The 112,220-nt window shown below is 74.3% G+C and carries 110 protein-coding genes, 3 tRNA genes and 1 riboswitch (2 of these 114 running past the window's edge); of the genes, 61 read left to right on the forward strand and 52 right to left on the reverse strand.

What is annotated here, in order from left to right; genetic code table 11:
• Positions 1–384 carry the 3' end of an ABC transporter permease gene (locus O2W18_RS02515; protein WP_269185998.1) on the forward strand. It extends 504 nt beyond the left edge of the window, so the window shows 384 of its 888 coding nt (coding positions 505–888); its start codon lies off the left edge, out of view; the stop codon is at positions 382–384.
• Between the two features lie 13 nt (positions 385–397).
• On the opposite strand, the gene O2W18_RS02520 is transcribed toward O2W18_RS02515, so the two are convergent.
• On the reverse strand, positions 398–1,222 hold the full coding sequence (locus O2W18_RS02520) for an HAD family hydrolase (RefSeq protein WP_269185999.1): 825 nt from the start codon (positions 1,220–1,222) through the stop codon (positions 398–400).
• A 59-nt stretch (positions 1,223–1,281) separates the two neighbouring features.
• Positions 1,282–1,410: riboswitch (SAM riboswitch) on the forward strand.
• A gap of 12 nt (positions 1,411–1,422) precedes the next feature.
• Here O2W18_RS02520 and thrC point away from each other — a divergent pair.
• From thrC to groL, 3 genes are all read left to right on the forward strand, one after another.
• A complete protein-coding gene (gene thrC / locus O2W18_RS02525; protein ID WP_269186000.1) occupies positions 1,423–2,724 on the forward strand; it encodes a threonine synthase in 1,302 nt (433 codons plus the stop codon).
• Positions 2,725–2,929: 205 nt separating this feature from the next.
• Complete coding sequence (locus O2W18_RS02530) at positions 2,930–3,130, forward strand: cold-shock protein (RefSeq protein WP_269172148.1); 201 nt, start codon at positions 2,930–2,932, stop codon at positions 3,128–3,130.
• Between the two features lie 264 nt (positions 3,131–3,394).
• Entirely contained in the window at positions 3,395–5,026 is a 1,632-nt protein-coding gene (gene groL, locus O2W18_RS02535) for a chaperonin GroEL (protein WP_269186001.1), read from the forward strand.
• A 216-nt stretch (positions 5,027–5,242) separates the two neighbouring features.
• On the opposite strand, the gene O2W18_RS02540 is transcribed toward groL, so the two are convergent.
• Both O2W18_RS02540 and O2W18_RS02545 read right to left on the reverse strand, forming a co-directional pair.
• Complete coding sequence (locus O2W18_RS02540; protein WP_269186002.1) at positions 5,243–5,872, reverse strand: hypothetical protein; 630 nt, start codon at positions 5,870–5,872, stop codon at positions 5,243–5,245.
• A complete protein-coding gene (locus O2W18_RS02545) occupies positions 5,869–6,276 on the reverse strand; it encodes a VOC family protein (protein WP_269186003.1) in 408 nt (135 codons plus the stop codon). The genes O2W18_RS02540 and O2W18_RS02545 overlap by 4 nt, the downstream gene beginning before the upstream one ends.
• A 24-nt stretch (positions 6,277–6,300) precedes the next feature.
• On the opposite strand from O2W18_RS02545, the gene O2W18_RS02550 reads away from it, so the two are divergent.
• Positions 6,301–7,146 carry a DUF72 domain-containing protein gene (locus O2W18_RS02550; protein ID WP_269186004.1) on the forward strand — a complete coding sequence of 282 codons (846 nt, stop codon included), beginning with the start codon at positions 6,301–6,303 and terminating at the stop codon, positions 7,144–7,146.
• Here the strand turns inward: O2W18_RS02550 and O2W18_RS02555 are convergent.
• Positions 7,104–8,099, reverse strand: a complete 996-nt coding sequence (locus tag O2W18_RS02555) for a Gfo/Idh/MocA family protein (RefSeq protein ID WP_269186005.1) — start codon at positions 8,097–8,099, stop codon at positions 7,104–7,106. The two genes, O2W18_RS02550 and O2W18_RS02555, sit on opposite strands and share 43 nt — an antisense overlap.
• A 31-nt stretch (positions 8,100–8,130) precedes the next feature.
• Here O2W18_RS02555 and O2W18_RS02560 point away from each other — a divergent pair, with 31 nt between their 5' ends.
• Complete coding sequence (locus O2W18_RS02560; RefSeq protein ID WP_269159821.1) at positions 8,131–8,406, forward strand: DUF4031 domain-containing protein; 276 nt, start codon at positions 8,131–8,133, stop codon at positions 8,404–8,406.
• Here the strand turns inward: O2W18_RS02560 and O2W18_RS02565 are convergent.
• Together O2W18_RS02565 and O2W18_RS02570 are read right to left on the reverse strand one after the other, a co-directional pair.
• Positions 8,378–9,004, reverse strand: a complete 627-nt coding sequence (locus O2W18_RS02565; RefSeq protein WP_269186006.1) for an HD domain-containing protein — start codon at positions 9,002–9,004, stop codon at positions 8,378–8,380. The genes O2W18_RS02560 and O2W18_RS02565 overlap by 29 nt on opposite strands.
• Positions 9,005–9,319: 315 nt before the next feature.
• A complete protein-coding gene (locus O2W18_RS02570; protein WP_269186007.1) occupies positions 9,320–10,741 on the reverse strand; it encodes a glucose-6-phosphate dehydrogenase in 1,422 nt (473 codons plus the stop codon).
• Positions 10,742–11,016: 275 nt separating this feature from the next.
• On the opposite strand from O2W18_RS02570, the gene O2W18_RS02575 reads away from it, so the two are divergent.
• The 4 genes from O2W18_RS02575 to O2W18_RS02590 all read left to right on the forward strand — a co-directional run bounded on the left by O2W18_RS02575 (position 11,017) and on the right by O2W18_RS02590 (position 15,234).
• Positions 11,017–11,379, forward strand: a complete 363-nt coding sequence (locus O2W18_RS02575) for a DUF7282 domain-containing protein (protein ID WP_269186008.1) — start codon at positions 11,017–11,019, stop codon at positions 11,377–11,379.
• A gap of 50 nt (positions 11,380–11,429) precedes the next feature.
• On the forward strand, positions 11,430–11,939 hold the full coding sequence (locus O2W18_RS02580) for a DUF7282 domain-containing protein (protein WP_269186009.1): 510 nt from the start codon (positions 11,430–11,432) through the stop codon (positions 11,937–11,939).
• A gap of 146 nt (positions 11,940–12,085) precedes the next feature.
• Entirely contained in the window at positions 12,086–12,217 is a 132-nt protein-coding gene (locus tag O2W18_RS02585; RefSeq protein WP_269172138.1) for a hypothetical protein, read from the forward strand.
• Between the two features lie 44 nt (positions 12,218–12,261).
• A complete protein-coding gene (locus O2W18_RS02590; protein ID WP_269186010.1) occupies positions 12,262–15,234 on the forward strand; it encodes a helix-turn-helix transcriptional regulator in 2,973 nt (990 codons plus the stop codon).
• An 18-nt stretch (positions 15,235–15,252) separates the two neighbouring features.
• Here O2W18_RS02590 and O2W18_RS02595 read toward each other — a convergent pair whose 3' ends face one another.
• Both O2W18_RS02595 and O2W18_RS02600 read right to left on the reverse strand, forming a co-directional pair.
• On the reverse strand, positions 15,253–15,609 hold the full coding sequence (locus tag O2W18_RS02595; RefSeq protein WP_269186011.1) for a PspC domain-containing protein: 357 nt from the start codon (positions 15,607–15,609) through the stop codon (positions 15,253–15,255).
• A gap of 182 nt (positions 15,610–15,791) precedes the next feature.
• The gene (locus O2W18_RS02600; protein ID WP_269186012.1) at positions 15,792–17,567 is read right to left on the reverse strand and encodes a DEAD/DEAH box helicase; all 1,776 of its coding nucleotides are present in this window, start codon (positions 17,565–17,567) and stop codon (positions 15,792–15,794) included.
• A gap of 228 nt (positions 17,568–17,795) precedes the next feature.
• Between O2W18_RS02600 and O2W18_RS02605 the strand changes: the two genes are divergently transcribed.
• Together O2W18_RS02605 and O2W18_RS02610 are read left to right on the forward strand one after the other, a co-directional pair.
• Entirely contained in the window at positions 17,796–18,356 is a 561-nt protein-coding gene (locus O2W18_RS02605) for a GNAT family N-acetyltransferase (protein WP_269186013.1), read from the forward strand.
• 122 nt (positions 18,357–18,478) lie between these two features.
• On the forward strand, positions 18,479–19,684 hold the full coding sequence (locus tag O2W18_RS02610) for an aminotransferase-like domain-containing protein (RefSeq protein ID WP_269186014.1): 1,206 nt from the start codon (positions 18,479–18,481) through the stop codon (positions 19,682–19,684).
• Positions 19,685–19,793: 109 nt separating this feature from the next.
• Here the strand turns inward: O2W18_RS02610 and O2W18_RS02615 are convergent, their stop codons facing one another.
• The 3 genes from O2W18_RS02615 to O2W18_RS02625 form a co-directional block, all read right to left on the reverse strand.
• On the reverse strand, positions 19,794–21,479 hold the full coding sequence (locus O2W18_RS02615) for a DNA repair helicase XPB (RefSeq protein WP_269186015.1): 1,686 nt from the start codon (positions 21,477–21,479) through the stop codon (positions 19,794–19,796).
• 257 nt (positions 21,480–21,736) lie between these two features.
• Positions 21,737–23,020 carry an SAM-dependent methyltransferase gene (locus O2W18_RS02620; protein WP_269186016.1) on the reverse strand — a complete coding sequence of 428 codons (1,284 nt, stop codon included), beginning with the start codon at positions 23,018–23,020 and terminating at the stop codon, positions 21,737–21,739.
• Positions 23,021–23,161: 141 nt separating this feature from the next.
• The gene (locus tag O2W18_RS02625) at positions 23,162–25,420 is read right to left on the reverse strand and encodes a helicase C-terminal domain-containing protein (RefSeq protein ID WP_269186017.1); all 2,259 of its coding nucleotides are present in this window, start codon (positions 25,418–25,420) and stop codon (positions 23,162–23,164) included.
• Positions 25,421–25,486: 66 nt separating this feature from the next.
• Here O2W18_RS02625 and O2W18_RS02630 point away from each other — a divergent pair, with 66 nt between their 5' ends.
• The 4 genes from O2W18_RS02630 to O2W18_RS21675 all read left to right on the forward strand — a co-directional run bounded on the left by O2W18_RS02630 (position 25,487) and on the right by O2W18_RS21675 (position 28,519).
• Positions 25,487–26,005: a hypothetical protein gene (locus tag O2W18_RS02630; protein WP_269186018.1), complete on the forward strand. Its 519-nt coding sequence runs from the start codon at positions 25,487–25,489 to the stop codon at positions 26,003–26,005.
• Positions 26,006–26,121: 116 nt separating this feature from the next.
• The gene (locus O2W18_RS02635) at positions 26,122–26,343 is read left to right on the forward strand and encodes a hypothetical protein (protein ID WP_269186019.1); all 222 of its coding nucleotides are present in this window, start codon (positions 26,122–26,124) and stop codon (positions 26,341–26,343) included.
• Positions 26,340–27,995, forward strand: coding sequence for an AMP-binding protein (locus O2W18_RS02640; RefSeq protein WP_269186020.1), 1,656 nt, complete (start codon positions 26,340–26,342; stop codon positions 27,993–27,995). The genes O2W18_RS02635 and O2W18_RS02640 overlap by 4 nt, the downstream gene beginning before the upstream one ends.
• Positions 27,996–28,135: 140 nt before the next feature.
• Positions 28,136–28,519 (forward strand): cold-shock protein, encoded by a 384-nt coding sequence (locus O2W18_RS21675; RefSeq protein WP_269186021.1) that lies wholly within the window; start codon positions 28,136–28,138, stop codon positions 28,517–28,519.
• Between the two features lie 37 nt (positions 28,520–28,556).
• On the opposite strand, the gene O2W18_RS02650 is transcribed toward O2W18_RS21675, so the two are convergent.
• Positions 28,557–29,078, reverse strand: a complete 522-nt coding sequence (locus tag O2W18_RS02650) for a DUF2771 family protein (RefSeq protein WP_269186022.1) — start codon at positions 29,076–29,078, stop codon at positions 28,557–28,559.
• A gap of 208 nt (positions 29,079–29,286) precedes the next feature.
• On the opposite strand from O2W18_RS02650, the gene O2W18_RS02655 reads away from it, so the two are divergent.
• Positions 29,287–30,108 carry a DUF3027 domain-containing protein gene (locus tag O2W18_RS02655; protein WP_269186023.1) on the forward strand — a complete coding sequence of 274 codons (822 nt, stop codon included), beginning with the start codon at positions 29,287–29,289 and terminating at the stop codon, positions 30,106–30,108.
• Positions 30,109–30,117: 9 nt separating this feature from the next.
• Here the strand turns inward: O2W18_RS02655 and O2W18_RS02660 are convergent, their stop codons facing one another.
• Positions 30,118–30,327, reverse strand: a complete 210-nt coding sequence (locus O2W18_RS02660) for a DUF2530 domain-containing protein (RefSeq protein ID WP_269186024.1) — start codon at positions 30,325–30,327, stop codon at positions 30,118–30,120.
• 163 nt (positions 30,328–30,490) lie between these two features.
• Between O2W18_RS02660 and O2W18_RS02665 the strand changes: the two genes are divergently transcribed.
• From O2W18_RS02665 to O2W18_RS02690, 6 genes are all read left to right on the forward strand, one after another.
• Positions 30,491–32,038, forward strand: coding sequence for an NCS2 family permease (locus O2W18_RS02665; protein ID WP_269186025.1), 1,548 nt, complete (start codon positions 30,491–30,493; stop codon positions 32,036–32,038).
• A gap of 59 nt (positions 32,039–32,097) precedes the next feature.
• Complete coding sequence (locus tag O2W18_RS02670; RefSeq protein ID WP_269172123.1) at positions 32,098–32,532, forward strand: MarR family winged helix-turn-helix transcriptional regulator; 435 nt, start codon at positions 32,098–32,100, stop codon at positions 32,530–32,532.
• On the forward strand, positions 32,529–33,908 hold the full coding sequence (locus O2W18_RS02675; RefSeq protein WP_269186026.1) for an MFS transporter: 1,380 nt from the start codon (positions 32,529–32,531) through the stop codon (positions 33,906–33,908). Before O2W18_RS02670 ends, O2W18_RS02675 begins: the two co-directional genes overlap by 4 nt.
• 102 nt (positions 33,909–34,010) lie before the next feature.
• Entirely contained in the window at positions 34,011–34,559 is a 549-nt protein-coding gene (locus O2W18_RS02680) for a hypothetical protein (protein ID WP_269186027.1), read from the forward strand.
• Positions 34,556–35,137 (forward strand): RNA 2',3'-cyclic phosphodiesterase, encoded by a 582-nt coding sequence (gene thpR / locus O2W18_RS02685; protein ID WP_269186730.1) that lies wholly within the window; start codon positions 34,556–34,558, stop codon positions 35,135–35,137. Before O2W18_RS02680 ends, thpR begins: the two co-directional genes overlap by 4 nt.
• 56 nt (positions 35,138–35,193) lie before the next feature.
• On the forward strand, positions 35,194–36,018 hold the full coding sequence (locus tag O2W18_RS02690) for a thioesterase family protein (protein ID WP_269186028.1): 825 nt from the start codon (positions 35,194–35,196) through the stop codon (positions 36,016–36,018).
• A 1-nt stretch (position 36,019) separates the two neighbouring features.
• On the opposite strand, the gene O2W18_RS02695 is transcribed toward O2W18_RS02690, so the two are convergent.
• The 9 genes from O2W18_RS02695 to O2W18_RS02735 form a co-directional block, all read right to left on the reverse strand.
• Entirely contained in the window at positions 36,020–38,707 is a 2,688-nt protein-coding gene (locus tag O2W18_RS02695) for an FtsX-like permease family protein (RefSeq protein ID WP_269186029.1), read from the reverse strand.
• A complete protein-coding gene (locus O2W18_RS02700) occupies positions 38,704–39,390 on the reverse strand; it encodes an ABC transporter ATP-binding protein (protein ID WP_269186030.1) in 687 nt (228 codons plus the stop codon). The genes O2W18_RS02695 and O2W18_RS02700 overlap by 4 nt, the downstream gene beginning before the upstream one ends.
• Complete coding sequence (locus O2W18_RS02705; protein ID WP_269186031.1) at positions 39,387–40,118, reverse strand: ABC transporter ATP-binding protein; 732 nt, start codon at positions 40,116–40,118, stop codon at positions 39,387–39,389. The genes O2W18_RS02700 and O2W18_RS02705 overlap by 4 nt, the downstream gene beginning before the upstream one ends.
• Before the next feature lie 12 nt (positions 40,119–40,130).
• A complete protein-coding gene (locus tag O2W18_RS02710) occupies positions 40,131–40,700 on the reverse strand; it encodes a TetR/AcrR family transcriptional regulator (protein WP_269186032.1) in 570 nt (189 codons plus the stop codon).
• Between the two features lie 74 nt (positions 40,701–40,774).
• Entirely contained in the window at positions 40,775–41,542 is a 768-nt protein-coding gene (locus tag O2W18_RS02715; RefSeq protein ID WP_269186033.1) for an ABC transporter permease, read from the reverse strand.
• Positions 41,539–42,249, reverse strand: a complete 711-nt coding sequence (locus O2W18_RS02720; RefSeq protein ID WP_269186034.1) for an ABC transporter ATP-binding protein — start codon at positions 42,247–42,249, stop codon at positions 41,539–41,541. The genes O2W18_RS02715 and O2W18_RS02720 overlap by 4 nt, the downstream gene beginning before the upstream one ends.
• An 88-nt stretch (positions 42,250–42,337) precedes the next feature.
• On the reverse strand, positions 42,338–43,591 hold the full coding sequence (locus O2W18_RS02725) for a sensor domain-containing diguanylate cyclase (RefSeq protein ID WP_269186035.1): 1,254 nt from the start codon (positions 43,589–43,591) through the stop codon (positions 42,338–42,340).
• 152 nt (positions 43,592–43,743) lie between these two features.
• The gene (locus tag O2W18_RS02730) at positions 43,744–44,781 is read right to left on the reverse strand and encodes a hypothetical protein (RefSeq protein WP_269186036.1); all 1,038 of its coding nucleotides are present in this window, start codon (positions 44,779–44,781) and stop codon (positions 43,744–43,746) included.
• Positions 44,782–44,812: 31 nt separating this feature from the next.
• Positions 44,813–45,778 (reverse strand): NAD(P)/FAD-dependent oxidoreductase, encoded by a 966-nt coding sequence (locus tag O2W18_RS02735; protein WP_269186037.1) that lies wholly within the window; start codon positions 45,776–45,778, stop codon positions 44,813–44,815.
• Between the two features lie 65 nt (positions 45,779–45,843).
• Between O2W18_RS02735 and O2W18_RS02740 the strand changes: the two genes are divergently transcribed.
• Complete coding sequence (locus O2W18_RS02740; RefSeq protein WP_269186038.1) at positions 45,844–46,653, forward strand: TrmH family RNA methyltransferase; 810 nt, start codon at positions 45,844–45,846, stop codon at positions 46,651–46,653.
• A gap of 76 nt (positions 46,654–46,729) precedes the next feature.
• Here O2W18_RS02740 and O2W18_RS02745 read toward each other — a convergent pair whose 3' ends face one another.
• The 4 genes from O2W18_RS02745 to sepH all read right to left on the reverse strand — a co-directional run bounded on the left by O2W18_RS02745 (position 46,730) and on the right by sepH (position 52,120).
• Entirely contained in the window at positions 46,730–47,203 is a 474-nt protein-coding gene (locus O2W18_RS02745; protein WP_269159856.1) for a general stress protein, read from the reverse strand.
• Between the two features lie 181 nt (positions 47,204–47,384).
• Positions 47,385–49,253 carry an ABC transporter ATP-binding protein gene (locus O2W18_RS02750; RefSeq protein ID WP_269186039.1) on the reverse strand — a complete coding sequence of 623 codons (1,869 nt, stop codon included), beginning with the start codon at positions 49,251–49,253 and terminating at the stop codon, positions 47,385–47,387.
• A complete protein-coding gene (locus tag O2W18_RS02755) occupies positions 49,250–51,073 on the reverse strand; it encodes an ABC transporter ATP-binding protein (RefSeq protein ID WP_269186040.1) in 1,824 nt (607 codons plus the stop codon). Before O2W18_RS02755 ends, O2W18_RS02750 begins: the two co-directional genes overlap by 4 nt.
• Before the next feature lie 69 nt (positions 51,074–51,142).
• A complete protein-coding gene (gene sepH, locus O2W18_RS02760; RefSeq protein WP_269186041.1) occupies positions 51,143–52,120 on the reverse strand; it encodes a septation protein SepH in 978 nt (325 codons plus the stop codon).
• A gap of 287 nt (positions 52,121–52,407) precedes the next feature.
• On the opposite strand from sepH, the gene O2W18_RS02765 reads away from it, so the two are divergent.
• The 3 genes from O2W18_RS02765 (at position 52,408) to O2W18_RS02775 (ending at position 57,663) form a co-directional block, all read left to right on the forward strand.
• Entirely contained in the window at positions 52,408–54,192 is a 1,785-nt protein-coding gene (locus O2W18_RS02765; RefSeq protein ID WP_269186042.1) for an N-acetylglutaminylglutamine amidotransferase, read from the forward strand.
• A gap of 137 nt (positions 54,193–54,329) precedes the next feature.
• Complete coding sequence (locus O2W18_RS02770) at positions 54,330–56,186, forward strand: S9 family peptidase (protein WP_269186043.1); 1,857 nt, start codon at positions 54,330–54,332, stop codon at positions 56,184–56,186.
• A gap of 7 nt (positions 56,187–56,193) precedes the next feature.
• Positions 56,194–57,663, forward strand: coding sequence for a circularly permuted type 2 ATP-grasp protein (locus O2W18_RS02775; protein ID WP_269186044.1), 1,470 nt, complete (start codon positions 56,194–56,196; stop codon positions 57,661–57,663).
• 53 nt (positions 57,664–57,716) lie between these two features.
• On the opposite strand, the gene serC is transcribed toward O2W18_RS02775, so the two are convergent.
• Positions 57,717–58,832: a phosphoserine transaminase gene (serC, locus tag O2W18_RS02780; RefSeq protein ID WP_269186045.1), complete on the reverse strand. Its 1,116-nt coding sequence runs from the start codon at positions 58,830–58,832 to the stop codon at positions 57,717–57,719.
• Positions 58,833–58,861: 29 nt separating this feature from the next.
• On the reverse strand, positions 58,862–59,992 hold the full coding sequence (locus O2W18_RS02785; RefSeq protein ID WP_269186046.1) for a citrate synthase 2: 1,131 nt from the start codon (positions 59,990–59,992) through the stop codon (positions 58,862–58,864).
• A 143-nt stretch (positions 59,993–60,135) separates the two neighbouring features.
• Here O2W18_RS02785 and pdxH point away from each other — a divergent pair, with 143 nt between their 5' ends.
• The 3 genes from pdxH (at position 60,136) to O2W18_RS02800 (ending at position 63,475) form a co-directional block, all read left to right on the forward strand.
• Entirely contained in the window at positions 60,136–60,783 is a 648-nt protein-coding gene (gene pdxH, locus O2W18_RS02790; protein WP_269186047.1) for a pyridoxamine 5'-phosphate oxidase, read from the forward strand.
• Entirely contained in the window at positions 60,780–62,183 is a 1,404-nt protein-coding gene (locus tag O2W18_RS02795; RefSeq protein ID WP_269186048.1) for an MFS transporter, read from the forward strand. The genes pdxH and O2W18_RS02795 overlap by 4 nt, the downstream gene beginning before the upstream one ends.
• A gap of 110 nt (positions 62,184–62,293) precedes the next feature.
• Positions 62,294–63,475 (forward strand): glucose-1-phosphate adenylyltransferase family protein, encoded by a 1,182-nt coding sequence (locus tag O2W18_RS02800; protein WP_269186049.1) that lies wholly within the window; start codon positions 62,294–62,296, stop codon positions 63,473–63,475.
• A gap of 44 nt (positions 63,476–63,519) precedes the next feature.
• On the opposite strand, the gene O2W18_RS02805 is transcribed toward O2W18_RS02800, so the two are convergent.
• The gene (locus O2W18_RS02805) at positions 63,520–64,203 is read right to left on the reverse strand and encodes a UdgX family uracil-DNA binding protein (RefSeq protein WP_269186050.1); all 684 of its coding nucleotides are present in this window, start codon (positions 64,201–64,203) and stop codon (positions 63,520–63,522) included.
• A 139-nt stretch (positions 64,204–64,342) separates the two neighbouring features.
• On the opposite strand from O2W18_RS02805, the gene O2W18_RS02810 reads away from it, so the two are divergent.
• Both O2W18_RS02810 and O2W18_RS02815 read left to right on the forward strand, forming a co-directional pair.
• Positions 64,343–65,251, forward strand: a complete 909-nt coding sequence (locus O2W18_RS02810) for an ABC transporter ATP-binding protein (RefSeq protein WP_269186051.1) — start codon at positions 64,343–64,345, stop codon at positions 65,249–65,251.
• Positions 65,248–66,480 carry an ABC transporter permease gene (locus O2W18_RS02815; RefSeq protein ID WP_269186052.1) on the forward strand — a complete coding sequence of 411 codons (1,233 nt, stop codon included), beginning with the start codon at positions 65,248–65,250 and terminating at the stop codon, positions 66,478–66,480. The genes O2W18_RS02810 and O2W18_RS02815 overlap by 4 nt, the downstream gene beginning before the upstream one ends.
• Positions 66,481–66,532: 52 nt before the next feature.
• Here the strand turns inward: O2W18_RS02815 and O2W18_RS02820 are convergent, their stop codons facing one another.
• Positions 66,533–67,450, reverse strand: a complete 918-nt coding sequence (locus tag O2W18_RS02820; RefSeq protein WP_269186053.1) for an SMP-30/gluconolactonase/LRE family protein — start codon at positions 67,448–67,450, stop codon at positions 66,533–66,535.
• A 55-nt stretch (positions 67,451–67,505) separates the two neighbouring features.
• Between O2W18_RS02820 and ppc the strand changes: the two genes are divergently transcribed.
• Positions 67,506–70,325, forward strand: a complete 2,820-nt coding sequence (ppc, locus tag O2W18_RS02825; protein WP_269186054.1) for a phosphoenolpyruvate carboxylase — start codon at positions 67,506–67,508, stop codon at positions 70,323–70,325.
• A 90-nt stretch (positions 70,326–70,415) separates the two neighbouring features.
• On the opposite strand, the gene O2W18_RS02830 is transcribed toward ppc, so the two are convergent.
• Positions 70,416–71,546: an aminotransferase-like domain-containing protein gene (locus tag O2W18_RS02830; protein ID WP_269186055.1), complete on the reverse strand. Its 1,131-nt coding sequence runs from the start codon at positions 71,544–71,546 to the stop codon at positions 70,416–70,418.
• Between the two features lie 34 nt (positions 71,547–71,580).
• Positions 71,581–72,978 (reverse strand): FAD-dependent oxidoreductase, encoded by a 1,398-nt coding sequence (locus O2W18_RS02835; protein WP_269186056.1) that lies wholly within the window; start codon positions 72,976–72,978, stop codon positions 71,581–71,583.
• An 81-nt stretch (positions 72,979–73,059) separates the two neighbouring features.
• On the opposite strand from O2W18_RS02835, the gene O2W18_RS02840 reads away from it, so the two are divergent.
• Entirely contained in the window at positions 73,060–73,368 is a 309-nt protein-coding gene (locus O2W18_RS02840) for a putative quinol monooxygenase (protein WP_269186057.1), read from the forward strand.
• Here O2W18_RS02840 and O2W18_RS02845 read toward each other — a convergent pair.
• The 3 genes from O2W18_RS02845 to O2W18_RS02855 form a co-directional block, all read right to left on the reverse strand.
• Complete coding sequence (locus O2W18_RS02845) at positions 73,365–74,174, reverse strand: Fpg/Nei family DNA glycosylase (protein WP_269186058.1); 810 nt, start codon at positions 74,172–74,174, stop codon at positions 73,365–73,367. The two genes, O2W18_RS02840 and O2W18_RS02845, sit on opposite strands and share 4 nt — an antisense overlap.
• 92 nt (positions 74,175–74,266) lie before the next feature.
• Positions 74,267–75,634 (reverse strand): cryptochrome/photolyase family protein, encoded by a 1,368-nt coding sequence (locus O2W18_RS02850; protein WP_269186059.1) that lies wholly within the window; start codon positions 75,632–75,634, stop codon positions 74,267–74,269.
• A 42-nt stretch (positions 75,635–75,676) separates the two neighbouring features.
• Entirely contained in the window at positions 75,677–75,997 is a 321-nt protein-coding gene (locus tag O2W18_RS02855; RefSeq protein WP_269186060.1) for a GNAT family N-acetyltransferase, read from the reverse strand.
• A gap of 679 nt (positions 75,998–76,676) precedes the next feature.
• Here O2W18_RS02855 and O2W18_RS02860 point away from each other — a divergent pair.
• From O2W18_RS02860 to O2W18_RS02875, 4 genes are all read left to right on the forward strand, one after another.
• Positions 76,677–77,936, forward strand: a complete 1,260-nt coding sequence (locus O2W18_RS02860) for a quaternary amine ABC transporter ATP-binding protein (RefSeq protein ID WP_269186061.1) — start codon at positions 76,677–76,679, stop codon at positions 77,934–77,936.
• On the forward strand, positions 77,929–78,927 hold the full coding sequence (locus O2W18_RS02865; RefSeq protein ID WP_269186062.1) for an ABC transporter permease: 999 nt from the start codon (positions 77,929–77,931) through the stop codon (positions 78,925–78,927). The genes O2W18_RS02860 and O2W18_RS02865 overlap by 8 nt, the downstream gene beginning before the upstream one ends.
• Before the next feature lie 99 nt (positions 78,928–79,026).
• The gene (locus O2W18_RS02870) at positions 79,027–79,953 is read left to right on the forward strand and encodes a glycine betaine ABC transporter substrate-binding protein (protein ID WP_269186063.1); all 927 of its coding nucleotides are present in this window, start codon (positions 79,027–79,029) and stop codon (positions 79,951–79,953) included.
• Positions 79,954–80,104: 151 nt separating this feature from the next.
• Positions 80,105–80,180: transfer RNA gene (locus O2W18_RS02875), tRNA-Arg, on the forward strand.
• A 618-nt stretch (positions 80,181–80,798) separates the two neighbouring features.
• Here the strand turns inward: O2W18_RS02875 and O2W18_RS02880 are convergent.
• Positions 80,799–81,464, reverse strand: coding sequence for a hypothetical protein (locus O2W18_RS02880; protein WP_269186064.1), 666 nt, complete (start codon positions 81,462–81,464; stop codon positions 80,799–80,801).
• A gap of 749 nt (positions 81,465–82,213) precedes the next feature.
• Here O2W18_RS02880 and O2W18_RS02885 point away from each other — a divergent pair.
• Positions 82,214–82,293, forward strand: a tRNA-Arg gene (locus O2W18_RS02885).
• 153 nt (positions 82,294–82,446) lie between these two features.
• Complete coding sequence (locus O2W18_RS02890) at positions 82,447–82,779, forward strand: thioredoxin family protein (RefSeq protein ID WP_269186065.1); 333 nt, start codon at positions 82,447–82,449, stop codon at positions 82,777–82,779.
• A 351-nt stretch (positions 82,780–83,130) separates the two neighbouring features.
• Here the strand turns inward: O2W18_RS02890 and O2W18_RS02895 are convergent, their stop codons facing one another.
• Positions 83,131–83,793: a potassium channel family protein gene (locus O2W18_RS02895; RefSeq protein ID WP_269186066.1), complete on the reverse strand. Its 663-nt coding sequence runs from the start codon at positions 83,791–83,793 to the stop codon at positions 83,131–83,133.
• Positions 83,786–85,156, reverse strand: a complete 1,371-nt coding sequence (locus O2W18_RS02900; protein ID WP_269186067.1) for a TrkH family potassium uptake protein — start codon at positions 85,154–85,156, stop codon at positions 83,786–83,788. Before O2W18_RS02900 ends, O2W18_RS02895 begins: the two co-directional genes overlap by 8 nt.
• Before the next feature lie 141 nt (positions 85,157–85,297).
• Between O2W18_RS02900 and O2W18_RS02905 the strand changes: the two genes are divergently transcribed.
• From O2W18_RS02905 to O2W18_RS02955, 11 genes are all read left to right on the forward strand, one after another.
• Positions 85,298–85,741 (forward strand): hypothetical protein, encoded by a 444-nt coding sequence (locus O2W18_RS02905; protein ID WP_269186068.1) that lies wholly within the window; start codon positions 85,298–85,300, stop codon positions 85,739–85,741.
• Positions 85,742–85,795: 54 nt separating this feature from the next.
• Positions 85,796–86,092, forward strand: coding sequence for a hypothetical protein (locus tag O2W18_RS02910; protein WP_269186069.1), 297 nt, complete (start codon positions 85,796–85,798; stop codon positions 86,090–86,092).
• Positions 86,093–86,136: 44 nt separating this feature from the next.
• The gene (locus O2W18_RS02915; RefSeq protein WP_269186070.1) at positions 86,137–86,487 is read left to right on the forward strand and encodes an ArsR/SmtB family transcription factor; all 351 of its coding nucleotides are present in this window, start codon (positions 86,137–86,139) and stop codon (positions 86,485–86,487) included.
• Complete coding sequence (locus O2W18_RS02920) at positions 86,484–86,966, forward strand: SRPBCC family protein (RefSeq protein ID WP_269186071.1); 483 nt, start codon at positions 86,484–86,486, stop codon at positions 86,964–86,966. The genes O2W18_RS02915 and O2W18_RS02920 overlap by 4 nt, the downstream gene beginning before the upstream one ends.
• A gap of 135 nt (positions 86,967–87,101) precedes the next feature.
• Positions 87,102–88,151: an ABC transporter substrate-binding protein gene (locus tag O2W18_RS02925; RefSeq protein WP_269186072.1), complete on the forward strand. Its 1,050-nt coding sequence runs from the start codon at positions 87,102–87,104 to the stop codon at positions 88,149–88,151.
• Between the two features lie 5 nt (positions 88,152–88,156).
• The gene (locus O2W18_RS02930) at positions 88,157–89,224 is read left to right on the forward strand and encodes a FecCD family ABC transporter permease (RefSeq protein ID WP_269186073.1); all 1,068 of its coding nucleotides are present in this window, start codon (positions 88,157–88,159) and stop codon (positions 89,222–89,224) included.
• Positions 89,221–90,036 (forward strand): ABC transporter ATP-binding protein, encoded by an 816-nt coding sequence (locus tag O2W18_RS02935; protein WP_269186074.1) that lies wholly within the window; start codon positions 89,221–89,223, stop codon positions 90,034–90,036. Before O2W18_RS02930 ends, O2W18_RS02935 begins: the two co-directional genes overlap by 4 nt.
• A 125-nt stretch (positions 90,037–90,161) precedes the next feature.
• Positions 90,162–90,872 carry a response regulator transcription factor gene (locus O2W18_RS02940; RefSeq protein WP_269186075.1) on the forward strand — a complete coding sequence of 237 codons (711 nt, stop codon included), beginning with the start codon at positions 90,162–90,164 and terminating at the stop codon, positions 90,870–90,872.
• Between the two features lie 58 nt (positions 90,873–90,930).
• The gene (locus tag O2W18_RS02945; RefSeq protein WP_269186076.1) at positions 90,931–91,752 is read left to right on the forward strand and encodes a sulfotransferase family protein; all 822 of its coding nucleotides are present in this window, start codon (positions 90,931–90,933) and stop codon (positions 91,750–91,752) included.
• A gap of 39 nt (positions 91,753–91,791) precedes the next feature.
• A complete protein-coding gene (locus tag O2W18_RS02950) occupies positions 91,792–92,172 on the forward strand; it encodes a hypothetical protein (RefSeq protein ID WP_269186077.1) in 381 nt (126 codons plus the stop codon).
• Positions 92,173–92,195: 23 nt separating this feature from the next.
• Positions 92,196–92,642 carry an SRPBCC family protein gene (locus O2W18_RS02955; protein WP_269186078.1) on the forward strand — a complete coding sequence of 149 codons (447 nt, stop codon included), beginning with the start codon at positions 92,196–92,198 and terminating at the stop codon, positions 92,640–92,642.
• Between the two features lie 13 nt (positions 92,643–92,655).
• On the opposite strand, the gene O2W18_RS02960 is transcribed toward O2W18_RS02955, so the two are convergent.
• Positions 92,656–93,663 (reverse strand): ion channel, encoded by a 1,008-nt coding sequence (locus tag O2W18_RS02960; RefSeq protein ID WP_269186079.1) that lies wholly within the window; start codon positions 93,661–93,663, stop codon positions 92,656–92,658.
• A gap of 185 nt (positions 93,664–93,848) precedes the next feature.
• Between O2W18_RS02960 and O2W18_RS02965 the strand changes: the two genes are divergently transcribed.
• Both O2W18_RS02965 and O2W18_RS02970 read left to right on the forward strand, forming a co-directional pair.
• Entirely contained in the window at positions 93,849–94,694 is an 846-nt protein-coding gene (locus O2W18_RS02965) for an NAD-dependent protein deacetylase (RefSeq protein WP_269186080.1), read from the forward strand.
• 55 nt (positions 94,695–94,749) lie between these two features.
• Positions 94,750–95,667 (forward strand): MSMEG_6728 family protein, encoded by a 918-nt coding sequence (locus O2W18_RS02970; protein WP_269186081.1) that lies wholly within the window; start codon positions 94,750–94,752, stop codon positions 95,665–95,667.
• Positions 95,668–95,754: 87 nt separating this feature from the next.
• Here O2W18_RS02970 and O2W18_RS02975 read toward each other — a convergent pair whose 3' ends face one another.
• Genes O2W18_RS02975 through O2W18_RS02985 form a run of 3 tightly spaced genes read right to left on the reverse strand, consistent with a single transcriptional unit; the run spans position 95,755 to position 97,390 of the window.
• Positions 95,755–96,636 (reverse strand): phosphotransferase family protein, encoded by an 882-nt coding sequence (locus tag O2W18_RS02975; RefSeq protein WP_269186082.1) that lies wholly within the window; start codon positions 96,634–96,636, stop codon positions 95,755–95,757.
• Positions 96,633–97,034: a PaaI family thioesterase gene (locus O2W18_RS02980; protein ID WP_269186083.1), complete on the reverse strand. Its 402-nt coding sequence runs from the start codon at positions 97,032–97,034 to the stop codon at positions 96,633–96,635. The genes O2W18_RS02975 and O2W18_RS02980 overlap by 4 nt, the downstream gene beginning before the upstream one ends.
• On the reverse strand, positions 97,031–97,390 hold the full coding sequence (locus O2W18_RS02985; protein ID WP_269186084.1) for a VOC family protein: 360 nt from the start codon (positions 97,388–97,390) through the stop codon (positions 97,031–97,033). Before O2W18_RS02985 ends, O2W18_RS02980 begins: the two co-directional genes overlap by 4 nt.
• Positions 97,391–97,493: 103 nt before the next feature.
• Here O2W18_RS02985 and O2W18_RS02990 point away from each other — a divergent pair, with 103 nt between their 5' ends.
• Together O2W18_RS02990 and O2W18_RS02995 are read left to right on the forward strand one after the other, a co-directional pair.
• A complete protein-coding gene (locus O2W18_RS02990; RefSeq protein ID WP_269186085.1) occupies positions 97,494–98,051 on the forward strand; it encodes a YbaK/EbsC family protein in 558 nt (185 codons plus the stop codon).
• Between the two features lie 20 nt (positions 98,052–98,071).
• Entirely contained in the window at positions 98,072–98,221 is a 150-nt protein-coding gene (locus tag O2W18_RS02995) for a hypothetical protein (RefSeq protein WP_269186086.1), read from the forward strand.
• 7 nt (positions 98,222–98,228) lie between these two features.
• Here the strand turns inward: O2W18_RS02995 and mscL are convergent, their stop codons facing one another.
• The 4 genes from mscL to O2W18_RS03015 form a co-directional block, all read right to left on the reverse strand.
• Positions 98,229–98,648 (reverse strand): large conductance mechanosensitive channel protein MscL, encoded by a 420-nt coding sequence (gene mscL, locus O2W18_RS03000; protein ID WP_269186087.1) that lies wholly within the window; start codon positions 98,646–98,648, stop codon positions 98,229–98,231.
• A 46-nt stretch (positions 98,649–98,694) separates the two neighbouring features.
• A complete protein-coding gene (cpaB, locus tag O2W18_RS03005) occupies positions 98,695–99,345 on the reverse strand; it encodes a Flp pilus assembly protein CpaB (protein ID WP_269186088.1) in 651 nt (216 codons plus the stop codon).
• Between the two features lie 110 nt (positions 99,346–99,455).
• Entirely contained in the window at positions 99,456–99,845 is a 390-nt protein-coding gene (locus tag O2W18_RS03010; protein WP_269186089.1) for an FmdB family zinc ribbon protein, read from the reverse strand.
• A gap of 151 nt (positions 99,846–99,996) precedes the next feature.
• The gene (locus tag O2W18_RS03015; protein ID WP_269186090.1) at positions 99,997–100,950 is read right to left on the reverse strand and encodes a hypothetical protein; all 954 of its coding nucleotides are present in this window, start codon (positions 100,948–100,950) and stop codon (positions 99,997–99,999) included.
• A 71-nt stretch (positions 100,951–101,021) separates the two neighbouring features.
• On the opposite strand from O2W18_RS03015, the gene O2W18_RS03020 reads away from it, so the two are divergent.
• A complete protein-coding gene (locus O2W18_RS03020) occupies positions 101,022–101,504 on the forward strand; it encodes a MarR family winged helix-turn-helix transcriptional regulator (protein ID WP_269186091.1) in 483 nt (160 codons plus the stop codon).
• A 16-nt stretch (positions 101,505–101,520) separates the two neighbouring features.
• Here O2W18_RS03020 and O2W18_RS03025 read toward each other — a convergent pair whose 3' ends face one another.
• The 5 genes from O2W18_RS03025 to O2W18_RS03045 form a co-directional block, all read right to left on the reverse strand.
• The gene (locus O2W18_RS03025) at positions 101,521–102,105 is read right to left on the reverse strand and encodes a hypothetical protein (RefSeq protein WP_269186092.1); all 585 of its coding nucleotides are present in this window, start codon (positions 102,103–102,105) and stop codon (positions 101,521–101,523) included.
• A gap of 112 nt (positions 102,106–102,217) precedes the next feature.
• Entirely contained in the window at positions 102,218–102,940 is a 723-nt protein-coding gene (locus O2W18_RS03030; protein ID WP_269186093.1) for an AAA family ATPase, read from the reverse strand.
• 116 nt (positions 102,941–103,056) lie between these two features.
• Positions 103,057–104,574, reverse strand: coding sequence for a carboxyl transferase domain-containing protein (locus O2W18_RS03035; RefSeq protein WP_269186094.1), 1,518 nt, complete (start codon positions 104,572–104,574; stop codon positions 103,057–103,059).
• Positions 104,571–105,812, reverse strand: coding sequence for a CaiB/BaiF CoA transferase family protein (locus O2W18_RS03040; protein WP_269186095.1), 1,242 nt, complete (start codon positions 105,810–105,812; stop codon positions 104,571–104,573). The genes O2W18_RS03035 and O2W18_RS03040 overlap by 4 nt, the downstream gene beginning before the upstream one ends.
• 68 nt (positions 105,813–105,880) lie before the next feature.
• Positions 105,881–106,456, reverse strand: a complete 576-nt coding sequence (locus tag O2W18_RS03045; RefSeq protein WP_269186096.1) for a 5-formyltetrahydrofolate cyclo-ligase — start codon at positions 106,454–106,456, stop codon at positions 105,881–105,883.
• A 27-nt stretch (positions 106,457–106,483) separates the two neighbouring features.
• On the opposite strand from O2W18_RS03045, the gene O2W18_RS03050 reads away from it, so the two are divergent.
• The 5 genes from O2W18_RS03050 to O2W18_RS03070 all read left to right on the forward strand — a co-directional run bounded on the left by O2W18_RS03050 (position 106,484) and on the right by O2W18_RS03070 (position 110,673).
• Entirely contained in the window at positions 106,484–107,428 is a 945-nt protein-coding gene (locus O2W18_RS03050) for a UTP--glucose-1-phosphate uridylyltransferase (protein WP_269172050.1), read from the forward strand.
• Positions 107,429–107,534: 106 nt separating this feature from the next.
• Positions 107,535–109,022 (forward strand): molybdotransferase-like divisome protein Glp, encoded by a 1,488-nt coding sequence (gene glp, locus O2W18_RS03055; RefSeq protein WP_269186097.1) that lies wholly within the window; start codon positions 107,535–107,537, stop codon positions 109,020–109,022.
• Positions 109,023–109,089: 67 nt separating this feature from the next.
• On the forward strand, positions 109,090–109,641 hold the full coding sequence (locus tag O2W18_RS03060) for a GNAT family N-acetyltransferase (RefSeq protein ID WP_269186731.1): 552 nt from the start codon (positions 109,090–109,092) through the stop codon (positions 109,639–109,641).
• 179 nt (positions 109,642–109,820) lie between these two features.
• A complete protein-coding gene (sepX, locus tag O2W18_RS03065; RefSeq protein WP_269186098.1) occupies positions 109,821–110,525 on the forward strand; it encodes a divisome protein SepX/GlpR in 705 nt (234 codons plus the stop codon).
• 74 nt (positions 110,526–110,599) lie between these two features.
• Positions 110,600–110,673, forward strand: a tRNA-Ala gene (locus O2W18_RS03070).
• A gap of 98 nt (positions 110,674–110,771) precedes the next feature.
• Here the strand turns inward: O2W18_RS03070 and O2W18_RS03075 are convergent.
• A protein-coding gene (locus O2W18_RS03075; protein ID WP_269186099.1) for a dolichyl-phosphate-mannose--protein mannosyltransferase crosses the window boundary here: on the reverse strand, positions 110,772–112,220 show its 3' portion. The gene runs 75 nt beyond the window's last position; 1,449 of the gene's 1,524 nt are visible here — the last part of the coding sequence; its start codon lies off the right edge, out of view; it ends in the stop codon at positions 110,772–110,774.

Here is a 112,220-nt window from a genome sequence, read left to right on the forward strand (position 1 = left end):
GACGTGCAGACCCCGGTCGGGGTCGCGCTGGACCAGGGGACGGCGCTGCTCCGGCTGGCCGGGATGGTCGGCTACCTCGCCGTCCACCTGCTCGTGGTGGGCACCCTCGCGTTCTGGCTGTCCACGGTCACCGACGCGCCGCTGGCCGCGGTGGGCGGGGCGGTCTTCAGCACGGTGGTGTTCGCCGTCCTGGAACAGGTCGAGCAGCTGGGCGGGATCCGCGACTGGTTCCCGACCGCGTTCAACTACGCCTGGACCGACCTGCTGCAGACCCCGGTCGACTCCGGGGACCTGTTCCGCGGTGTGGTGCAGGGGCTGGTCTACTCCGCCGTCTTCACCGCGCTGGCCGTCCGGCACTTCGCCCGCAAGGACGTCACCTCGTGAACGACGCGGCACCCTAGCCGAGCGAGGCGAGCACCGCCTGGGCCCAGCCCTCGCCCATCGGGGCGTCGGTGACGACGGCGTTGGGGACGGCGTCGAGCCGGGCCGCCATGCCGTCGACCGCCGCCCCGTTCGCGGTGACCCACAGCCGGCCCACCGCCGGGGCCATCTCCAGGTCGCTCACGCTGTCGCCGACGGCCACGGCGTCGGCGGCGGTCAACCCGCGGCGGGCGAGGTCCCAGGTGATGGCGGCGCCCTTGGAGATCCCCCGCGGCATCAGGTGGTAGACGTGCGGCGGGAGGGCCTCGGTGTCCAGTGTCATCCGGGCGGTGGCCGGCACCGCACCGTTGTCGTTCAGCGTCAGCCAGCCCCAGCCCCGCTCGGCCAGCCAGGCGTCGACCGCCGCTGCGTCGACCCGGCCCCGCAGCAGGGCGTCGGCGGAGTGGGTCGCGTGCCAGGGGTCGTGCCACTCCAGCCGGCCGCGGTGGGCGGCGACCAGTGCGTCGACGATGCCGAGCTCGGCCAGCACGTCCATCGGCGTCCGGCCGGCGAACTGTCCGGGCAGGTCGCCGGTGAGCAGGTGGGTCTCCCGGCCGCCGTGCCAGCTCACCAGCGAGCCCAGCTCGGCGATCGCGCCGTCGACGGCGAAGATCCGCCCGGCCTCCAGCAGCTGCGCGTGCGTCCGGCCGCTGACCAGCACCAGCGCCACGCCGGCCCGGTGCAGCTCGAGCAGGGCGGCGGCGGGGGAGGCGGTCAGCTCCCGGTCGGCGGTGTGCCAGAAGGAGCCGCGCGGGCCCACCATCGTGCCGTCCAGGTCGGTGTAGACGATGCGAGTGGCCACCGCTCCATCCTGGCGGTGCCGCACCGGCGGAGGGACCCCGGGTAGAGTCCCCCCCGTTCCACTCATCCAGAGGGGCAGAGGGACACGGCCCGCTGAAGCCCCGGCAACCGCGACCTGTGCGTATGCGCAGCGTGAGGTGCCAATTCCGTCCCGCGCGGCTCGACGGCCCGGCGCGGGGAAGATGAGGAGGTAGTCGTCGAATGACCCTGACCGCTCCCGGTTCCGCCCAGGCAGACTCCACCGCCGGTGGACAGATCGCCCCCAACCCGGCCCGTGGCCTGGTCTGTCGCAACTGCGGCGCCACCTTCGGGCTCATCGCCGAGCACGCCTGCGCGGAGTGCTTCGGCCCGCTGGAGGTCGACTACGACCCCGAGCTCATGCGCGCGGTGACCCGAGAGCAGATCGAGGCCGGGCCGCAGAACATCTGGCGCTACGTGGCCCTGCTCCCGGTGGGACACGACCCGGCCTCCCGGGTCAGCCTCGACCCGGGCATGACCCCGCTCGTGCGCGCCGACCGGCTGGCCGCCGAGCTGGGCCTCACCGGTGGGCTCTGGGTGAAGGACGACTCGGCCAACCCGACCCACTCGTTCAAGGACCGGGTGGTGAGCCTGGCCGCCACCGCCGCGAAGAGCTTCGGCTACACCAAGATCGCCTGCGCCTCGACCGGCAACCTGGCCAACTCCGTCGCCGCGCACGCGGCCAGGATGGGGCTGCCCTCCTTCGTCTTCGTGCCCAGCGACCTCGAGCCCGGCAAGATCACCCAGTCGGCGGTCTACGGCCAGGCGCTGGTCGCCGTCGACGGGTCCTACGACGACGTCAACCGGCTGACCAGCGAGCTCGCCGAGACCGATGAGTTCGAGGACACCGCCTTCGTCAACCAGAACGTCCGGCCGTACTACGCCGAGGGCTCCAAGACGATGGGCTACGAGATCGCCGAGCAGCTGGGCTGGCGGATCCCGGCGCAGGTGGTCATCCCGATGGCGTCCGGCTCGCTGCTCACCAAGGTCGACAAGGCCTGGCGGGAGCTGGTCGCGGCCGGCATCGTCGCCGACACCGAGTGGAAGGTCTTCGGCGCCCAGTCGGCCGGCTGCGACCCGATCGCCACCGCCTTCGACAACGGCTGGGACGTCGTCAAGCCGGTCAAGCCCACCGGCATCGCCAAGTCGCTGAACATCGGCAACCCCGCCGACGGCCCGTACGCGCTGGACGCCATCCGGCGCACCGGCGGCTCGGTCGGCCGGGTCGGGGACGACGAGATCGTGCAGGGCATCCGGGACCTGGCCCGCACCACCGGCGTGTTCGCCGAGACCGCCGGTGGCGTGACCACCGCGGTGCTTCGGCAGCTGGTGGACAAGGGGCTGATCGACCCGACGCAGGAGGTCGTCGTCCTGAACACCGGGGAGGGGCTGAAGACCCTCGACCCGCTGCTGCCGGTGGTCGGCCCCTCGCACCACGTGCAGCCGTCGCTGAAGTCGCTGCGCGAGGCCGGCCTCATCGCCTGAGGGAAGGCCCTGCCGGGGCCCGGGACGCCGCCGCAGCAGCACTCGGACGGGTGTATGGCGTGGTCAGGACCGTGACCTGGGACACCCCCTGCTGTACCGTTCCGCGCGGTTCGAGTTCCACGTTCGTGTTCGGCGGGCGGAAGAGCGAGACCCGGCCCCTCGAGTCTCAAGGGGCCGTCCGCACGCACTGAACGTGGGAGCACACGTGGCACAGGGCACCGTGAAGTGGTTCAACGCCGAGAAGGGCTTCGGCTTCATCGCCGTCGACGGCGGCCAGGACGTCTTCGTCCACTACTCGGCCATCCAGATGGACGGCTACAAGAGCCTCGAAGAGGGCCAGCGGGTCAGCTTCGAGGTCGTCCAGGGCGAGAAGGGCCCGCAGGCGGACGCCGTGCAGAACGCCTGATCCGGTCAGCACCACGAGGCCCGGTCCCCGGTCGGGGGCCGGGCCTCGCTGCGTCCCCGACCGGTGGCCGTCGACCCCCCTTCTTGCACTCGCCTGGGTCGAGTGCCAGACTTTGGGCTGGCACTCGGGCTACCCGAGTGCCAGCCAGGTCGGAACGGTGAGGCACCGGGACGCGGACCGCAGGAGCGTTCGCAGCACCGGTGTCGTCCGTCGCGGGCGCCGGACCTGACCAGCCAGCGATCCACGCATGGAGGACATCACCACATGGCCAAGATGATCGCGTTCGACGAAGAGGCGCGCCGCGGACTCGAGCGGGGCATGAACACCCTCGCCGACGCCGTCAAGGTGACGCTTGGCCCCAAGGGCCGCAACGTCGTCCTGGAGAAGAAGTGGGGCGCTCCCACCATCACCAACGACGGTGTGAGCATCGCCAAGGAGATCGAGCTCGAGGACCCGTACGAGAAGATCGGGGCCGAGCTGGTCAAGGAGGTCGCCAAGAAGACCGACGACGTCGCGGGTGACGGCACCACCACCGCCACCGTGCTCGCCCAGGCCCTCGTCCGCGAGGGGCTGCGCAACGTCGCCGCCGGCGCCAACCCGATGGCCCTGAAGAAGGGCATCGAGAAGGCCGTCGCCTCGGTCTCGGAGTACCTCCTCGCGACCGCCAAGGACGTCGAGACCAAGGAGCAGATCGCGGCCACCGCCTCGATCTCCGCCGCTGACCCCGCCATCGGCGAGCTCATCGCCGAGGCGATGGACAAGGTCGGCAAGGAAGGTGTCATCACCGTCGAGGAGAGCAACACCTTCGGCCTCGAGCTCGAGCTCACCGAGGGCATGCGCTTCGACAAGGGTCACCTGTCGGCCTACTTCGTGACCGACACCGACCGCATGGAGACCGTGCTCGACGACCCGTACATCCTGGTCGTCAACAGCAAGATCTCGACCGTCAAGGACCTCCTCCCGCTGCTGGAGAAGGTCATGCAGTCCGGCAAGCCGCTGGCGATCATCGCCGAGGACGTCGAGGGCGAGGCCCTCGCGACCCTGGTGGTCAACAAGATCCGCGGCACCTTCAAGTCGGTCGCCGTCAAGGCCCCCGGCTTCGGCGACCGTCGCAAGGCCATGCTGGGCGACATCGCGATCCTCACCGGTGGTCAGGTCATCAGCGAGGAGGTCGGCCTCAAGCTGGACACCGCCGACCTGTCCCTGCTGGGCCGGGCGCGCAAGTTCGTCACCACCAAGGACGAGACGACCATCATCGAGGGCGCCGGTGACGCCGACCAGATCCAGGGTCGCGTCAACCAGATCCGCGCCGAGATCGAGAAGTCGGACTCCGACTACGACCGCGAGAAGCTGCAGGAGCGCCTGGCCAAGCTGGCCGGTGGCGTCGCCGTCATCAAGGCCGGCGCCGCGACCGAGGTCGAGCTCAAGGAGCGCAAGCACCGCATCGAGGACGCGGTGCGCAACGCCAAGGCCGCCGTCGAGGAGGGCATCGTCGCCGGTGGTGGCGTCGCTCTCGCGCAGGCCACCAAGGTCGCGTTCGACAAGCTCGACCTCGAGGGTGACGAGGCGACCGGTGCCAACATCGTGCGCGTCGCGCTCGAGGCCCCGCTGAAGCAGATCGCCATCAACGCCGGCCTCGAGGGTGGCGTCGTGGCGGAGAAGGTCCGCAACTCCGAGACCGGCTGGGGCCTCAACGCCGCCACCGGCGAGTACGTGGACCTGATCGCGGCCGGCATCATCGACCCGGCCAAGGTCACCCGCTCGGCCCTGCAGAACGCCGCCTCCATCGCGGCGCTCTTCCTCACCACCGAGGCCGTCATCGCCGACAAGCCGGAGAAGAACTCCCCGGCCATGGCCGGTGGCGGCGACGGCGGCATGGGCGGCATGGACTTCTGAGTCCACACCGCTCGGCGTCCCGCTGAGCACTGCACCACCAGCACTGCCCGGCAGGGGCGGTCCGCTTCGGCGGGCCGCCCCTGTCGGCGTCCCCAGCCCGAGCGCTCCCGACGATCATGGAGCTGCGGTGGCGACCCGCTGATGCTGCTCGGCATGTCGGCCCGCTGGCTCCATGATCGTCAGCGTCGTGGGCCGGGCGCGGGGGACGCCGGCGGCCTAGCCGGGGTCGCCGATGGCGGGGCCGTCGAGGTCGTGGCCGTTCGAGCGCATCTGGGTCCGCAGCTCGGTGAGGCGGTCGACCACGACCTCCGCGGCCCACTGCGCCTCACCGAGGCCGGCCAGCACCCAGGACGGCGGCGCGCCGAGCTTCCCGCTCAGCGCACTGACCTTGCCCACCGCCAGGACGGCGAGCGTCTGCCGGCTCGCATCGGTGTCGTGCTCGCCGGTCCGGCTCCGGTCGGCCCCCGTGCGGACCGGGTCGCCGTCGTCGTAGCTGCGGAACGGGCGCAGCGGGGACCACGGACGGAGCCTCCAGACGCCCGCCAGCACGAGCCGGCCGACCCACTCGTCGAAGCCGAGCTCGCCCCGGTCCAGCCAGTCCTGCAACGAGCCGTCGCCCTCGTCGGCCTGGGCGGCCACATCCCCGAGACCGTGTGCGGCCGCCCGGGCGTGGTCCATCTCCACGGCGTCCTCGGTGTGCACGAGCGCGCCGCAGAGCGCGAGGTCGAGGATCAGCCCGCCCCGGACGACGTGGTCGTCGAAGGTCAGGCCGCGGGGCCGGCCGCGCCGGTTCAGGCACAGGGCGGCCAGCCGGGTGGTGACCAGGTCGCGGAGCTGGTCGCTCACGTCCGGCTCGGGGCGAAGCAGCAGAACTCGTTGCCCTCCGGGTCGGCCAGCACGTCCCAGTCGATGGTCCCGGCGTCCGGCTCGTCGTCTGGTCCGGCGTCCCGGCGGCGGACCAGGGCGGCCCCGTGGGCCAGGAGCGCCTCGGTGTCGCCGACGACGTCGTGGTGCATGCGGTTCTTCACCGTCTTGCCCTCGGGCACCGGCACGACCCAGATCGACGGACCGGCGCCGGAGCGGTCGACGATCGGCACCGGCCAGCCCGTCGGGCGGACCCAGCCCTCCTCGTCGGGCTCGACGTCGTCACGGCGGACGTAGCCCATCGCGGTGCACCACCAGTCGGCCAGTGCCTGGTGGTCCACGGCATCGAGGCACAGGTCCTTGAAGCGCGCGGGGGAGTCGCTCATGGTCGAGCAGGGTAGGCGGCTGCGGTGACGGTGGTGATCGGGACGTCGGGCTGGCAGTACCGCGACTGGCGCGGCCGCTTCTACCCGCCGGTGCTGCCGCAACGGCTCTGGCTGGAGCACCACGCCGAGCACTTCGGCACCGTGGAGAGCAACAACGCCTTCTACCGGCTGCCCGAGCGGACCACGTTCGAGCGGTGGCGGGAACGCACCCCGCCGGACTACCGGTGGGCGGTGAAGGCCTCCCGGTTCCTCACCCACATGAAGCGGCTGCGGGAGCCGGCCGAGCCGGTGGCCCGGCTGATGGACCGGGTGGCCGGCCTGGGCGACCGGCTGGACGTCGTCCTGCTGCAGCTGCCGCCCACCCTGCAGGCCGACGTCGACCTGCTCAGCGAGTGCCTGGGCCAGTTCCCGGCCGGCACCCGGGTCGCGGTGGAGCCGCGGCACGAGAGCTGGTGGACCGACGAGGTGCGCGGCCTGCTCGAGCGGTACCAGGCGGCGCTGTGCTGGGCCGACCGCGCCGAGCAGCCGATCGCCCCGCTGTGGCGGACCGCCGAGTGGGGCTACCTGCGGTTGCACACCGGCGCCGACGGCTGGGACTACCGCCCGGAGACGCTGCAGCTGTGGGCCGAGCGGATCCAGGACACCTACGGCGACGACGACGTCCTGACGTACTTCAACAACGACCCCGGCGGTGCCGCCACCCGCGACGCGGTCACCTTCGCCGACGCCGTCCGGACCGCCGGCGGCACGCACACCCGGGTGCCCACGGCGGCCGAGGCCAGCGGCGCGGCGTGGCCGCCGAAGCCGCCGCCCAGGACGCCGGCCCGTCAGAGGGCGGTGGGGTCCTCGACGAACGTCACGCCCAGCTGACCGGCGGCCTGCTCGAGCACCGACTGCACGGCCAGGGTGTCGGCCAGCGGCATGACGGTGCTCTCGGTCCGCCCGGCCCGCAGGCACTCGGTGACCTCGATGAGCTCGTGGGAGTAGCCGCCGCCGAGCTGCGGGAGGGTGATCTCCTCCGCATCCACCCCGGCCCGGTGCAGCACGATCGTCTGCGGGTGGTGGAAGCGGGGGAGGACGTCGATCCAGCCCGCCGTCCCGAAGACCCGGGCCTGCCCGGGCAGCGCGTTGCGCAGCGAGGTCATCAGCGTCGCCGAGCGGCCGTCGGCGTACCCGAGCAGCAGCGAGGCCTCGGCGTCCACGCCGGTCTCGAACAGCGAGCCGGTGGCGGTCACGGTGTCCGGGTCGCCGAGCAGCATCTGGGCGAAGGAGACGACGTAGACGCCGAGGTCCAGCAGCGCGCCGCCCCCGAGCTCCTTGGCGAACAGCCGGTCGGTGGGGTCGAAGGCGCGGGACACGCCCAGGTCGGCCTGCACCGAGCGCACCTCACCGATGGCGCCCTCGGCGATCAGCCCCCGCGCCCGGACGACGGCCGGCTGGAACCGCGTCCACATCGCCTCCATCGCGAAGACGCCGGACGCGCGTGCTGCGTCGACCACCTCCGTGGCCCCGGCGACGGTCGCGGTGAAGGACTTCTCCACCAGCAGTGCCTTGCCGGCCCGGATCGCCCCGAGCGAGACGGCGTGGTGCTGCGGGTGCGGGGTGGCGATGTACAGGACGTCGACGTCCGGGTCGGCCAGGACCTCGGCGTAGGAGCCGTGCGCCCGGTCGATGCCGTGCCGGCCGGCGAAGGCCTGGGCGCGGTCGAGCGAGCGGGAGGCGACGGCGACCGCCCGCGCGTTCTCCACGTGGGCGAAGTCCCGCACCACCTGCTCGGCGATGCGGCCCGGCCCGACGACTCCCCAGCGGATCTCCTCAGTCACGCCCTGACCGTAGCCGGGGCACACTGTCGGGGTGGCGCTGCTGATCGACACCCCCGTCTGGCCGTGGCGGGGACGGCGGTGGTCGCACCTGGTCAGCGACACCGGCTACGACGAGCTGCACGCCTTCGTGGCCGAGCACCTGGGCATCCCGCGCCGGGCGTTCCAGGGCGACCACTACGACGTCCCCGAGGAGCTGTACGCCGAGGCCGTCGCCGCGGGCGCCGAACCGGTCGGCTCCCGCGAGCTGCTGCAGCGGCTGCTCGCCGCCGGTCTGCGGATCAGGAAGAACGCGCGCGCAGCAGGGTGAGCTCGGCGGTGAGGTTCGCCCGCGCGGGGGCGGTCCACCGCTCGGCCGCCACCGGCACCCGGAACAGCTCCGGCAGCGCGAGCAGCTGCTCGAGCACGGCGATCCGTCCGGCGGTGAAGTCGGCGTCGGAGAGGTGGCCGTACTCGGCGCGCACCGCGGAGGCGTAGCCGGCGTAGGCCGCCGGGGGGCTGGCCAGCACCGCGAGGTCGGCGTCGCAGAGCACGGCACCGTTGGCGTCCTCCGGCTCGGGGTCGTGCCCGGCGGTCAGCAGCACCAGCCGCTCGACCTCGGTGACCGTGGCGTCGTCCACCAGCCCGAGCAGGCCGATCCGCGCCCGCGCGGCGCTGACCTCCTCGTTGTCGCTGCGCTGCGGGTCGTAGGCGACGTCGTGGTACCAGGCGGCCAGCCGGACGGCGACCGGGTCGGCGGCGTGCCCGGCCAGCTCGTCGACGAGGCCGAGCACCGCCGCCAGGTGGGCCAGGTCGTGGTAGCTGCGGTGCGGCTCGGACCAGGCGCCGACGAGGGCGGCCCACTCGGTGCGCGAGGTGGGGGAGTCGTCGACCAGCGCCGTCCACGCGTCGAAGTCCACCCCGCTCATGCGCCGGAGTCTGGCACGCGGTGCGGCCGGTCCGGCCGGGCGCTCGGACTGAGGTCCTCGCCACGTGTGTCGGGCCCGAGTGCACGGGTACGGTGGACGACGTCCGGGCCGGGCGACCTGTGTCCCCGGGCTCCACTAGATAACTGCCGCCGTGGACTACCGCCCCGACCTCGGTCGGGGGCTGGAGCCGCGGATGTGCAAACCGCCGCGAGGCGACCAGCGTCCGGTCCGGACCTCAACGCAGAACGGCCCCTCTCCGCAGGAGAGGGGCCGTTCTGCGCTCAGGCCCCCGTGGTGGGGGGTACGGGGGTCCTTCTACTCGGTCTCGCCCAGCAGCCAGCCGTGCTCGCCGGCCAGCGCGTTGGCCGCCACCGGACCCCAGGAACCCGGGGCGTAGGGGTGCACCTCGGGGCGGTGGTCCAGCACCGGCTGCAGCGCCCGCCAGGTCTGGGCCAGGCCCTCACTGGTGGTGAACAGCGAGCGGTCGCCGACCAGCACGTCGTGGATCAGGGAGACGTAGGGCGCCAGCGGTCGGCCGCCGGGCACCTTCGACAGGTCCAGCGACACCCGCGCCGGTGCCATCGCCAGGTCCGGGCCGGGACGCTTGGCCATGATGTCCACGTCGAGTTGACCGGCACCGGCCAGGGACAGCGAGATGACGTTCCCGTTGGGCGGCACGTCGTGGACCGGGCCCTTCGGGCGGTGCAGCACCAGGCTCACCCGCTGTTGCTTGTCGGCCAGCCGCTTGCCGGTGCGCAGCAGGAACGGGACGCCGCGCCACCGGCCGGAGTCGATGAACAGCCGGGCCGCCACGAACGTGTCGGTCTGGCTGTCGTCGGGCACGCCGTCCAGTTCCCGGTAGCCCTCGAACTGCCCCAGGACCACGTCCTCCGGGGCCAGCGGGCGGAAGTGCTTCAGCACCGACTCGCGCGCGGAGAGGATGTCGTCGGCGGAGAAGCTGACCGGCGGCTCCATGGCCACCTCGGCGGCGACCTGGAACAGGTGGGTGACCAGCATGTCCAGGGTCGCGCCGGTCTCGTCGTAGAAGTCGGCGCGGTCGGCCACGTCGAGGTCCTCGGGGACGTCGATCTGCACCTGGGCCACGTGCTCGCGGCTCCAGATGTGCTCGAACAGCCCGTTGGCGAACCGTGCCACGTGCAGGTCCTGGGTGCCCTCCTTGCCCAGGAAGTGGTCGATCCGGAAGACCTGCTCCTCGTCGAACACCGAGTGCACGACGGCGTCCAGCTCACGGAAGCCGTCGGGGGAGTCACCGAAGGGCTTCTCGTAGACGACGCGGGAGCCCTCGGCCAGCCCGTGTGCGCCGATGGCGTGGGTGTAGTCGGTGAAGGCCTTGGGCGGCAGGGAGAGGTAGTGCACCAGCTGGGCGTCCTCGCCGAGCTCCTTGCGGGCCTCGGTCACCGCGTCGACCAGCTCCCCGGGGTCGTCGGCGGTGAAGCCGCCGCCGGCGAACCGCAGCCGGCCGCAGAACTCCTCCCACGGACCCTGGTCCGGGTCCGGCCCGAACTCCTCGAGGGCGCCGCGGACGTGTTCGACGAACTCCTCGTCGGAGCGCTCGCCGCGGCCGCTGCCGATCAGCCGCCAGTCGTCGGGCAGCAGCCCGTGCTGAGCGAGCTCGAAGAAGGCCGGCAGCACCATCCGGCGGGCCAGGTCGCCGGTCGCGCCGTACAGCACGAACACGGTCGGGGTCAGGTCGTTCGTCGTCCCGTCGTCGGGCACGGGGGCTCCTCTCGGGCACGGGCCGGGCCACGCGGTGGTCCGGTCCTCGTCGGCCCGTGCGCCGGTGCACGGTGTCCTGGTGATGTGCCCACGGTGCGTGTACGTGCACACCTGCACCGTGGGCGCGTGTCCTGCATGAGACCACGGGCAGCGCTGCTTTGTTCCGCTGGTGCGGCCGGCCTCGTGCTGACCGGCTGCGGCCAGGAGGAGGCGAGCCCATCCCCGCGGTCGGGACCACGTTCGCCGAGACCCGGGTCGACCCCGGAGACGAGGAGATGACGAGCCCGGCGATCACCAGCGAGGTGGCCGAGGTGGAGTTCGAGGACCAGTCCGGTGCCGGTGACGTGGTCACCGTCGCCCGGGTGGTGACACCGGCCGACGGGGTCGTTGCGGTGACCGTGGACGACGGCGACGACGAGGACGCCCCGTTGCTCGGGTACATCGCGGTCCCGGCCGGTGAGGCCATCGACGTGTCGGTGGTGCTGTCCCCGCCGCTGGCCCAGGACACCGAGCTCGAGGCGAGCCTTCACGGCGACACCGACCAGGACGGACTCCTGGACCGGTCGGTGGACCAGCGCGCCCCGGACTCCGACGGTGACGACGTCGTCTCCGAGGACGCCGAGTACATCGTGCAGTGAACCGGCGCACGCCGCGTGTCGTCCGGCGTGCTGCGGGGCAGGACGCCGGCATGACCACCTCCCACCGGCCCCTGTGGGCCCTCCCCGCCGCCGCCCTCGTCCTGTCCGCCTGCGCGGGTGGGGAGGGCGCACCCGCCGGTGACGCGCCGCCGTCGTCGCCGGCCACCTCGGGGGCGACGACGATCGCGCCGGGCGGTGAGTCGGGCAGCGGCACCATGGCCGACCTGGAGTTCCTGGACCAGACCGGCCCGGGGGACAACGTGGTCGTCAGCTCGGTCAACGCGCCGGGCGGCGGGTTCCTCGTCATCAGCGCCGAGGACGAGGTGCTCGGCGCCACGCGGCTGCAGGTGGGCACGACCCCGGACGTCGCGGTGGAGCTGGACCCGGCGCTGACCGAGGAGACCGAGCTGACCGCCACCCTCTACGCGGACACCGACGCCGACGGCGAGTTCGACCCGACCGTCGACGAGCCGGTGCCCGCACCGGTGGACGCCACCGACGACGAGGTCGAGGAGCCGGGCGACGTCGTCGAGGAGGACGCCACCTACACCGTGGGCTGACCGCTGGTCCGGGGGCGACGCCTGAGGCCCCTCAGACGCCGGTCGGCCTCCGACCGCCCCGGGACTGCGTGGTCGCCCGATGTGCCCGGCACCCCCTCAGGACGACCGTTCTCCTCGTTCGACCAGGACGACACGAGGAGACGGTCATGGCGCTGCACTACCCGAACCCGGCACTGGAAGCAGAGCTCGCCTACCGGCAGGAGCTGGTCCGGGCGGCGGCCCGGCGGGACGGGAGCCGCCGCGGCTCCTGGCTCGGCACCCGGCGGCGGCCCCGCTGACCGGCCCGGCGCCGCTGTCGGTGGCCTCTGCCACCATCGGCGCCGTGCCGCGCTGGGAGGACCCCCCGCTCATCGGCCGGGCCGCGGAACTGGCCCGGCTGATGACGCACGTCGACCAGGCGGTCGAGGGGCGTCCGTCGGCCGTCCTGGTGGCCGGTGACGCCGGGGTCGGCAAGACCCGGCTGCTGGACGAGCTGAGCCGCCAGGCCACCGGGCGCGGTGCACGGGTGCTCACCGGGCACTGCGTGGACCTCGGCGACGTGGGCCTGCCGTACCTGCCCTTCGTCGACCTGCTGCGGCCGGTCGTCGCCGACCCGGAGCTGGCGGCGCTGCTGGCCCGGCACCCGGTGCTGGCCGGCCCGCTCACCGGTGGGCCGGGTGCCGTGGCGCCCGACAGCGCCGCGGCCGAGCTGGGCCGGTCTCTGCCGCCGTCGGTGCTCCGCCCACCGGACGACGACGGCCGCCTCCAGCTGTTCGAGTCGGTGGCCGCCCTGCTCGGTGAGCTGGCCACCCGGCAGCCACTGCTCGTGGTGCTGGAGGACCTGCACTGGGCCGACCGGTCCAGCCGGGACCTGTTGCGCTACCTGCTGGCCCGGCTGGTCGACCGGCAGGTCGGCGAACCGGTCACCGTCGTCGCCTCCTACCGCGCCGACGACCTGCACCGCCGGCACCCGCTGCGTCCGCTCCTCGCCGAGCTGGTCCGGCTCCCCGGCGTCGAGCGGCTGCAGCTCGACCCGCTGCCGGATCTCGACGTGGAGCAGCTGGTCCGCCGGCTGGCCGCCGGCTCCGGGGGGACGTCCGCGGCGACCGTCGAGGACGTCGTCGCCCGGGCGGAGGGCAACGCCTTCTACGCCGAGGAGCTGGTCGCCGCGGGGCGGACCGGTGAGGTCCTCCCGGGTGGGCTGTCCGACGTCCTGCTGGCCCGGGTCGAGCAGGTGAGCCCGGCCGCTCAGCAGGTGCTGCGGGTGGCCGCCGTCGCCGGTCGCCAGGTGCGGCACGAGCTGGTCGCCGCCGTCTCCTGGAAGAGCCCGGAGGAGACGGAGCAGGCGCTGACCGAGGCGGTGCACCACCACCTGCTGGTGGTCTCCGACGACGGCCGTTACCGGTTCCGGCACGCCCTGCTGCGGGAGGCGGTGCTGGCCGACCTGCTGCCCGGGGAGCGGGTGCGGCTGCACGCCGCCGTCGCCGCGCACCTGGCCACCCAGCCGGAGGCGGGGACGGCCGCCGAGCGGGCCCACCACCTGCGGGAGAGCAACGACCTCCCCGGTGCGCTCGGCGCGTCCCTGGAGGCGGCGGACGCCGCCCGCCGGGTGGGCGCACCGGCCGAGCAGTTGCAGCACCTGGAGGCGGTGCTCGCGCTGTGGACTGCGGTGCCCCAGGCGGCCGAGCGCGCCGGGCGCCCGCAGTGGGCGGTGCTGCTGGACACCGCGGCGGCGGCCCGCGCGGTCGGTGACCTGCACCGGGCCGTGGCGCTGCTGCGCTCGGCCCAGGAACTGCTGGGCACCGACGGCGATCCGGAGGCGCGGGCCCGGGTGCACTACACCCTGGCCCAGGTGCTCGGCCGGATCGAGGAGGCGACGGACGCCCACCGGGAGAGCAGCGCGGCGATGCAGCTGGTGCCGGCCCAGCCGCCCTCGGTGGTGCGCACCTGGGCGGCGGCGACCCATGCCCGCACCAGCTACAGCCTGGGGCTGGTGGCCGAGGCGGACGCGGCCGCGGAGGAGGCGCTGGCCGCGGCCGACGCCCTCGGCCTGGACAGCGCGTGGGCCGACACCGCCGTCTCGCTGGCGCGGGGATCCGGCACCGGCGACCGGGCCGCGGTCCGGGCCCGGTTCGCGGAGGCCCGGGCGCGGGCGCAGCGGTCCGGCGACGCCGACGTCGAGATGCGGGTGTGGTTCAGCCAGGCGATCACCGCGCACGACGCCGGGGAGGTCGGGGAGGCGCTGCAGCTCGCCACCGCCGGGCTGGCCCGGGCCCGGGCGCTGGGCGTCGAGTGGTCGTTCTACGGCGCCGAGCTGCGGCACCTGGAGGTGCTGGCCCGGTACGTCCTCGGCGACTGGGACGGCAGCCTGGCCGCGGCCGACGCGCTGGCCCGCGTGCCCGACATGGCCGCCCACGTGCGCGCCGACGGGCTGCTGGTGCTGGTCGGTCGGGGCGACCCGCGGGCCGCGGAACGGCTGGGCTGGGCGCAGGGCCCGGCCGCCCGCTGGGACAACCACGTGCTGCTGATGCTGGCCACGGTGGCGGCGGAGATCGAGCTGGCCGGCCAGGCCGGGGATGCGGCGACGGCGGGAGAGCGGGCCCGCTGGGCCGATCGCCGGCTGCGTGAGCTGTGGGGGGAGGAGCGGCTCGCCTCGGTGCGGCTGGTGGCCACCGCGCTGGCGGCGGTCGCCGACGCGGCCACCTCGGCCCGCCGGGCCGGGGACGAGGCGGCCGTGGCCCGCTGGGTGGCCGAGGCCGCGGAGCTCGCCGACCTCGGCCGGTCGGCGGCCGAGGTGCAGTACCCGACCGGGATCGAGGCGCGCGCCTGGGGCACGCGGCTCGCGGCCGAACTGGCCCGGGTGCGCGGCGAGTCCGCGGTGGAGCTCTGGCGGCAGGCGGTCGCGGAGTTCGGCTACGGGCACGTGTACGAGCAGGCCCGATCCCGGTTCCGGCTGGCCGAGGCGCTGCTCGCCGCCGACGACCGGCCTGCCGCGGCGGCCGAGCTGGCGGCCGCGCACGAGGTGGCCGGTCAGCTGGCGGCGGTGCCGCTGCGGACGGCGATCGAGGCGCTGGCCCGCCGGGGACGGCTGGAGCTCCCCGGGGTGCCGACGGCAGTGACCACCGTCCTCACCCCGCGCGAGACGGAGGTGTTGGCGCTGGTCGCCCAGGGCCGCACCAACCGGCAGATCGGCGCGGAGCTGTTCATCAGCGAGAAGACCGCCAGCGTGCACGTCAGCAACATCCTGGCCAAGCTCGGCGCCTCCGGCCGCACCGAGGCGGTCGCCCTCGCCGCCGCCCGCGGCCTGCTCACCTGACCCGGGCGGCCGTGTCGCTCAGCGAGGCACTGCCGCCGAGGACGTCGTCCTGCTGGTGAACCGGGCGCGGAGCCGCTCGACCCACTCGTCGAGCACGTTCGTGCGGTCGGCGGGACCCGCGGGCGCAGCCGGCATCAGCAGCCAGAGCACCAGGTAGAGCGCCACCCCCGAGCCACCGGCCAGCGTGAGCGCGGCGAAGCCCGCCCGCCACAGCAGTACGTCGATCCCGGTGTGCCGGGCCAGCCCGCCGGAGACGCCGCCGAGCCAGAGGTCGGTGCGGCTGCGCCGCAACGGCGGGCGGACGGTCTCGGTCCGCGGGGTCTCGGTCCGCGGGGTCTCGGTCTGGACGGTCTCGGTGTGCGCGGTCTCGGTCATGACGCGAGCCTGCGCCCAGCGGCGTCCAGGCGGCATCGGGGAAGACCCGGATCCGTCCCTGGTCTTGCGCTGAACCGTCAGTCGGGGTGCGGGCCGGTTGAGTGCGCAGTTGTGGTCGTCGACACGGGTCGACACGCCCTGCCGAGCGACCACAACTCCCCAGTCGATGCGGGGACCGCCCCTCAGAGCATGGTGCGGAGGCGCTCGCGGCGGGCGCGGAGGACGTCGACCGACGCCGAGGCCGAGGGCGGTCCGGGCACCGACTGGCGCAGTTGGGTGTGCACCACGGCCTGCGGCTGGGACGTCTTCGCGGCGACGCGGTTGACCAGCCGGTTGATCTCCCGGCGGAGCTCCGTGGCGTCGCGCCAGGAGCGGCCGACCTCCTCCTCCTCCGGGTGGTCCTCGACGACCATGAAGTCGTCGTCCCCCCGGGCGTGCGAGGCGGCGATCCGGATCCGCAGCTCGTCGTCCCGCTTGGACAGCAGCTCGGCGGTCTGCGCCGGGGTGAGCAGCCCGGGGATGCCCAGGAAGTCCTCCGCGTCGGCCTCCAGCGGCACGACCGCGGGGGAGCCCTCGCCGGTGTGCGCCGTCCCGCTGGACAGCACGTGCGCGAACCGGGCGTCGGCCTCCAGCGCCTCCCACTGCTTCATCTCGCCCTCGCGCGGTTCCCGCGGCGGCAGGTCGAGCGCCTCCAGCTCCTCGTCGGGCTGGCTCTTCGGCGGCGGCATGACGTGGTTGCGCTGCTCCTCCATCGACGCGGCCAGCGACAGCAGCGGGCGCACGGCAGGGAGGAAGACGGTCGCCGACTCGTGCGGCGCCCGGGCGCGCACGACGCGGCCGACGGCCTGCGCGAAGAACAGCGGCGTCCGGTAGGAGGTCATCCAGGCCAGGACGGCGGCGCGCGGGACGTCGACGCCCTCGGAGACCATCCGCACGCAGACCGCGATCCGGGCGCCGCCCTTGTTGAACTTCTCGATCTTCTTCGACGCCTTGGGGTCGTCGGAGAGGATCAGCTCCGGCGCCTTGCCGGTCACCCGGCGCACGATCTTGGCGTACTCGCGGGCGTCGTCCTGGTCGCTGGCCAGCACCAGCCCGGCGGCGTCGGGCATGCCGCCCTCCTCGCGGAGGTGGGTGATCCGGTCGTCCATCGCGGCGATCACGTGCGGCACCCACTGGCCCTTGGGGTCCAGCGCGGTGCGCCACGCCTGCATCTCCACCGAGCGGGTGCCGGCTTCGCTCAGCGACGCGGCGACGACCTCGCCGGCGGAGTTCCGCCAGCGCGAGGTGCCGGTGTAGGCGGCGAAGACGACCGGCCGGACGACCGCGTCGGCCAGCGCCTCCTTGTAGCCGTAGGTGAAGTCGGCCGTCGACATCAGGCCGCCCTGGCCCTCGAAGCCGTCCTCCACGTACTTCACGAAGGGGATGCGCTCATCGGCCTTGGTGCGGAACGGCGTCCCGGTCAGGCAGAGCCGGCGGGCCGCCCGGCCGTAGGCCTCCTCGACCGCCTCACCCCAGGACAGGCCGTCACCGGCGTGGTGCACCTCGTCCAGGATGACCAGCGTCTTGACCGTGGTCGCCCGCGCCGCGTGCAGCATCGGCTTGCCGGCGACCTGGGCGTAGGTGGTCACGTAGCCCTGCGTGCCGGCGCGCACCGGGCCGACGGCGTTGGTCAGGTTCGGGTCGAGCACGATGCCCATGGCATCGGCGGCGTCGGCCCACTGCATGCGCAGGTGGTCGGTCGGGCAGACCACGATCACCCGGGCGATCTCGCGCCGGGACAGCAGCCGGGCAGCCAGGGTCAGCGCGAACGTGGTCTTCCCGGCACCCGGGGTCGCGGTGACCAGGAAGTCCTTCGGGGACTCCTCCTCGTACTTGCCGAGGGCCGCCTGCTGCCAGGCCCGGAGCGGTCGGCTGTTCGTCTGCGGGGCCCGGGCCGCCGCCTCTGTCGCAGTCGCCATGTCGGGACCCATTCTGGTCGGCGGGGGAGCAACACGCCCAACCGGGTGCCTCCGGCGCGCCCCTTCCGGCAGGGCGTATGGGGCCGGGTCGGCACGCCGCTGAGCTGGGTGTTCGCCGTCCGGTCGCGCTGACTGTGGGCCTCGTCATGCTCGGGCCGGACCGGCCCGTCACGCCCCGCCGGCCCCGTCCCTCCCAGCCGCCCCGGCGGTCGCTGGGAGACTCCGCCGGTGCCTGATCGGACCGACCTGTCCCTGTCCTGGCTGACCTGTCCCGAGGCGGCGACGGAGGAGCTGCGGGCCGAGCTGACGGCGTGCTGGCGGGACGTCGCCAACGCCGGGGGAGCGGTCGGGTTCGCCCAGCAGCTGCCGGTCACCGACGACGTCGTCCGCCCGGCGGTGGACGACACCCTGACCGGGCTCGGCGCCGGCCGGCTGCTGGTCGCCCGCCGGGGCGGCGACCTCGCCGGCTGGCTGCTGCTCACCACCAACGCCGACCCGGTACGCGCCCACTGGGGCCGGGTGACCCGGGTGATGACCGCGCTGTCCGCTCGGGGCAGCGGTGCGGGGCGGGCCCTGATGACCGAGCTCGCCCGGGCCGCCCGCGAGGACCGCGGCCTCGACCTGCTGCGGCTGGAGGTGCGGGGCGGGACCGGGTACGAGGCCTTTTACGCCCGGTTCGGCTGGCAGGTGGTCGGCCGCTGGCCCGGCGCACTGGCGGTTGCCCCGGACGACCGGCGCGACGAGTTGCTCATGTCCCTGACGCTGACGGAGACGCACGGCGCGTCGTAAGGTGAGGGTGGCCCCTTGACCAGGAGGCCCCTCGGCGCGGATCCGGGCGGGACACCCCCCGCCCCCCAGCGCCGCCTTCCCCTCGCTGCGCCCTCCCTTGCGCCATGCCTCCTGGAGCCCTCGTGTCTGCTGCCGTCCTCGCCCCGCCCGTCCCTGCGCTCGCCCAGCGGCTGACCGGGGTCGCGAGTTCCCCGGTCCGCGAGCTGCTCGCCCTGCTCGACCGGCCGCAGGTCATCTCCTTCGCCGGGGGGCTGCCGGCCCCCGAGCTGTTCGACCTGGACGGCGTCCGCGCCGCCTACGACGCCGTGCTCTGGAGCCCGCGCGCCCGCCGCGCCCTGCAGTACGCCCCGACCGAGGGCGACCGCGACCTGCGGGCCCGGGTCGCCGGCCGGCTGACCGCGCGCGGGATGTTCAGCTCCGTCGACGACCTGCTGGTCACCTCGGGCTCGCAGCAGGCCCTCACCCTGCTGGCGACCGCGCTGGTCGACCCCGGGGCGGTCGTGCTGGTCGAGGACCCGACGTACCTGGCTGCGCTGCAGTGCTTCCAGCTGGCCGGTGCCCGGGTCGTCCCGGTGGCCACCGACGGGGACGGCATCGACCCGGAGGCGCTGGAGGAGGCGATCCGGCGGGAGCGGCCGGCGCTGGTCTACCTGGTCCCGACGTTCGCCAACCCGACCGGCCGGACCATGCCCGCCGACCGCCGGGCCGAGGTCGTCGCGCTCACCGAGCGGCACGGGGTCTGGCTGGTCGAGGACGACCCCTACGGGGAGCTGCGCTACCGGGGTGCCGACGTCGCACCGCTGGCCGCGCAGGCGGGCGCCGACGGCCATGTCGTCCACGTCGGCAGCTTCTCCAAGATCGCCGCCCCCGGCCTGCGGCTGGGCTGGCTGCGTGCGCCGTCCCGGCTGCTGCCGGCGCTGACCGTCGCCAAGCAGGCGGCCGACCTGCACACCTCGACGATCGACCAGGCGGCCGCGGCGGCGTGGTTCGGCACGGCTGACGTCGAGACCCACCTCGCCCGGCTGCGGACGGCCTACCGGCGGCGGCGGGACGCGATGGTCGACGCGCTGCCGGCGGCCCTGCCGGCCGGCAGCACCTGGACCGAGCCGGACGGCGGCATGTTCGTCTGGGTCCGGCTGCCCCGCGGCGTGGACACCGCCGAGCTGCTGCCCCGGGCGCTCGCCGCCGACGTCGCCTTCGTGCCGGGCGCGGCGTTCTACGCCGGCATCCCCGACCGAGCCACGCTGCGGCTGTCGTTCACCACGCACACCCCCGAGCGGATCGCCGAGGGCATGGCCCGGCTGGGCACCGTCCTGCGCGGCTGCTGAGGCCTCGCGGCCGACGAGGAACGCCCCGTCGCTGGGTCCCCGGACGGGGTCCCGGCAACGGGGCGTTCCTCGATGCGGCCCCCTCGCTGGGGAGCGAGGGGGTCCTTGCTCAGTCGGCGGGCTCGTCGACCCAGTCGGGGCCGTTGACCTCGCCGGGGCCGGCCAGGTCGGCGGCGTCCACGATCGTGTACGCGTAGCCCTGCTCGGCGAGGAAGCGCTGCCGGTGGGCGGCGTACTCGCTGTCCAGGGTGTCCCGGCTGACCACGGTGTAGAAGTGCGCCTGGCGGCCGTCGGCCTTGGGGCGCAGCACCCGGCCCAGCCGCTGGGCCTCCTCCTGGCGGGAGCCGAACGTGCCCGACACCTGCACGGCGACCGCGGCCTCGGGGAGGTCGATGGAGAAGTTGGCGACCTTGGAGACGACGAGGGTGCGGATCTCGCCGGTGCGGAAGGCCTGGAACAGCCGCTCCCGCTCCTTGTTCGACGTCGAGCCCTGGATCACCGGGGCGTCGAGGGCGGCGCCCAGCTCCTCCAGCTGGTCCAGGTAGGCGCCGATCACCAGGGACGGCTCGTCGGGGTGCCGCTCCAGCACCCGGCGGATCACCGGCAGCTTCGACTGCGCGGTCGCCGCGATCCGGTACCGCTCCTCGGGCTCGGCGACGGCGTAGGTCATCCGCTCCTCGTCGTCCAGGCTGACCCGGACCTCGACGCACTCGGCCGGCGCGATGTGCCCCTGCGCCTCGATGTCCCGCCACGGGGCGTCGTAGCGCTTGGGCCCGATCAGGGAGAAGACGTCGTCCTCGCGCCCGTCCTCCCGCACCAGCGTCGCGGTCAGACCCAGCCGGCGACGCGACTGCAGGTCGGCGGTGAGCCGGAAGATCGGCGCCGGGAGCAGGTGCACCTCGTCGTAGACGATGAGGCCCCAGTCCTGGGCGTCGAACAGGTCCAGGTGCCGGTACTCGCCCTTCCGGCGGGTGGTGATCACCTGGTAGGTCGCGATGGTGACCGGCCGGATCTCCTTGCGCTCCCCGGAGTACTCGCCGATCTCCTCCTCGGTCAGCGTGGTGCGGGCGATCAGCTCGCGCTTCCACTGCCGCCCGGAGACGGTGTTGGTGACCAGGATCAGCGTGGTCGCCTTCGCCTCGGCCATCGCCGCGGCGCCGACCAGCGTCTTCCCGGCACCACAGGGCAGCACGACGACGCCCGAGCCGCCGGCCCAGAAGCCGTCCACGGCCTGCTGCTGGTAGTCGCGCAGGTGCCAGTCGGACTGGTCGAGCTCGATCGGGTGGGCCTGCCCGTCGACGTAGCCGGCGAGGTCCTCGGCCGGCCAGCCGATCTTCAGCAGCGCCTGCTTGAGCCGGCCGCGTTCGGAGGGGTGCACGACCACCGAGTCGGCGTCGATGCGGGCGCCGAGCATCGGGGCCACCCGCTTGCTGCGGACGACCTCCTCCAGCACGGCCTTGTCGGTGCTGGTCAGGGTCAGCCCGTGCACCGGGTGGTTGGCCAGGGTGAGCCGGCCGTAGCGGTCCATCGTGTCGGCGATGTCGACGAGCAGGGCGTGCGGCACCGGGTAGCGCGAGTACCGGACCAGCGCGTCGACGACCTGCTCGGCGTCGTGGCCCGCGGCGCGCGCGTTCCACAGCGCCAGCGGGGTGACCCGGTAGGTGTGCACGTGCTCGGGGGAGCGCTCCAGCTCGGCGAACGGGGCGATCGCCGCCCGGCACTCCTTGGACGACGGGTGGTCGACCTCGAGCAGCAGGGTCTTGTCCGACTGGACGATCAGGGGGCCGTCACTCACTTGAGCTCCTCGCTGGCGCTCGTCGTCCGCGTTCGCGGCACTGCTGTGCTTGTCGCTGAGCTCGCGAGCTCGCTCACGGGTGCGCATCCTCTGTTCGGGGGCTCCGGCGCAGACGTGCGCGCCGGACTGTCCACGGTAACGCCGGAGGACGAGGTCCCCTTCCGCGCCGGGATGTGGGCCGCATTGCACGCTCTCCGGGTCCTTCGCACGCGGTGCAGCACGTGCAGAGCGCACGGAGAGCGTGCGATCCGCCCCGGTCAGACCCAGGCGGTGCGTCGCAGCGGCGGCTGGTCGCCGCCGGTCTTCTGCAGCAGCACCTGGTTGACGCCCATGTCGCCGGCCTCGAAGGCGAGCGCGCAGGCGGCCATGTAGAGCCGCCACACCCGGGCCCGGCCCTCGCTGGAGGCGGCGACGGCGGCGTGCCAGTTCTGCTCCAGCAGCTGCACCCAGGCCCGCAGGGTGAGCGCGTAGTGCTGGCGCAGCGCCTCGACGTCGAGCACCTCGAGGTCCGGCGACTCCAGCAGGCCCACCGTCTCGCCCAGCCCCAGCAGCTCCCCGTCGGGGAAGACGTAGCGGGCGATGAAGGTGTCCGGGTCGGGGGTGGTCGTGCCGGCGTTCCAGTTGATCGCGTGGTTGAGCAGCCGGCCGCCCGGGCGCAGCAGCGCACTCAGCGTCGCGACGTACTCGGGCATCTGTGCCCGGCCGACGTGCTCGGCCATGCCGATCGAGCTGATCGCGTCGAACGGCTCGTCGTCCACGGCCCGGTAGTCCTGCACCCGGATGTCGATCCGGTCGGTCAGGCCGGCCTCGGCGACCCGCTTGCGGGCCATCCGGGCCTGCTCCTCCGACAGGGTGATCCCCACGACGTCGACGCCGTACCGCTGTGCGGCGTGGATGGCCATCGAGCCCCACCCGCAGCCGACGTCGAGCAGCCGCGACCCCGGCGTCAGGCCGAGCTTGCGGCAGATGAGGTCGAGCTTGGCCTCCTGGGCGGCGTCCAGGCCGGTCTCCGGGGTCTCCCAGACGGCGCAGGAGTAGACCATCGAGGGGCCCAGGACGAGGGAGTAGAAGTCGTTGCCCACGTCGTAGTGGTGGGAGATCGCCGCCGCGTCACGGGCCCGGGAGTGGCGCCGGCCGGCCCGACCCAGGTCGATCTCCTCGGCCGGCGGCGCCGGCTCGGGGCCGATGGCGCCCAGCTGCAGCGCGGCGCCGAGCAGCCGGAGCCGCTCGCGCCAGGTCGGCGGGGCCATCGGGCCGGTCTCGGCCAGCCGGCCGGCCGAGCGCAGGGCGGCGAAGGTGGCGAAGACGTCGCCCTCGATGTCGATGTCCCCGCCGACGTAGCCGCGGGCCAGGCCCAGCTGGCCGGGCGACCAGGCCAGCCGGCGCAGCGCCCGCCGGGAGCGGATCGCCAGCACCGGGGCACCGGGCGGCCCGGCCAGGGAGCCGTCCCACCCGCGCAGGCGCAGGGGTGGCTGCGTCGTCCCCAGCACCGCTCCCAGTGCCGCCGCCAGCCGATCGGCCACCGTTCGCTGCCTCGTCATCTCCGCGCTCCTCAACCCTGGCGGCAACCAGCGGAGGACCGGGATCTGCTGCCCGGCAGCTGGTTGCACACGCCAACCGATCCGCGCAACGCCGGGCGGATGCTTGATCATCCCGGACTCACCCGATCAAGGGAACAGAGATCAGGACGGCGCGGCGGCGTCCTCGGCATCGGCCAGGGCGACGGAGGTGATCCGGTGGACGGCGAAGGTGCGGCTCTCCCCGCGCCCCTCGTCGAACCCCTGCAGGAAGCCACCGGCCAGCGAGACCGGCTGGACCATCCGCTGGCTGCCGCTGCCCTGGGCGTCGACGTAGCCGAGCCAGACCGGCACGCCGTCGCGCACCGCCCGGCTCAGCAGCTCCAGCGTGCTCGCGGTCGTCACCCCGGGCACCTGACGCACCGGCTCGGTGCGGCGGGCGGCGAGGGCGCTGTCCCCGGCCCGGATCTCCCGCACGGTCGCCGCGACGTCGTCGGGTGCGAGCGGGCGGGGGGCGATCGCCGCAGCCGCGCCGGGACGGCGACCGGCCGCCCGCGGTGGGGCCTTCGGCCGGGTCAGCACCGCACCACCGGAGGACTCCCCGGCCGGTGCGTACCCCGCCGTCCGCAGCACGGTGAGCACCTCGTCGGCCCCGAGCCCGCTGACCAGCACCCCCGGGGCCAGCCGGCGCAGCTCCGCGCCCGCGGTCCGCCGGTCGCTGAGCACCTGGGAGACCAGGCCGTGGTCGTCGGAGCGGACGTAGCACTCGATCGCGCCCACCCGCAGCCGGCCGTGCTGGCGGGCCACGTCGTCGATCAGGAACTCCAGCGCCTGCGGCACCGGCGTGCGGGAGGCCCGGGTGAAGAAGTCGTGCAGCTCGCCGGCCGACCAGCCGGCGTCCAGCGCCCGCCGGATGCTGCCGTCGGAGACGCGGTAGACCGTGGCGCCGCCCGAGGACTCGACGTCGGCGACGACGGCGAGCGTGCCGGCCAGGTCGGCCACCAGTGGCCCGGGGGCGATCAGCGACAGGTCGGGCTGGGCGAGCACGTGGTCGACCGGGGCCGGCAGCAGCCCGCGCATCGCGTCGGCAGCGGCGTCCTCCCCGCCGGTGAGCAGGCCGCGCCCGCCGCTGCTGAGCACGCCGCCGACCAGCACCCCCAGGCGCTCGGCCTCGGCGAGCAGGTCGGGCACCGGAGCCAGCCGGTCGGCCCGCCGCGGGGTGCGCCAGCGCAGCAGCGCCACCAGCTCCGGTGAGGTGAGGCCCTGCCCGGGCGGGAACTCGGCCAGCACGCCCAGCGCCGAGCGCCGCAGCGTGGGCGCGGTCTGCCGGACGACGTCGGGGGAGAGCACGTTGACCGCCTTGCCGGCCGCGTCGCGCTGGCCCACCAGCGAGATCAGCCGGACGCTGGCCAGCCAGCCGGCGGCGAGCAGCGCCCACCGGTCGGCGAGGTCCTGCTCCCGCCACGCGTCGTACCCGCGGGTGGGCAGCCACTCGTCGCGCTGCGCGCCACCGACGTCCAGCAGGCCGGCGGCGTGCGCGACCTCGACCAGGAAGGCGAGGTCGGCCTCGCCGATGCGCAGCTCCTTGGCCAACCGCTTCTGGTCCCGCACGCCCAGCCCGCCGCTGCGCAGCAGCCCGGCCGGCTCCTCCTCCAGCGCGGTGAGCACGTCGTTCACCCGGCTGAGCACCTCGAGCACGGCACCTGCGGCCTGCCGGTCGGCGATCGCCGGGTCGCGCTCGCTGACCTCCGGCTCGGGCCGCAGCCGCGGCGGGCCGAGCGGGCGGTCGCCGCGCAGCGCCAGGCCGATCTCGCGGGGCAGCTCCACGTTCACCGCGTCGATCCGGGCCAGCAACCCGGCCTGCAGCAGCCGGCGGGCCGGGCTCAGCGACCCGGCGGTGGTGTCGGGGAGGTGGCCGACCGGGCGCTCGCCGGCCAGCCGATCGAGCACCGTGCGCTCGTCGGGGGCCAGGTCGGCCAGCGTGCCGGGCAGGTCGCGGGGGAGGGAGACCCGGAGGTCGGTGGCCCGGCGGCCGAGCCCGGCGGGGTAGCGGACCGCCCGGCGCACCGGCTCGGGCGCGTGCAGGTCGTCGTCGCCCCACAGCAACGCCCGGGTGGTCAGCGTCTCGACCGCGGCGTCGACCACCCCGGCCGGGACGTCGGGCAGCAGCCCGGGCAGCTCGGTGCGCGGGACGCCGTCGGTGGGGGAGAGCAGCAGCGCGTCCAGCACCTGCAGGGTCGCCGCGTCCAGCTCGTCGAGCGCACGGTCGACCGAGACGGGCACCGCGAGCCGGGTCGCCAGCCCCACCACGTCGGAGGGCGCCGGGCGTGCGACGTCGGGCCGGGCCACCAGGAGGGCGCCCAGCTGCTCGTCGGTGCGGGTGCGCAGCCAGGCGGCGAGCGTGGCGGGCTGGTCCGGGGGCATCCGCTCCACGCTACGTCGCGGGCCGGCGTGCCTGCTCGGGCGGCCGGGCTCTGTCACCATCCCGGGGTGCCCGCCCTCGACGACCCGCAGACCCGCACCGACCTGGCCGCGCTCCGGGCCGGCGCACTGCGCTGGCTGGTCGGTGGCGTGGTCGCCGTCGTCCTGGGGTGGCTGCTGGGGGCCGCCGTCGTCCGGATCACCGCCGACGGCGGTGCCCGGCCGCCGTTCGCCGGCCTGATGGCCGTGCTGCTCGTCGTGGGCGGGGTCGTCGTGGCCGTCATCGGGCTGGGCGCCTGGCTGCGCGCCCGCCGCTGGACCGCCGCCCTGGCCCGCGAGCCGTGGCAGCACGGGCGGTTGCGGATCGCCGGTCCGGCGCTGCTGCAGGTCGAGCCGGCCGGGTACGACGAGCTGACCGACGAGCCGCTGCGGATGCAGCTGGTGTCCACGGCAGTCTGGCGCACCCGGGCCGTGCAGCGGCTGGACGGTGCCGAGGTGCGCTACGCCGAGGCCTCCCCGCGGGAGTGGCTGCTGACCGCCGACAGCGCCGGCACGGTCTACGGCGCCCGGCGGGCCGACCGGCGGTGACCCCTCCCAGCGACACGGTGCCCCCGCGGCGTGCGTGAGTCGGGTGTCACACGGGAAGATGGCGGACGAGACACCCGGGCAGCACTCCCTGGCCCGGCAGAGCAACTGGAGGCGTCATGTCCAAGCGCAAGGCGAAGCACGCTCACCTGGTCGAGCCCACCTGGGGGCAGTCGGCCGGTGACGGTCCGCCGGTGACCGAGCTGGTCAGCGAGATGGCCGGTGGCCTCTCTCCGTTCGGTGAGGACCACGCCTTCCCGCTCCCGCCGGAGCGGCTGCGTTACGCCCACCCGGTGGACAAGCCGAACCGGGCCGGCCTGATGGCGGGCGAGGGCAGGTGACGGCGCCCGCGCTGCCGTCCTACAGCAGCGGCACCTCCACGGTGCCCCTGCTGGGCGACACGATCGGGGGCGACCTCGACCGGACGGCAGCGCGGGTGGGCGACCACGAGGCGCTCGTCGAGTGCGCCACGGGCCGGCGCTGGACCTATCCCGAGCTGGTCGCGGAGGTCGACGCCTGCGCGCTCGGCCTCGACGCCCTCGGCGTGCAGCAGGGCGACCGGGTCGGCATCTGGGCGCCGAACTGCGCCGAGTGGGTCTTCGTGCAGTACGGGACGGCGAAGCTCGGCGCCGTCCTGGTCAACATCAACCCCGCCTACCGCACCCACGAGCTGTCCTACGTGCTGCGCCAGTCGGGCGTCTCGGTCCTGGTGGCCGCGCCGGAGTTCAAGGGCAGCGACTACCGCGCGATGGTCGACGAGGTCCGCGCGGACTGCCCCGGGCTGCGCGAGGTCGTCTTCCTCGGTGACCCGCAGTGGCAGCAGCTGCTGGACACCGGCCGGGCGGGCGACCGCGCCCGGCTCGTCGAGCGGGCGGCGCAGCTCTCACCGGACGACCCGATCAACATCCAGTACACCTCCGGGACGACGGGGTTCCCCAAGGGCGCCACGCTCACCCACCACAACCTGCTCAACAACGGGTTCTTCGTCGGTGAGGGCTGCGGCTACACCGAGGCCGACCGGGTCTGCATCCCGGTGCCCTACTACCACTGCTTCGGCATGGGGATGGGCAACCTCGGTTGCACCTCGCACGGGGCGACGATGGTCATCCCGGCGCCCGGGTTCGACCCCGCGGCGACCCTGCGCGCGGTGCAGGAGGAGCGGTGCACCTCGCTCTACGGCGTCCCCACCATGTTCATCGCCGAGCTGGCGCTGCCGGACTTCGCCTCCTACGACCTGTCCAGCCTGCGCACCGGGATCATGGCCGGCTCGCCGTGCCCGGTCGAGGTGATGAAGCGGGTGGTCGACGAGATGGAGATGGCCGAGGTGACCATCTGCTACGGCATGACCGAGACCTCACCGGTCTCCACGCAGACCGGCGCCGACGACGACCTCGAGCGGCGGACGTCGACCGTCGGGCGGGTGCACCCGCACCTGGAGGTCAAGGTGGTCGACCCCCGGACCGGGCTGACCGTCCCGCGCGGGGAGTCCGGCGAGTTCTGCACCCGTGGGTACTCGGTGATGCTGGGCTACTGGGGCGAGCCGGAGAAGACCGCCGAGGTGCTGGACGCCGCCCGGTGGATGCACACCGGCGACCTCGCCGTGATGGACGACGCCGGCTACCTCAACATCGTCGGCCGGATCAAGGACATGGTCATCCGCGGCGGGGAGAACGTGTACCCGCGGGAGATCGAGGAGTTCCTCTTCACCCACGCCGACGTCGTCGAGGCCCAGGTGATCGGCGTCCCGGACGCACGGTTCGGTGAGGAGCTGATGGCCTGGGTGCGGCTGCGCCCCGGGGCGGAGCCACTCACCGCGGAGGGGCTGCGGGCCTTCTGCGCCGGCAAGCTGGCCCACTACAAGGTGCCCCGGTACGTGAAGGTCGTCGACGCGTTCCCGATGACGGTGACCGGCAAGGTGCGCAAGGTCGAGATGCGCCAGGTGTCGATCGAGGAGCTGGGTCTGCAGGCGGAAGCCGCGCACCGCTTCGCCTAGACCGCCGGCCTCCCGACCCGGAGAGCAGTGGCTGCGGGGTGGGCGAGCGCGGTTAACCTGGCCAGTGGGCGGCCCCTCGCGGCTGCCGAAGCCACCGGCCGCGACGGCCGGGACCCGGAACGACTGACTGAGGGATCGACGTGCCCAGCGGCAAGGTGAAGTGGTTCAACCCGGAGAAGGGCTTCGGCTTCCTGGCACACGACGGCGGGCCCGACGTGTTCGTGCACAAGGACGCGCTCCCCGCCGGCACCACCGAGCTCAAGCCCGGCCAGCGCGTGGAGTTCGGCATCGTCCAGGGCCGCCGGGGTGACCAGGCGCTGCAGGTGCAGGTGCTCGACCCGCTGCCGTCCGCGGTCGCCGGCGCCCGCAAGAAGCCCGACGACATGGTGCCGATCCTCGAGGACCTGATCAAGCTGCTGGACGACGTCTCCGAGGGCATGCGGCACGGGCGCCACCCCGACAAGCCGACGGCCCGCAAGGTCGCTGCGGTGCTCCGCGCGGTCGCCGCCGACCTCGACGCCTGACGAGCCCGCCGCCACTCGCCGGCTCGCAGCGGGGCCGTCAGCCGGTCGGGCTGGTGGTCGTCCCGGCGACGCCGTCGGCGCGGATGAACCCCACCGGCCAGGCACCGGACAACCCGGAGCAGGCGTCGGGGTCGGCGTCCTCCACGACCACCAGGTAGTAGGTCGGGGGCACGACGTCGGAGGTGTTGATCTCGTCGAACACGGTGGTGCCCGCCGGCACGTCGATCTCGCCGATCCGCTCCTCGAGCTGCTCGTCGAACACCTGGACGCTCCAGCCGGCATCGGCCACCACGTCGGGCACCTGCAGCACGATCTCGGTGTCCGGCGCGACCTCCACGTACGTGGGATCGGTCCGGTAGCGCTGCCCCTCCCCGTCCAGGCAGTACTGGGTCGGGTCGACGGTGATCTCGTCCCCTCCGGCCTGCACCGTGATCGAGGGGACGGCCTCGCCACCGCCGGGGTCCCGGCCGGCAGCGGCTCCGCCGGAGTCCCCGCACCCGGCGAGCAGCAGCACCCCGCTCAGCAGTGCCGTCCCCGATGCTCGTCCTGCGCCGTTCACGTCGTTGCCTCCTGATCGGCGGTGCGGATGACCCGGCGGTGCGGTCTGGACCCGGTGTCCCCGGCCGCCTCGTGCCGACCGCAGCCGCCGTCGGGCGCGCGCGGGGTGGGGGAGGCGGGCACGCGCCCATGGTGCCGCAGTCGCCTGTGCGCCCGGCGGGGCGGAAGGACCCTCCCTGGCCGGGACGGCCTTGCCGTCATCGGCGACAATGGGGGACGTGTCCGACTCAGCTCCCACCGCCGCGTCCCCTGGCCCCTCTCCCGACGAGGTGCTGGCCGCTGCGGTCGAGCAGGCCCGGGCCGCCGCGGTCGAGGTGGCCGGTGACCCGGCGGCGGTCGGTGAGCACCTGGGGGTGACCCCGGAGGCGCTGGCGGAGCAGGCCGACCCGGCGCTCGGCGTCGTCGGCACGCACTCCTTCGCCGCCACCCTCCCCGGCTACACGGGGTGGCACTGGGCCGTGACGCTGGCCGCCGTTCCCGGCGCGGACGAGGTCACCCTCGACGAGGTGGTGCTGCTGCCGGGCGACTCGGCGCTCCTCGCGCCGGCCTGGGTGCCGTGGCACGAGCGGCTGCGCCCCGGGGACCTGTCGGTGGGCGACGTGCTGCCCTCCACCGAGGACGACGCCCGACTGGTGCCCGCGTACCTGGCTGACGACGACTCCGCCGAGGACCCGGCCGGCCGCATCGTCGCCGAGGAGCTGGGCATCGGCCGGGAGCGGGTGCTCTCCCCCGAGGGGCGCATCGAGGCGGCGCAGCGCTGGCGCGACGGGGACTTCGGGCCGCGCTCGTCGATGGCCCGGCACGCCCCTGGTCCGTGCGCGACCTGCGGCTTCTACCTGCCGCTGGCCGGCTCGCTCCGCCTGTCGCTCGGGGCGTGCAGCAACGCCTACTCCCCGGCCGACGGGCACGTCGTCACCGCCGACTACGGCTGCGGTGCGCACAGCCAGGCCAGCCTGGAGCGCACCGACGGCGAGCCGGCTGAGTTCACCCCCACGGCCCGCTACGACACCGCGGACTTCGACGTCATCTGAGCTGGGGGGTCAGCGTTGGCCCTGCCAGCGCATGATCAACAGACCGAGGCCGGGCAGCACGACGCCGGCCACGCAGGTCCAGGTCCAGACCGGGTCGACCCGGTCGCCGAGGAAGAGCAGCACCACCAGGGCGATCGCCCACAGGGCGGTACCGGCAAGGACCACCCGCACCGTGTCGACCTGCAGGGGCGGCGGCGAGGGCCGGGTCGGAGCGGGCACGCCCCGACCCTAGGCCGCTGCGCCGCAGGTCGGGACGGTGGTCCGCCCGACGCGCCCGAGCGGTGTGGCACGCTGTCGCCGCTCGATGCCACCGCACCGGGCGGCCTGCGGGGACGTCGACCCCGCCGGAGCCGTGCCGGTCGCCGTCCCCGGGGGTCCACCCATGCCCGACAAGTCACGCAACCGTGCCCGCAAGGTCGTCGGCGGCACCGGTGCGACCGCGTTCGGCGGGGCGCCGGCCGGGACGCCCGCCGAGGTCGTGACCGGCCCGCGGCGCAGCCCCGGGCCGAAGGTGCGCCCCAAGAACGGGCTGGACCGGTACTTCTCGATCACCGAGCGCCGGTCCACGGTCGGCCGCGAGGTGCGCGGTGGGTTCACGACGTTCTTCGCGATGGCCTACATCGTCGTCCTGAACCCGATCATCCTGTCCGGCGCGGACGTGAACGGGAACACCCTGCCGTTCGCCTCGGTCGCCGCCGTCACCGCCTTCGTCGCCGGTGTGCTGACCATCGCGATGGGCATCGTCGGCCGCTACCCGTTCGCGCTGGCCACCGGCCTGGGCATCAACGCGATCGTCGCCGTCTACGCGGCCACCCAGCTCACCTGGCCCGAGGTGATGGGGCTGGTCGTGCTCGAGGGCCTGCTCATCACCGTGCTGGTGCTCACCGGCTTCCGGAAGGCGGTGTTCGAGGCGATCCCGGCCCAGCTGAAGATCGCCATCGCCGTCGGCATCGGCTTCTTCCTGACCATCATCGGGCTGTCCGACGCCGGGGTCATCCGGCCCGGGGCCCCACTGATCAGCTTCGGTGTCGGTGGCCAGTTGGCGGGGTGGCCGATGCTCACCTTCGTCGTCGGCCTGCTGCTCACCAGCGTGCTGGTCGTCCGCAAGGTCCGGGGCGGCCTGCTCCTGGGCATCGTGATCACGACGGTGTTCGCCATCGTCGTCGAGGCGATCGCCGACGTCGGTCCGCGAGTGGGCCCCGACGGCAACGAGCTGGACCCGCGTGGCTGGGCGCTGCAGGTGCCGTCGTGGCCCGGCGACTGGTTCGGCCTGCCCGACCTCTCGCTGATCGGCAACTTCTCGCTGTTCGGCGGCTTCGAGCGGATCGGCGTCCTCGCCGCCCTCCTCATCGTCTTCTCGATCATGATCGCGGACTTCTTCGACACCGTCGGGACCGTGACGGCGGTGGGCGCCGAGGGTGACCTGCTCGACGAGGACCGCAACCTGCCGCGCTCCCAGCCGGTCCTGCTGGTCGACTCGCTCGCCGCCGCCGCCGGCGGGGCCTCCAGCATCTCCTCGAACACCACCTACATCGAGAGCGCCGCCGGCGTCGGGGACGGCGCCCGCACCGGCCTGGCCAGCGTCGTCACCGGTGTCGTCTTCCTGGTGGCCGCGTTCTTCACCCCGCTGGTGCAGGTGGTGCCCTCCGAGGCGGCGGCGCCGGTGCTGGTGATCGTGGGCGCCATGCTGATCAGCCAGATCCGCGACCTCTCGTGGGACGACATGTCGCTGGTCATCCCCGCGTTCCTGACGATCGCGCTGATGCCGTTCACCTACTCGATCACCAACGGCATCGGCGCCGGGGTGGTCAGCTTCGTGCTCCTGCGGCTGGCGGTCGGCCGCCGCCGTGACGTGCACCCGCTCATGTGGGTGGTGGCCGCCGTCTTCGTCGTCTACTTCGCGCTCGACCCGATCCAGCAGCTGCTCTGAAGGGGGAGTCCCGACGGACTTCGTTAGGCAGGCTTTCTACTCCGGTTAAGGTGGAAGACGTGGCTCGGACGACGCTGGACACCGCAGCGCTCGCCCACGACCTGCGACTGGCGGTCATGCGGTTCTCCCGGCGGCTGCGCAACCAGCGGGTGGACACCTCGGTGACGCTGACCCACCTCGCCGCCCTGTCGACCCTCAAGCGGCACGGCGCGATGAGCCCGGGCGAGCTGGCGGCGCACGAGCGGGTGCAGCCGCCGTCGATGACCCGGGTGGTCGTCGCGCTGGAGTCCCGTGGTCTGGTCACCCGCACGCCCCATCCCACCGACGGCCGGCAGGTGGTCATCGACCTGACCGCAGCGGCCGAGGAGCTCCTGAACGAGGAGGTCCGGGCCCGCGAAGCGTGGCTGGCCGGTCGGCTCCAAGAGCTGTCGGCCGAGGACCGCGACGTGCTCCGCGAGGCCGCGGTGATCATGGAGAAGCTCGCCAGTGGGTGACCTCGACGGCTCCTGACCCCGCTCCCCGCGCCGGGATGTTCCGGGCGTTGCGCGTCCGCAACTTCCGGCTCTACGTCTCGGCCAACCTGGTCAGCCAGACCGGGACCTGGATGCAGCGCATCGGCCAGGACTGGCTGGTGCTGCAGCTGTCCGGGGACAGCGGTGTCGCGCTGGGCATCACCACCGCCCTGCAGTTCGGGCCGACGCTCTTCTTCAGCTTCTACGGCGGGGTGCTGGCGGACCGGTACGACAAGCGCCGGGTGCTGATGCTGACCCAGGCCGTCATGGGCGTGCTCGCCCTGGGGCTGGGCCTGCTGGTCGTCACCGACTCGATCGCGCTGTGGCACGTCTACCTGCTGGCCCTGGGGCTGGGCGTGGTCTCCTCCCTCGACGTCCCGGTGCGCCAGTCGTTCGTCTCGGAGATGGTCGGCTCGGACCTGCTGGCCAACGCCGTCAGCCTCAACTCCACGGTGTTCAACGGTGCCCGGCTGGTGGGGCCCGCAGTGGCCGGGGCGCTGATCGCGGTCTCGGGCGGGGACACCGCCCCGGCGTTCCTGGTCAACGCCGCGACGTTCGCCTGCACCATCGCCTCGCTGGCCGCGATGCGGGTCGGGGAGCTGAGCCGCAGCACCCCGGTGGCCCGCTCGCGCGGGCAGCTGCGGGAGACGCTGGTCTACACCCGGCAGCACCCGGACCTGCAGCTGGCGATGCTGTTGGCCTTCGTCGTGGGCACCTTCGGCTTCAACTCCCAGATCACCATCGCGCTGATGGCCCGCGAGGTCTTCGACCTGGGCGCCGGGGCGTTCGGGCTGCTCTCCACCACCTTCGCCGTCGGCTCCCTGTCCGGTGCGCTGCTGTCGACCCGGCGCAGCGCCCGGCCGCTGCAGCGGTTCCTCATCGTCTCCGCGGTCGCCTTCGGGCTGCTGCTGATCGTGAGCGGGCTGATGGGCAACTACTACGCCTTCGCCGTCGCCCTCGTCCCGACCGGTGCTGCGGCGCTGGTCTTCAGCGTGGCCTGCAACAGCTTCGTCCAGCTGGGGGTGGAGCCGCAGATGCGCGGCCGGGTGCTGGCGCTCTACTTCATGTGCTTCATGGGCGGGACGCCGGTCGGTGCGCCGCTCATCGGCTGGATCTCCGAGCGATTCGGCGCGCCCTGGGGCTTCATCGGGGGCGGCCTGGTCGTGGTGGTGGTGGCGGCCGCAGCCGGTGCGGTGCTCTCCCGGGGCCGCCAGGTGCGGCTGGAGCTGCACGTCCGGCCGCCGAGCATGCAGCTGCACGTCGCGGCCGCCACGACGCCGACCCGGGCCGCCGGGCTGGCCGCACTGGCCGACGAACAGGTCCCGGGGCAGCCGGTCGCCCGCGATCAGCCGCACTGAGCACCTCACGCTGCGCCAAGGGGCCATGAGCGCTGAGTGTGCGACGCGGTTGCGCTCAGCGTTCGCATTGTCACAGCGGGATGTGCGACGTACCGTCGGGTCGTGCCCGAGGGAGGGTCTGTCTCCGCGGAAGTCGGGGCGTCGTTGCTGCAATTGGGTGGCACCGTCGCCCTCCTGGTCGTGGGCGTGGCCCTGCTCGTCCTGCTGCTCCGCTGGGCGACGGGCCAGCTGCAGGCCGACCTCGCGGCCCGCCGCCGTGCCCGGACCGTGACCGAGTCCGTCGATCGCCCGGCGGCCCCCCTCCCGCCTGCACTCCCGCCCCGCCGCCGCCCCACCGGTTCCCATCCCGCGGGTCGTCGGGTGCCGCGCGACCCGGTCGCGACCGGGTCGGTCGACCGGCCGCGCCGGCCGCTGGAGCGGGTCGCCGCCGACCTGCGCCGGCTCGCCCGCGAACTCGCCATGGTCCCGGGGGGCATGCCGATGGAGCGGCGTCGTGGCCTGCTGGCCGCCTACGACGACCTGCTCGTGGAGGCCGCCGTGCTGCTCGAGGTGCCCCAGCAGCTGACCGCCGTGCCCCCGGAGGTCCGTGAGCTCGAGCGGATCCGGCTGCTCGGGGCCCTGGAGGCCGCCGGGCTGGTGGTGACCGGCTGACCGAGTCGGCACCCCGGCCCTCCTCGGCCGGCCGGCTCTTCCTCGCCGTCGACCCGCCGGCTGCCGCCACGGCTGATCTGGACCGGGCGCTCCAGCCACTGCGGTCCGCCCCCGGCGCGCCCCGCTGGACGCCGACCTCCCGGTGGCACCTGACCCTGGTGTTCCTCGGCGAGGTGCCGGCCCCGCTGCTGGGACCCCTGCGCGCGGCGGTCACCCCGGCGGTCGCCGGCACGCCGCCGCTGTCCCTGCAGCTGGCCGGTGCCGGCCGGTTCGGGTCGCGCCGTCGTCCGGCGGTGTGCTGGGCCGGGCTGGCCGGCGACGTGCCGGAGCTGACCGCGCTCGCCGGCCGGCTGGCCGCCGCCGCTCGACGCGTCGGCCTGACCGTCGAGGACCGGCCGTTCCGGGCGCACCTGACCGTGGGGCGGTGGCGACCCGGGCAGCCGGCCGACGGCGACCTGCCCGCACGGCTCGCCGGGTACCGGGGCCCGGTCTGGCCGGTGCCCGAGGTGGTGCTGTGGCGCAGCCGCCTCGGGCCTGAGCCGAGCTACGAGCGGGTGGCCACCTGGCCCGTCGGCTGAGTCCGACGACGGACGAGGTCGGTCCTGCCGGTGGCGGGCCTGGCACGCTGTCCGTCGTGCCGCAGACCGATCACCGCTCCGCCTTCGACACCGCGACCGCCGTCGCCCGGACCGAGGGGGGCGGCCTGACCACCGAGCTGGACCCGGGCTGGGACGTGGGTGGCGGGATCCTGAACGGCGGCTACCTGCTCGCCGTCGCCGCGCGGGCCGCCGTGCTCGAGTCGCCGCACGCCCACCCGGTCGCCCTGTCGGCCAGCTACCTGCACGCCGCCGCGGCCGGACCGGCGACGCTGACCGTCACCCCGGGACCGGCCGGGCGGACGCTGGCCCACTCGGCCGTGGTCCTGGCCGACGCCGCCGGGCCCGCGGTGACCGTCCAGGCGACGACGGCGACGCTCACGGCCGACGCCGCGACCTTCTCCTCGCCGATGCCGGCCGCGACCCCCGTGCAGGACTGCGTCTCCATCGCCGAGAACGCGCACCTGGCGCCGTCGTCGGTGTCGGTGCCGGGGCTCACCCAGCGGGTCGACGTCCGGCTGGACCCGCTGACCGCCGGCTGGGCGCTGGGGCAGCCGGCGGAGGAGCCGATGATGCGGGCCTGGCTGCGCTTCGCCGACGGCCGCGAGCCGGACCCGCTGGCACTGGTGACCTTCGCGGACGCCCTGCCGCCGACGTCCTGGGCGATCGGGGTGTTCGGCTGGGCGCCCACGGTGCAGCTGCAGGTGCTCGTCCGCGCGGTGCCGGCACCGGGCTGGTGCCTGGTCGAGGCGCGGGCGAACGAGATCGCCGGCGGCTGGCTGGACGAGGACTACCGGATCTGGGACTCCACCGGTCGGCTGGTCGCCCAGAGCCGCCAGCTCGCCCGGGCGCCGCGCGGCTGACTCACGCGTCCTCGCGGAGCACGCTCGCCGGGTCGGGCCGGTCGGCGGCCCGCTGGGCGTACAGCGCCGCGAGCGCGGCGACGACGACGGTGGCCACCGCCGTCCCGGCGATCGCCGACCAGGGGACGTCCAGCAGCGGCGTGGGCGGGCGCACCAGGTCGACGTCCAGCCGGCGGTACACCAGCGCCACCGCCCCGGCGGCCAGCACGGCCCCGAGCAGCAGCCCGGCGACCGCGACCCCGACCAGCTCGACGAGCAGCGAGCGCAGGTGCGCGCCTCGGGACAGCCCCAGCCGGCGGGCCATCACGTAGCCGGACACGCGGCTGCGCGAACGGGCCTCCAGGTACAGCAACAGCCCGCCGACGGCGATCACCCCGACGAAGACGGCGAGCGCGGAGAGGTAGCCGAAGGTCCAGGTGATGCCCAGGAAGTTGGCGCTCTCCTGCACCCCGTCGGGGGTGAGCAGCCGGATGTTCTGCGCGCCGGCGTCGGTCAGGGCGTCGACCCCGGCGCCGAGGTCGCCGTTCGTCCAGAGCTCGGCGGCGGGCGCGGCCCCGGCGTTCCGGGTGATCTCCGGCAGCCGGTCGGCCGCGACCAGCACGACCGGGTCGTCGCTGCGGCGGCCGGGCAGCACCCGCGCGGTGGCGGTCACCTCCGCCGGCACCGCCGTGCTGCCCAGCCGGAGGTCGGGGTCGCCGGCCGGGAGCCCGGCGGCGACCACCGGCAGCCGCCCGTCGACCTCCGGTCCGGTCAGCGCGGCCAGCAGCTCGGCGAGCGGGCGGTCGGCGAAGGAGCCGTCCCAGAAGGCGGTGTCGGCGAAGTCGTCGGGGTCGACGGCCAGCACCTGGACGTCCGTCCGCCCGTCGTCACCGGCCGCGGCGCTGGCGTCGTAGCGGACGACGTAGGTGCCGGCCGCCTCCAGCGCCGGGGTCACCTCGAACCGGGTGACCGTGGTGGCCGCTGCGGCCGCGCCGATCTGCACCCCGACCTTGGCGTCCAGGGTGGTCTGCGAACTGGCGGTCAGCGTCGCGGTGTAGCCCAGCACGGCGACCGGGAGGGTGACCGCGACCAGCAGGGTGGCGGTGGCCAGCCGAGCCGCGGTGAGCCGGTTGACGGCCAGGAAGACGGCGGGGGAGCGGCGGCCGGCCCAGCGGCGCAACCGAGGCAGCAGCGCGGTGACCCCCCGGCCGAGCAGGACGGCGGCGCCGGCGATCGCCAGCAGCGGGAAGGCGACCAGCAGCCCGTTGACCTGGGCCACGTAGGCCACGCTGACCACCGCGTCCCGCGACTGCAGCAGCAGCCAGCACCACGCGGCGCCGAGCAGCAGGGCCAGCTCCCACGGCACCCGGGCCGGCCACCGCGGGGCAGCCCCGAGCGGTCGCTCCGCGGTGCCGCGGGCCCGCAGCCCGGCCACGGCCGAGGCGGCGCCCAGGCCGACCACGAAGGCGGCGACCCCGGCCCAGGCGGCGGCGGAGGTGGCCGAGGGGTCGAGGTCGTCGGCGGGGCCGAGGCCGGTGATCAGCACCCGGGACGCCGCCCAGCCGAGGGCCGCACCGGCCAGCGCGGGCAGCCCCAGCTCCAGCGCGGCCTTGCCGGCCAGCGGCACCGGGCCGACCCCGCGGGCGGCGAGCAGTCGCACCTCGGTGGCCCGCCGGTCGGCCCAGAAGCTGCCGGCGGAGGCCACCAGCACCAGGGCGAGCAGTGCACCGGCCACCGCGACCGGGACGACCGGGCCGCGCAGCCCGGACTCGATCAGCCCGGCACGCTCCAGCACGTCGGGCAGCCGGTCGTTGGGCACGGCGACCGCACGGACCCCTGGATCCCACGCCAGCGGCAGGCGGGTGCCCGCGGTGATCCGTTGCTGGACGTCCTGCTGACGGCGCACGTCGCTGACCGACAGCGACGCAGCGTCCACCGGCACCTGCTGGAGCCGGGCGGCCCAGCCGGCCGCGGCAGTGGCGAGCCGGTAGAACGTGCTCTCGTCGGTGACCAGCAGCATCGCCGGTGGGGCCCGATTCGCGGAGGCCTCGTTGGAGAACAGCAGCCGGTAGTCGCACCAGTAGGGGTCGTCGGGGTTGGCGACGGCCAGGTCCTGGTAGATGCCGGCGACCGGTGCCTGCTGGGTGCCGAAGGCGAGCTGGTCCCCGATCGCGAGGCCGTCCTGCTCGGCGACGCTCGCCGGCACCCAGACTCCTGATCCGTTTCCGGCCTCGACCACCTCGACGTTGTCCAGCGCGGTCGGGCGGTGGAAGAGGGTGACCGGCTGCGACAGGGCAGCGCCGTCCGGGCCGCGGGCGAGGGCGCCGAGGGAGCCCGGGGAGGACGAGCCGATCCCGGCCGTGGCCAGCACCGGCTCGGCCTCCAGCCCGGCGTCCGCCCAGGCCTGGAGCAGGGAACCGTCGAGCTCCGGCCGGGTGCTGCCGTCCCCGCCGTCCAGCGGCTGGAGCTGCTCGTCCACGAGAGCCGACTGGACGCCGGTCTGCGGACGGGCCACCTCGTCGCAGCGCTGGGAGAGCTGCTGCTGCAGGGCGGCCGAGCGGGCCGAGGAGAGGAAGAGCGGGGCGGAGGCGACCGCGCAGGCCAGGATCGCCGAGGTCACCAGCACGGCGATGACCGCGGCCGGCTGCCGCAGCCCGAGCCACGGTGCCCGGCTCCACGGCGCCAGGCGCCACAGCGGTGGCCGGCTCACGACGGGACGCCCTCGGTGACCACGCCGTCGCGCATGGACAGCACCCGGTCGGCGCGGGCCCAGGCGATCTCGTCGTGGGTGGCGATGAGCACCGCCGAACCCTCGCGGGCCGCGTCGGTGACGGCGTCGAGCAGCCGGTCGGCGTGGCCGCGGTCCTGGTGCGCGGTGGGCTCGTCGGCCAGCAGCACCGCCGGGCGCAGCAGCAGCGCGCGGGCGACGGCGACCCGCTGCTGCTCGCCGAGGGAGGCCTGGTGCGGGTAGCGGTCGGCGAGGTGGTCGACCCCGAAGGCGGTCAGCAGCGACCTGGCGCGGGTCTCCTCGGCCGCGAGCGTGCCGCTCAGCCGGGCGGGCAGCAGGACGTTGTCGGCCAGGCTGAGGTCGGCGACCAGCCCGAGCGCCTGGGGCACCAGCGCCAGGTCCCGCCAGCCGAAGCCCTCGGGACGGCGTCCCGCGAGCGGGCCGAGGTACGCGAGCTCGCCCTCGTCGGCGGTCTCCCAACCGCACAGCAGCGCGAGCAGGGTGCTCTTCCCGGACCCGGAGGGGCCGACCAGGGCGACGAGCTCCCCGGAGCCGACGTCCAGGCCGACCCCGGCCAGCGCCGAGACGGTCTCCGCACCACGCCGGAACCGCTTGACCAGCCCCGTGCCGGTGAACCCACCGGCCGGCTGCAGCCGCGCGTTCACGAGGTGACCAGCCGGCCGTGGTCCAGCCGGATGAAGCCGTCGGCGATCGCCATCACCCGCGGGTCGTGCGAGGAGATGACGAACCCCACCCCGGCGGCGGCGAGGTCCTCCATCGCGACGAGGACCCGCTCGGCGGCCGCGGTGTCCAGCTCGGCCGTGGGCTCGTCGGCGACGACCAGCGCCGGGTCCCCGACGACGCCGCAGGCCACCGCCAGGCGCTGCTGCTCCCCGCCGGACAGCTGCGCGGGGTGGTGGTCGGCGCGCTCGCGCAGCCCCAGCCGGTCGAGCAGGGCGAGCGCCGCGGCCACGGTGACCGGGGCGCCCCGCAGGGACGCGGCCAGCCGGACCTGGGCGACGGCGTCCAGGTAGGGGAGCAGGTTCTCGCCGGGGCGCTGGAAGAGGTAGGCGACCTGCCGTTGCCGCAGCGCCCGGCGGGCCCGGGCACCCAGCCGGTCGACCCGCTGGCCGGCGATGAGCACCTCCCCGCCGTCGGGGGAGTCGATGCAGGCCAGCAGCCGCAGCAGCGAGGACTTGCCCGAACCCGAGGGGCCGACGACCACGGTCACCTGTGCCCGCGGGATGTCCACGGTGACGTCGTCCAGCGCGGTCACCGACTCCGTCGCCGTCCGGTAGGTCTTCCGGACCCGCCGGCAGACGGCGGCCGGCGGCGCGTCCGGCGCGGTGGAGAGCCCGTCCGAGCCGGCAGAGGAGCCGTCGTCGCTGGTCATCGAGGCGAGAGCCTAGGTGGTGGGTGCAACGACCCCGGGGAGGTCGACGTCACCGGTCAGGTACCGCTGGACCGTGGGCCCGACGGCGGCCACCAGCTCCTCCGCCGACGCCGACGCCAGGGGCTCCACCCGCAGCACGTAGCGGGCCATCACCACCCCGATCAGCTGGGAGGCGACCAGCGAGCCCCGCGCCTCGCCCTCGGCGCGGGGCAGTCCCAGCGTGCCGACCACCCGGCGCAGCACCTGGGAGACCAGGAACTCCCGGAGCAGCCGCGCGGTCCACTCGTTCGTCACGGCCGACCGGACCAGGGCGAGCCCGGCCGCCCGGCCGGGGCCGTCCCACACCTGCAGCAGCAGCCGGACGACGCTGGCGCCGAGGTCCGCCGTCCCGCCGGCGAGCAGCTCGGGCAGCAGCTCCTCGGGGTCGGCCGGTGCCTCGATGGCGGCGAGGAAGAGCTTGTCCTTGCTGCCGAAGTAGTGGTGCACCAGCGCCGGGTCGACCCCCGCCGCCGTGGCGATCACCCGGATCGAGGCGCCGTCGAACCCACGCTCGGCGAAGGCGGCCCGCGCTGCGGCGAGCACCGCCTCCCGGGTGTCGGGGTTGCCCGGACGACGTCCGGTCGGGCGGGTGCGCCGTGGTCGTGCTGCCGGGTCGCTCAGCTGGTCCTCCTCCGCAGGGTGGCCGCGGCGAGCCCCAGGGCCAGCAGCGTCGCGCCGGCCACCACACCGACGTCGACCCACATGGTGCCCGTCGCCTCTGGGGAGGCGCCCACCTCCTGGAGGGCCGACACGGCGTAGCTCAGCGGCAGGACGTCGCTGACCGCCTGCAGCCAGCCGGCCAGCTGGTCCCGCGGCGCCAGCAGCCCGCACAGGAAGAACTGGGGGAGGACGACGACCGGCATGAGCTGCACGGCCTGGAACTCGCTGCGGGCGAACGCGCTGGCCAGCAGCCCGAGCGCCACGCCGAGCGCCGCGTCGACGACGGCGATGAGCACGACCAGGGACAGCGACCCGGTGACGTCCAGGTCGTAGACCGTGGTCGCGATCGTCACGGTGACCACCGCCTGCGCGGCGGCGGCCAGCCCGAAGGCCAGGCCGTAGCCGAGCAGCAGGTCCAGCCGGGAGAGCGGGGTGGTGAGCAGTCGCTCCAGCGTGCCGGAGGTGCGTTCCCGCAGCATTGCGATGCTCGTCACCAGGAACATGACCACGAACGGGAAGACCCCGAGCATGGTCAGCCCGACCCGGTCGAAGGTGTCCGGCTGCCCGGGTGCGGTGGGCACGTCGGCCCACAGCAGGTACAGCAACCCGAGCAGGGCACTGGGCAACACCAGCAGCATCGCCACCGTCCGGTGGTCGTGCCGCAACTGGCGGAGCACCCGGCCGGCGGTGGCGGAGGTCAACCGAGGGGAGAGGGCGGTGGTCATGCCGCCACCTCCTGCACCAGCGAGAGGAAGGCCTGCTCCAGGTCGTCGGTGCCGGTCCGGGCGCGCAGCTCGGCCGGGGTGGTGTCGCTGAGCAGCCGCCCGTCGCGCAGCAGGAGCAGTCGGTCGCAGCGACCGGCCTCGTCCATCACGTGGCTGGAGACCAGCAACGTCGTGCCGGCCGCGGCCAGGGCGTGGAACCGGCTCCACAGCTCGACCCGCAGCACCGGGTCCAGCCCGACCGTGGGCTCGTCGAGCACCAGCAGCTCCGGCTCGCCGACCAGGGCGCAGGCCAGCGACGCCCGGCCCCGCTGGCCGCCGGAGAGGTCACCGACCAGCTGGCCGGCCGCCTCGGCCAGCCCGACGTCGGCGATCGCCGCATCGGCGGCCGCTGCACCTCGGCCGTACAGCGCAGCGAAGTGGCGGGCGTTCTCCCGCACGGTGAGGTCGGCGTAGACGCTGGGCGCCTGGGTGACGTACCCGACCCGGGAGCGCAGCGCGGCCGAGCCGGCCGGGTGGCCGAGCACGGTCACGGTGCCCGACCGGACCCGCTGGGCTCCGACCAGGGCGCGCAGCAGGGTGCTCTTGCCGCTGCCGCTGGGCCCGAGCAGACCGGTGACCTGCCCGGAGGGGACCGAGCACCCCACCTCGTGCAGGACCGGTCGGGCACCGCGGTGCACGACGAGATCGGTGACGGTGACGGCGTCCACGACGGCCTCCGAACAACTCAACGAGTGATGAACTCAACGCTAGATGAGTTGTCCGTCGAGGACAAGACCGGGACCGGCGGCAGGGGGATCAGGTGTGGCCGAGCTCGGTGAGCAGGCGGCGCCTGCGGTCGTGCTGGTCGGTGGAGAGGTCGTACAGCTCGACGCCGCTCCGACGTTCCTTGGCCACGTACATGGCGACGTCGGCCTGGCGGAGCAGGGCGCCGATCTCCGTCGGGGCGTCGCCGGAGATGGCCACGCCGATGCTGGCGCCGACGTCCAGCGCGAGCTCGTCGACCGGGAACGGCGAGCAGAGGGCGTCGCGCAGCCGGCGCGCCGCGCCGCACGCGTCCTGGGCCGTCGCCCCCGGCAGGAGCACGGCGAACTCGTCGCCGCCGAGCCGGGCGAGCAGGTCGACGTCCCTCAGGAGGGGCTGCAGTCGCGGCCCGACCTGGGCGAGCAGGCGGTCGCCGGAGCTGTGCCCGAGGGTGTCGTTGACCTCCTTGAACCGGTCCAGGTCGATCAGCAGCACGGCGAGCGGGGTCAGCTCGGCCAGCAACTCGGCCCCGCGGGCGAGCAGTGCCGCCCGGTTCGGCAGGCCGGTCAGCCCGTCGTGGGTGGCCTGGAACGCCAGCCGAAGTTGCAGTTCCAGCCGTTCGGTCACGTCCCGCGCGGTCAGCAGCAGCCCGCCGATGACGGGGTCGTCGCGCCGGTCCGAGGAGCTGACCTCCAGGTGCCGCCAGCCGCCGTCCCGGTGCCGGGCCTGGACGAGGAAGACCTGGGACGGGGCGTCGGCGTTGGTGATCGGCGCACCGTCGGTGGTGAAGAGGTCGGCGTCCTCCAGGTGCACCAGTTCGTGCACCTGCCGGCCCAGCAGCTCCTCGCGTGACCAGCCCAGCACGTCGGAGACCGAGTCGGAGACGAAGGAGATGGAGCCGCTCGGGGTGAGCAGCGCCAGGACGTCGTTGGTGGCCTGCACCACGGAGCGGAAGCGGCGCTCCCGGTCCAGGGCCGCGAGCAGGGAGTTGAAGGCCGCCGCGGTGGTGCCCAGGTCGTCCGTCGAGCCCACCGGGAGGGCCAGCGCGGCTGCCGGCAGGGCCGGGCCCTGGGCAGTGCCCACCGGGTTGCCGACCGCGTCGGCGACGTCGGCGATCCGGTCGGCCAGCAGTCGCAGCCGGCTGCCGATCACCTGCCGGGCCAGCAACCAGTTGGCCGCGCCGAGCACCAGCCCGGCGGCGAGGCATGCGGCGCGGAACGTCGGGTCGGCGGCATACCGGGCAGGCACGCCCAGCAGCTCGGCGAACAGCGGGAAGACGGCGCCCACGGCGATCCCCAGGAGGGCCATCCCGGCAGCGAGGCGGCCGAACGCCGACCACCGGGCAAGGGTGTCCCCCCGACCTGTCGTCCGCTGCGGCGCCATGCCACCAGGTCGGCAGCGGAGAGCGGCGGCTGCACCCCCCGGGGGGCCGGCATCCCTCGGGTGGGGGAGAGCCGACCTCACCCACCGGAGGAGCTCGTGCGGCGTCGGCGGCGCACGGCGTCCAGCACGGCGATCAGCAGCAGCGGCACGATCGACCACGATGCCAGCACCCACAAGGCCCGAGCGACGCCGTCGTCAGCGAAGTAGGAGGCGCCGCGCAACGCCCGTACCGCCACCCCGGGAGGGAGGATGCCGGCCAGCGGCTCCATCCACGGCGGCAGGTACGCCGCCGGCAGGTTCCCGGTGCTCGTGGCGTTGCCCAGGATGATCAGTCCGAGCGAGGTGACGAACGTGCCGCCGGAGCCGATCGCTCGCAGCAGCAGGGCGGCTGGGGCGGCGACCGCCAGCGCCAGCAACCCGACCAGCAGGGCGAGCACCCCGAAGTCGGCGGGGATGGCGTCGAACAGCACACCCGCTGCCCAGGCGACCAGCAGCCCGGAGGCCACCGCGAAGAGCAGGATGCTCACCACCCGCCAGCGCAGCGGCAGCTTCGGGGCGGCCTGGTAGGAGTTGATCCCGAACAGGAAGCCGCCCAGCACCACCCCGAACGCGCCGTAGAAGATGCCCAGGCCGCGGGTGTCGCCGGGGGAGAGCGGCCGTACGTCCTCCACCTGCAGGCTCTCGGTGATCGGCTGGAACGCCTGGGTGAGGGTGGTGGTGACGCCCTGCCCATGCGCCCCGGCGACGAGCAGCTGCGGCTGCGGGCCCGTCAGCAGCAGGGCCCCGTAGACGTCGGCCTGCCGGACGGCGGCCCGGGCGGCGGCCTCGTCGGGCAGCGGCCGGGGCGCCAGCCGGCCGGGCAGCCGTTCCTCCAGGGCATCGGTCACCGCGGCCACGTCCTGCTGGCTGCCCACCATGGCCACCGGCAGGTCGTGCGGCACGGCGGCGTGGAAGGCGGCGAGGAAGACCACCACGAAGGCCAGGCCGATGAGGGTGGCGACCAGCGCGGGGACGCCGACGCCGCGGGCGAGCGCCGCCGTGCGTGAACCGCCCGACCGCTCCCGCTCGACCCCGGCCTCGGCCGGTCCGGGTGGTGGGCTGAAGCCCCCGGGCACGTGGGTCCCCCGATCCGGGTCGGCGGGCCGGTCAGGCGGTCGCGTCGGCCAGGGCGCTGCCCAGGGCGTCCCCGGAACGCCAGGCGCTCTCCACCTTCGACGGAGCCGCCCAGCCGTCACCGCACAGCCCGATCCCGTCGGCCAGCGCGAACGGCGCGTCGCGCGGGGCGGTCGGCTTCGCGAACGTCCAGCGGTGGACGTGCGTCCACTCCGGCTCGCCCGACAGGCCGAGCAGGGCACGGACCGCGGCGAGGACCGCGGGGGCGGCCCGCTCGGGTTCGGCCAGGTTCTCGGCGGCGAAGGCGGGCGTCGTGTGGGCGACCAGCACCGGAGCGCCGTCCCCGCGCCGGTCGCCGTCGTCGGCGACCCAGTCCAGGACCGGGGAGTCGTGCACGAAGACCCCGTGCAGGTCGGCCGGCCAGCCCCGCTCGGGGAAGCCGATGGCCACCGCGAGCGTGGGCTGCCACCCGGCGTCCTGCAGGCTCCCGGCGACCGCCGCCCCCGGGTCCAGCAGCCGGGCCGCCTGCGGGTCGGGCATCGCGAGCACGACGGCGGCGGCCGGGTCCCCGTCCACCGTCGGGCTCCCGCCGTCGCCGACGTGGGTGACCGCTCGATCCAGCTGCACGTCCAGGCCCTCGGCGAGGTCGACGACCAGGCCGCGGAGGCCGCCCGCGGTGCCGTACCGCAGCGGGCCGGACGTCGTCCGCTCGATGCCGTCCGGTCCGGCGACCGCGAACGTGTCGGTCCAGGGCCGGGCCAGGCCGCGGTCCACCCACCCGGCGACGACCCGCGCGAACCCGTCGTCCTCGCCCACGGTGAAGTAGGAGGCGCCGAGGTCGACGGCGCGGCCGTGCAGGCTGCGGCCGCCCATCCGGCCACCGAGCCGGCGGCCCCGGTCCAGGACCTGCACCGGCAGCCCCCGGTCGGCCAGGGCCCGGGCGCAGGCGATGCCGGCGATGCCGCCGCCGACGACGGTCGTGGTGCCCGCGGTGTTCACCCGGTCGATCCTGCTGGCCCCCGCCGGATCGTGCGCGTCGGGGGTCGCCGGGGATGATCGTCGGCGTGCCTGTCCCCCCTGTGCTGATCACCGACCCGGCCGACGAGCGGGTGGCCGACTTCCGCGACCTGGTCGCCGGCGACCGCAAGCCCGGGACCGAACGCGGCACCGGACCGGTGATCGTGGAGGGGGTGCCGGCGGTCCAGCGGCTGCTCGCGTCGGACTACCCGGTGCGCAGCGTCTTCGGCATCCCCGGCCGGGTGGCCGACCTGCAGCTCCCCGACGACGTGCCGGCCTACGAGGCCGACCGGTGGGTGCTCTCCGACGTCATCGGCTTCCGGCTGACCCGCGGGGTGCTCGCCTCCGCCGACCGGCTGCCGCCGGCGGACCTGGACGCCCTGCTGGCCGGCCCCGATCCGGCCGCACCGCGCCGGCTGGCGGTGCTGGAGGGGCTGAACGACCACGAGAACATCGGCTCGATCGCCCGGTCGGCGATGGCCCTCGGGGTCGACGGCCTGCTGCTGGACCCCACCTGCGCCGACCCGCTCTACCGGCGGTGCGTGCGGGTGTCGATGGGGCACGTGCTGTCGTTGCCGATCGCGGTCCTGGGCGACTGGCCCACCGACCTGGACCGGCTGCACGCCGCCGGCTACCTCACGGTGGCGTTGACCCCGGCCCCCGACGCCGTCGACCTGGGCGACGTCGACCTCGCCGCCCACCCGCGCACCGCCGTCCTGCTCGGCGCCGAGGGCCCGGGGCTCACCCCCGCGGCCAAGACGGCCGCCCGGGTGCGCGCCCGGATCCCGATGCGCAGCGGGGTGGACTCCCTCGGGGTCGCCGCCGCGGCGGCGGTCGCCTTCGCCACGCTGCGCTGAAGGGTGAGGTGCTGGAACGGCCCCTTGCAGGGTCCCGCCGCGAGCTTGCGAGCGGTGGGGGGCAAGGGGTCCTTCGTCAGCCGCGCAGGGAGAGCTTGGCGAGCTCGGCGCGGGCCTGCTCGGCGTGCTGGGGCGCGCACATCACGTCGTAGCGGCTGGCCACCACCTTGCTGGTGCTGGTGAAGTCACGCTGCCCGCGGCTGGTCGAGTAGCCGACCGCCCCGAAGACGGCGCCGAACACGAGCCCGATCAGCAGGCCGGTGAGCACCGAGCCGATCCAGCCGCCGCCGTCGGCGGCGAAGATGCCGAGCAGCAGGCCCACGAAGAGGCCGAACCACGCACCGCTGGCCGCGCCGGCGGCGATCGCCCGGCCCCAGCTGAGCCGGCCGGTCACCCGCTCGACCATCCGCAGGTCGGTGCCGATGATCGTCACGTTCTCGACCGGGAACTTCTCGTCGGAGAGGAAGTCCACCGCCCGCTGGGCCTGCTGGTAGTCCTCGTAGGAGCCGACCTGTACGCCGCCGAGCGGCATGGACACCGAAGCTGACATGTCTGTCTCCGTTCCGTGCCGGCCTGCTGGCGGAGGCCGGACGTTCCGGCCACCCCTCGCATCCCGCAGGACGACGACCGGCGTACTACCCGGAACGACCTCCACGGACCCCCTGTTCCTCGGCCCCTCTGCAGGGGCCCGCCGCGAGCTCGCGAGTGGTGGGGGGCAGAGGGGTCCTTCTTCAGACGAGGCTGTCGGCCCAGGCGCGGTGCAGGTCGGCGAACCGGCCGGCACCGCCCACCAGCTCGGCGGGGGAGCCGTCCTCGACCACCCGGCCGGCCTCCATCACCAGCACCCGGTCGGCGATCTCGACCGTGGAGAGCCGGTGGGCGATGATCAGCGCCGTCCGGTCGGCCAGGAGCGTCTGCAGTGCTCGCTGGACCAGCACCTCGCTGGGCACGTCGAGGGAGCTGGTGGCCTCGTCGAGGACCAGCACCGCGGGGTCGGCGAGGAACGCCCGGGCGAAGCTGACCAGCTGGCGCTGACCGGCCGACAGCCGGCCGCCCCGCTTGGCGACCTCGGTGTCGTAGCCCTCCGGCAGCGCCCGGATGAACGCGTCCGCCCCGATCGCCCGGGCCGCCGCCTCGATCTCGGCCCGGGTGGCGTCCGGCTTGCCGAAGGAGATGTTGTCGGCGATCGACCCGGAGAACAGGAAGCTCTCCTGGGTCACCATCACCACCGCCCGGCGCAGGTCGGCGTCGGCCAGTCGGTCCAGCGGGACGCCGTCCAGCCGCAGCTGACCGGCCACCGGGTCGTAGAACCGGGCGGTCAGCCGGGCCAGGGTGGACTTGCCCGCCCCGGTCGCGCCCACGAGCGCGACGGTCTGGCCGGCCGGGATCGTCAGGTCCAGCTGCGGGAGCACGGTCGCGCCTCCGTAGCCGAACCGGACGCCGTCGAAGACGACCTCCCCGGCGGTGGGTGACTGCAGCGGCAGCGGATCGGCCGGCTCGGGCACGCTGGAGTGCTCCTCCAGGACGCCGGACAGCTTCTCCAGTGCGGCGCTGGCCGACTGGTAGCTGTTGTAGAACATCGCGATGTCCTGCAGCGGGTCGAAGAAGCGGCGCAGGTAGACCAGGAAGGACAGCAGGAAGCCGACCTCCAGGTCGCCGTCCATCACCCGCAGCGCGCCGTAGCCGAGCACCGCGACGGTGACCAGGTTGCCGATCAGGGTCACCGTCGGCACGAAGACGGCGATCAGCCAGAAGGCGCGGTGGTGGGCCTCCCGGTTGGCCTCGTTGAGCTCGGCGTGCAGGCCGTCGTTGCGCGGCTCCCGCCGGAACGCCTGGACCGCCCGGATGCCGCCGAAGGTCTCGGTGAACTGCACGATCAGCGCGGCGATGGTCTGCCGGGTGCGCCGGTAGGCCACCGTGGAGCTGCGCTGGAACCAGCGGCCGACGAGGTAGAGCGCCGGGAGGCCGAGCAGTGCGACCAGGCCCAGGGGCAGGTCGAGCACCAGCATCAGGACGCCGATCGACACCACGCTGAACAGGGCGGTGAGCAGCCCGTCGAGCCCCTCGTCCAGCAGTTCGGCGAGCGCCTCGACGTCGCTGGTGAGCCGGCTGATCGTCTTGCCCGACGTGTACCGCTCGTGGAAGGACAGCGGCAGCCCCTGGACATGGGTGAACACCCGCCGTCGCAGGGTGAGCAGCACCGCCTGGCCGACCTGCCCGGACCCGATGAGGAACCGGTAGCGCAGTGCGGCGTCCAGCACGGCTGCGGCGACCATGGCCGCCGTCGTCCAGACCAGCGGCCACGGATCGCCGTCCAGCAGCGCCGGGACGGCGACGTCGATGCCGATCCCGATCAGCAGCGGGCCGGCCAGCCAGGCCAGGTTCTGCACGACGATCACGGCCAGCAGCTGCCACAGCACCCGCCGGTGCGGACGCAGCAGCTCGCCGAGCAGCCGCCGGGATCGGCCGCGCAGGAAGGAGCTGGCCGAGGTGTCCAGGTCGTCGGCGTCCTCGCCGGCCACGCCCCGCCAGTCGGCGTGTGCGTCGGCCGGTGCGCCGGTGGTGGTGGTCACGGCTGCGCCGGTGCCGGGGGTGGTCACGGGCAGCCCACCCCGCTCAGGTCGGTGCGGATCCGGTCGGCGTCGATCGACCCCGCCAGCTCCGACTCCGAGGAGAGCAGCGCCCGGTAGGCGGGCACCTGCGCGAGCAGGTCGGTGTGCCGCCCGACGGCGGTGATCCGGCCCTCCTCGAGCAGGGCCACCCGGTCGGCGAGCAGCACCGTGGAGGCCCGGTGGGCGACCACCAGGGCGGTCGTCTCGGCGAGCACCTCGCGCAGCGCGCGCTCGACGAGGGCCTCGGTGTGCACGTCGAGGGCGGACAGCGGGTCGTCGAGCACCAGCACCGACGGCCGGCCGAGGACCGCCCGGGCCAGCGCCAGCCGCTGCCGCTGCCCGCCGGACAGCGACAGGCCCTGCTCGCCGATCCGGGTGTCCAGGCCCCACGGCAGCTCGTGCACGAAGTCGGCCTGGGCGACCCGCAGGGCCTCGGCCACGTCCGCGTCCCCGGCGTCCGGCCGGCCCAGCGTGACGTTCTCCCGGACGCTCATCGAGAAGAGCGTCGCCTCCTCGAACGCCGTGGCCACCACGGTGCGCAGCTGGGCCAGCGGGAGGTCGCGGACGTCGTGGCCGTCGAGGGTGACCCGCCCGCCGGTGACGTCGTAGAGCCGGGCGACCAGCGCGGTCATCGTCGTCTTGCCCGACCCGGTGGCGCCGACCAGCGCGATCGTCTCGCCGGGCTCGACCTCGAGGTCGACGTCGGTGAGCACCGGGTCCCCGGCGCCGGGGAAGCGGAACCCGACGTGCTCGAAGCGCAACCGGGCGGGCGTGCCCACGGCGGCGGGCCGGGCGCCGGGGGAGTCGGTGACGGTCAGCGGGGCGTCGAGCAGCTCGCCGATCCGGTCGCAGGCACTGGCCGTCTCCTGCGCCTGAGCGAGCAGGAAGCCCAGGGAGAGGATCGGCCACAGCAGCACGGTGAACAGCGCGACGAAGCCGATCAGCCCGCCGACGGTCAGGGCGCCGCTGCTGACCGCCAGCGACCCGCCCACCAGGATCACCGCCAGGGTGATCTGCGGCTGGAACTCGAACAGGCACCAGATCAGCGCCAGGGTGCGGACCTTGCCCAGTTCCAGGTCGCGCAGCCGCAGGGCCTTGCGGTCGTAGCGGCCGAAGACCATCCCGCTGCGGCCGAGGGACTTGACCACCCGGATGCCCTGGACCGCCTCCTCCACGTCGGTGGCCAGCTCGCCCTGCTCGTCCTGCACCAGCCGCGACTCGGCGTTGTACCGCTTCTCCAGCCGCAGCCCGAAGAAGACCAGCGGCAGCGTGGTGGTCAGCACCGCGACGCCCAGCGGCCAGTAGGTGACCACCAGCAGCACGCCGACGACGACGCAGGTGAGCAGGTTGACGATCAGGAAGACGGCGCCGAAGCCGACGAAGCGCCGGATGGTGGAGACGTCGGAGGTGGCCCGGGACAGCAGCTGACCGGAGGACCAGTGGTCGTGGAAGGCGACCGGCAGCCGCTGCAGCCGCTGGTACAGGGTGTCGCGGAGGTCGCGCTCGATCTGCAGGCTGCTGATGTTCATCGCCCAGCGGCGCAGGAAGAACAGGGCAGCCTCGGCGACGCCGAAGAGCAGTGCCAGGGCGAGCAGCGGGATCAGGGCGGAACGGTCGCCACGGGCGATCGGCCCCTCGACGATGGCCGGCGTGAGCAGCGGGACGGCCAGCTGGGCGAGGGTGGCGAGCAGTGCGCCGGTGAAGGTGAGCGCGATGAGCCCGCGGTAGGGACGGGCGAAGGGCAGCAGCCGGGTGAGCGCGGAGAGCCGGCCCCGGGTGTCGTCGGCAGCGGCGGCGGTCTCGGTCATGGCCGGGTCAGGCTATGCCGGGGCACCGACGGGGACGAACGGATTACGGACCGGATCGGGCCGCTGGGCTCAGCGGTTCCGGCGGACCCCGAAGACGATGTCCTCCCAGGCGGGGATGCGGGCGCGCGGGTCCTCGGTCTCGCCGTCGAGCAAGCTGCCCAGCACCGCGGTGTCCTGGCTGTCGGGGTCGACGGCGTCGTAGGCGCTCCGACGCGGCGGCCCGTCGGTCGGGCGTTCCTCGCCGGGGAGGGCGACGTCGTCGTCGGGCACCTCGTCGACGGGGAGCGGGTCCGCGGTGACCGCCGCCTGCGCCTCGTCGTCGTGCTCCCCGGCGCCGTCCTCGGCCGCCCCGGCGTCGGTGCGCGCCTCGGCCTCGACGTCCTCCTCGTCGTGCAGCACGGAGATCCCCCGGCGGGCGAAGGGCGCGGCGGGCAGGCCGGCCGGCACGTCGGGGACCACCCGGACCAGTCGGGTGCCCTCGGCGAAGTCCATCGTCGTGGCGTCGACCGGGGTCACGGTGCGGGCGGGCAGGTCGTAGCTCCAGCGGGTGCTGCCGGACTTGGCGCCGGCCTCCCAGTCCGCCTGCACCTGCCAGGTGCCGTCCTCCGCGCGGTGGGCGTCCCAGCGGACGGCCTCCAGGTCGGCGCCGAGCAGCCGCAGCCGCTCGGACATGAACTGCTCCAGGGGCACGCTGGGGGTGCCCTCGGACAGTCGCACCCGGGCACCGCGGGCCTGCTCGGCGACCCGGGCGCGCTCCTGCAGCACCGGGTGGGCGAAGCGCATGATCCGCTCGACCCGGGTCCCGGAGGCGTGCGCCACCTGCTCGGGGGTCTCGCCGGCCCGGATCCGGGCCTGGATGACCCGCGGGGGCAGGTCGTGGGCCACCTCGGCCGGGGCCTGGGGCGGGGCGCCGGCGCGCAGGAGCTGCCGCAGCCGGTCGTCCACGGGGAGCTCGAAGCGCTCGCCGTCGGTGGAGTCGGGCGCGTCCGCGGCGAGCACCAGGTGCGCGCCGTCCTCGGAGAGCGCCACGAGGCGCAGTGAGCGCATGGGAGCGACCTCCAGGAGGGTTCGGCGCGGTTCGCAGACCGACGCAACGCTAACGGCGCACCCGCGGGCCCGCGCCGCCGACACGCCCGGTACGGCGCGTCGGCTCGACAGCGGCGCCCGAGACCTCCTCGCGTCCACCGGGAGGCCCGGTCGCCGGGCCGAGCCGCTACGACGAGAATGGACACTCCGGCAGCCGGCGGACCCGCTCGGCCACGTGCCGAGGGGACGGCGGGACAGCGAACCGGCGCAGCGCGGCGCCGCACCACAGGAACAGGGGAGGGGCGCACGTGTGCGGCATCTCGGGTGAGGTCCGGTTCGACGGAGGCGTCGCCGACATGGCGGCGGTCAGCGCCATGTGCGACCAGCTCCAGCGACGGGGGCCGGACGGCTCCGGCGGCTGGCAGGCCGGGCCGGTCGCGCTCGGGCACCGGCGGCTGAAGATCATCGACCTGACGGACGCCGGCGCTCAGCCGATGGTCGACGCAGAGCTCGGGCTGACGATGGTCTTCAACGGGATCATCTACAACTACAAGGAGCTGCGCGCCGAGCTGCAGGGCGCCGGCTACCGCTTCTTCTCCACCTCCGACACCGAGGTGGTGCTCAAGGCCTACCACCGCTGGGGTGCGGCCTGCGTCGAGCGGTTCCTGGGGATGTTCGCCTTCGCCGTCGTCGAGCGGGACTCCGGCCGGGTGGTCCTGGCCCGCGACCGCTTCGGGATCAAGCCGCTGTACCTCAGCCGCGGGCCGCGCCGGGTGCGGTTCGCCTCCTCGCTGCCCGCGCTGGTGCGCGCCGGGGGCGTGGACACCAGCATCGACCCGGTCGCGCTGCACCACTACATGTCCTTCCACGCCGTCGTCCCGGCGCCGCGGACGATCCTGGCCGGCGTCGGCAAGCTGCCCCCGGCCACGGTCCGCACCTACGAGGCCGACGGCCGTGAGTCCGACTGGGAGTACTGGCGCCCGGTGCACGAGCGGCGGGCCGAGTTCGCCGGCCTGGACGCGGTCGAGTGGCAGGAGCGGGTGCTGGAGCAGCTGCGCGTGGCCGTGCGCCGGCGGATGGTCGCCGACGTCCCCGTGGGCGTGCTGCTGTCCGGGGGCATCGACTCCAGCCTCGTCGTCGGGCTGCTGGCCGAGGAGGGGCAGAAGGGGCTGGCCACGTTCTCCATCGGCTTCGAGGCCGTCGGGGAGCGGTCCGGTGACGAGTTCGCGTACTCCGACGTGGTCGCGGAGACCTTCGGCACCGACCACCACCGGCTGATGGTGCCCAGCGCCGACGTGCACGCCGGCCTCGACGGCGCGGTGGCGGCGATGAGCGAGCCGCAGGTCAGCCACGACGCGGTCGCCTTCTACCTGCTCTCCCAGCAGGTCAGCCAGCACGTCAAGGTGGTGCAGAGCGGGCAGGGCGCCGACGAGGTGCTGGCCGGCTACGACTGGTACCCGCCGCTGGAGGGCGTCCCGGCCGAGGCGGCCGTCGAGGCCTACGCGCGGGTCTTCGTCGACCGGCCGCACGCCGAGCTGGCCACCCAGCTCAGTGACCGCTGGATGGTGACCGACGACGTCAGCCGGGCGCTGATCGCCGAGCACTTCGCCCGGCCGGGGGCTGCGACCACGCTGGACAAGGCGCTGCGGCTGGACTCGACGATCATGCTGGTGGACGACCCGGTCAAGCGGGTCGACAACATGACGATGGCCTGGGGCCTGGAGGCCCGCGTGCCGTTCCTGGACCACGAGTTCGTGGAACTGGCCGCCGCCGTCCCGCCGGAGCTCAAGCTGGCCCACGGTGGGAAGGGCGTGCTCAAGGACGCCGCCCGCGCGGTCATCCCCGCCGACGTGATCGACCGGCCCAAGGGCTACTTCCCGGTGCCGGCGATCACCGACCTGCACGGTGACTACCTGGAGACGGTGCGCGCGGCGCTGCGGGCACCGGAGGCACGGGAACGCGGCCTGTTCCGCACCGACTACGTGGAACGGCTGCTCGCCGACCCGAACGGCCACCGCACCACGCTGGGTGCCAACCAGCTGTGGCAGGTCGGGCTGCTGGAGCTGTGGCTGCAGCGGCACGGCATCCGCTGACCTGGCGTGGCCGCGCTCACGGCGCGGCGCGGAACAGCGCCACGAGGGCATCTGCTCCACTCGGAGCCGACGGACGGTGCGGTCCGGCGACGCACCGCGTCGCGCCGACCGACCGATCCCCCGACCGAGGAGGTGCCATGACCGACGTGCTGCGCCAGGCAGGACTGCCCACCGAGGTGCGCCTCGCCGTCGCCGAGATCGCCGGTGCACCGGGCGCCTGGTGCCCCAGCCTGGCGCCGACGGGGGACCGGGTGGCCTACGTCAGCGACCGCTCCGGCGTCCCCCGGTTGGAGGTCGCGGCGCTGGACCAGCAGACCCCGCCCGCGGTGCTGTCCGGTGTCGAGGAGGAGGTCGTCTCGGTCGCGTGGTCGCCGGACGGCGAGTGGCTGGCCTACCTGGTGAGCCCCGGCGGCTCCATCTGCGCGCAGCTGTGGGCCGTGCGGCCCGACGGCACCGACCGGCACCTGGTGGCCGGGCAGGACCCACGCGCCACCGTCTTCGCCGGCGGGTGGACCGCAGGTGGCCACTACGTCTGCTCGATCGCCCCCGGGGACGGCCCCGGCGCCGACGTCGTCCTGGTCGACGTGGTCAGCGGTGCCCACCGCACCCTCGCCACCGGCGGCTTCCTCGCCGTCACCGCGGTCTCCGCCGACGAGCGCACGGTGCTGGCCCGGCAGGGTCCGCGCGGGCACCGGCACATCGTGCTGGTCGACGTCGTCACCGGCGTCCAGCGGCGGGCCATCCCGCTCACCGCCCCCGGGGGCGGCGCCTCCGAGGACGGCCGGTTCGCCCCGGACGGCTCGGCGGTCTTCCTCCGCGCCGCCCTCCCGGCGCGGCCCGGGCTCCCGCGCAGCGACCGCACGGGCCTGGCCCGCGTCCCGCTGGACGCCGATCGGCGGCCGGGTCCGGCCCGGGTGCTCATCGCCCGCCCCGACGCCGACCTGGACTCCTACGCCGTGCGCACCGACGGCACGGTGCTGTGCGTCTGGAACGCCGACGGGATCACCGAGCTGGAGCTGCGGGACCTCACCGACGGCGGTCTGCTGCGTGCCGTGGCGCTGCCGCACCCGGTCATGCCCGGCTGGTCGCTGTCGGCCGACGGGGGCACGTTGCTCGCCGAGCTGACCGGCCCCACCTCCCCCCGGTCGCTGTGGTCGGTCCCGCTGGACATCGGCGGTGAGCCGGTGCCGCTGCCCAGCACGCCCCGCCACCCCGACCCGCGCCTGCTGGTCACGCCGGTCCGGCTGCGCTACGCGGCCGCCGACGGGACCGAGCTGGACGGCTGGCTCTACACCCCGCCGGGGCTGACCGGCCCCAGTCGCACGGTGGTGAGCTTCCACGGCGGTCCGGAGGGGCAGGAACGCCCGGACTACCACCCGGTGGCGCAGTCGCTGGTCGCGGTGGGGCTGACCGTCTTCGCGCCGAACGTGCGCGGTTCGGGCGGGCACGGCCGGGCGTTCATGGCCGCCGATGACCTGGCCGCCCGGGAGCAGTCGTTCACCGACGTCGTCGCCACCGTCGAGCACCTGGTGGCCCAGGGGATCGCGCTGCCCGGCCGGGTCGGTGCGCACGGCTGGTCCTACGGCGGCTACCTGACGCTGGTGGCGCTCACCCGCTGGCCGGACCTGTTCGCCGCCGGTGCGACGCTGGCCGGGATGAGCGACCTGCGCACCTTCTTCGCCGGCACCGAGCCGTGGATGGCGGCGGCCTCGGTCACCGAGTACGGCGACCCGGTGACCGACCGGGAGATGCTGGCCGCGATCTCCCCGATGACCGTGCTGGACCGGCTCCGGTCCCCGGTGCTGCTCACCCACGGCGACCGGGACACCAACGTGCCGGTGCTGGAGTCGATCCAGGCGCACCAGGAGCTGACGGCCCGCGGTGCCCCGGTCGAGCTGCTCCTCCTGCGGGGTGAGGGTCACACGATCGTGGGACGGGAGAACCTGCTGCACCTGTCGGAGCGGGTCGCGGAGTGGTTCGATCGCTGGCTGTGAGCCCGCGATGACCGATGCCTCCGGCGTCTTCGCGCCCTACCCCGGTTCGGCACGCGACGAGGCAGTGGGCGCAGCAGGGTCGCTCCGGCCGGCCTACCGGCCCGTGCTGCAGGTGCTCGACGAGCTCGGCTCCGGCGGGATCGGCGCGCTCGTCGACGCGGTGGCCGGAGAACGCCGGGACCGCGGGGTGGTGGTCGGCGGCCACGTCGACGGCCGGCTGCAGGAGCGGCCGCTCCCGCTGTGCCCGGTGCCCCGCCTGCTCTCCGCCGCCGACTGGTCCTCCGTCGCCCGCGGCGCCGAGCAGCGGCACCGGGCGCTGAACGCCTTCCTCGCCGACGTCTACCGCCCGGCCGGGCGGCGGCGCACCGACTCCGACCGGCACGCCGAGGTGGTCCGCGCCGGTCTCGTGCCGGCGTGGGTGGTCGCCGCCAGCCCGGGGCTCCGTGCCTCGGCGGCCGGCCTGGCCGTGCCCGGCCAGCCGCGGGTCACCGTCTCCGGCCTGGACCTGCGGCACGGCCCCGGGGGCTGGGTGGCGGTCGCGGACGACCTGTCGACGCCCTCGGGCCTCGGGCACGCGATCAGCGACCGGGTCAGCAGCCGGGCGGCGCTGCCCGAGTTGCACGCCGCGGCGGAGGCCGCGGGGCTCACCGACCCGGGCGAGGCGGTGCCGCTGCTGCGCGCGGCACTGGCCGAGGCCGCCCCGCCGGCGTGCACCGGCACCCCCCAGCTGGCGGTGCTCTCCGAGGGACCGCACAGCAGCAGCTGGTTCGAGCACCGGTTGCTGGCGGCGGCGATGGACGTCCCGATCGCCACGCCGGACACCCTCTGGCCGGCTCGCGGTGGCGGCGTGGCGGTGCAGGTGGACGGGCAGCGGCTCCGCGTCGACGTGCTCCACCGACAGCTGGACGAGGCCGCCCTCGCTGCGCACCTGACCCCCAGCGGTGCACCGCTGGACACGCTGCTCGGTGCCGCGGTGCGGGCCGGGGAGCTGGCGCTGGCGAACGTCCCCGGCAACGGCGTGGCCGACGGCGAGGTCACCTACCGGTACGTGCCGGAGCTGATCCGGTTCTACCTCGGTGAGGAGCCGGTACTGGAAACCGTGCGCACCTGGCTGCTGGCCGACGACGCCGACCTCGCCGAGGTGCGCGACCGGCTGCACGAGTTGGTCGTGCGGCCGGTCGACGGGTACGGCGGTTCCGGGGTGGTGGTCGGGCCCCGCTGCTCCGCGGCCGAGCTCGCCGAGCTCCAGGCGGAGGTGGCGGCCACTCCGCACCGCTTCATCGCCCAGGAGCCGGTCGACGGCTCCACGGTGCCCACCGTCGTCGACGGTGCGCTGGCGCCGCGGGCCGCCGGCCTGCGGGTGTTCACCGTCGCCGGTGCCACGACCCGGGCACTGCCCGCGCCGTGGACCCGCGTGGCCATGGCCGACGGATCAGCCGTGCTGGACGGCAGCAAGGACACCTGGCTGCTGCCCTGAAGGCCGCCGTCCTCCACACCCCTCGCGAGCAAGGGGTGCGGAGGACGGGACCGTCAGAGCCGGCCGACGACGTGGTCGATGCAGGCGGTCAGCGCGCTGACGTCGTCCGGGTCGACCGCCGGGAACATGCCCACCCGCAGCTGGTTGCGGCCCAGCTTGCGGTACGGCTCGACGTCCACGACGCCGTGCGCGCGCAGCGTCGCAGCGACCAGCGCGGCGTCGACCGACTCGTCGAAGTCGACCGTGCCGACGACGAAGGAGCGCTGCTCGGGGTCGGCGACGAACGGCGAGGTGTACGAGGTCTTCTCCGCCCACCCGTAGAGCCGGCTCGAGGACTCCTCGCTCCGCGCCACGGCACCGGAGAGCCCACCCAGGCTGAGCATCCACTCGATCTGGTCGGCCAGCAGGAACAGCGTGGCGACCGCCGGGGTGTTGTAGGTCTGGTCCTTGCCGGAGTTGTCCACGGCGATCGACAGGTCCAGGAAACCCGGGATCCAGCGGCCCGAGGCCTTGATCTCGGCCACCCGCTCCAGGGCCGCGGCCGACATCAGCGCGATCCACAGGCCGCCGTCGCTGGCGAAGGACTTCTGCGGGGCGAAGTAGTAGACGTCGGTCTGCGCGACGTCGACCGGCAGCCCGCCGGCACCGGACGTCGCGTCGATGAGCACGAGGGCGTCGGCGTCGATCCCCGCCGGGCGGGAGACCGGCGCCATGACCCCCGTCGAGGTCTCGTTGTGCGCCCATGCGTAGGCGTCGACCCCGGCCTGGGCCTCGGGGAGCGCCAGCGAGCCGGGCGCGGCCTTGGTGATCACCGGCGCGTCCAGGAACGGCGCCTCGGCGACCCCGGAGGCGAACTTCGCCGAGAACTCGCCGTAGCTCCCGTGCGCGCTGCGTTGCCGGATCAGGCCGATGGTGGCGGCGTCCCAGAACGCCGTCGTCCCGCCGTTGCCGAGCACCACCTGGTAGCCGTCGGGCAGGTCGAAGAGCTGGGACAGGCCCTCCCGGACCCGCCGGACCAGGCTCTTCACCGGCGCCTGCCGGTGCGAGGTGCCCATCAGGCCGACCCCGGAGGTCGCCAGGGACTGCAGCGCCTCGGGGCGGACCTTGGAGGGGCCGCACCCGAAGCGGCCGTCCCGGGGGAGCAGGTCGGTGGGGATCGTGATGCTCATCTGCGGTGTGCCTCTCAGGTCGTCCTGCGTCAGGCGGGGGCGGGCTCGCTGATCGTCTTGGTCTGGATGGTGTCCCAGCCCTTGACGGCCTCGGGCTTGCGCGGATCGGGCCCGACGTAGCGCGCCGACGGGCGCACCAGCCGGCCGGTGTTCTTCTGCTCCAGGATGTGCGCGCACCAGCCGGCCGTGCGGGCGCAGCTGAACATCGAGGTGAACATGTGGCTGGGCACCTCGGCGAAGTCCAGCACGATCGCCGCCCAGAACTCGACGTTGGTCTCGATCGGCCGGTCGGGACGACGCTCGCGCAGCTCCTGCAGCGCCGCCTGCTCCAGGGCCAGGGCGGCCTCGAAGCGGGGTGCGCCGAGCTCCTCGGCGGCGCGGCGCAGCACCCGGGCGCGGGGGTCCTCGGCGCGGTAGACGCGGTGCCCGAAGCCCATCAGCCGGTCGCCCTTGTCGAGCAGGTCCTTGACGAAGCGCGTCGCGTCACCGGAGGCCTCGACGCCGTCCAGCATGTGCAGCACCCGGGAGGGGGCGCCGCCGTGCAGCGGGCCGGACATCGCCCCGATCGCCCCGGACAGCGAGGCCGCGACGTCGGCGCCGGTGGAGGCGATGACCCGGGCGGTGAACGTCGAGGCGTTCATGCCGTGCTCGGCGGCCGAGGTCCAGTAGGCGTCGACGGCGGCGACGTGCCGCGGGTCGGGCTCGCCGCGCCAGCGCACCATGAACCGCTCGACGATGCTGGAGGCCTCGTCGACCCGCTTCTGCGGCACGGCCGGGATGCCGATGCCCCGCGCCGACTGGGCCACGTAGGACAGCGCCATGACCGCAGCGCGGGCCAGCTCGTCGCGGGCCTCCTCCGCGGAGATGTCCAGCAGCGGGCGGTAGCCCCAGATCGGGGTCAGCATCGCCAGTGCAGCCTGCACGTCGACCCGGACGTCGCCGGTGTGCACCGGGATGGGGAACGGCTCGGCCGGGGGCAGGCCGGGGCCGAACTCCCCGTCGACCAGCAGCGCCCAGACGTTGCCGAAGGTGACCTTGCCGACCAGGTCCTCGATGTCGACGCCGCGGTAGCGCAGCGCCCCACCGTCCTTGTCCGGCTCCGCGATGGTGGTCTCGAAGGCGATGACGCCCTCCAGGCCAGGGACGAAGTCGTCGGCCATCTCGCATGCTCCTCTGCGCGCGGGTGGGGACGGACGCTGGTCAGCGCACGACGAACCTCAACTTAGGGGCTGGCAGGCCACGGGGTGCACCCCGGCTCCCGGCCAGCGGGCGGTGCGCGCTGCAACGGTGACAGCATGGGCCGGTGGCCGACCTGATCCGCATGCGCAGGGACTACGACGACAGCGGCTTCGGCGAGGAGGGCCTCGCGGCCACCTGGGTGGAGCAGTTCGACCGCTGGTTCGCCGACGCCGTCGCCGCCGAGCTCCCCGAGCCCAACGCCATGGTGGTGGCCACCGCGGACGCCGACGGCATGCCCGATGCCCGCGTCGTGCTGATGAAGGGCTACGACGTCGACGGGTTCGTCTTCGGTACCAACTACGCCTCGGCCAAGGCCGCCCAGCTGGCCGTCAACCCCCGGGCGGCGCTGGTCTTCCCCTGGCACGCCCAGCAGCGGCAGGTCCGGGTGGCCGGTGCCGTCGAGCGGATCGGGCCGACCGCCTCGGGCCTGCTGTGGGACCCCCGGCCCCGCGGCTCGCAGCTGGCCGCCGCCGCCTCGATCCAGTCGACGGTGGTGGAGTCCCGCGAGTTGCTGCGCACCCGGGTGGCCGAGTTGGACGCCCAGACCCCGCCCGGGCAGCTGCCGCGCCCGGAGAACTGGGGCGGCTACCGGGTCCTGCCCGAGCGGGTGGAGTTCTGGCAGGGCGGCCATGACCGCCTGCACGACCGGCTGGTGTTCGTGCGCGATGACGAGGAAGGCGGCGGCTGGGTCGTGCAGCGCCTCGCCCCGTGAGGTCCGGCAACCACAGGGGCCGCAAGCACCGCCAAAATGGCCATTTTGGTGGTGGAGTCGATCCGGTCGATCCGGTCGAGGGCGGCCTGTCGGTGGAGCAGCCGCAGCCGGTGACCCGCCGGCGCGGCTGGGCGCTGGACACCACGCCGCTGCGCAACCGCGCCTTCCGCCGGGTCTTCGGCGGCGTCGCGGTCACGATGCTGGGCCAGCAGATGACGCTGGTCGCCGTCCCGTACCAGGTCTACGAGCTGACCGGCTCCTCGCTGATGGTCGGGCTCACCTCGGTGGTCGCGCTGGTGCCGCTGGTCGTCTTCGGCCTGCTCGGCGGGGCGATCGCCGACGCCATGGACCGCCGCGTGCTGATGCTGATCAGCTCCACAGGTGCCGCGGTCACCAGTGCGCTGCTGGCCGTGCAGGCGCTGCTGCCCGGGGACGGGCACGTCAGCGTGCTGTGGCTGCTGGCCGCCGCCGTCTCGGGGTTCGCCGCGGTCAACCAGCCGGCGCGCAGCGCGGTGATCCCGGCGCTGGTCGGGCCGGAGCAGGTCGCGGCGGCCAACGCGCTGGCGATGACGGTGCGCCAGGCAGGCGTGATCGTCGGGCCGCTGCTGGCCGGTCTGCTGATCGGCCTGGGCGACCTCTCGATCGTCTACACGATCGACGCGCTGGGCTTCGTCGCCGCCGTCCTGCTGCTGCGCGGGCTGCCGCCGCTGCCGCCGGAGGGCGTCTCCGGCCCGCTGCGGCTCGGCGCGGCGGTGCGCGGGGTGGGGGAGGGGTTCGCCTTCCTGCGCACCCAGCCGGTGCTGCTGATGACGTTCGTCGTCGACCTCATCGCGATGCTGTTCGCCTGGCCGCAGGCTGTCTTCCCCGAGCTGTCCCAGACGGTCTACCGCGGCGACGCGAACAGCCTGGGCTGGCTGTTCGCCGGGGTGTCGATCGGCTCGCTGCTGATGGGGCTGACCTCCGGGTGGGTGAGCCGGGTCGACCGGCAGGGCGCGGTCGTGCTGGCCGCCATCGCCGTGTGGGGCGTGGCGATCATCGGCTTCGGACTCGCCTCGACGCTCTGGCTGGCGGTGCTCTGCCTCGCCGTCGCGGGCGCCGGCGACATGGTCAGCGCGGTGCTGCGCTCGGCGATGCTGCAGACGGCGGCGCCGGACGAGATGCGCGGCCGGATGCAGGGCGTGTTCATCGTGGTCGTGGCCGGTGGGCCGCGGCTGGGCGACCTGCGCGCCGGGCTGATGGCCAGCAGCGTCGGGGTCACCGCCGCGATGGTCTCCGGCGGTGTGGTGATCGTGGTGGCGATGGCCGTGGTCGCCGTCGCGGTGCCGTCGTTCTGGCTGTTCCGGGCGTCCCGGGCCGACGAGGTGGCCCGCGACGCCCGCCGCCGGCTCGCGGCCGACTGACCTCCGCCATCGGTCACCGGATGGTGCATCGGTCGCGGTGAGACAGCACTGCGCGACCGACGACGCGCGTGTCGGGCATGCGCCGTGCCGCGGCGGGTAGCGGAGCGGCCATGGCGCTCCCGCGGGTCCTCGTCCTCGTCCTCGCCGGTGGCAAGGGCAGCCGCCTGGAACTGCTGACCGAGACCCGGGCCAAGCCCGCCGTCCCGTTCGCCGGGGTGTACCGGCTCATCGACTTCCCGCTGTCCAACTGCGAGCACTCCCAGATCCCCGACGTGTGGGTGTCCGAGCAGTACCAGCCGCAGTCGGTGAACGAGCACCTGGCCGGCGGCCGCCCGTGGGACCTGGACCGCAGCACCGGCGGGCTGCTGATGCTGCCGCCCTTCCAGGGCAGCGAGCGCGGCGGCTTCACCGCCGGCACCGCCGACGGGCTGTGGCGGCAGGCCGAGCTGATCCGGCAGTTCGGCGCCGACGCGCTCGTGGTGGTCAGCTCCGACGCGGTCTACAAGCTCGACTACCGCGCCGTCGTCGACGCCCACCTGGGCTCCGGGGCCGAGGTCACCATGGTCACCACGGAGGTCGAGCCGGACGACGCCGCCCGGTACGGCATCGTCCAGACCGCGGACGACGGGAAGGTCACCGACTACGCCTACAAGCCCGACGAGCCGGCGACGACGACCGCCACCAACGAGGTCTTCGTCTTCTCCCCGGACGAGACCCTCGACCGGCTCGAGGCGATCCAGGACCAGGTCGGCGACGACGGCCTGGAGGACCTGGGCACCCACCTGCTGCCGGCGCAGACGAAGGACGGCCTGGCCCGGGCGCACCCGCTGAACGGCTACTGGCGGGACGTCGGCACCATCGAGTCCTACTGGGAGGCGCACCGCGAGTTCCGCTGCGAGGAGCCCCCGATCGACCTGGACGAGAAGAGCTGGCCCATCCACACCCGCGGCGGCCGGCACAGCGCCGCGCGACTGCTGCGCGGGGCGGTGGTCGAGGACAGCCTGGTGTCCGGGGGCACCCGGGTGGCCGGGGAGGTGCGCGGCTCGGTGCTGTCGCCCGGCGTGATCGTCGAGCCGGGGGCGACCGTCATCGACTCGGTGCTGCTGCCCGGCGCCCGGGTGCGTGCCGGCGCCACCGTCACCCGCGCCGTGCTGGACGACGGGGTGCAGGTCGGGGAGCGGGCCACGGTCGGTGGGGACGGCGCGATCACCCTGGTCGGCCGGCGGGCGACGGTGGAGGCCGGCACCGAGCTCTCCTCCGGGGCCCGCTACCCGGAGCCCGAGAAGGACTGATCCCCGTGAGGGGCCAAGATCGCGACCTTGGCCCCTCACGGGGATCAGGCGAGGGTGTGGGCGACGACCCGGAGGTCGGCCACGAGCGCGTCGAAGGCGGCGGCCCGGGCGTCGTCCGGCGTCCGCAGCACGGCCGAGGGATGGGTGGTGGCGAGCACCCAGGTCTGGTGCGGGGCGTCCTCGTCCTGGTCGGCGTCGGGGAGCGCCGCCTCCGCAGCGCGGACGCCCGGTGGGGTCCACGGCAGCAGCTGCCCGTGCTCGCGGGTGATCCGGAACGACGGTGAGATCAGCGCCTTGGCCGCCACCGCGCCCAGGCAGACCACCACCTCCGGCTGGAGGACGGCGAACTCCGCCTCCAGCCACGGGCGGCAGGCCATCAGGTGCTCCGCCCCCGGGGACTGGTGGATCCGGCGCTTGGGGGTGGGCTTGAACCGGAAGTGCTTGACCGCGTTCGTCACGTAGGCGTCGCGCCGGTCGATGCCGGCCTCGGTCAGTGCCCGGTCCAGCAGCTTCCCGGCCGGGCCGACGAACGGCTCGCCCGTGCGGTCCTCCTGGTCGCCGGGCTGCTCGCCGACGAAGACGACCCGCGCGGTCTCCGGGCCCTCGCCGAAGACGGTCTGGGTGGCCGGTTCGCCGAGCTCGCACGCCCGGCAGCCGGCCGCCGCCTCCCGCAGCCCGTCCAGGCCCACGCCGCTGGGCACCTGGGCGGGGTGGTTGCGTTCGCTCATGCGTCGATGACACCCGACCGGGGGCGCCACCGCAGCCCGAGATCAGCTGTTCACTTGACGATGCGGAAAGTGATGCGACAGGCTCCCAGTCGTTGCGGATGGCAAGGGCTGCTCGCACACGACGGACACCGGAGGAGCAGTGCTCGAGTTCGATGGCCTGTACAAGGCCTACGACAGCAACCAGGTGCTCGAGGGGGTGAGCTTCACCGTGGCCCCGGGCCAGATGTTCGGCTTCTGCGGGTCCAACGGTGCGGGCAAGACCACCACGATGCGGATCGCCATGGGGCTCGCGCGCGCCGACGCCGGGGAGGTGCGCTGGTCGGGCCGCCCGGTCGACGAGATCGTCCGTCGCCGGATCGGCTACATGCCCGAGGAGCGCGGCCTGTACCCGAAGATGAAGGTCGGTGAGCAGCTGAGCTACTTCGCCCGGCTGCACGGGCTGGACGCCCGCGCCGCCGGTCGCGCCGCCGAGCACTGGGCCGAGCGGCTCGGGCTGGGAGAGCGGCGCGGCGACCGGGTGGAGAAGCTGTCGCTGGGCAACCAGCAGCGCGTACAGCTGGCGGCGGCGCTGGTCAGCGAGCCCGACGTGCTGATCCTCGACGAGCCGTTCTCCGGCCTGGACCCGGTGGGCGTCGACTCGCTGGCCGAGGCGCTGCTCGAGCAGTGCCGGCGCGGGGTGCCCGTCGTCTTCTCCAGCCACCAGCTGGACCTGGTGGAGCGGCTGTGCGACGCGGTCGGCATCCTCGCCCGCGGCAAGATCGTCGCCAGCGGGACCGTCGCCGAGCTGCGGTCCACGACCGTCGGCCGGCAGCTGCGGGTGGTCGCCCCCGACGCATCGCCCGGCTGGGCCAGTGCGGTGCCCGGTGTGCGGGTGGTCTCCGAGCAGCGCGGTGACACCGTGCTCGAGCTCCCGCCCGGCACAGACGACCAGCAGGTGCTCGCCGCCGCCCTGGCCACCGGCCGGGTCACCCACTTCGCCTGGCGGGAGCCGACCCTGGTCGAGCTGTTCCGCGACGCCGTCACGACCCCTCAGGAGGTGGCGGCATGACCGCGACCGCACACCGCGACGTCCGCACACCTGCGCCGGCACACTCCGACGTGAAGCCGCACAGCCCGGCACAACTGGTCCGCCTCGTGGCCGGCCGGGAGATCTCCACCCGGATCCGGGACAAGGGCTTCCTGGTCAGCTCCGCGGTGCTGATCCTGCTGATCATCGGCCTGATGGTCTTCCAGGTGATCATCGGCGGCGGGGAGTCGACCAGCCGGATCGGCCTGGTCGGGGGCGACCAGGCCGTCGAGCAGGTGCTGCAGCAGCAGGGCCGGGCGCTGGACACCGAGGTGACGGTGGTCCAGCTGGCCGACGAAGACGCCGCCCGCACCGCCGTGGCCGAGGAGGACGTCGAGGCCGCGCTGCTGGACCCGACCGGCAGCCGCCCCGAGCTCCTGGTGCAGACCGCGGGCGGGAGCGCCGAGGACCTCGTGCAGAGCGCCCTGGCCGCCCTCTCCGTGGCCGACCAGCTCAGCGAGGCCGGGGTGCAGCTCGAGCCCGCCCCGGAGGTCGACGTCGTCGCCCTGGAGGGAGCCGAGGACGATCGTTCGCAGGCCACGATCGTCGCCCTGCTCGGGGTGGGGCTGCTGTACTTCCTCTTCATCCTCTTCGGGCAGTTCGTCGCGCAGGGCGTCGTCGAGGAGAAGTCGAGCCGGGTGGTCGAGCTCCTGCTGGCCACCATGCGCCCGTGGCAGCTGCTCGCCGGGAAGATCATCGGCCTGGGGGCGCTCGGGCTGATGCAGATCGCGGTGATCGCCGTGGTCGGGGTCGCCGGCGCGCTGGCCTTCGACGTCGTCGACCTGCCGGGGCAGCTCATCGGCACCGTGCTCACCGTGCTGGCCTGGTTCGTGATCGGCTACGCCTTCTACGCCGCAGTGTTCGCGGTGGCCGCCTCGCTGGTCAGCCGGCAGGAGGACCTGGGCAGCGTGCTGACGCCGACGACCATCCTGCTGGTGGTCGGGTTCGTCATCGCCCTGCAGGCCGCCCAGGACCCGGGCAGCACCCTGGCCACGGTGACCTCCTACGTCCCGGGTCTGTCGCCGATGGTGATGCCGGTGCGGCAGGCCGCGGGCGAGGCCGCGTGGTGGGAGGTCGGGCTCGCCGTCCTGCTGATGGTCCTGGCGATCGCCGTCATCGTCCGGATCGGTGGGCGGATCTACGCCGGTGCACTCCTCCGCACCGGTGGCCGGCTCAAGCTGCGCGAGGCCCTGGCGGCCGAGAGGGCCTGACGCCTGTCCGCCCCGGGTCAGCTCACTCGACCCGGGGTGGACGGCGGGGCGGTCAGCGCTGGCGCAGGCCGCTGAGCGGGCCACGGTAGGCGTGCGCCGGTGGGCCGCTCACCCCGGGCCGCACCGTGAACAGCCGGCCGGCGTCCGGCTGGGCGGCCCGGGTGGCGTCGTCCATCCCGTGCACCGACGTGCTGATCGCCAGCAGGTCGCCGACGAACGCGCAGCTGGTGGTGTTCTGGGCGTCGACCTCGACGACCGCGAGCAGCTCACCCTCGGGCGACCAGCGCCGCACCTGGGCACCGCCCCACAGCGCCGTCCAGAGACAGCCCTCGTCGTCGACGGTGAGGCCGTCGGCGACGCCGGCCGGGTCGTCGCTGAAGTCCAGCAGCACCCGGCGCTCGCCGAAGGCGCCGGTGTCCAGGTCGTAGTCGAAGGCCCAGACCACCTGCTGCCCCGAGTCGGAGAGGTACACGGTGCGGTCGTCGGGTGACCAGCCCAGCCCGTTGGAGATGGTGAGGCCGTCGAGCACGGTGCTGACCGTGCCGTCCAGGTCCAGCCGGTAGAGGCGGCCGGCCCCGGGCTGCTCGTCGAAGGCCATGGTGCCGGCGAAGAACCGGCCGGCCCGGTCGCAGGCGCCGTCGTTCATCCGGGTGCCGCCGGCGGACTCCGAGCCACCCTCCCCGGCGAGCTCGATCAGCACCTCCGCCGCGCCGTCGGGGGCCAGCCGGGTGACGCCCGCCCCGGCGCCCAGCAGCCAGCCGCCGGCGGCCGCCGGGGCGACGAAGCCCACCGTCGCACCGCCGCGGTGCTCGGCCACCGGGACGACGTCGTCCCCGCTGACGGTGCCGCGCCGGACGAGCCCCGCGGTGATGTCCACCCAGAGCAGTTCCTGCGCGGCGGCGTCCCAGATCGGGCCCTCTCCGTGCTCGGCCGGGACGGGGCTGGTCGGTGTCGCCTGCAGTCGGATCACCCGCCCATCCTCCCCGGGACACCGGGCCGTCACACCGGTTGCGGATACTGCCCCCGTGTCCGAAGCCACCGTCGACGTTGCCGACCTGCGCCCCTCCGGGGGTCCTACCGACCCGGACGACCGCACCGACGAGCCCTTGCGGGCCGACATCCGACTGCTGGGCCGAGTGCTCGGGGAGGTGATCGGCGAGCAGGCCGGCGCCGACGTCCTCGAGCTGGTCGAGGCCACCCGGGTCGAGGCCTTCCGGATCCGACGCTCCGAGGTGGGCCGCTCCGAGCTCGCCGACCGACTGGCCCAGCTCGACCTGCACGAGGCCAACCACGTCGTCCGGGCGTTCAGCCACTTCTCGCTGCTGGCCAACATCGCCGAGGACGTGCACCACGAGCGCCGCCGCCGGCACCACCGGCGGGAGGGCTCGCCCCCGCAGAAGGGGAGCCTGGCGGCGTCGCTGGACCTGCTGGACGAGGCAGGCCTCGACGGCGACGTGGTGGCCCGGGAACTGGCCGGTGCGCTCGTCGTCCCGGTGGTGACCGCGCACCCGACCGAGGTGCGCCGCCGGACGATCTCCCAGGTGCAGCAACAGGTCACCGACCTGATCCGGCAGCGGGACGACGCCGGGCCGTACGGGATCGACGAGCGGGCCTGGGCGGCGCACCTGTCCCGCGAGGTGCTCACCCTCTGGCAGACGGCGCTGCTGCGGCTGTCCCGGCTGCGGTTGGCCGACGAGATCGACGAGGCGCTGCGCTACTACGACCTGTCGCTGTTCGAGGTGGTCCCGGCGATCAACACCGAGCTCCGCCAGGCCCTGCGCGAGCGCTGGCCGGACGCCGACCTGCTGGACACCCCGATGCTGCAGCCGGGTTCCTGGATCGGCGGGGACCGGGACGGCAACCCGTTCGTCACCGCCGACGCCGTCCGCCGGGCGACCACCCGGCAGGCCGAGACGGCGCTGCGGCACCACCTCGCCGAGCTCATCTGCCTGGCCGACGAGCTGTCGATGTCCGACCGGCTGGTGACGCCCACCGACGAGCTGTACGCCCTGGCCGAGGCCTCCGGCGACGACTCCCCGTTCCGTGGCGACGAGCCCTACCGGCGCGCCCTGCGCGGGGTCTACCGGCGGCTGGCCGCGACCGCGCGGCGGGTGCTCGGTGCGGTGCCGGGGGAGGAGCCGGACGTCGACCTGCCGCCCTACGCCCTCCCCGAGGAGCTGATCGCCGACCTCGCCACGGTCGACGCCTCGCTGCGCAGCCACGGGGCGGGTGCGCTGGCCGACGACCGGCTGGCCCGGCTGCGCGACGCGGTGGAGGTCTTCGGCTTCCACCTGTGCGGGCTGGACATGCGGCAGAACTCCGCGGTGCACGAGGAGGTGCTGGGCGAGCTGCTGGCCTGGGCCGGGGTGTGCGACGACTACGCCGCACTCGACGAGGCGGCCCGGGTCGAGCTGCTCACCGGAGAGCTGCAGCTGCGCCGGCCGCTGGTGCGCCCCGACGCCGAGCTCTCCGAGCTCGCCCGCGGCGAGCTGGACCTGCTCGTGGCGGCCGCCGAGCAGGTGGCGCTCCTCGGCCCACGCGCAATCCCGAACTACGTGATCAGCATGTGCGAGTCGGTCAGCGACGTGCTCGAGGTCGCCGTCCTGCTCAAGGAGGTCGGGCTGCTGGACCCCGGCGCCCAGACTCCGGACGGTGGGGTCGGTCCCACCTGCTCGGTGGGCATCTCCCCGCTGTTCGAGACGATCGGCGACCTGCAGGCCGCCGGCACGATCCTGGCCGCGATGCTGGACCAGCCGCTGTACCGGGCGCTGGTGGCCAACCGCGGCGACGACCAGGAGGTGATGCTCGGCTACAGCGACAGCAACAAGGACGGCGGCTACCTGGCCGCCAACTGGGCGCTGTACCGGGCCGAGCTGGCGCTGGTCGAGGTCGCCCGCGCGAACGGCATCCGGCTGCGGCTGTTCCACGGCCGCGGCGGCACCGTCGGCCGGGGCGGCGGCCCCAGCTACGAGGCGATCCGGGCGCAGCCGCCGGGCTCGGTCGCCGGGGCGCTGCGGATCACCGAGCAGGGCGAGGTGATCGCGGCCAAGTACGCCTCACCCGACCTGGCCCGTCGGAACCTGGAGGCGCTGGTCGCGGCCACCCTGGAGTCGACGCTGCTGGACATCGAGGGCCTCGGCGCGGACGCGGAGGACGTCTACGCGCTGCTGGACGACCTGGCGGCGCGGGCCCAGGGCGCCTACCGGGCGCTGGTGCACGAGACGCCCGGCTTCGTCGAGTGGTTCCGCGCCGCGACCCCGATCCGGGAGCTGGCCGAGCTGAACATCGGCAGCCGGCCGCCGTCCCGCAAGGCCGGCGACAAGATCGCCGACCTGCGGGCGATCCCGTGGGTGTTCAGCTGGTCGCAGGCCCGGATCATGCTGCCCGGCTGGTACGGCACCGGGACGGCGCTGGAGTCGTGGGTCGACGGCTCGCCGGAGCGGCTGGCCCAGTTGCAGGACCTGCACCGGCGCTGGCCGTTCTTCCGCACCGTGCTGTCCAACATGGGGATGGTGCTGGCGAAGACCGACCTGGAGCTGGCCGCCCGCTACGCCGAGCTGGTGCCCGACGTGGAGCTGCGCGACCGGGTGTTCAGCCAGATCACCGCCGAGCACGAGCGCACGGTGCGGATGCTGCTGGCGGTCACCGGCGATGAGCAGCTGCTGGCCGACAACCCGTCGCTGGCCCGGTCGATCCGCAACCGGTTCCCCTACCTGGAGCCGCTGCACCACCTGCAGGTGGAGATGCTGCGCCGCCGCCGCGAGGGGGACGACGACGAGCTGGTGCGCCGCTGCATCCAGCTGTCGGTCAACGGCGTCGCCACCGCCCTGCGCAACTCCGGCTGAGTTGGTCCGGGCACGCTTGTGCTCTGCTCACCACCAGTGAGCAGAGCACAAGTGTGCCGACCGTGCCCGCGCCCAGGGGCGCGGACCGGCTCAGCTGCGGGCGGCCTCGATGGCGGCGGCCAGCCGGCGCACGCCCTCGTCGACGTCGCCGGGCTGCACCGCCGAGTAGGCGAGCCGGAAGCTGTTGTGCCCGCCCTCGAGCAGGAAATCGGTGCCGGGCACGATCGCCACCCCGCGGGCGGCGGCCTCGGTGGTGATCCGGGCGACGTCGTGGCCCTCGCCCTCGGGCAGCGACACCCACAGGAAGTAGCCGCCCTCGGGACGGCGGAACGTCGCCTGCGGCAGGTGCTCGCGCAGCGCGTCGTCCAGCAGCCCGACCCGCTCGGCCAGCGCCGACTTCACCCGCTCCAGCGCGGCCGGGAACCGGTCGCCCTGCAGGTAGGCGTGCACGGTGCCCTGGGCGACCATGTTCGGCGCGATGTAGGTGTTCGTGGCCCGGACCTGGATCTTCTTGATCAGCGCCGGCGGCCCGACCAGGTATCCCACCCGGATGCCGGGGCAGACCGTCTTGGAGAACGACGAGGCGTAGACGACGTGCTCGCTGGCCGCGCCGCCGTCCAGTTCCAGCATCCGCGGCAGCGGCTCCCCGCTGAACCGGATGTCGACGTAGGGGTCGTCCTCGAACAGCACGAAGTCGTGCTCGCGGGCCAGCTCCAGCAGTCGCTCACGCTTGGCCAGCGAGAGCGTGTAGCCGGCCGGGTTCTGGAAGTTGGGGATGACGTGCGCCAGCGTCGGCCGCAGCCCACCGTCGAGCAGGGCGGCGAGTTCGTCGACGGCGATGCCGTCCTCCTCCAGCGTCACCAGGTGCACGTCGGCGCCGCGGTTGCGCAGCCCGAGCAGGGTGCGGTCGTAGGTGGGCCGCTCGGTCACCACCGCGGCGCCCGGCGTGGCCAGCTCGTCGAAGAGGAAGGCGTCGGCCTGCATCGAGCCGTTGGTCACCAGCACGTGCTCGACCGGGACGCCGTGCTTCTCGGCGATCCACGTCCGCAGCGGCACGTAGCCGACCGCCGTCCCGTAGCCGGTCATCCCGGCCGGGTCGGAGTCGAACGCGGCGACCGCGGCCTGCTTGAGGCCCTCGACGTCGACGATGTCGGTGGACGGAGCGCCGCGGGCGAAGGAGATCATCGTGGTGGCGGGCGAGGTCTGTGCTGAGCCGGTCACGAGACCGAGTCTGCCGTACCGCGCCACCCCGGGCTCAGCCCTCCTGCGCTGCCGCGGCGGCCCGGACGGCGGCGAGCAGCGACTCCCGTTCGTGCAGCGTGGTGCGGGCCCGGCCGTGGACGGCACCGAGGGCGATCTCGGCGGCGTCGATGGCCCGCCAGTCGGCCAGCAGCACGGGGTGCCCGCCGCGGGCGAGGAGGGTGTCGACCCAGTCGTCGTCCCCGCCGGGCGCCAGCACCCCGGCGGCGACGTCGGCCAGGAGCGAGGCGACGGTCTCCCGGGCATCGTGCTTGTTGGTGCCGACGACGCCGGTCGGCCCCCGCTTGATCCACCCGGCCACGTACTCGCCGCGGCTGACCTCGCCGTCGCGGAGCACCCGGCCGGCGTCGTGCGGCACGGTGCCCGCGGTCAGCGGCAGCCCCGGCAGCGCGTGCCCGCGGTAGCCGACCGAGCGAACGACCAGGTCGGCCGGGACGACGTCGAGTTCCCCGGTGCCGACCGCGCGGCCGTCGGCGTCGACCCGGGTGCGCTCCACCTCCACCCCGATGACCCGGTCCGTGCCGAGCAGGCGGACCGGGCGGGCGTGGAAGCGCAGCCGCACGCTCACCGTGCCGGGGGTGGCCTCGTGCCCGGCGTAGTCGGCGAGTGCGGCGAGGTTGCGGGCGACGTGCCGGTCCTCGGCGGCCAGCGCCGCGTCCCCGGCGTCGGTGAGGTCGGCCGGGTCGACCAGCACCGTGGCGGCGGCCAGGTGGCCCAGCTCGCGCAGCTCCTGGGTGGTGAAGCTGGCCTGCGCCGGGCCGCGCCGGCCGAGCACGGTGATCCGTTCGACCGGGGCGGCGGCCAGCGTGTCCAGCACGTTGTGCGGCATGTCGGTGGGGTGCAGCTCGGCGGCGGAGCGGGCCAGGACCCGGGCCACGTCCAGGGCCACGTTGCCCACGCCGACCACCACGACGTCCCGGGCTCGGGACACCAGCTCCTCGACCCGCGCCCGGTCGGCGTCGGGGTGCCCGCAGTACCAGGCGACGACGTCGGTGGCGGCCAGGCTGCCGGGCAGCTCCTCCCCGGGGATGCCCAGCGTGCGGTCACCGGCCGCGCCGTAGGTGTAGACGACGGCGTCGACGTGCCGGCGCAACTCGTCCAGGGCCAGGTCGGTGCCGATCTCCACGTTGCCGACGAAGCGCACCCGCTCGTGGTCCAGGGTGTGGTGCAGCGTCTCGCGCAACGCCCGCATCTTCAGGTGGTCGGGGGCGATGCCGTGCCGCACCAGGCCGAACGGGGTGGGCAGCCGGTCGATCAGGTCGACGGCGACCGGGACGTGATCCTGCCCGGCGAGGGCATCGGCGGCGTAGATGCCCGCCGGTCCGGCACCGACGACGGCGACACGCAGCGGGCGTCCGGGCAGCGATCGGTCGTGCACAGTGGGTTCGGCCACGCCCGCATCGTCGTCCCGAAGACGGGTAGGCGCCAGGGTGAACCCGGGCAGTCGTGCCCGACCACCGTTGAGGAGTCCTGCGTGTCCATCACGATCGTCGCCACCGTCTCGCCCAAGCCCGGCCGCGCCGACGCCGTCCGGGAGGCGTTCACCGCCGCCATCCCGAAGGTGCACGAGGAGCCCGGCTGTGAGCTGTACGCCCTGCACGAGGACGGCTACGGGTTCGTGATGATCGAGCGCTGGGCGACCCAGGACGACGTCAAGGCGCACGGGGCCGGCGAGACGTTCAACCAGCTCACCGAGAGCGTCAAGGACGACCTGACGGAGCCGATCGGCGTCCGGCTGCTGCAGTCAGTGCCCGCCGGCGACGAGGCCAAGGGTGCTCTCTAGACAGCCTGGCAGGTGGGGCACCAGAAGAGGTTCCGGCCGACCATGACCTCGGTGCGCACCTCGGTGCCGCAGATCCGGCAGGGCAGCCCGGCGCGCCGGTAGACGTAGTGCGCGTCCTCGCGGAGCGCCGGGCCACGCTGACGCTCCCTGTCGGCGCGCTCGGTGGTGACGATCCGGCCGGCCTTGACCCCGGCCTTCATCAGCGTCACCAGGTCGGCCCACAACCGGTCCCAGAGCTCGCCGTCGACGTCGCGGCCCAGCCGGAAGGGGCTCAGCCGCTGCCGGAACAGGACCTCGGCCCGGTAGACGTTCCCGACGCCGGCGAGCACGGCCTGGTCCATGAGCAGCTGGCCGATGGTGGTCCGGCTGCGGGAGATGCGGGCGAACGCCTTCGCCGGGTCCGACCGCCGGCGCAGCGGGTCCGGGCCCAGTCGGTCGAGGATCAGCTGCACCTCGCCGTCGGTGATCAGGTCGCAGGCGGTGGCGCCGCGTAGGTCGGTCCACACGCCCTCCCCGTCCTCGCCCGGGCCCTCCCAGCGCATCCGCAGCGCGCCGCGGGGCTCGGGTGGCAGGCCGGTGCCGGAGGTGAACTTCCCGTAGAGGCCCAGGTGGACGTGCACGACGTCCGGGCCGAAGAAGGCGAACAGGTGCTTGCCGTAGGAGGTCACCTCGTCGAGCACCCGGCCGTCGAGCAGCTCGGCCTGAGCGGCGAAGCGGCCCTGCGGGCTGGTGACGTGCACCTCGCGGCCGGCGAACGCAGCCTGCTGCTCGCGGGCCAGGCGGAACAGGGTGTGGCCCTCAGGCACGGACGATCACGCCGTCCAGCTTCACCCGCCGGGGCCCCGCCCGCCACGACAGGACCGGTGACCCGGCCGACACCGCCGGTCCGGGTCCTCCGTCAGCGGGCGCGGACGGCGGCGTAGCGGTCCAGGGACACCTGTCGCTCGTGGGCGTGGTCGACGACCGGCTCGGGGTAGCCGGCCGGGACGCCGCCGGGCGCCGTCCACGGCTCGTGCACGTGCTTGGGGTCCAGGTCACGCAGCTCGGGCACCCAGCGCTTCACGTACGCGCCGTCCGGGTCGAACTTCTTGCCCTGGGTGATCGGGTTGAACACCCGGTAGTACGGCGAGGCATCGGTGCCGGTGCCGGCGACCCACTGCCAGCCGTGGTTGTTGCTGGCCAGGTCGCCGTCGACCAGGTGCTGCATGAAGAACCGCGCGCCGCGGGTCCACTCCTGGTGCAGGTCCTTCACCAGGAACGAGGCGACGATCATCCGCACCCGGTTGTGCACGTAGGCCTCCCCGAGCAGCTGCCGCATCCCGGCGTCGACGATCGGGAAGCCGGTGCGGCCGGTCTCCCACGCGCGCACCAGCTCCTCGGCGTCCGGCCCGGAGTCGTAGCCCATGCCCTGCAGCTGCGGGTTCAGGTACTCCCGGGCGGAGTCGGGCCGGTGCCACAGGACGTCGGCGTAGAAGTCGCGCCAGGCCAGCTCGTCGGTGTAGCGGCGCACCGACTCCGAGCCCTGCTCGGCAGCCAGGTCGGCGAGCAGCGTCCGCGGGTGGATGCAGCCGTACTTCAGGTACGCCGACAGCCGGCTGGTCCCGTTGGTGCCGGGGCGGTCGCGGCCGGCGTCGTAGCCGAGCAGCCGTTCGTCCCGGAACCGGTGCCAGGCCGCCACGGCCGCGGCCTCGCCCGCCGGGGGGAGCTGGACGTCGTCCAGCTCGGGCCGCGGCGGGGGGTCCTCGGAGCGCACGCCGTGCTGCCACGGGACCGGGTCGGGGCGGACGGCGGGGGAGTGCCAGCCGTGCTCGCGCCAGGCGCGGGCGAACGGGGTGAACACCCGGAACGGCGTCCCGTCCCGCTTGACCACCCGGCCGGGCGCCACCGCGTACGGCGAGCCGGTGCGCACGAGCGGGACGTCGCCCAGCGCCCGCTCCACCGCCTGGTCGCGCTGCCGTCCGTACGGGCCGGCGTCGGCGGTGACGTGCACGCTCACCGCGTCCAGCTCGGCCACCAGCCGGGGGAGGACGGCGGCCGGGTCCCCGGTCCGCGTGACCAGGGCGCCGCCGGTCGAGGCGCCGAGCTCGGCCAGGCAGTCGAGCAGGAACCGCCGGCGCGGCTCGCCCGAGGGGCCGTAGAGCCGGTCGTCGAAGACGAAGACCGGGACGACGGCACCCCCGGGCCCGGCGGCGTCGACGGCGGCGAGCAGGGCCGGGTGGTCGTCGACGCGCAGGTCGCGGCGGAACCAGAGCAGGGCGGTGGGCACCCGGTCGAGCCTAGGAAGCCCCTGCCGTCGGCGCTGGGTGGATCAGCTGTGGGCGGGTGTCAGGCCGAAGGTGGGCCGGTCGGCTTCGGCGACGAGGTCGAGCTGCTCGGGGTGGTCGACCAGGTACTTGCGGATGAAGGAGCAGTAGGGGAGCACATGCAGGCCGCGTTCACGGGCGGCGGTGAGGACGGTGCTGACCAGCTGCGTCCCGAGGCCTCGGCCGCCCACCGCCGGGTCGATCTCGGTGTGCGGCAGGGTCATCACGCCCTGGTCGACGTGATAGCTGGCCAGGCCGACGACTCGCTCGCCGTCCCGGATCTCGAAGCGGCCCCGCTCGGGGACGTCGACGACCGTGATCTCCATCTGTGTTCTCCACCTCCCGCGCCTCCGGCGCCGTTGCCGGGGCTCGTACGTGCTGACACAAGGTAACGGTTGCGACACGGCGTCGCCCGCATCTCCTCCCACGCGTCGGGGACTCCAGAGGTTCCCGGTCCCACGCGCACCACGGTCGGCGATGCGGTGATCGATCCGGGCTGAATGGCACGCTTCTGGTGTCACATGGAGATCTCATGACGATCCCATGACATTGCGGCAACACATTTCTCGATTGCCCTCGGGTCGCGCTTGAGTCCACATACCCGCAGCTCAGGATGGTGACACCTGCCGAAGAGTGCCGATCTCGACCGAGCGGTGGAATTGTCGTTGTGCTGTTCGACACCCCGTGCGCGTCACGACCGCATAACGGTATTGCCCGATGGCCTGAAAGTGTCATTCGTGTCCATCATCTGCTGTTAGCGTCCTGCTCTGAGATGGGAGCGGGCCTGCCTGCCCCACCCCGGCTCGCTGACCGGCGCACCGCGACGTGCGTGCCGACGCCCCAGCGTCGTGGCCGGCGAGCTGCACCCGCGCCGCAGGGCGTCCGCCCGTGGGGTGGTGCGCCCGGTGGCACGACCCGGACAGGTGACGAGCGCTCTGCGGAGCTGCGTGCCCCTGTTCGTCGTGCCGTCAGGCCGGGGTCCTGTCCGCCGACGAGAGGTTGCCCGTGCCCGCAGTACATGCCGAGGGGTTGTTCAAGGTCTTCGGCCGGCGGACCGCCGAGGCGGTCGACCGGCTCCGGGACGGCGCCTCCGTGGCGGACGTGCGGGAGCGTGGCGCGACGCCGGCCGTCATCGACGTCAGCTTCACCGTCGAGCCGGGCGAGATCTTCGTGGTGATGGGGCTGTCCGGTTCGGGCAAGTCGACGCTGCTGCGGATGCTCAACGGGCTGCTCGAGGTCACCGCCGGCACCGTGCACGTGGGTGAGGCCGAGCTGACCGCGCTGGACGACAAGGCGCTGCGCCGGCTCCGCCAGGAGCAGATGAGCATGGTGTTCCAGCACTTCGCGCTCTTCCCGCACCGCAGCGTGCTGGACAACGCCGCCTACGCCCTCGAGGTGCGCGGCGTCGACCGCGCCACCCGCCGGGCCAAGGCTCAGGAGGCCCTCGCGCTCGTCGGGCTCGACCAGTGGGCCGACCAGAAGCCGGGGCAGCTCTCCGGCGGCATGAAGCAGCGGGTCGGGCTGGCCCGAGCGCTCGCCGCCGACACCGACCTGCTGCTGATGGACGAGGCGTTCAGTGCGCTGGACCCGTTGATCCGCCGCGAGATGCAGGACCAGCTGCTGGAGCTGCAGGCGTCACTGGGCAAGACGATCGTCTTCATCACCCACGACTTGAACGAGGCCATGCGCCTCGGTGACCGGATCGCGATCATGCGCGACGGCCGGGTCGTGCAGATCGGCACGCCGGACCAGATCCTCGAGGCCCCGGCCGACGACTACGTGCGGCAGTTCCTCGCCGACGTCGACCGTGGGCGGGTGTTCACCGCGCGGCACGTGATGGTGGAGGCGCCCGCTCTGGTGGCGCCGGCGGCTGCTCCGGCGCACGTGCTCCGGGCGATGCAGGAGCACCGCTCCGGTTCCGTCCTCGTCGGGGACGGCGACGGCCGGGTGGCCGGGGTGGCCACCGAGGACGCCGTCCGGGCCGCCGTCGCGTCGGGGGCCCCGTCGCTGGCCGGGCTCGCCCTGCTGCCTCCGGTCGACGTCCGGGCGACCACGACGCTGAGCGACCTGCTCGCCCCCGCCGCCCAGGACGAGGTGCCGGTGACCGTCGTGGACGACGACGGCCGGCTGCTGGGGGTGGTGCCCCGCGGGGCGGTCCTGGCTGCCCTGGGGGGCGTCCCGCGCCCCGCGCCGTCCATCTCACGCACACCGGCCGACCCGGTGGGCGCGACCGCCGTGACGACGAAGGAGGCCGTCCGTGGCTGAGACCGTGCTCCGGGCCGCCGAGGACGGCGCTCTGCCGCAGATCCCGGTGGGCGACTGGATCGACACCGGCTTCGACTGGGTCACCGAGAACTTCTCCCCGGTCTTCGACGTGATCAGCGCCGGGACCGAGGCCGGCGTGGAGGGCCTGCGAGACGCGCTGCTCTTCCCCCCGTCGATCCTGCTGGCCGTGCTGTTGGCCGTGCTCGGTGGCGTGGTGCGGTCGGTGCGCTTCGCCGTCGTCTCGCTGCTGGGTCTGCTGCTGCTGATCAGCATGCGGATGTGGGAGCCGGCCATGGCGACCCTGGCGCTGGTCCTGGTGGCCGCGGTGATCGCGGTGGCGATCGGCATCCCGATCGGGATCGCGGCCGCGAAGAGCGACCGGGTCAGCGCGGCGCTGCGGCCGGTGCTCGACTTCATGCAGACGATGCCGGCCTTCGTCTACCTCGTGCCGGCGGTGACGTTCTTCGGCATCGGCCTCGTCCCGGGTGTCGTCACCACGATCATCTTCGCGATGCCGCCGGGCGTCCGGCTCACCGAGCTGGGCATCCGGCAGGTCGACCAGGAGCTGGTGGAGGCCGGGCACGCGTTCGGCAGCCCGCCCGGCCGGATCCTGCGCGGCATCCAGCTGCCCCTGGCCCTGCCGACGATCATGGCCGGGGTCAATCAGGTGATCATGCTGGCGCTTTCCATGGCGGTCATCGCCGGGCTGATCGGCGCGGCCGGGCTGGGTGGCGTCGTCGTCACCAGCATCTCCCGGCTCGACGTCGGACTGGGCTTCGAGGGCGGCCTGTCGGTGGTCATCCTCGCCATCTACCTCGACCGGTTGACCAGCGCGTTCGGCCAGCAGCGCGGTCGCCTCGGCGCGATCCCGAGCTTCCTGAGCCGCGGTGGCTCGGTCGGCAAGGGCGGCCTCGCCGCCAGCAGTCGGTCCGCCGATGCCGTCACCCCCGTCGGGACCGACCAGAACGCACCCACCGAATCTGCCCGGTAGCCGATCGGCGCGGCCCTCCTGGGTCGTCGCCGCGGAGCCGGAGCACCAACGGTGCGCGGGGCAGTCGACCGCCACCAGATGTAGGAGAGGAACGACCGCATGAACAAGCACCTGACCACCCGAGGCGCACGCCTCGCCGCCGGCCTCGCCGCCGTCGCACTGACCGCCACCGCCTGCGGTGGGGACGCCGAGGAGGAGACCACCGCCGCCGGCGGCGCGTCGGCCGGCAGTGACTGCGAGACCGTCAACCTGGGCTTCATCCCCTCCTGGACCGACGGCCTGAGCATGGCGCACCTGTGGGACGGCGTCCTCGCCGAGCAGGGCGTCGAGGTCGAGATGACCGAGATCTCCGAGGCGGCCCCGCTGTACGCCGGCCTGGCCGGGGGCGACGTCGACGTCTACCCGTCCGCCTGGTCCGAGGTCACCCACGCGGCCTACATGGAGGAGTACGGCGACCAGCTCGAGGACCTCGGTGCCTGGTACGAGGGCGCCAAGCTGACCTTCGCCGTCCCGGAGTACACCGACATCGAGTCGATCGCCGACCTGGCCGGCAACGCCGAGATGTTCGACGGCCGGATCGTCGGCATCGAGCCCGGTGCGGGCCTGACGGCCACGACCAAGGACAGCGTCATGCCGACCTACGGGCTGGAGGAGGACTACACGCTGGTCGAGTCCTCCACCACGGCGATGCTGGCCGAGCTGCAGGCGGCGACCGACGCGAACGAGGACATCGTCGTCACCCTGTGGCGCCCGTTCTGGGCCAACAGCGAGTTCCCGGTCAAGGACCTCGCCGACCCGGAAGGCGCCCTGGGCGACTCCGAGGGCCTGCACACGCTGGCCCGTGAGGGCTTCGCGGCCGACTGTGCCGACGTGGCGTCGATGATGGAGAACGCGACCCTCACCGACGAGCAGTACGGCTCGCTGGAGAACATGGTCGTCAACGAGTACGGCGAGGGCCGGTACGACGAGGCCGTCGACGCGTGGCTCGAGGAGAACCCGGACTTCATGGAGTCCCTGCAGAGCTGACCCGGCTCTGCGGCGCTCGCTGAGCGAGCGGCGCACACACCCCAGGGGCCCGACGGCGCATGCCGTCGGGCCCCTGGGTCGTCCGATACCCTCTCGTCGGCAACCGGGACCGCGCGCAGCGGCCCGGTGGCGGTGCAGCCGTACCGCCGCGGCCCCCGTAGCTCAGGGGATAGAGCATCGGTTTCCTAAACCGTGTGCCGCAGGTTCGAATCCTGCCGGGGGCACCAGGAAAGGCGCAGGTCAGGGCCAAAGTCTGCCCCTTCGGGCTGCCACGCGCCCCGCGGACGTGGCACTTTCGTGTCACATGCGGTCCGCCAGACGGTCTGCATCAACGCGGGAGTGCAAAAAGACTGCACGGAGTGTCACTGCCCTGCAGCGTGCTGCAGGAGGTGGCAACTACGACGAGCGCTGCATGCGGAGGCCGCTGGACTCTGAGCCAGAGTCCTACCCAGGTGGCTGGGCCCCCCTGCCACCGCAGGGAGACCCAGCCACCTGAGTGTTCGGCTGTCTGTGATGACGCGAACTCTCGCGCACCCCAGAGTTGGCCATGGCCGCAGTCTGCAGCGAGGTGCACGTCGTCAACCACGGCTATCCGTTTCGCTGCCTGATCGAGGTGGTTGTCGGGGGACTCTCAAGTCGGCCGAGGTAGCGGCGTGAACTGGCGCCCACTCAAGCCTGTGGCCAAGGCTGTCATCCGGCGCACCGACGAAGCGAGGTCATAGCCGAGCGCCAGACGCGCCAGCGATAAGGCCCCGCTATCGGCAGGATCGACGGGTGACTGGTAGAGGCGTCTCGGCTTCCGTGTCGGGGCACTCCTCTGCCCGACGCATGGGGCAGGGGCACGGCTATCCGGCAGCGCTCATTCGATCAGGCGAGCTCGGGTCAAATGGCAGCGTGGTGATGGTATTCCGGGCCTGCACACCCTCGCCGTTGCTGACCTGCCACGCAGGTCCGTCCGGGTCGATCCCCGGCTCCATTCGGAGGGCGTGCGCGCCCTTGGCGGTGAAGTCCTCACGGCCCTCGTAGGACCAGGTGAAGTCGAACATGACCTCAACCGAGAGATCCCCGTCGTTGAAGGTGCCGAGGACCTTGGTCGTCATGTTGCTCGTGGTCGTCTGCGTCGGCATGCCGGTCTGATCGAAGACGCCATCCCAGTGGTAGGGAAGCATCTGCCACGCCTTCAGGTAGTCCTCCTCGGACCCCGAGTTGGTCGCGTTGATGAGGTCCTGCCGCAACGTGGGGGTGAGCAGGTCACCCATGATGGTGGTGGCCGACTCGATGTCGGGCGCCGTTCGGACCTCCAGGCTGAAGGCCCGCTCGGAAAACTCGCGGGCGATCTCCTTCGGGGTGGCAGGCTCGGGCGCCTTGGCCTCGGTGGTGGGGCTGGTGGCCGACGTCTCCGTTGCCGCGTTCGCGCGCGCCTCGCCATCGGATGCCGCACCACAGCCGGTGAGGGCCAGCAGCGTGGCAGCGGATGCAGCGATCAGGCCGCGGCGGGACGAGGACAGCATGAGAACTCCGGGGATCAGAAGAAAGGGCTACCGAAACGCTATCGAGCAACCCGGACAGGTCCCTTGATGCCGAACGGGGGCTCCCTGACCCGGATGGGTATCCCCGGACTGCATCGGTACCCAGCCGTGCACCTTGCCGTGAAAGCACGGGCAGGGGTGTATCCGTATCCGTGGTGGAAGCGCCGCCAGGTCCGGTAGCCGCCGCATCTCGGCTCGCTTGCGCCGGATGGTGAGCTGCAACAGCCGGCCGGGTTAGGCGAGTACGGCCCCCACCACGGCGACTAGAGCGAGGTAGAACCAGATCGGGCTGGCGTCGCCCAGTCAGGCAGCGACCCCGGCGACACCGGGGACTGGCAGGAGTAGCGCGGTGGCGAGGAAGAACCGGATGAAGACCTGCTGCGCGATCGGCGGGTCGGCGGTCGGTGCTTCACGCGCTCCCCCTGAATGCATCCGGCCCGCTCCCGGGGGTCGGACAGCGGGCCGGGTACACGCCCGCCAGGCCCTGCGGCGTTGGAAGTTTTTCGGTTGACGTCCGGCCGTCTGGGCCATCGCCCTGGCTGCTGTGGACGCTGAGCCGCGCCGTCTGAGCAGATGGACGACCGGTGCTACCGCCAGGCGGTGGAGTCGGCGTCGCAAACCAGCAAGTCACGTAGGCAGGGTCGCTAGGCGCCCGTGACACGTTCGTGTCAGGAACTCCTGCGAGTTCTTGCATCTTGCTGCTATTGGCGGCCTGTCTTGCAGGGCAAATGGCCAGGTCGCAGCAGATGGGAGCTCTTCGCGCGGTTTCCTAAACCGTGTGCCGCAGGTTCGAATCCTGCCGGGGGCACCAACAAGCGCCTGCTCAGACCTGGTGTTCGCGCCGAGTGACAGGAACGACGGCCGGATCCGGACTCGACGTGGGCACGCGAGTCCCGCGGGCGGCGGCATCGAGACGGTCGGCGACGGCTGCTTCGGTCGAGCGGTGCGGGCTAGGTTCAGCCGCATGGACGTCGCCCTGCTCTACTTCGACGGCTGCCCCAACTGGACGGTGGCGGACGCACGCCTCTGCGACGCGCTCGCGGAGATCGGGTGCGGTCAGGTCCAGATCGAGCACCGCGTTGTCAGCACGCCCGAAGAGGCGGACGCGGCGGCGTTCCGAGGCTCTCCGACCGTGCTGGTGAACGGGCAGGATCCCTTCCTGGACCGGGACGGCCCCGTCGGGCTGTCCTGCCGGGTGTACCGGACAGCGGACGGCCTCGCTGGCTCACCGACCGTCCGCCAACTGATCGGAGTGCTGCGTGAAGCTGCTGGGCCGTCGCTGGACTCCCGCGACTGACGAGACGGTGACCTGTGGCTGCTGCGAACGGGAGCGCCCGTTGAGGGCAGCCCATGAGCTCGGTGGCACGCCCGGGGTGTACATCTGCCGGACGTGCGCCGCCTGGGTCGTCGGGAGGACGCTGCGCGGCAAGCACCAGCTCCGCCAGCCGCCTGTGCCCGGTCGAGACGCCCTCGGGGGGCGGCGGAGCGACGACCCTCGACGCCGGACGCCGGACGCCCGCCCCGGCTGAGGCGAGCCGACCGCCGGCTGGAGCTGGACGGCCCGCCTCCCTTCCGGTTGCGGAACCGCCTGCAGCGCCCTCCCCAGCCGTGTGCCGCAGGTCCGGGTCCTGCCGGGGGCACCAGCTGGTCACTGCAGTTCGACGAAGCGCTCCACGTGGGCCGGTCGGCCGGCGATGACGATCTCCGCGCCGTAGGTGAGCACGGTGTCGTAGTCGGCGTGGGTGTAGCTCGCCGTGTTCTCCGGCTTCACCGAGACCACGGTGACGTGGTGCTTCTTCCGAAGACCGGTCTGGCCGAGCGGGACGCCGACGATCTCCCTCGGCGGCTTGGTCTTGGCGAACACCCACTGCGGGTCGAGCTCCACCCAGTCCAGCAGCCGCCCGGCGACCAGGTGGGCGATCCGCTCGCCCATGTCCTGCTCGGGGAAGACCACGTGGTGGGCGCCGATGCGGCTCAGGATCGTCGCCTGCTGCCGGGTGACGGCCTTGGCCCAGATGTCGGGGACCTCCATCTCCGACAGCAGCGCGGTGGTGAGGATGCTCGCCTCCAGGTGGTTGCCGATCGCCACGACGACGCGGCCGAAGTCGGCGATGCCGATCTCGGTCAGCGCGTCGGCGTCGGTGGAGTCGGCGATGACCACCTGGCCCAGCTGCCCGGACAGCCGCTGGACGATGTCGGGCCGGTTGTCCACGGCGAGCACCTCGGTGCCACCGCGGGCCAGTTCCAGCGCGAGGGCGGTGCCGAACCGGCCCAGGCCGAGCACGGCGACGGGGTCCTTGTGGCTAGCCAACGATGGTCCTCTCCTCGGGGAGCTGGTGCCGGCGGGCACGATCGCGGAGCGCGAGCCCGGACGCCAGGGTGAGCGGTCCGATCCGGCCGACGTACATGAGCAGCACGAGCAGGAGCTGCCCGGCTGCGGGGACGTCGGCGGTGATGCCGGTGGACAGGCCGACGGTGGAGAACGCGGAGACGACCTCGAACAGCACCTGGTCGAAGGTGAAGTCGGTCAGCGCCTCCAGCACGAAGGTGGAGACGGCGACCACGCCGATGCCGAGCAGTGCGATCGCCAGCGCCTGGCGCTGGTTGGTGCTCGGCACCCGGCGACGGCCGACCTCGACGTCGGGGTCACCGCGCATCTCTGCCCACAGCACGTAGGCCAGCAGCCCGAAGGTGGTGACCTTGATGCCGCCGGCCGTGCCGGCGCTGCCACCGCCGATGAACATGAGGGCGTCGGTGAGCAGCAGCGTCTCGGGCTGGTAGGCGGCGATGTCGAGGTTGTTGAACCCGGCGGTGCGCGGCATCACCGCCGCGGTGAACGCGGCCAGCACCTTCACCCCGGCGCTCAGCGGGCCGAGGGTGCCCGGGTTGCCGGCCTCGGCGAGCAGGAACAGCAGTGTCCCGCCGACGAGCAGGACGCCGGTGACGATGACGGTGATCCGGGTGAGCACCGACCAGTTCTTCGGCGTCCGCCACCCGCGGACCAGCTCGAAGACCACCGGGAAGCCCAGGCCGCCGGTGATGACGGCGACGCAGATCGTCAAGCTGATCCACGGGTCGGCCACGTACGGGATCAGGTTGGCGGGGTCGAGCCCGAACCCGGCGTTGTTGAACGCCGAGATGGCGTGGAACACGCCCTGGTAGGCGGCCGTTGCCAGCGGCTGGTCGTAGCCGGTCGCGAACCGGGTCCCGAGCACGACGGCGACCACGGCCTCGATGCCGAGGCTGAAGAGCACCACCCTGCGGATGACCCGGCGGACGTCCGCGGCGGACAGGGCCTTGGTCTCCGCCTGGGCGATCAGCCGGGCCCGCAGCCCCAGCCGGCGCGACAGCACGAGCGCGACCAGGGTGGCCAGCGTCATGATCCCGAGGCCGCCGGCCTGGATGAGCAGCAGGATCACGCCCTGGCCGAACCCCGACCAGTAGGTGCCGGTGTCCACGGTGACCAGTCCGGTGACGCAGACCGCGGACGTGGCGTGGAACAGCGCGGTGAGCAGGTCGGCGCGCCCGGGACCGGCGACGGCGACGGGCAGCGACAGCAGCGCGGTGCCGATGGCGACCGCCACGGCGAAGGCGCCGGCGATGACCCGCCCCGGGTGGTGGAACCCGCGGGCCGGGGTCGAGCGGCCGGCCGGGTTGCGGATGCCCTGCGTCATCGCAGGTCCGTCGCGCGGACGGAGGCGCGGGCGGGCACCGCGACACCGTGCCACACCCGGTCGTCCCGGCAGCCCCGCACCGTGCGGCCACGCCGACCCGCCGGTCGCATCGCCCGCTATGGCACCGGCGACACTGGGGGCATGACCGCTGCTGAACCCGGGCCGCGGGCCGGCCGGACCCCCAGGCCCCTGAGCGACGACGCGCGCGACCTGCTCGACGCGCTGCTCGCCCACGACTTCCTCGGCGTCGCCGAACTGCGGGCCCAAGTGGGGAGGGCCACCGCCACGGCGGGCTGCCGCTGCGGGTGCGGGACCCTCGACCTGCAGGTGCCCGACGACGTGCCGGCCGCGCCGGCCAGCGGGCCCGCACCGGTCGAGGGCACCATCCTCGGCGCCGACGGGGCCCCCGTGGGCGGAGTGCTGCTGTTCGTCGAGGACGGCCGGCTGAGCCGCCTGGACGTCACCTCCCACGGCGACCCGCTCCCGGTGCCCTCCCCGGACCAGGTCACCTGGGGCCCCACCCGCTGGGCACGCGAGGACACGGTGCGGCGGCCCGCCCGGTTCCGTCGGGGCCAGCCGAGCTGAGGACACTGCGGGCCGGCCGTGTCGCCGGCCTCCACGACGGGTAGCGGGCGCCGCATGGGATCGCGCAGCGCGGCGGTCGCGGCCGCCGACCAGTGGACCGACCCTGACGACGGCGTCCGGTACCCCGCCGGCGAGGTGCACGCCTGGTCGCCGGGACACAACGGGACCGTGTGCGGGCTGTCGCTCAGCAGGTCGCGGCTGACCCGGTTCCCGCACGTCACCTGGGGCGACGTGCAGCCCGAGTCCGGCCGGCACGCGGAGGGTGTGCAGGCCGTCTGCCGCCGCTGCCGTGCGGCCCAGGGCGCTCGCCGGGACGAGCGCGGCTGGACCCGGACCAACCCCCGCCCCTGAGCGGAGGCCTTGACCCCGCCAAGCGTAAGTCGTAGCTTACGTTCGTGGCCGCTTACCAAGAACGCGACGGGTGGGAGGCGCTGGGTGACCCCACCCGGCGCGCGATCGTCGCCTCGCTGGCCGAGCGACCGCAGGCCGTGGGGGAGCTCGCCGACGAGCTGCCGATCAGCCGTCCGGCGGTCTCCCAGCACCTGAAGGTCCTCAAGGACGCCGGACTCGTCATCGACCGCGCAGCCGGCACGCGCCGGGTCTACCGGCTCAGCTCCGAGGGCCTCGGCGCCCTGCGGGACCAGCTCGACACGTTCTGGCGCCGCGCGCTGGACGGCTATCAGGACGTCGCAGGACAGGACGTCGTGCAGGACCCCGATGGACCCCCGACGCAGGAGGACTCATGACCGAGACAGCCGCCCTCGTGGTCCGCAGGCAGATCGTCGTCCAGGCCCCGATCGACCGGGCCTTCGCGACGTTCACCGAGCGGCTCGGCGACTTCAAGCCACCGGAGCACAACCTGCTCGGCGTCCCCATCGCCGAGACCGTGTTCGATCCGTTCGTCGGCGGCCACGTCACCGACCGGGGCGCCGACGGCAGCGAGTGCAGCTGGGCGCGGGTCCTGGCCTTCGACCCGCCCGACCGTGTCGTCTTCAGCTGGGACATCAGCCCGCAGTGGCAGGTGGAGACGGACCCCGAGCACACCAGTGAGGTCGAGGTCCGCTTCTTCGCCGAGGGGCCGGGGCACACCCGGGTGGAGCTGGAGCACCGCCACCTCGACCGGCACGGCGAGGGCTGGGAGGCCGTCCGCGACGGGGTCGCCGACGACGCCGGCTGGCCGCTGTACCTGGCCCGGTACGCCGACCTGGTCTCCCACCACAGCTGAGGAACCGGGGTCGGGCCTCCGATGGGCTGCGGGTAGGTTAGGCAAGCCTCAGCACGCCTCCGGTGTGTGCCCGGCCTGCTGACGGCACGTCAGATCACGGCCGCGCACCCGGACCCATCGACAGGGACCTCCAGCATGCGCACGTCCTCCGGCCGGGTGGGCCGCACCGCCACCGCCATCGCCGCCGCCCTGACCCTCGCCGCCTGCGGCGCCTCGGAAGCGGTCCCGGAGGCCGAGGTGGCGAGCGGGGGTGAGAGCGCCACGGACTACCCGCTGGTGGTCGACAACTGCGGCGAGTCGATGACGTTCGAGGCCGCTCCACAGCGGGTGGTCTCCCTCGACCAGGGCTCGACGGAGATCCTCCTCGCGCTGGGTCTCGAGGACCGGGTGGTCGGGACCGCGTCCTGGACCGACCCGGTCCTGCCCGAGCTCGCCGAGGCGAACGCCTCGGTGCCGCGGCTGGCCGACAACGCGCCCAGCTACGAGGTCCTGCTCGGCGCCGATCCCGACTTCGTGACCGCCTCCTTCGCCCGGCACTACCGCACCGGGGGCGTGGTCGAGCGGGAGCGGCTGGCGGAGACCGGCGTCGACGCCTACCTGTCGCCGGCCGACTGCGAGGGCGAGCTGCTCATCAACGGGGGCGGCACCCGCACCCGGCCGCTGGAGATCGACTCCGTGTACCAGGAGATCCGTGAGCTGGCGGAGATCTTCGACGTCTCCTCCCGCGGGGACGAGCTCATCGCCGACCTGCAGGAGCGCGCGGACGCCGCGACCGACCGCATCGAGGCCAGCGACCGCACGATCGCCTTCTGGTTCGCCGACACCAAGTCCCCCTACGTGGCCGGCGGCCTCGGCGGGGCGAACCTGCTGGCCACCACGGTGGGTGCGGAGAACGTCTTCGCCGACCTCGACGACGACTGGACCGCGGTCGGGTGGGAAACCGTGGTCGAGCGGGACCCGGACGTGCTGGTCCTCGGCGACCTCCAGCGCGACCGGTTCCCCGGTGACCGGCTGGCGGACAAGGAGGAGTTCCTGGCCTCCGACCCGCTGACCAGCACGATGCAGGCCGTTCAGGAGCAGGACTACATCGCGCTGCACGGTGCCGAGATGAACCCCTCCATCCGCTTCGTCGACGCGCTGGAGAAGCTGGCCGACGGCCTGGACGAGATCGGGCAGGCACCCTGACCGCCGTGACCACCCCCGTCACGGACGGGGCCGGGAGCGCATCCGGGACGTCGCCCCGGGGCACGCTCCGGGTGGTGCTGCTGCTCGCCGGCGGGCTCGTCGCGGTGGCCCTGTCGGTGGGCGCCGCGATCACGCTCGGGCCGGCGGACGTCTCGCTGGTGAACGTCCGGGACGTGCTGCTCAACCACCTCGGGCTCGCCGACATCCCGGTCCGGGTGGTGAAGGACGCGATCGTCTGGGAGGAGCGGCTGCCACGCGCGCTCACCGCGGCGGCGGCCGGCGCCGGCCTGGGGATCTGCGGCGCGGTGATGCAGTCCCTCCTGCGCAACCCGCTGGCCGACCCGTTCCTGCTGGGGATCTCCTCCGGCGCCTCCACCGGCGCCGTGGTGATCGGCGTCCTCGGGGTCGGCGGGTCCGTGATCGGCCTGTCCGGCGGGGCCTTCATCGGCGCGCTGCTGGCCTTCGCCCTGGTGATGCTGCTGGCCCGACTGGCCGGTGGCGGCACCGACCGGGTGATCCTGGCGGGCGTGGCGAGCACCCAGCTGTTCTCCGCACTGACCTCCTTCGTGATCTTCGCCTTCGCCGACGCCGACGAGACCCGCGGCGTGATGTTCTGGCTGCTGGGGTCGCTGGAGGGCGTGCGCTGGGACGACGTGGCGCTGTGCGCCGTCGTCGTCGCCGTGGGCATCGCGGTGTGCCTGGCCTACGCCCACGCACTGGACGCCTTCTCCTTCGGCGACGAGATCGCCGCCTCGCTGGGCATCGCCGTGGCCCGGGTGCGGCTGGGCCTGCTGGTGCTCACCGCGCTGATCACCGCGACGCTGGTGAGCGTCACCGGCGCCATCGGCTTCGTCGGCCTGGTGCTCCCGCACGCCGCCCGGTTCCTCTTCGGACCCCGGCACGCCGGGCTGATCCCGGCCACGGCGCTGATCGGCGCCGTCTTCATGGTGTGGGTCGACGCCGTCTCGCGGGTCGCGTTCCAGCCGACGCCGCTGCCGGTCGGGGTGGGGACGGCGCTGGTGGGGGTCCCGGCCTTCGTGCTCATCCTGGTGCGGAAGCGGCGGGCACCGTGACGCTGCAGGCGGAGCGGGTCGTGTGGCACCGCGGCGGGGCGCTCGTCGTCGACGACGTGACCCTGCGCCCGGCCCCCGGGACGACGATCGGCCTGCTGGGGCCGAACGGCTCGGGCAAGTCCTCGCTGCTGCGGCTGCTCAACGGCACCGCCAAGCCGGACTCCGGGGTGGTCACCCTCGACGGTGCCGAGCTCCGCTCCCTCACCCGGCGCGACATCGCCCGGGCCGTGGCCGTGGTGAGCCAGCACGCCGACACCGACGTCGACATCCGGGTGCGGGACGTGGTGCGGCTCGGCCGCATCCCGCACCGCGGCTCCTTCGGCACCGCCTCGGCGACCCGTGACGAGGAGGCCGTGGCCGAGGCGCTGCGGCACACCGGACTGACCGACAAGGCCGACCAGCGCTGGGACACCCTCTCCGGCGGAGAGCGCCAGCGCGCCCACATCGCGCGTGCGCTGGCGCAGGAGCCGCGCGAGCTGCTGCTGGACGAGCCGACCAACCACCTGGACATCCGCCACCAGCTGGAGCTGCTGTCGCTGGTCTCGCGGTTGCCCGTCACCAGCGTCATCGCCCTGCACGACCTCAACCTCGCGGCCACCTTCTGCGACGAGGTGATCGTCCTGGAGCGCGGCCGGGCGGTGGCCGGAGGGACGCCGAGGGAGGTGCTCACCGCGGAGCTCATCGCCCGGGTGTACGGCGTCCGGGCCCGGGTGGGCGTGGACGAGCGGGGGCGGCTCACCGTGCTGTTCGAGCCCGGCCCGCTCGACGAGTCGGCCGAGCTGACCCCGGAGGACGCGCCCCGGCCCTGGTGACCCGGCCCTGGTGACCCGGCGTCACCGCCCGGAGGAGTCTCCTCTGCAGAAGTGCTCAAGCAGTCCGTTCACCCGGTCGATCTACTGCTCGTCAGTCGATGACCCACAGTGAGCGGAGACCGAACGTGTCCACCCCGATGGCCAGCACGCCCCGCGGCGTCACCCGCGTCCTGATCCTCGCCGACGCCCCGGTCCTGCGCCGTGGGCTGGTCGGCATGATCAACGAGACCGCCGGCATGCAGGCGGTGGGCAGCCCGGGGGAGCCGCGCCGTGCGTTGACCCTGGCCGAGGCCGCCCGCCCTGACGCCGTGGTGGTGGAGCTGGGCACCGGGCGGGCGGCGACGCTGAACGCGGTGCGGGACCTGCGTCGCCGGTTCCCGCAGCTGGCGGTGGTGGCCCTGGCCACCTCGGAGGACCCGGGTGTGGTGAACGAGGCGCTGGCGGCCGGGGTGCGCAGCTACTTGCTGATGAACACCTCTCCGACGCTGCTGGGGTGGGCGGTGTTGGCCGCGCGGGCGGGGCGGACGGTGGTGGATCCGCAGATCCGTCGTGGGGAGGGGGCGGAGGTGCCGGTGTCGCGGGAGCTGACCCCGGAGGTGCCGTTGACCCGCCGGGAGTCCGATGTGCTGGATGAGTTGATCCAGGGGCAGTCGAACCGGGCGATCGGGAAGAACCTGTTCATCTCCGAGGACACGGTGAAGTCCCATGTGAAGGCGATCTTGCGGAAGCTGGGTGCCCGGGACCGGGCGCACGCGGTGTCCCTGGTGCTGTCGGCGCGCAACCCGGGCTGCTCCTGCGGGGCGCACCGGCTCACCGAGGCCACCGCCGACGTCTGACCGGAGACGCCCCGGGGTCGTCGAGCGGGGGCATGTGGGCCGGGGATAGGTTCCGGCGGTGCCTCCGACCGCCGTCGCCAGCCGGTTGTTCGTGGTGGGCTGCCCGCGGTCGGGCACCACGCTCCTGCAGTCCTTCCTGGCCGCCCACCCCGATGTCCACTCGTTCCCGGAGACGCACTTCTTCTACCGGCTGGAGGCGGTCGGCGACCGGCGCCGCCAGGGCCTGATCAGCCCGGAGCTCAGCGCCGACCTCCCGCAGGTCGCCCGCTTCCTGGGCCGGCCGGAGCTGGCGTGGCCGGAGCCGGCGACGGTGCAGGCGACGGCCGACGCGTTCGTCGCCGCCGCCGACGCGGTGACCGTGGCCGCGGGCGCGACGACCTGGGTCGAGAAGACCCCGGCCAACCTGTACGCCATCGACCTCATCGAGCGGCTGGTGCCTGGCGCACGCTTCCTGCACATCGTCCGGGACGGCGCCGATGTCGCCGCCAGCCTGTGCTCGGTCGCCGCCGGCTGGGGTAGCTCCTACACGCCGGAGGAGGCGGTCGAGCTCTGGGCGGAGTCGGTGGAGATCACCGCCGCCCACCAGGGGCGCCCCGGTCATGCCGTGCTGAGCTACGCGGCGCTCGCCGAGGACCCCGACCGGACACTGGCCGCGGCGTGCGCCGTGCTCGGCCTCCCCTTCACCCCGGCGATGGTGACCGGGCGGGCCGCCGCCGCGCGGGGGCTGATCAAGGACTTCGAGGCGTGGAAGGGGGACAACACCGGGCCGCTCCAGCACCGGCCGCGGGCCCGGTTCACCGAGGTGTTCGACGCCGCGACCCAGCGCCGGGTGGAGGCGCGGGTGGCCGAGGTCGTCGTCCCCGAGCTGCTGCGGGGTTGAGCCCCGGCCGGCGGGCGGATCCGGGACTACCGTTGCGACATGGTCGGGATCCTGGCGGCTGCGCTGCTGGTCCTCGTGCTGGCCGGGCTCGTGGCCTGGGCGATGTCGGTGCCGCAGGCCACGGTGACCGGCCCGGACAGCTTGCGGTTGCCTGCACGCGACCGGGCGCGCCAGCAGTCGGCGATCGCCGCAGCCCGCTGGACGGCCGGCCACGACGAGGTCGACGGCGTCACCCGCGTGCTCCTGCAACGCACCTGCATCGGCCTGGACGGCCGGCCCGACGTGCTGGAGGAACGGGTCTTCGACAGCTTCCCGGCCCGTGACCCGCTGTGGGAGGCCCGCTTCACCGAGGCGATGGCCAACGCCCGGTTCCGCTGCCGGTACCTCAACGCCGAGGAGGGGCACCCGGAGCAGCCGTAGGGCCCGAGGCGGAAGATGGCGCCATGGGTCAGGTCGTCGCCACCGCAGAGCACGCCGTACACGCACCGGCGGACGTCGTCCGCGCGGCGCTCGCCGACTACGAGGTCACCCGGCCGAAGGTGCTGCCGGAGCAGTACAGCCAGTACCGGGTCGACGCCGGCGGGCAGGGCGCGGGCACGAAGGTGCACTGGCGCCTGCAGGCCACCTCCAAGCGGGTGCGCGAACAGGACGTCGTCGTCACCACCGGGCCCGACGGCGCCCTGGTGGAGAGCGACACGAACTCCTCCATGGTCACCACCTGGACCGTGCACCCGGCTGACGCGGGCGCGAGTACCGTGCGGTCGCGCACCACCTGGACCGGCGCGAGCGGGATCGGCGGCTTCTTCGAGCGCACCTTCGCGCCGAAGGGGTTGGCCCGCATCCAGGGCGCGATGCTGGAGCGGCTGGACCGGGAGCTCGCCGCCCGCTGAGCAGCGGGCGGGCTCAGGCCGAGCGGGTGCCGGGCCAGTCGTAGCTGGCCGCCGCGATCCGCCGGGACAGCTCGTCGCGCAGCTCGGCGCACGCCGCGGTCTGCTCGGCGAGCTGCGCTGCGTCCACCGCCAGGCCCTGTCGACCGGTCTCGCCGGCCTCCAGCTCCGGCGCCGGCGGAGCCTGCTCGCCCCCGACCGTGGGGGCGTGGGCCACGTACTGCTGCACGGCGGACAGCACCGACCGGCGCACCCCGGGCGGCAGCCGGTCGGCCGGGTCGGCCGCCGACGACAGCACCAGCACCGCGTCGAGCAGCACAGCGACCGCAGGCGCGGTGCCGAGTTCCGGTGTCCGTGGCCGGTAGGCGTGCAGCAGGGGATAGGCCCGGTGCTGCTGGGCCAGCGTCGTCAACGTCGAGGACAGCGACGACAGGGACACCACCGCCGGGACCGTGGTCCCCGGCACGGCCAGGCCCGCTGCCATCTCGGCGCCGGTGCGGCCGAAGCCGGTGACCTGGGAGGCGAAGCTCCGCTTGCCGACCACCGCCGAGATCACCGAGGTCAGGTACGAGACCCCGAGGGTGAGCAGCAGCATCCCGCTGAGCGCGGCGGCCACGGTGACCAGCTGGAAGCCAGCACCGGACGGCTGGTACGCACCGTTGCCGAGGGTCACGACGCTGTACCCGGCGAAGTAGAAGCGCTCCCAGACCGAGGCCGGTGCGCCACTGGACGAGCTGACCACCGCCTCCTCGTCGCCGAGGAGGACCAGCGACCAGCCCAGCCAGAGCAGGGCGAACCAGGCACTGACGGTCGCGGCGATGAGGAGCACGCCGGGGCCGCCCACCACGCGCACCGGCGCGGAGTCCGCCACGGCGGGCCGCCGGGCGATCCGCCACATCGCTCGGGTGATCAGCTGGGTCAGCGGGCCGGGACCGCTGGCCACCGCCAGCGTGGTCCGCGCCTCGTCGACCACGGCGAACGCGACGAGGGTCAGGCCGATGACGTCCCACCACCACCCGATCACCGGGGACCCGGCCGACGGTCGGTGGTGTGGTCGTGGACGCGAGCCAGGACGGTGGCCTCCTCGGACGGGGCCCCAGGGGGCAGCGGACGGTGTGCCACTGGGGTGACCTCGCAGGTCGCCGGCTACACACGTGAGCGTTCCGCGGGCTCGCGGCGCGACCGCCGTCGGGCAGGGACGATGGTGCGGTGACCGCAGTGACCCCCACCGTCGAGGGACTGTCCGAGCTCGCCGGCCTGCTCGCCGACGGCGGGGCCGTCGTCCTCTCCGGCGCCGGCCTGTCGACCGACTCCGGCATCCCCGACTACCGCGGCGCCACCGGCTCGCTGCGCCGGCACACGCCGATGACCTACCAGACCTTCACCCGCGATCCCCGCGGCCGGCACCGCTACTGGGCGCGCAGCTACGTCGGCTGGCGGCAGATCGAGCAGGCCCGGCCGAACGCCGGCCACCGCGCCGTCGCGGCGCTGCAGCAGGCCGGGGCGGTCGGCGAGGTGATCACCCAGAACGTCGACGGGCTGCACCAGGCCGGTGGCGCCCGCGAGGTCCTTGAGCTGCACGGCGGGCTGGACCGCACCGTCTGCCTGGCCTGCGGTGACCGGGCCTCCCGTGCCGACCTCGACGTCCGGCTGCGGGCGGTCAACCCCGGCTTCCGGCCCGAGCCGACCGACGAGGTCAACCCCGACGGCGACGTGGAGCTCCCCGAGGAGGAGCTCGACGGGTTCGTGATGGTCGACTGCCTGGCCTGCGGCGGGGGACCGCTCAAGCCCGACGTGGTCTTCTTCGGCGAGACCGTGCCCCGGGACCGCGTCGACACCTGCTTCGCGCTCGTGGACGCCGCCCGGTCGCTGCTGGTGCTGGGCTCGTCGTTGACCGTGATGAGCGGCTACCGGTTCGTCATCGCCGCTGCGAAGCGCGGCATCCCGGTCGCGATCGTCAACTCCGGGCCGACCCGCGGTGACGCGAAGGCCTCGCTCAAGGTCGATGCGCCGCTGGGTGCCGTGCTGCCCGAGCTGGCCCGCCGGCTGGGTTGACCCCCGAGGCGGTGCGGGGGTTGGCCGTTCGACGGTGCGGGCAGGAAGGGCGGCGATGCAGACGTTCCTGCCGGTCGCCGACTTCACCGAGTCCGCCCGGCTCCTGGACAACCCGCGGCTGGGCAAGCAGCGGGTCGAGTGCCTGCAGGTGCTGCGCGCCCTGGAGCTGCCCGACTACGGCTGGGCCAACCACCCGGTGGTCACCATGTGGCGCGGGCACACCGCCGGCCTGGTCGTCTACTCGCTGGCGATGGTGCGGGTCTGGCGCGAGCGCGGGTTCGCCGACAGCACCGAGACGCTGATCACCGAGTTCGCCCCGGACGCCGCCCGGCTGACCCAGCCGGAGGCGGCCGACGCCGGCCTGCTGCCCAGCTGGGTGGGTGACGAGGAGCTGCACCGCTCGCACCGGTCGAACCTGCTGGCCAAGGACCCGGCGTTCTACCGGTCGCGGTTCCCCGGCGACCCCGACGACCTGCCCTACGTCTGGCCCGGGGCCGACGACGTCCTCCGGGGCCCGGAGCCCGAGGGGGTGCCGGTCTGGGTGGTGCGGCCGCGGGCGCACAACGAGCTCGGCGCGGCGCTGGCCACCGGAGTGGTCGGGCTGGGCACCCAGTCCGGCATCGACGTCGACGCGACCGGCCAGTCACCGGCCGAGCTGCGAGCGCTGTCCAAGGAGCTCTCCGGACGCCGCCCGGCCAAGGACCTGCGGCAGCTCTCCACCTTCCTGGACGAGGTGGCGCCGGGCGACCTGGTCGGCCTGCCGATCGGGCACGGTGCCGGGCTGCTGCTCGGCGAGATCGTGGGCGACTACGACTTCGCCCCGAGGGAGCTGCTACCGCACCGCCGTCCGGCCCGGTTCGAGTCGGTGGTGCCGCGGACGGCCGCGCGGCCGCCGGCCACCCTGCAGGACCCGCGTGCGCTGTTCCGCGTCGTCCTCGACCCGGATGCTGTGCCGGCGGGGCTCCGGCCCTGACGTCGTCCCGAGATCTCGTCGGTCGCCGGCCGGGTTGACCTGGCCGAGCTGACGTGGAGCGGCGCCACGGCACGGCTCAACGTCAGGTCAGGTGGCTCGAGCCAGGCCGGCGTGGAGCTCCTCGACCGCGGCGGCCAGCCGGGCGCGGGCCTCGGGGAGGTCCGCCGGCTCGCGCGCCGCGTGCACGAACCACCAGGCGCCCGCGTAGACCTTCCGCAGCCAGACGAACGGCGCCAGCTCGGCGTCGCTCACGGGATCGGGCATCGCGTCCAGCGCCGCCCGGCCGTCGAGGCGGGCGGAGGTGCGCAGGCTGGCCAGGTCCCAGTGCCGCGGGCCACGAGAGGTGTCCTCGAGGTCGGTCCAGCGCAGGCCCTCCCCGGTGACCAGGAGGTTGCCGGGGTGGGTGTCGCCGTGCAGCGTCATCTCGGGGCCGGCGAGCCGTGGCCGCAGGGCGGTGACCAGCTCGCCGACCTCGCGGAGCAGTGCGGGGTCCGCGCCCAGCCCGGTGCCGGAGGCGACGAAGACCGCCAGGTCCTGCAGCGGCCGGTCCAACGGCGACCCGGTCCACAACGGTGGCAGCGTGCCGAGCACCTCGTGCAGCTCGGCCAGCGAGCGGCCGGCCTGCGCCGCGGTCGGTCGATCCGGCGACACGTCGACATGTCGCCAGAACGACACCGTGAGCCCGTCGTGCTCGTGCGGACCCGGGGGCAGCAGGTCCGACGGCGCGACGACTGCCGCCCCGGCTGCGGTCAGCGCCGCGGCGAGCGCCACCTCCCGGGTGAACGGCCGGCCGATCTCCGGACGGAGCAGCGGCGTGTACACGGCCACCCGGGCCACCACCGGCGCCGGGCGCAGGTGCACCACGGCGTTGACGCCCCACGACAGCAGCGCCGGGTCGTCGACGGGGAGGCCGTGTTGCCGGGCGAGGGCGACCGCGGCGGCGACCGCCTGCTCGACCGACGCCGTCACTGTGCGGGCAGCGGCACGTTCTGCAGTCGCACCTGCCCGCGCGCGACGATCTTGCCGTCCTCGCGGGTGAGGGTGACCAGCCACAGCTGGAGCGTCCTGCCCTGCTGCACCGGCTCGGCGAGCACGTCGAGCCGACCGGCGGTCATCGGGCGCAGGAAGTCGGTGCTGTTGTTCACCCCCACCGCGAACTGGCCGCGCTCCACGACCGCGGCGCTCGCCCCGACGCTCGCGGCGCCCTCCACGATCGTGCAGTAGACGCCGCCGTGCACGACGCCCCAGGGCGTGTGGTGCTCCGGACCGACCTCGACGTGCCCGGTGACCCGGGTGCCGGTGACCTCCGCCAGGTGGAACCCGGTGGCAGCGACGAACGCGCTGGCGGCCGTGAGGTCCGGCGTCATGCGGCGTCCCAGACCAGGCAGAACGGGTGCCCGACCGGATCGGCGTAGACCCGGAAGTCCCCACCGCCGCCGGGCAGCCGGCGGGCGCCCAGCTCGAGCACCTGCGGCTCGGCGACGTCGACGTCGGCGACCCGGACGTCGAGGTGGAACTGCTGGGGGCGCGAGGGGTCCGGCCAGTCGGGCGGCTGCAGGTCGGGGGCCTGCTGGAAGGCGATCCGGTACCCGGCGCCGGTGACCACCACCCAGTCGTCGCCGGGCTCGCCCGTCACCTCCATGCCGAGCAGGCCGGCGTAGAACGTCGCCAGGGCGTGCGCGTCGGGGGCGTCGATGACCACGGAGTGCAGCTGACCGATCATGCCGGCCATCCTCTCCCGCCCCGGTCGGCCACCACCAGCAGGCCTCCGGCGCAGCAGACCCCCGCGCGGTGGCCGGCCTCGGCCGTGTCGCACGATCAGGGGCATGGCCACACCCGACTCCGCTCCGCAGCTCGGCACGTTGACCTGGCTCCCGGCCGCCGACCACCCGGAGCTGCTCGGGCAGCCGGTGGCCGCGGCGCTGCCGTCGCTGACCGGGCCGGCCTGGGTGGCGGCGATCGACGACGAGGCCGCCGACACCGCGGCGTTCACCGAGGTCTACGCCGTCCCGGCCGCCGCCTCGGCCAACTGCGTGGTGGTCGCCGCACGCCGGTCGGGGGAGACGACGCTGGCCGCCTGCCTGGTGCTGGCCACCACCCGCGCCGACGTGAACGGCCTGGTCCGGCGGCACTTGGGGGCACGGAAGGCCTCGTTCGCCCCGCAGGACGTCGCGGTCGCCGAGAGCGGGATGGCCTACGGCGGGATCACCCCGGTGGGGCTGCCGGCGTCCTGGCCGGTGCTGGTCGACGCCGCGGTGGCTGCCAGCGAGCTCGTGGTCATCGGCTCGGGCACCCGGGGGAGCAAGCTCGCCGTCCCCGGTTCGGTGCTGGCCGGGCTGCCGGGCGCGGAGGTGCTCGAGGGGCTGGGCCAGCCGATCGGCTGACCCTGCCTACCCTCGGTGGCGTGTCAGAGCACGAGCAGCCACCCGCCGCGCCGCGCCGCGAGCGGGCACCCGACGACAGCGACCTCGGCTGGGGTGACCGGTCGACCGACCCGGACGACGACGACCGCCGCTACCTGGAGGACCGCCCGCCGCACTGGGGCAGCGACTGAGTGCTGCTCAGGCGCGGTGCCGGGCCTCGGAGTCGGCCGCCGGCGGCTGGCCGTGCTGGGCCTGCAGGAGGTCGCGGATCTCGACCAGGAGCTCGGTCTGGGTGGGCAGCACCGGCCCGGTCTCCTCGCCGCGCTCGCGGCGCTCGAACAGCGCCTTCATGGGCAGCACGACCACGAAGTAGATGACCGCCGCGGTCAGCACGAAGGTGATCAGCTGGTTGACGAAGTCGCCCCAGGCGAAGGTCTGCCCGTTGACCTCGAACGAACCGCCCTGCACGCCACCGCCCCCGATCAGGCCGATCAGCGGGCGCAGGAACGCCTCGGTGAACGAGCTGACCACGGCGGTGAACGCGGCGCCGATGACCACCGCCACCGCGAGGTCGATGACGTTCCCGCGGAGCAGGAAGTCCTTGAAGCCCTTGAGCACGAACGGCACCTCTCGGTCGCGGGGAGCACCCGGGGTGGCCCCATGATCACGGCCGGCCGAGCGTAACGGTGAGCGACGCGGTCGCCGCGGCAGCGGCCAACCGGGCCGCGGTGTCGGGGGAGACGGCGAGGACCAGCAGCCCGCCGCCGGCCGGGGCGCCCGCTGCCGGGCCGTCGGCGACCGCCGGCGTCGGGGCGGTGAGCACCAGTGCGCCGGTGGCGACCACCTCGACGGCCGGGGTCGGGCCGGCAGCGCCGGCGGCCAGCACGTCGACCCGGTCACCGGCGCGCAGCAGCGTCGCCACCGCGAGGTCGGCCAGCCGCACGGGTGCTGCGACCTGGCCAGCGGGGACCGCGGACCACAGCCCCGGCCCGACCAGCCGGACGTCGGTCACCGGTTCCCCGGCGCGCACCGGCGCGGCCAGCAGCTGGCCGGTCAACCCGGCGGCGTCGGCCGTGCCGCCGGACGGGAGCAGGCCGATCGGCAGCTCGGCCGCCACCAGGTCCCCGGCGGTGAGCACCGTGCCGGCCGGGAGATCAGCCGTGGCGACGACCACCGGGGTGGTCGTCGCGGTCGGCCCGGCCGGGCCCGGCGGCGGGGGACGCAACGCCAGGACGAGCGCCAGGCACACGAGCGCCGCCGCGGCCACCTGTCGCAGCAGGTGGACGGGTGAGTGCGGACGGCGGAGTCGGGGCACACGGCGACGCTAGGAGGGCCGGGGGTGTCCGTCCCGTTGCGCCGTGGAGCTGTGGACTGCGGGCCCGGCTGTGGACCGGCGGCAGCGCGCCGCCGTCGTCCGTGCGCCGATCAGTTCGCGGCCTTGCCCCCGCTGCCACCGGACGAGGAGCTGCTCGACGACGTGGACGCCGTCCCGCTCGACGTCGTGCCGCTGGTCTTGCTGCCGGACTCCTTGCTGCCACCGGAGTCCTTGCTTCCGGCGTCCTTGCTGCCGGACTCCTTGCCTCCGCCGGAGGACTCCTTCGCCGAACCGGAGCCGGTGGACGAACCCTCGCCCTTGCGGCTGTCGGTCCGGTAGAAGCCCGAGCCCTTGAAGACCACGCCGACCGAGCCGTAGACCTTGCGCACCGGCGCCTCGCACTCGGTGCAGGTGGCGACGGCGGGGTCGGTGAACGACTGCACGACCTCGAACTCGTGCTTGACCTCGGGGTTGGTGCAGGCGTACTGGTAGGTGGGCACGGTGCTGGAGCTCCTCGTCCGATCCGAGCCGGGCTGGCACTCCGCCCCGGCGACTGCCAATGATGCGCCGCGGGCCCCGGTCACGTCCACGTCCGCCGGCGGAGTGTGAGGTTTGCGTCGGTACCGGACCTCCGTGATGCGCCCCGGGGAGCTACGGCGCCGGGCCCGGGAGCACCTCGTCCAGCCAGGCGTCGTACTCGCCCCCGGTCATCGGCCGGGCGCCGTCGAGCGCGGTGCCGAGCAGGCCCGACGGCTCGTCCGGTGCAGCGGTGATCCACACCCACGCGTCCTGCTCCCGCTCGATCAGCAGCTGAGAGGTCGGGGTCGTCAACGACCAACGCTGGCCGGCCACCTCGCGGCAGGAGAGGAGCGGCTCCGCCTGGGAGGAGCCCGGTGCGGTCCCGGCGGCGCACGGGTCGCCCTCGACGGCGGTCGCTGCGTCGCGGAACAGCCGGAGCTCCGCCGCCGGACGGCCGTCCACGGACAGGTAGGGCGTCACGATCAGGTCGCTGCCGGTGTGCTGCGGCGACTGCCTCCGGAACCCGTCCACCTCGGTCACCCAGGGCCGCGCCAAGGTGCCGACCTCGGTGAGCACCCGTTCGTCCTGCCAGCCCTGCCGTGCCCCGGGGTACCAGGCGGCAAGGGCAGCGGCCACGGCCAGGACGACCAGCAGCGTCGTCCCTCGCCGGACCATGCCGGGCCACTGGAGCCCGGCGACCATCGGGAAGGCCAGGGCCGCGGCGGCCAGCAGCGCAGCGTCGGGCAGCGCGGAGCGCAGGTCCGCTTGCAGCACCGCCAGGCCGAACAGCGCAGCGGCTCCCGTCCCGAGGACCCCGAGAGCCAGTCCACGCAGGAACGAGCCGGACGGGTCGGCGTCGACCGGGCCGGTCACCCGGTCGATGCCGGTGGCCAGCCCCACCGCGGCCACGGTCAGCAGCCCCAGCACCAGCAGCACGGCGGTCACCCCACCGAACGACGACGCGATGGCCATCGGCGTGCCGATCAGCACGGTGACCAGTCCGAGGACAGCCGCCGAGGCGAGGTGCCTCAGCGCTCGTCCGGGCAGTCGCGAGGGCTGCGGGTGGGGAGCCGCCTGGGCCTGCACGAGCAGAGTCTGTCAGCCCCTCGGTCGGCGGAGCTGCTGCCGTGCTCGGCCCGCCGGTACCGTGGCCCGGCGTGTCCTCCCCGTGGCTCGACGAGCAGCAGCAGCGCACCTGGCGGGCCTGGCTGGCCGTCGCGGAGCTGCTGCCGCGCACCCTCGACGCACAGCTCCAGCGGGACGCCGGCCTCACCCATGCGGCCTACGTGGTGCTGGCGATGCTGTCCGAGGCACCCGGCGGCAGCCGCCGGATGAGCGACCTGGCCCGCACTGCCAACCAGTCGCAGAGCCGCCTCTCGCACACCGTGGCCCGGCTGGAGGAGCGGGGCTGGGTGCGTCGCGAGAAGGCTGCCGAGGACCGCCGCGGGAACGTCGCCGTGCTCACCGACGCAGGACGCGCCGTCGTGGAGCGGGTCGCACCCGGGCACGTGGCCGCCGTCCGGGAGGGGCTGTTCGCCGCGCTGACCCCAGCACAGACCCAGGCGTTCGGGGAGGCGCTCGCCGCCGTCCTCGACCGGCTGGACCCCGAGGCCACCCTGCGGGTGCCCGAGCCCGACTGAGCACAGGGCTCGCGGCTCAGGCGGCGCGGAAGACCGCCGCCTTCACGCTCGTGAGGCCCGCACCGACGGCGCCGCGCACGGTGGAGGAGGTCCGCTGCTGCTCACCCTGCTGGGCGGCCAGCACGATGAGGACGCCGGTCAGCGCGGGGTTGACCCACTGCAACGGCTTCTGCCCCCTCTGCGCGGTGGCGACGTCCGGCGGGGTCGTCGGCGACGGGTCGGTCGCGGTCGCGCTGGGCACCGGCGCCTCGGCCCCGATCTTGGCGCCGAGCACCCCGCTGGCCACGGACGTCCCGATCGCGGCCACGGTCAGCGCGGTCTTGACCACGGTGTTCGCCATCGCGCCCGGCCCGGTCGCCACCCGGCCACGGTCGGCGCGCAGCATCCCCACCGAACCGATCAGGTGGGCCGCCATCGCGGCACCCTGCACCGGCCACCACGCCGACCAGCCGATCGAGGAGAGCCGGGTGCGCTCGGTGCTGTCGTGGGCGGCGGCCGCGGCCTTGTTCAGGCCGACGGCGCCCATCAGGTTGCCGCCGAACCAGGTGGCCAGGCCGAGGTCGTGCATGGCGCGCAGGACGGTGTGCTGATCGCGGGACATGGGGTCTCCTCCGGGGCTGCTCCCCGCGGACGGGGGCCAGGTGACCGGACGGGCTCACCGGTCCCGACGACGATGCCCGCGGTCCTCCCGCAGCAATCCCCCCGCGGGAGCGTCAGCGCAGGTGGCGCAGGAAGGCGGCCGGGTCGGTGAGGAACTGCCGCCAGTGGACGGTGAGCTCCAGCTCGTCCCAGCGGGCCGGCCGCAGCCCCCAGTCGCCGACCTCCACCAGCTGGGCGCCCGGCAGCGCAGCGACGACGGGGGAGTGGGTGGCGACGACGACCTGCGCGCCGGACGCCACGAGGTCCAGCAGCACCGTGACCAGTGCCAGACTGCCGCCGAAGGACAGCGCCGCGTCGGGCTCGTCGAGCAGGTAGGTGCCGCCCCCACCGCCGGCCCGCCGGGTGAGGACCTCGAGGAACGCCTCCCCGTGCGAGAGCTCGTGGTAGTCCGGGTCGGGTCCGCCGAGGTCCTCGAGGTGGCTGTACAGGCCGTGCAGCGTCTCGTCGCGGAGGAAGCAGCCCCATCGCGAGGCGCCGGGGCTGCGCTCGACGACCAGCCCGAGCGACTCCGGCTCGCTGGGCCGGGTGCTGAAGCGGGTGTTCACCGTGCCGCCCTCCGGGTTGAGGCCCAGCGTGACGGCGAGCAGCTCCATCACCGTCGACTTGCCCGACCCGTTCTCCCCGACCAGCACCAGGGCGCCCTGCGGCAGCTCCAGGCCGGTGTCGAGCAGCTGGGCGACCGCCGGGACCGCCAGCGGCCACCGTGCGCGCTCGTCGTCGGTCGGGGCGGGGCGGCCGGGATCGGGTCGGAAGCGGCGGATCGGGCGGTTGTCCACGCCGACATCGTGGCCCGGGCGTACGACGCTCCGGACGACGTCCCCCCGCGCCGACGGCCGTCCTCCCGCACCGACGCCGGTGCAGGGGGCGGCCGTCGGCCAGCTGGACAGCGGCGTCAGCGACCCAGGTGCCGCCAGCGGCGGGTGCGGGAGCGCATCCGCTCGACGTCGTCCCGGCCGAGCAGCCCGGCCAGCTCCTCGGCGAGCACCCGGCCCAGCCGCTGGCAGAACTCCACCGGCTCGTCGGCGGCGTCGGGCCGCTCGGGCACCACCCGGTCGACGATTCCGGCCCGCCAGAGGTCGGTGGCCCGCACCCCCTGCGAGGCGGCGAGCTCGTCGGCCCGGTCGACGGTGCGGTGCACGATCGCCGAGGCGCCCTCCGGGGGCAGCGGGCCCAGCCAGCCGTTGGCCGCGGCCAGCACCCGGTCGGCCGGCACGAGCGCCAGCGCACCGCCGCCGGTGCCCTGGCCGAGCAGGACGGCCAGGGTCGGCGCCTTCAGCACCACCATGTCCTGCAGGCAGCGGGCGATCTCCCCGGCCAGCCCGCCCTCCTCGGCGTCGACCGAGAGCGCCGCGCCCGGGGTGTCGATCAGCGTGAGCAGCGGCAACCGCAGCTCCGCGGCCAGCCGCATGCCGCGCCGGGCCTCGCGCAGGGCGCCGGGGCCCAGCGGCGCCGACAGCGACTGCCCACGCCGGTCCTGGCCCAGGACGACGCAGGGCGCACCGCCGAAGCGGGCCAGCGCCAGCAGCAGCCCCGGGTCGGACTCGCCGGCGCCGGTGCCGTTGAGCGTGACGACGTCGGTCGCCGCCGTCCGCAGCAGCTGGCGGGCCCCCGGGCGCGACGTCCGCCGGGACGCGGTGACCACCTCCCAGGCGCTGCGGCCGTCCTCCGGGTCGTCGGCCTGCGTGCCGTCGCCGGAGACCGGGCCCTCGACCGAGGCGGCGCGGTGCCAGGTCTCCCGGGCGGCCAGCACGCGCAGCGCCCGGTCGGCGACGTCGGCCAGCTCGTCGACCGGGACGACGCCGTCGATGAGCCCGCGCGAGGCCATGTTCTCCGCCGTCTGCACCCCCGGCGGGAAGGGCTCGCCGTACAGCAGCTCGTACACCCGGGGGCCGAGGAAGCCGATCGCGGCGCCCGGCTCGGCGATCGTCACGTGCCCCAGCGAACCCCACGAGGCCAGCACCCCGCCGAACGTCGGGCCGCGCAGGTAGACCAGGTAGGGCAGCCCGGCTTCCTTGTGCCGGGCGATCGCCGCGGTGATCCCGATCATCTGCAGGAAGGCGACGGTGCCCTCCTGCATCCGGGTGCCCCCGGACACCGGCGCGGCCAGCAGCGGCAGCCCCTCGTCGGTGGCCCGCTCGACCGCTGCCATCAGCCGCTCGGCGGTGGCGACGCCGATCGACCCGGCCAGGAAGCCGAACTCCCCGGCCACGACGGCCACCCGCCGGCCGCGCAGCGTGCCCTCGCCGGTGACGACCGCCTCGTCCTGGCCGCTCTTCTCTGCCGCGCGGGCCAGCTCTGCGGCGTACGCGTCCTCGACCTCGCGCGGGGGCACGCTGGAGTCCCAGGACCGCCAGGACCCCGGGTCGAGCACGATGTCCCGCAGCGCCCGGGCGTCCAGCCGGGAGCTCACGTGGCGTGCCCGTCCTCGACGTCGGCGCCCTCACCGGCCGGCTGCGGCACGCCCTCGGCCGGGCCGGACAGCCAGGCCCGGATCGCCTCGCCGTCGGCGCCCAGCACCGGCGGCGGGGTGTGGTCCCGCCGGGTCGTCTCGGTCTCGCCCTCGGTGCCCGGGGCGAAGAAGCGCAGCGGCGGGCCCGGCAGGGTGAGCGGCCCGGCGGTCGGGTGGTCGACGGAGATCGCCAGCCCCTGGGAGAGCGTCTGCTCCCAGGCGTAGACCTCGTCCAGGGTGCGCACCTTGCCGGCCGGCACCCCCGCGGCGGCCAGCCGGGCCAGCAGCTCCTCGGCCGGGATCTCGGCGAAGGCGCCCTCCAGCAGCTCGATCACCCGATCGCGGTTGCCCACCCGCTCGCCGTTGGTGGCCAGGCCGGGTGCCTCCGGGTCGAAGCCGAACTCGGTGCACAGCCGGCGCCACAGCCCCTCGCTGCCGCAGGACAGCTGAACGCTCCCGCCCGCGCAGCGGAACAGGCCGTAGGGGGCGATCGAGGGGTGGTGGTTGCCCTGCCCGCGGTTGACCTGGCCGGCCACGGTGTACGCCGTCCCCTGGAAGGCGTGCACGCCGACGACGGCGGCCAGCAGCGAGGTGCGCACCACCTGGCCCTGCCCGGTCCGCTCACGCTCGAAGAGCGCGGCGAGCACCCCGTAGGCGCCGTACATGCCGGCCAGCAGGTCACCGATCGGGACGCCGACCTTCTGCGGGTCGTCCGGGCCGGAACCGGTCAGCGACATCAGCCCGGCCTCGCCCTGGGCGATCTGGTCGTAGCCGGCCCGCTGGCCCTCGGGGCCGTCGTGGCCGAACCCGCTGATCGACAGCTGCACCAGGCGCGGGTTGAGCTCGGCGAGCACGTCGGTGCCGAAGCCGAGGCGGGCCAGCGTGCCGGGCCGGAAGTTCTCCAGCAGCACGTCGGCGCGGCGCACCAGCTCGGTCAGCACCTCCTTGTCCGCGGCGTCCTTGAGGTCGAGGGTGATCGACTCCTTGTTGCGGTTGGCGGAGAAGAAGTACGTCGACTCCCGGCCGGCGCCCTCGGGCTGCACGAACGGCGGGCCCCAGCCGCGGCTGTCGTCACCACTGCCCGGGCTCTCCACCTTGATCACCCGGGCGCCGAGGTCGCCGAGCATCATGCCGGCGTGCGGTCCGGCCAGGGCGCGGGTCAGGTCGACGACGAGGACGCCGTCCAGGGGGCCACTCACGAGGGGGTTGGTCCTTCCAACGAGACGACGGAGACGTCGGTCACCCTCTCACCGGTCCGCCGGGCGCGTCAGTCGAGCTGCCACCAGCCGGCAGACGGGGTGACGACGGCGGTCACCCGGCGGTCGTGCGGCCCGGCCGGCAGCTGGTCGACGAACTCCTCGTCGAACAGCACCGCCACCAGCGTCGCGCCGGGTCGGGCGTGCGCCAGCGCGCGGTCGTAGTACCCGCCGCCCCGCCCCAGCCGGGTGCCGTCGGCGGCCACGGCCAGCGCCGGGACGACGACCACGTCGGCCTCGGCGAGGGCGCCCGGCGGGAGTCGCGGCCCGGTCGGCTCCTGCAGCCCGAAGCGGCCGGGGGCCAGCCGGCCGTCGTGCTCGGCCCAGGAGAGCTCCCGCCCACGCGCGGGCACGACCGGGAGCAGCAGCCGGCCGGGCAGCGCGTCGGGCAGCCGGCCGGCGCCGGGCTCCTCGGCCGCGGGCACGTACGCGGCGGTCACGGAGGTCCCGGCGAGCCGGTCGGCGAGCGCCGTGGCGAGCGCCTCGGCGGCCGCGGCGCGGGCCGCGGGGGAGCGGTCCGCGCGCCCGGCCAGCAGGGTCGCGCGCAGCGTGGCCTTCGCGCTCACCACCTCGGGGGAGTCCGCCATGGCGGCAGGCTAGCTACGCTGCCCGGCATGTCGACTCCGTCCGCCCCGAGTCCGCGCCCGGCCAGGAAGTCCGTCATCCCGGTCGCCGGGATGGGCACCCGCTTCCTCCCCGCGACCAAGGCCGTCCCCAAGGAGCTGCTGCCGGTGGTCGACCGGCCGGCCCTGCAGTACATCGTCGAGGAGGCCGCCCGCGCCGGCGTCGGCGAGGTGCTGATGGTCACCGGGCGCAACAAGGGCAGCATCGAGGACTTCTTCGACCGCACGCCGGAGCTGGAGACCGCCCTGGAGGCCAAGGGCGACCAGAGCCGGCTCGACGCGGTGCACGAGTCCACCGACGTGGCGCAGGTCTTCTTCGTGCGCCAAGGCGAGGCGAAGGGCCTGGGCCACGCCGTCCTGCAGGCCGCGGCCTTCATCGGGGACGAGCCGTTCGCGGTGCTCCTCGGTGACGACATCATCGACGCCCGGGACCACCTGCTCGAGCAGATGCTGGCCGTGCAGGCCGAGCACGGCGGCGCGGTGGTCGCGCTGCTCGACGTGGGTGCCGACAACATCTCCAAGTACGGCGCGGTCGCCGTCGAGGAGGCGAAGGTCTCCGGGGACGCCGCCGGCGACGAGGTCTTCCGGGTCACCGGCATGGTGGAGAAGCCCCCGGCCGACGAGGCCCCCAGCACGCTGGCGATCATCGGCCGCTACGTGCTGCCCCCGGAGGTGTTCCCGGCCATCCGGGACACCCCGCCCGGCCGCGGCGGGGAGATCCAGCTGACCGACGCGCTGCTCAAGCTGGTCGAGGACGGGATGCCCGTGCACGGCGTGGTCTTCTCCGGTCGCCGGTACGACACCGGCGACAAGCTGGACTACCTGAAGGCCGTCGTCCAGCTGGCCGTCGAGCGCGAGGACCTCGGCCCCACGTTCGGGCCGTGGCTGCGTGACTTCGTCGCCGACCTGCCCGCCGAGGGCGCGTCGCCCGCCTGAGCGGACCCTCCAGAGGGCACCATCGGGCCCAGGTCCGTCATCGGCGGCCGTGGCCGGCGACCCGGGCACGGGGGAGGCCCGATGACGGGGGACGACGGTGGTGGGGATGAGCGACGACAGCACACGCGGGTGGATGTCCGGCGGAGGTCGGGACACGACGCAGCTGGACCTGGCGAGCGGCGGGCTGGTCCCGTCTCCACGGGACAACCAGCTGCTCTCCGGTCCGACGCCGGTGGTCACCCACGACACCGTGCAGGTCGACCGGTCGGTGTTCTCCTCCGACCGGGTGCCCTCCCCGGCCATCGCCACCGGCGACCGGGCACCTGACCCGATGGCCGACACCGGCTCGGTCGACGTGTCCGGGGTCCGGCTGCGCCCGGTCGAGCACCACCTGGACGAGATCCTGGGTGCCGTCCCGCAGCCGGACCCGATCGAGCTCGCCGTGCTCGACGCCCAAGGCCTGCTCTGCGCCGAGCTCGTGACCAGCCAGCGGTCGCTGCCCGCGTTCGACCAGGCCGGCCTCGACGGGTACGCGGTCCGCTCGGAGGACATCGCCACCGCGACCGTGGAGCAGCCCGTCGACCTCGCCGTCGTCGGTGAGACGGCCGCCGGTGCGGGGGAGCAGACCTCGATCAGCGTCGGCCTCGCGCAGAAGGTCGCCGTGGGCGCCATGCTGCCGGCCGGTGCCGACGTCGTCGTCCCGGCCGCCTGGACCGACCAGGGCGTCGCCCGGGTGCAGGTCTTCGCCGCGCTCGCGCCGGGCAGCTACGTCCGCCGGATCGGCGACGACGTGGCGACCGGCGACACCGCGGTCGAGATCGGCACCCCGATCGGGCCGGCCCAGATCAGCCTGCTGGCCGCCGTCGGGCGGGAACGCGTGGCGGTGCGCCCGCGCCCGCGGATCACGGTGCTGTGCGCCGGGAACGAGCTCGTCGACGTCGGCGCGGTGGCCGGCCCCGGTCAGCAGGTCGACGTGAACAGCTACGCGCTGGCCGCCGCGGCGCGGGACGCCGGCGCCGAGGCATACCGCGCGGGGATCATGCCCAACGACCGGCGGCGGATGGTCGAGCTGCTGGAGGGCCAGATGCTCCGCAGCGACGTCGTCCTGGTCGCCGGCACCTTCGCCAACGGCGGTCACGACCTGCTCCAGGAGGCGCTGGACGAGCTGGGCGGGCTGACCTTCACCCAGGTCGCCATGCACCCCGGCCCGGTGCACGCCTTCGGCAAGCTCGGCCCCGACGCGGTCCCGGTGATCTGCGTGCCCGGCGAGCCGGTCGCCGCCCTGGTCGCCTTCGAGGTGTTCGTCCGTCCGGCGATCCGGCTGATGCTCGGCAAGCGCCAGCTCTTCCGGCGCACCGTGCAGGCGGTCTCCGCCCAGCAGCTGCTGTCGCCGCTGGGGTACCGGCAGTACCTGCACGGCCAGGTGATGCGCCACCCGGACGGCGGCTACGTCGTCGAGCCGATCGGGGACGGCGACCAGGCCATGCTCGCCCGGATGGCCCGCGCCAACTGCCTGATCGTGGTCGACGAGGACGTCACCGAGGTGTCCGCCGGTGGGCTGGTGACGGTCATGCCGATGCTGCTCGGGGGCTGAGCTGGACCCGGCACCGCACCCGGGCTGGCCGGCGCGGCTGGCGTGGGGGCCGGTCGAGCTGCACCCGCTGCGCCGCGAGGACGCCCGGGAGTGGTCCCGGCTGCGCACCGACAACGAGTCCTGGCTGCTGCCCTGGGAGCCCTCGACCGGGCTGAGCTGGTCCGAGCGGCACACGCCGGCGGCCTACCGGGCGATGCGCCGGGCGGCGTCCCGGCGGGCCCGGGTCGGCACGTCGCTGCCCTTCGCCGTCCGGTACGAGGGCCGGCTGGCCGGCCAGGTGACCGTGGACAACGTCGTCCGCGGGGCGCTGCGCTCCGGGAGCCTGGGCTACTGGGTCGACCAGGCCGTGGCCGGGCGGGGAGCGGCCTCGCTGGCGGTGGCGCTGGTCTGCGACCACGCCTTCGGCCCGGTGGGGCTGCACCGGCTGCAGGCCGACATCCGGCCGGAGAACCGGCCGAGCCGGCGGCTGGTCGAGCGGCTGGGGTTCCGGCAGGAGGGGCTCTTCCGGGACTACCTGGACATCGACGGGGCATGGCGCGACCACCTCGGCTACGCCCTGCTGGCCGGGGAGGCGCCCGGCGGGGTGCTGGCCCGCTGGCGCGCCCGCGCACCGCGCTGAGCCGCCGGGTGGGGACGCCGACGCGCCGATCTGCCGGCGACGCGCGCCGACACACCGGGAGACGTCCCGGGTATCGGCAGTCCCCGCCCTTACCTTGACTCCCGAGTGACGGATGTGACTCGTGTGGCCCCAGGGATGGGGTCGTTCCGCTGGGCCAGGGATGGATCGGGGTGTTCGAGATGGGATCGGGCGTACTGCTGGCCGCTCTCGTCGTGCTGTGGTTCGTGGTCCTGGTGCCGATGGTGGTCACCCGGGGCGACACGCACGCGGTGAACGGTGCAGCCAACTCAGGGCGGACCCTGCAACGACGGCGGCCCGTGGACCCGGTGGTCCACGCCGAGACCGAGCGGGTGAGCATCGACCGCGCACAGCTGCGCAGCAGTGGTGAGCTGCAGATCGACGTGCACGCGCGGCGTCGCCGCACGCTGGCCGGGCTCGTCGCCCTGGCCGTGCTGGCGCTGGTCGGTGCGCTGGCCTACCGGTCGTGGCTGTGGGCTCCGCAGGTGCTGCTGGACGTCGCCGTCGTCGGCTACCTCATGGTGACCGCTGCCGCGGCCAAGCGGGAGCGGCGGACCGCCGCCCGCCGTGCGGCCCGGGCCGCCCAGCGTGCGCCGATGCGGGCGCCGCACGCCCGCCCGGCGCAGCCGCGCCCCGCGGCTGCCGACCCGGCGCCCGCGCCGGCCCCGGTGGCGGCCGAGACCGGCCCGGTGCACCCGAGCCTGCCGCTGGCCCCGGTGCACCCGCTGCGCCCCGGCCGGGTGGTCGCGGCCCGCACGCCGGCCCCGGCCGGCTGGCAGCACAGCGCCGTGGTCGGGCTGGACGACGACGACATCGGCTTCGCCGACATCGACGTCTACGCCCCGAAGCGCGTCGTCAACGGCTGACGCAGGGCCCTCCAGCAGGAGGGCCACCCCCGTGGCTGCACCGGAGCAGGCAGACGGTAAAGTCGTGGGGGCAAGGGGCTGTGGCGCAGTCCGGTAGCGCACCTCGTTCGCATCGAGGGGGTCAGGGGTTCAATTCCCCTCAGCTCCACCCCGGTCAGGCCGGGCCCACCAGGGCCCGGCCTGACGCGTTTCCGCAGGCGCCGGCTCGCGTTCCCGGTCATCGACCCGGAGGACCGACCCCAGCGGTCAGAACCAGGAGGGGAACCACATCCGCTGCAGCCACTCCGCCTGCGACAGCGGCTGCCCGGTGAGCACCGGGTGGAAGAAGACGAACGTCAGCACGACCACCGCCACGTAGAGGCAGACGACGCCCAGGCCCACCTGGCGGCGCAGCGCGGAGGCGCCCGAGGGGCCCAGCACGTCCTGCAGCACGAGGACGACCGCCAGGACGAAGAACGGCAGCGCCGGGGCCATGTAGAAGAGGAACATCGTCCGGTCCAGGTTGATGAACCAGGTGCCCCAGCCGGCCGCGATCGCGGTCGCGGCGACCACGGCCGCCGGGTCGCGGCGGGCGACGATCCGCCAGACCAGCCACAGCAGCGCCGGGACGAAGAGGAACCACAACGTCGGCGTGCCCAGCATGAGCATGTACCGGATCACCTGGTCACCCGCGGCGTCGGTGAGCCCCTGCGGGTTCCACAGCAGGATGGGTCGGCCGCTCACCAGCCACGACCACGGCCCGGACTCCCACGGGTGCGGGCTGGACAGCCCGCTGTGGAACTGCAGCCACTCCGCGTGCATGTGCCAGAGCGACCGCAGCGCGTCGGGCACGAGACCGAACGAGGTGTCCGGGTTCTCCGACGCCCAGTGCCGGCCCTGGGCGTTCTCCCCGCGGAACCACCCGGCGAACGTGGCCAGGTAGGTCAGCACCGGGACGACGGCGAGCGCCCAGGTCGCCCCGGGCAGGCCGCGGCGCAGCGCCGTCCAGGTGGGCCGGGGGACCCCCGCCTCACGCCAGGCCGCCCGATCCCAGAAGAGCGAGAGCACCGCGAACGCGGCCAGGAACCAGACCCCGCTCCACTTCACCGCGCAGGCGCAGCCGAACAGCACCCCGGCGGCGATCCGCCAGCCCCGCGGGCCGAGCTGGAACCCGGCCGCGGTCACCCGGTCGGCGCCGTCCCGGACCCGTTGCCGCACCCGGTCGCGGTCGACGACCAGGCAGGCGACCGCGCTGACCACGAAGGCCTGCAGGAAGACGTCCAGCAGCCCGATCCGGCCCAGGGTGAAGGAGAACCCGTCCACCGCCAGGAGCAGGCCGGCCAGCAGGCCCAACAGCGTCGAGCCGGTCAGCCGGCGCGTCAGCCGGGTGAGGACGACGACCGCCACCGTCCCGGCCACCGCGCTCGGCACCCGCCAGCCCAGGGGCCCGTACCCGAACAGCTGCTCGCCCGCCGCGATCAGCCACTTGCCCAGCGGGGGGTGGACGATGAAGGTGTAGCCGCGGTTGTACTCGTAGCCGAGCTCCAGCAGCTCGGCACCCTCGGGCGGGTAGTACGCCTCGTCGAACACGAGCTCGGTCGGGTAGCCGATGTCCCAGAGCCGGGCCACCAGGGTCGCCAGGCCGAGGACGGCGGTGAGCACTGCGGCCAGCACGCGGTCGGTCGGCAACGGCGGGGTGCCCTGCCGTCGGCGCGG

The sequence above is a fragment of the Modestobacter sp. VKM Ac-2983 genome (genome assembly GCF_026967885.1).
Taxonomy (GTDB): domain Bacteria; phylum Actinomycetota; class Actinomycetes; order Mycobacteriales; family Geodermatophilaceae; genus Modestobacter.

Coding starts and splice junctions, on each gene's coding strand:
- O2W18_RS02580 (WP_269186009.1), top strand. CDS start 11,430: ATGACCACCTCCCACCGGCCCCTGTGGGCCCTCCCCGCCGCCGCCCTC.
- O2W18_RS02815 (WP_269186052.1), top strand. CDS start 65,248: ATGACCGCGACCGCACACCGCGACGTCCGCACACCTGCGCCGGCACAC.
- O2W18_RS02955 (WP_269186078.1), top strand. CDS start 92,196: ATGGGTCAGGTCGTCGCCACCGCAGAGCACGCCGTACACGCACCGGCG.
- O2W18_RS02620 (WP_269186016.1), bottom strand. CDS start 23,020: ATGACGAGGCAGCGAACGGTGGCCGATCGGCTGGCGGCGGCACTGGGA.
- O2W18_RS02585 (WP_269172138.1), top strand. CDS start 12,086: ATGGCGCTGCACTACCCGAACCCGGCACTGGAAGCAGAGCTCGCCTAC.
- O2W18_RS02950 (WP_269186077.1), top strand. CDS start 91,792: ATGGTCGGGATCCTGGCGGCTGCGCTGCTGGTCCTCGTGCTGGCCGGG.
- sepX (WP_269186098.1), top strand. CDS start 109,821: ATGGGATCGGGCGTACTGCTGGCCGCTCTCGTCGTGCTGTGGTTCGTG.
- O2W18_RS02775 (WP_269186044.1), top strand. CDS start 56,194: ATGACCGATGCCTCCGGCGTCTTCGCGCCCTACCCCGGTTCGGCACGC.
- glp (WP_269186097.1), top strand. CDS start 107,535: ATGAGCGACGACAGCACACGCGGGTGGATGTCCGGCGGAGGTCGGGAC.
- O2W18_RS02705 (WP_269186031.1), bottom strand. CDS start 40,118: ATGACCAGCGACGACGGCTCCTCTGCCGGCTCGGACGGGCTCTCCACC.
- O2W18_RS02595 (WP_269186011.1), bottom strand. CDS start 15,609: ATGACCGAGACCGCGCACACCGAGACCGTCCAGACCGAGACCCCGCGG.
- O2W18_RS02575 (WP_269186008.1), top strand. CDS start 11,017: ATGACGAGCCCGGCGATCACCAGCGAGGTGGCCGAGGTGGAGTTCGAG.
- O2W18_RS02785 (WP_269186046.1), bottom strand. CDS start 59,992: ATGGCCGACGACTTCGTCCCTGGCCTGGAGGGCGTCATCGCCTTCGAG.
- O2W18_RS02925 (WP_269186072.1), top strand. CDS start 87,102: ATGCGCACGTCCTCCGGCCGGGTGGGCCGCACCGCCACCGCCATCGCC.
- O2W18_RS02635 (WP_269186019.1), top strand. CDS start 26,122: ATGTCCAAGCGCAAGGCGAAGCACGCTCACCTGGTCGAGCCCACCTGG.
- O2W18_RS02770 (WP_269186043.1), top strand. CDS start 54,330: ATGACCGACGTGCTGCGCCAGGCAGGACTGCCCACCGAGGTGCGCCTC.
- O2W18_RS03050 (WP_269172050.1), top strand. CDS start 106,484: ATGTCGACTCCGTCCGCCCCGAGTCCGCGCCCGGCCAGGAAGTCCGTC.
- O2W18_RS02755 (WP_269186040.1), bottom strand. CDS start 51,073: ATGACCGAGACCGCCGCCGCTGCCGACGACACCCGGGGCCGGCTCTCC.
- O2W18_RS03045 (WP_269186096.1), bottom strand. CDS start 106,456: ATGGCGGACTCCCCCGAGGTGGTGAGCGCGAAGGCCACGCTGCGCGCG.
- O2W18_RS02910 (WP_269186069.1), top strand. CDS start 85,796: ATGGGATCGCGCAGCGCGGCGGTCGCGGCCGCCGACCAGTGGACCGAC.
- O2W18_RS02725 (WP_269186035.1), bottom strand. CDS start 43,591: ATGGCCCTCCTGGGGATCGCCGTGGGCGCCGTCTTCCCGCTGTTCGCC.
- O2W18_RS02565 (WP_269186006.1), bottom strand. CDS start 9,004: ATGAGCGGGGTGGACTTCGACGCGTGGACGGCGCTGGTCGACGACTCC.
- O2W18_RS02990 (WP_269186085.1), top strand. CDS start 97,494: ATGGCCACACCCGACTCCGCTCCGCAGCTCGGCACGTTGACCTGGCTC.
- groL (WP_269186001.1), top strand. CDS start 3,395: ATGGCCAAGATGATCGCGTTCGACGAAGAGGCGCGCCGCGGACTCGAG.
- O2W18_RS02800 (WP_269186049.1), top strand. CDS start 62,294: ATGGCGCTCCCGCGGGTCCTCGTCCTCGTCCTCGCCGGTGGCAAGGGC.
- O2W18_RS02655 (WP_269186023.1), top strand. CDS start 29,287: ATGGGGGACGTGTCCGACTCAGCTCCCACCGCCGCGTCCCCTGGCCCC.
- O2W18_RS02970 (WP_269186081.1), top strand. CDS start 94,750: ATGCAGACGTTCCTGCCGGTCGCCGACTTCACCGAGTCCGCCCGGCTC.
- O2W18_RS02745 (WP_269159856.1), bottom strand. CDS start 47,203: ATGTCAGCTTCGGTGTCCATGCCGCTCGGCGGCGTACAGGTCGGCTCC.
- O2W18_RS02715 (WP_269186033.1), bottom strand. CDS start 41,542: ATGACCACCGCCCTCTCCCCTCGGTTGACCTCCGCCACCGCCGGCCGG.
- O2W18_RS02855 (WP_269186060.1), bottom strand. CDS start 75,997: ATGGAGATCACGGTCGTCGACGTCCCCGAGCGGGGCCGCTTCGAGATC.
- O2W18_RS02900 (WP_269186067.1), bottom strand. CDS start 85,156: ATGACGCAGGGCATCCGCAACCCGGCCGGCCGCTCGACCCCGGCCCGC.
- sepH (WP_269186041.1), bottom strand. CDS start 52,120: ATGCGCTCACTGCGCCTCGTGGCGCTCTCCGAGGACGGCGCGCACCTG.
- O2W18_RS03025 (WP_269186092.1), bottom strand. CDS start 102,105: ATGTCCCGCGATCAGCACACCGTCCTGCGCGCCATGCACGACCTCGGC.
- O2W18_RS02665 (WP_269186025.1), top strand. CDS start 30,491: ATGCCCGACAAGTCACGCAACCGTGCCCGCAAGGTCGTCGGCGGCACC.
- O2W18_RS02625 (WP_269186017.1), bottom strand. CDS start 25,420: ATGCCCCCGGACCAGCCCGCCACGCTCGCCGCCTGGCTGCGCACCCGC.
- O2W18_RS02870 (WP_269186063.1), top strand. CDS start 79,027: ATGAACAAGCACCTGACCACCCGAGGCGCACGCCTCGCCGCCGGCCTC.
- O2W18_RS02880 (WP_269186064.1), bottom strand. CDS start 81,464: ATGCTGTCCTCGTCCCGCCGCGGCCTGATCGCTGCATCCGCTGCCACG.
- O2W18_RS02545 (WP_269186003.1), bottom strand. CDS start 6,276: ATGAGCGACTCCCCCGCGCGCTTCAAGGACCTGTGCCTCGATGCCGTG.
- O2W18_RS02890 (WP_269186065.1), top strand. CDS start 82,447: ATGGACGTCGCCCTGCTCTACTTCGACGGCTGCCCCAACTGGACGGTG.
- O2W18_RS02905 (WP_269186068.1), top strand. CDS start 85,298: ATGACCGCTGCTGAACCCGGGCCGCGGGCCGGCCGGACCCCCAGGCCC.
- O2W18_RS02985 (WP_269186084.1), bottom strand. CDS start 97,390: ATGATCGGTCAGCTGCACTCCGTGGTCATCGACGCCCCCGACGCGCAC.
- serC (WP_269186045.1), bottom strand. CDS start 58,832: ATGAGCATCACGATCCCCACCGACCTGCTCCCCCGGGACGGCCGCTTC.
- thrC (WP_269186000.1), top strand. CDS start 1,423: ATGACCCTGACCGCTCCCGGTTCCGCCCAGGCAGACTCCACCGCCGGT.
- O2W18_RS02920 (WP_269186071.1), top strand. CDS start 86,484: ATGACCGAGACAGCCGCCCTCGTGGTCCGCAGGCAGATCGTCGTCCAG.
- O2W18_RS02805 (WP_269186050.1), bottom strand. CDS start 64,203: ATGAGCGAACGCAACCACCCCGCCCAGGTGCCCAGCGGCGTGGGCCTG.
- O2W18_RS02980 (WP_269186083.1), bottom strand. CDS start 97,034: ATGACGCCGGACCTCACGGCCGCCAGCGCGTTCGTCGCTGCCACCGGG.
- O2W18_RS02600 (WP_269186012.1), bottom strand. CDS start 17,567: ATGGCGACTGCGACAGAGGCGGCGGCCCGGGCCCCGCAGACGAACAGC.